Source organism: Brevundimonas sp. S1H14, assembly GCF_047716865.1.
Taxonomy (GTDB): domain Bacteria; phylum Pseudomonadota; class Alphaproteobacteria; order Caulobacterales; family Caulobacteraceae; genus Brevundimonas; species Brevundimonas naejangsanensis.
Map to the genome: position 1 here is coordinate 2,707,755 of NZ_CP136679.1, position 111,972 is coordinate 2,819,726.

Sequence of the window (111,972 nt, forward strand, 5' to 3'; positions counted from 1 at the left end):
CGACCCTGACGGTGCAGGCCCTGGAAGACCTGATGATCGAACACGCCGTTCCGGCCGGCCGCGTCTTCGACGCCGAGGACATGATGGCCGATCCGCATTTCGCGGCTCGCGAAGCCATCATCGAGGTCGAGGACCCCGTCCTGGGCAAGGTGCCGATGCAGGGCGTCTTCCCCAAGCTGTCGGCCACGCCGGGCTCCGTGCGCCGCCCCGCCCCGCTGGAGGTCGGTCAGGACACGGCGGACGTCCTGCAACGCTGGCTCGGCGTCTGACACGCAGCGCCGGTCCGGCGGATAGTTCTAGACAGCGCCCAGATGCGGCGCCGCATAGCCGATGCGCGCCTCAAAGCGCTCGATCTCAGCCATCCGCGCCAGGGCGACATCGATCTCGTCCTTGCCTTCCAGCAGCTTGACCTTGTCGGCCGCGCCGATGTCGAACGACCAGACTCGCCCGCCCGCCGTCACCGTCTGATCCGGCAGGCTGATGCTGAAAAGCGCCGTCGCCGGATGGCGCGCCAGGTCCATCAGCGCCAGGCAGTCGGCCTCCGGCAGGATCAGCGGCAGAATGCCGTTCTTCAGGCAGTTGTTGCGGAAGATGTCGGCGAAGCTGGGGGCGATGACGCAGCGGATGCCGAAATCCGCCAAGGCCCAGGGCGCGTGCTCGCGGCTGGAGCCGCAGCCGAAATTATCCAGCGCGATCAGCACCCCCGCCCGGTCCCACGGCGACTGATTCAGAACGAAGTCCGAACGCGGCCGATCATCCGCGTCGAACCGCAAGGGATGCAGCAGGATGCGCCCCAGCCCGGCCCGCGTCACGCCCTTCAGAAAGCGGCCGGGGACCAGTTTATCGGTGTCGATATTGGCGATGGGCAGGGCCGCCGCGACGGCGTCGAGGGTGACAAAAGGCTGCATCAGACAAGGCTCCGGACATCGACCAGCCGTCCCGCCACGGCCGCAGCGGCGGCCATCGACGGCGACACCAGATGGGTGCGGCCGCCCGGTCCCTGACGGCCCTCGAAATTGCGGTTGGAGGTCGAGGCGCAACGCTCGCCCGGCGACAGCCTGTCGGGGTTCATGCCCAGGCACATGGAGCAACCCGGTTCGCGCCACTCGAAACCTGCATCGATGAACACCCGATCCAGCCCCTCGGCCTCGGCCGCAGCCTTGACGTGACCGGAGCCCGGCACGACCAGGGCGCGCACGCCCTCGGCGACATGACGGCCGCGCGCGACGGCGGCGGCGGCGCGCAGATCCTCAAGCCGGCCGTTGGTGCAGCTGCCGATGAAGACGGTGTCGACGGGCAGGCCGTCCAGAGGCTGATCCGGCGACAGCCCCATATAGGCCAGCATCTGTTCGACCTGGGCGCGCCGTCCGACGTCGCTCAGGGCGCTCAGGTCGGGGGTCCGGCCGCCAATGGTCGTCACCGCCTCGGGACTGCTGCCCCATGTGACCATCGGCTCGACGGCGGCGGCGTCGATGCGCACCACCTGGTCGTAGGTCGCGCCCGGATCGCTGGCCAGGGTACGCCAGTCGGCGACCGCCGCCTCGAAGGCCGCGCCTCGCGGCGCATGGGGGCGGCCGTTCAGCCAGGCGAAGGTCGTCTCGTCCGGGGCGATCAGGCCGGCGCGGGCGCCCGCCTCGATCGACATGTTGCAGACGGTCATCCGCCCCGCCATGTCCAGGTCGCGGATGGCCTGACCGGCGTATTCGATGATGAAGCCGGTCGCCCCATTGGCGCCGATCCGGCCGATGATCGCCAGAACCAGATCCTTGGACGTGACCCCGAAACCGAGCGCCCCCTCCACCTCGATCAGCATCGATCTGGCGCGCTTCTGCACCAGGGTCTGGGTCGCCAGAACATGTTCGACCTCGGAGGTGCCGATGCCGAAGGCCAGGGCGCCGAAGGCTCCGTGGGTGGCGGTGTGGCTGTCGCCGCAGACGATGGTCATGCCCGGCAGGGTCAGCCCCTGTTCCGGCCCGACGACGTGAACGATGCCCTGGTCGATGCTGTCCAACGGAATCCACGGCAGGCCGAACTCGGCGGCGTTGGTCTGCAACTGCTCGATCTGCGCCCGGCTTTCGGGATCGAGGATTCCGGCAGCCCGGTTCAGGGTCGGAACATTGTGGTCGGCCATGGTCAGGGTTTGGTATGGCGCATGAACGCCGATGCCGCGCTGACGCAGGCCCTCGAAGGCCTGGGGGCTGGTGACTTCGTGGACCAGATGGAAGTCGACATACATCAGCATGTCGCCGCCGCCGAGGTCGGCGACCTGGTGCCGGTCGTATATCTTGTCCAGCAGGGTGCGGGGCTGGGTCATCGCGATCTCCTCAGCGGCCGGTGAACTGGGCCGGGCGGCGGGCGAGGAAGGCGGCGGCGCCTTCGCGGAAATCAGCGGTGCGGCCCGCCTCGCCTTGCGCCTCGCGTTCGACGTCGAGCGCCTGGGCGAAGCCGAGATCCAGCGCCGCCCGCGCGGTGCGGCGCACGGCGGCGTAGGCCAGGGTCGGTCCAGCCGCCAGCCGTTCCAGCAGGGCCTCGGCCTCGCCCTCCAGCGCCTCAGGCTCAACCGCCTTCCAGGCCAGACCCCAGTCAACGGCCTGATCCGCCGTGATGCGCTCGCCCGTCATCATCAGGCTCATCGCCCGGTGCCAGCCCAGGGTGCGCGGCAACAGCCAGCTGGCCCCGCCGTCGGGGGCCAGCCCCACCTGCGCAAAGGCATAGGCCAGGAAGGCCGAGCGCGACATGACGATCATGTCGGCGGCCAGGGCGATCGACGCCCCCGCCCCGATCGCCGGCCCGTTCACCGCCGCGACGATGGGGATCGGCAGGTCCGCCAGCTTGAGCAGCAGGGGGTTGATATGGCTCTCCAGGATCGCCCCGGCGTCCTCGGGCAAAGGCTCAGACAAGGTTCCGCCGGCGCAGAAGGCCCGGCCCGTTCCGGTGATCATCAAGGCGCGCGCGCCGGAGGCGACGGCGGCGTCCACAGCGGCGTCCAGAGCCTCGATCATCGGCTCGTTCAGGGAATTCATCCGCTGGGGCTGGTCCAGCTGGATCACCGCTCCCGCGCCCCTGCATTCAAAACCGATCATCGCACACCTCGCCAGCGCCGCCCCATCCGCGCAACCAGCGGACGGATGACGGAAAAACGCCTGAACATGAGTTGACAGACATGGTGCGGGGCGGGATTAGATGTCAATAGATTTGACATTCTTTCCGCCTCTCGGGGCGACCGGAGCACCCCTTTCGATGCGAGTCACCCAGGGCCTCGTCCGCGCCGTCGTCACGGCCGCGGGCCGCACCGCCACCATCGACGGCGAGCGTCGCCGCACCTGGCGCCAGGTCGGCGATCGCGTCGCCCGCCTGGCTGGCGGCCTGCACGAACAGGCCGGGCTGAGGACCCGCGACCGGGTCGCCATCTTGGCCCACAACTGCGACCTCTATTTCGAGACCTATTTCGGCGTGCTGTGGGCCGGCGGCGTACTGACGCCGCTGAACACCCGCCTGGCCACGCCCGAACTGGCCTTCCAGTTGAGGGACGCCGGGGTCGAGACCCTGTGCTTCGGCGAGGAGTTCGCCGCCGTCGCCGAACAGCTTCTGGCCGAGGGCGCGGTCCAGCGCCTGATCGCCCTGGACGGGACGCCGGGCGCGTCCCCGCACCTGACGCATGAAGGCCTGATCCAGACTTCCGAACCGGCCGAGGAGCACCTGGCCGCCGACGGCGACCTGGCGGGCATTTTCTACACCGGCGGCACCACCGGCCTGCCCAAGGGGGTGATGCTCAGCCACGGCAATCTGCACGCCATCGCCTCGAACCTGCTGATGACCATCCCGTTCGACGAGACGGGGGTCAATTTCCACGCCGCGCCCATGTTCCATCTGGCGGACATCGGCATCCTGTTCGCCACCATGACCGGGGCGACCCACGTCTTTCGCCGCAGCTACAACGCCGAGACCATGCTGGAGGCCATCGCCGAGCACGGCGTGACGCACTGCTTCACCGTGCCCGCCGTCATCGACCGCATGGCCAAGTATGATCGGCTGGATCAACTGGATTTGTCGCAACTGAAGATGCTGGGCTACGGCGGCTCGTCCCTGCCCGCCGCCACCCTGGCCCTGGCGCGCGAGAAGTTTCCGCACGTCGGCTTCATCCAGGGCTTCGGCCAGACCGAAATGGCCTCCGTCACAGTGCTGACGCCCCAGGACCACCAGTGCGCCGACGACCACCCGCGCCTGCGCTCCTGCGGCAAGGTGGCGCCGGGCTTTGAAATCCGCATCGTTGACGAAGCCGGAAACGAGGTCCCGCGCGGCCAAATCGGCGAGATCGTCGGCCGCGGCGACAATGTCATGATGGGATACTGGAACCGCCCCGAAGAAACCGCCGAGGTCATGCGCGACGGCTGGCTGCACACCCGCGACGCAGGGTGGATGGACGAGGACGGCTATATCTACATCACCGACCGGCTGAAGGACATGATCGTGTCCGGGGCCGAGAACGTCTATTCGATCGAGGTCGAGAACGCCCTGTCCTGGCACCCGGCGGTCGAGGAAAGCGCCGTCATCGGCATCCCCGATCCGGCCTGGGGCGAGCGGGTTCACGCCGTGGTGGTGTGCAAGGTCGGCGCCTCCCAGCCCAGCTTCGAGGAGTTGTCCGCCTTCTGCCGCCAGCGCATCGCCGGCTACAAGACGCCCAAGAGCGTCAGCTTCAGCGAAACCCGCCTTCCCCGCAGCGCGGCCGGCAAGATCCAGAAAAACCCGGTGCGCGAAGCGGTGCTGAAGGATCTGAACCTGACCTGAAATCAGCGTCAGCGAAGAGGGAAGAGGCGGACGAGGGGTTGTCCGCCTTTTTTCTTTATTCTGAAATCCAGAGATCGTTCGTCCGACATGAAAAAGGCGGGACGCTTGCGCCCCGCCTTTCCTGTTCACGTATCCGCCAAGGCGATCAGGCCGCCAGCGGCTTGGGCGCCGGATAGAAGCGTTCGCCCTTCCCGGCCATGGTCTTCAGCAGGACCGGCGGCGCGAACCGCTCGCCATATTGCGCCGCCAGAGCCTCGCAGGCGGCGGTGAACTCAGCCACGCCGACGCTGTCGATCAGGCTGATCGGGCCGCCCGTCCAGGGCGCGAAACCCCAGCCCAGGATGGCGCCGACATCGGCGTCGCGGGCGGCGGTGACGACGTTTTCGTCCATGCAGCGCGCGGCCTCGACGGCCTGACGATACAGCAGACGCTGCTTCAGATGCTCGACCAGTTCCGGCGAAGACTGGCTGATCTTGACCGGATACATCTCGGCCAGACCGGCCCACAGGCGCTTGGGCTCGCCTTGCGGATAGTCATAGACGCCCTTGCCGTTCTTACGGCCCCAGCGCTCCTGCCCGACCATGTCGATCAGGAATTTGTCGGTGTCGCCCGCCACGGGGTCGGGCAGGTTCAGGTCGATGCGGCGCTGGCCCGCCACCCGGTTCACCAGATCGATGGCCACGTCGTCCAGCAGCTCCAGCGGGCCGCGCGGCATGCCGGTCATGCGGCCGACGTTGTCGATGATGGCGGGCGCGATGCCCTCGATCAGCATCTCCAGACCTTCGCGGATGTAGGTGTCGAACACGCGGCTGGTGAAGAAGCCACGACTGTCGTTGACGACGATCGGCACCTTCTTCAGTTGCTTGCAGTAGTCCAGCGCCTTGGCCAGGGTCTCCTGCGAGGTAGTCTTGCCGACGATGATCTCGACCAGCTCCATCCGGTCGACCGGCGAGAAGAAGTGGATGCCGATGAAGTTGGCCGGGCGCTCGGCGGCTTCCGACAGGCCGGTGATCGGCAGAGTCGAGGTGTTCGAGGCGAACACGGCGTCCGGCCCGATCTGGGCCTCGGCGCGCTTGGTGACGTCGGCCTTGAGGGCGCGGTCCTCGAACACGGCCTCGACCACCAGGTCGGCGCCCTTGATGGCGTCATAGTCGGTAGTGGCGGTGATGCGGCCGACCAGTTCGTCGGCGGCGGCCTGGCTCATCGCGCCCTTGGCCACGGCCTTGGCGACCAGGGTTTCGGAATAGCCCTTGCCCTTGTCGGCGCCGGCCTGGGCCACGTCGATCAGGACGGTGTCGATGCCGACGCGCGCCTGGGCATAGGCGATGCCCGCGCCCATCATGCCGGCGCCGAGAACCGCGGCCTTCTTGACGGTGTAGGTCGGCACGTCCTTGGGACGGGCGCCGCCCTTGGCCAGGGCCTGTTTCGACAGGAACAGCGAGCGGATCATGGCCCGCGCCTGGGGCGACTGCTGAGTGTCCAGGAACAGGCGCGCCTCGACCCGCAGGGCGGAATCCATCGGCAGGTTGAAGCCTTCATAGACGCAGCGGGCGATGTTCTTCTGGGCCGGGTAGTTGCCGTAGCTCTTGGCCATGATCTTGGCCGGCGCCAGGATGAAGCCCGGCGAGCCAGCCTCACTATAGGGGCCGTCGGGCATGACGTAGCCCTTGCGGTCCCAAGGCTGGACGCCCTCGCCGCCGGCCATGATCCAGGCCTTGGCGGCGGCCAGAGCCTGGCCCGGCTCAACCACCTCATCGACGATGCCGATGGCCTTGGCCTTCTCCGCATCCACCGGCGCGCCGGTCAGCATCAGGTCGAGCGCGGCCTGCACGCCCGCCAGACGCGGCACGCGCTGGGTGCCGCCGGCGCCCGGCAGCAGGCCGATGGTCACTTCCGGCAGGCCGACCTTGGCCCTGGTCGAGGCGACGCGGTAGTGGGCCGCCAGCGTGAACTCGAAACCGCCGCCGAGCGCGATGCCCTCGATGGCCGCCGCGACCGGCTTGCCGACGGTCTCCAGCGCCCGAAGCGCGCGGCTCATGCGAGAGGTGGCGGGCAGCGCGGCTTCGCGCGCCGGGCCCTCGGCCTGACCGCCGGCGGTTTCCCCCAGCTCGCCCAGGTCGGCGCCGGCGCAGAAGCCGTTCGACTTGCCCGAGGCCAGGATGGCTCCCTTGATTGAAGCATCGTCGCGAATCCTGGCGATGATGGCGTCGATGTCGGCCACGGCGCTGTCGGTGAAGGTGTTCATCGTGCGGCCCGGCACGTCGAACAGGAAGGTGGCGACGCCATCGGCGTCCACCGAAACGGTGAAGTTGTTCATGTCGTTGTCCTGATTGTCAGATCGCGATCAGACGCGCTCGATGATGGTAGCGGTGCCCATGCCGGCGCCGACGCAGAGGGTGGCCAGGCCGGTCGCCTTGTCGGTGCGCTCCAGCTCGTCCAGCAGGGTGCCCAGGATCATGCCGCCGGTGGCGCCCAGCGGGTGGCCCATGGCGATGGCGCCGCCGTTCACGTTCATCCGGTCGTGCGACACCTTCAGCTGCTGCATGAAGTACATGACCACCGAGGCGAAGGCCTCGTTCAGTTCGAACAGGTCGATATCGCCGATGCTCATGCCCGCGCGGGCCAGGGCCTTCTGCGTCACGGCGACCGGGCCGGTCAGCATGATGGTCGGCTCCGAACCGATCGAGGCCGAACCGACGATGCGGGCGCGGGGCTTCAGCCCCATCTTCTCGCCCATCTCCCTGGTGCCGATCAGGACGCCGGAGGCGCCGTCGACGATGCCGGAGGAGTTGCCCGCGTGGTGCACGTGGTCGATCGCCTCGATCTCAGGATAGCGCTGACGCATCACCGAGTCGAAGCCCGCCGCGCCCAGACCCGCGAACGAGGGCTTCAGGGCGCTCAGCGTCTCGACTGTGGTTTCCGGGCGGATGAATTCGTCGTGGTTCAGCACCGTCACGCCCGCGTGCTTGACCGGGACGATCGAGGTCTTGAAGCGGCTGGCGGCCCAGGCGGCGGCGGCGCGCTTCTGGCTCTCGGCGGCGAAGGCGTCGACGTCAGTGCGGCTGAAGCCGGCCAGGGTCGCGATGGCGTCGGCGCCGACGCCCTGGGGCGCAAAGCCGGTGGTGAAGGCCACGTCCGGGTCCGCCGACCAGGCGCCGCCGTCCGAGCCCATCTTGACCCGGCTCATGCTCTCGACGCCGCCGCCGATGGCCGCGTCGGCCTCGCCGAAGACGACCTTGGCCGCCGCCGTATTCACGGCTTCCAGCCCCGAGGCGCAGAAGCGGTTCATCTGCACGCCCGCCACCGTCTGGGCCAGGCCGGCGTTGAGGGCGGCGACGCGGGCGATGTTGGCGCCCTGCTCGCCGATCGGCGCCACGCAGCCCAGGATCACGTCGTCGATCAGGCTGGTGTCGAGCGCATTGCGGTCGCGCAGGGCCTGAAGCACCTGGGTCGCCAGGGAGATGGCGGTCACTTCATGCAGGCTGCCCTTGGCGTTGCCCCGGCCGCGCGGCGTGCGTACGGCGTCATAGATGTAGGCTTGTCTCACAGGTCGGTTCCTCGTGCAGGGATCAGGCGTCGCCCGGCGCGCGCGGCTGCGGCGCAGGCGTCAGGGAGAAGCGGGGGGCCGGGGCCGGCTGCACCACCCCGTTCAGGGTGATGAAGGCTTCCCGGACCTTGTTGTGCGGATGGTCGGGCGCCTCGACGAAGGACAGGACCGGGGCGAAGCAGGCGTCCGTTCCCTCCATCAGGGCGCACCATTCCTCGCGGGTCTTGCGCCGGAAAATGTCCGTCAGGCGGGCGCGGCGCGTCTCGATGCCGTCCGGCTCGTTCTGGTCCAGGAACAGGGGGTCGTCCGATAGCCCCGTCGCCTGCAGCATCCGCGCGTAGAACGGCGGCTCGATCGAGCCGATGGCGATAAACTCGCCATCGGCGGTCTCATAGGTGTCGTAATAGGGCGCGCCGGTGTCGAGATAGTTGGTGCCCCGCTCATCGCTCCAGATTCCCTGGCCGCGAAAGCCCCAGATCATGCCCATCAGCAGGGAGGCGCCGTCCGTCATGGCGCAGTCGATGACCTGGCCCTGCCCCGTCGTGCGCGCCGACAGAATCCCCGCCAACATGCCAAAGGCCAGCATCATGCCGCCGCCGCCGAAGTCGCCTACCATGTTGATCGGCGGCGTCGGCTTTTCGCCCTTGCGGCCGAAAGCGTTCAGTGCGCCGGTGATGGCGATATAGTTGATGTCGTGGCCGGCGGCGTGAGCCAGCGGCCCTTCCTGGCCCCAGCCCGTCATGCGGCCGTAAACTAGGCGCGGATTGTCGACCAGCAGCAGGTCCGGCCCAAGGCCCAGCCGCTCCATGACGCCGGGGCGATAACCCTCGATCAGGCCGTCCGCCGTGCGGATTAGCTCACGCGCCGCCGCTCGGTCCTCGTCCGACTTTAGGTCCAGTTCGACCCTGCGGCGCGAGCGCGCCAGCACGTCCGACGGATCAATGCGGACGCCGGGACGAGCGATGCGGATGACCTCGGCGCCGTGGTCGGCCAACATCATACCGGCGAACGGGCCAGGGCCGATGCCCTCCATCTCGATGATCTTCACGCCGGCCAAGGCCCCACTGGAATGGCCGACGCGGGTTTGGGCCGCCGCGCTCATCGGGGCGTCGCCCCGCCGATGTGATCCGCCATGACCATTCCTCCCGCTGATCCCCTGTTCAGAGCTTCATGCGGTGATCGGACGGGCGACCAATCTTGTCAAGAAATTTGACTTAAGAGATTTTCGATCGCGGCTCGTTAGAGGGCTCCGAACCGCCCAGAAAATTACGCAGGCCCTGGCGCAAGGCCTCCAAATTCTCACTTCCCACGGCGTTTTCCAGCTCGCTCTCCAGTTCGCGCAGCACCTTTTGGGCGTCGTCGCGAATGGCTTGGGATTCCGGCGCGAAGCGGACGATGCGCGCCCGCTTGTCGTGCGGGTCAGGCGCCAGCTCCAGCAGCTTGCGGTCGACCATTTCGGTCAGGAACTGGCTCATCGCCTGGCGCGACACGCCCAGGTTTTCGGCCATGCGCGCGGCCCGCGTCTCGCCGTTGGCGACATTGACCAGGATCAGCGACTGGGACCGGCCCAGCCGACTCCAACCCCGCGCGTCGAGGCGGGCCTGAAGCTGCTCGTCGAACCAATAGAGGGTCCGCACAAGGTCGAGCATGAGCAAGGAACGATTCATGCCTCAGTCTCGCCGTCCCCCGACCGTCGGGGAAGCCCAAAACATCGTCATGTCGATTTTTAGTCAACTTACTTGACATTCAGATCGGTCCGACGCGAACCTGCCCGTCCCAGAAAGGGAGGAGTATGAACATGACGGGCGATAAGCTCGCGGACCGGCGCATTCCAGCCGGCAATGATTTTCTGGCCCCCGAGGCCGTCGCTGCGATGAGCCCGACCGAACTGGTCGCGCGGGTCACGGCGCTGAAACCCATGATCGCCGCCGCCTCGCAAGAGGCCGAGCGCCTGCGCCGCCCGGTCGACGCCGTGTGGGACGCCCTACGCGCCACCGGCTATTTCTACATGTATGTGCCGCGCAAATTCGGCGGGCTGGAGTTCGATCCCCAGACCTATATCGACGCCACCCTGGCCATCTGCGAGGCCTGCCCCTCCACCGGCTGGACCGCCAGCTTCGCCGCCGAGCACAACTGGCTGATCGCCCAGTTCCCCGAGCAGACCCAGGCCGAGGTCTGGGGCCGCACCCCCTATGTCATCGCGCCCAGCGTCGCCGCCCCTCCGGGCAAGGCGGTGCGCGTCGATGGAGGTTTCCGCATCAGCGGCCGCTGGAAGTTCGGCACCGTGGTCATGCACGCCGACTGGGTCATGCTGAACGCCATGGAAAGCATGGGCGAAGGCAAGCCGCCCGTCGTGCGCATGGTGCTGGTCCGCGCCGAGGACGTGAAGGTGCTCGACACCTGGTTCATGAGCGGCATGGCCGCCACCGGGTCCAACGACATCGTGGCCGAGGACCTGTTCGTGCCTGAGGCCTACACCTTCGTGGTGTCCGAGGTCCGCACCGGACGCGGCAACGGCTCGCGCATCCATGACAACCCGCTCTATAGCGCGCCGATGCTGCCACAACTCTGCGTCACGGCGGCCCTGCCGTCGGTCGGCGCCGCTCGGGCGGCGGTCGAACTGAGCCGCCAGCGGCTGACAGTGCACACCAAGATGGGCGGCCAATCGACCCAGGTGGACAAGCCCGCCGCCCAGATGCGCCTGGCCCGCGCCGACCTGATGGTGCGCTCGGCCGAACTGTCGATCCGCCAAGCGGCCGACGAGAACCTGACGCTCTCTACTCTCAGCGACGAGGAGCAACTGCCGCACCGCCTGCGGCTGCGCGCCCAGATCGCCTATGCCGTCAGTCAGTGTCTGGAGGCGGTCCGCACCTGCTGCGATTCCTCGGGCTCGGGCCTCTATGCGCTCGACAATCCGATGCAGCGCATCCTGCGCGACATCGAGGTTATGGCCAGCCACATCGTCTACGACATGGACGTGTCCACCGAACTGCACGGCCGGTCGATGGTCGGCCTGGCGCCGAACTCGCTCCTGACCTGAGCGATTATCTGATCCCTCACTCGGGGGCCGTTCGCGGCCCCCCTTTTTTTGGGCCGAGATCCGCTGCCCCTCGCCCGGCGGAAGAGGGGCTGGGACCATCAATCCACGTGTTGGGCGTCGTCGATCTTGATGACCGCGCCGGTAGTGTAGGCGGCCGCGTCCGAGGTCAGGAAGCCGATCACCGGCGACAGGGCGTCGATGGGCATCAGGCGCTTGCGCGGCAGTTTGGAGATCATCTTCTGGCCCGCCTCGCTGGTGAACCACTCTTCGTTGATGTCGGTCAGCATATAGCCGGGGCAGACGACGTTGACGCTGATGCGCGCGCGCGACCACTCATTGGCCAGGGCGCGGCCCAGCATGACCGCCGACGCCTTGGAGGCGCAGTAGGCGACCAGGCCGGTCAGGGCGTGCAGGCCGCCCATCGAGGCCAGGATGACGACGCGGCCACGCTCGGACTGGCCGCTGGCCAGCAGGCGGCGCCCGCCTTCACGCGCGGTCAGGAAGACGCCCCGGCTGTTGACCGCCTGGATCTGGTCGAACTCTTCGATGGACAGGTCCGTGGCCGGGCCGTCGGCGTTGACGCCGGCGTTGGCGATGACGGTGTCGACTAGGCCGAAGCGCGCCTCAGCCGCGTCATAGCCGGCGATGACCGAGGCCTCGTCGGACACGTCCATGGACACTGCCAGGGCCTTGCCGCCCGCCGCCTCGATCTCGGCGACCAGAGCGGCCAGGCGGTCGGCGCGACGTGCGGCCAGAACCACCTTGGCCCCGCCCCTAGACAGGACGCGAGCGAACTCGGCGCCGATGCCCGAAGAGGCGCCGGTGATCAGGGCCACGCGACCGTCATGGCTCAGTTGGGTCATGCTTGTTTCCTCTCGCCTTGTTCTTTTTGGGTGGCGGACAGCCAGGCGCGCGTCATGGCGCTGGTCCGGGTCCGCTGCAGCTTCTCGTTAAGCCAGACTGCCGCCGCGCACAGGGCGTCGACATCGACCGCTATCTGGCCGTTCAGGGCGTAGGCCACGTCCTCGGAGGCGACATTGCCCGCCGCGCCAGGCGCGAAGGGGCAGCCGCCCGTGCCGCCGATGGAGGCGTCCACCGTCACGGCGCCCGCCGCCACGGCCGCAACGGCGTTGGCGACGCCGGTGCCGCGCGTGTCATGAAAATGCACGCGCACCGGCAGGGGCCGCACGGTCTCGACCACCGCAGCGACCAGGCGCGACACCTCGTCCGGCCGCGCCACGCCGATGGTGTCGGCCAAAGCGATCTCCAGCGGACCGAAGGCGGCCAGGCGCCGCGCCATGTCCACGACCCGCGCCGGATCGACCGCGCCCGACAGGGGGCAGCCGAAGGCGACCGAAATCGTGACCTGGGCGTCGCGCCCTGCGGCGCGCGCCTGTTCGATCACACGCCCAGCCATGGCGAGGCTCGCGTCCACGTCCAAGCCCTGATTGGCCGTCCCGAACACATCCGAGGCGGCGACCACGATCCCCAGCTCATCCACGCTCGTCGCCAGGGCGCGCCCGGCTCCGCGCTCGTTCAGCACCAGGCCGATCGTCCGCACGTCGTCGCGACGCGGCAAGGCGGCGATCACCGCCTCGGCGTCGGCCATCTGCGGCACCAGCCTGGGATTGACGAAGCTGGCGACCTCCAGCCGCCGCGCGCCAGCCGCGATGGCCTTCTCGATCAACTGCACCTTGTCCGCCGTGGACAGGATGGTCTTTTCGTTCTGAAGGCCGTCGCGGGCCGAGACCTCGACCAGTTCGATCATGCTCCGGTCTCCTTCGGCGCCGCCAGTTCGTGACGATAGCGCGGCTGGTCGACCGCCAGCATGTCCAGCGCCGTGCGGCGCAGATGGTCGAACACCACCGCATCGTCGGCGCTGACCGTCCCGTCGCGCAGCGCCTCGGCCAAGGCGAGGTTCAACGCGGCGTAATCGCCGTCGCGGCCCAGGATGGCCTGCATCCGGGCCACGGCGGCGGCCTCGGCGGCGGGCCATTGCGTCAGTTCGCGGGTGACGATGCCCAGCGCATTGGCCGCCACCTTGCGGTGAAAGCCCTCGGCCGGAGAGGCGGCGTCGTTCAGCCAGGCGGCCGTCGCCTCCAGCAGTTCGTCCTTGCGCGGTCCTTCGATCATCGCGAGGCCTCCATCAGGGCCAGAAGGTCGACTTCGCATTCGCTGAGGCGGCGCCCGATCACGGCCCGCTCGACCGAGCGCGAGGCGCCGGTGGCGAAGGTGCGGTACATCATCATCGTCACCACCGCCCATTTGAACGTGCCCACCGCCTGCCAGAAGCGCACACGCTCGACCGACAGCGGTTCGCCCCCCGCCACACGATAGGCCTGGAGCAGGGTCTCCAGATCGGCGAAGCCGCCGACCGCGCGATGCGTCACGCCGAAGCGCCAACTGTTGACGCACAGCCAGCCCAGGTCCTCGGCCGGATCGCCCAGGTGGGCCAGCTCCCAGTCCAGAACGGCGGTCAGGCCGGTCTCGGGATCGACCATCAGATTGCCGTTGCGGAAGTCGCCGTGCACCAGACGCGGCGCGATGGGCTCGGGCAGGCGCGCCTCCATCCAGCGCAGCGCCGCCTCCATGACCGGACGCGGGCCGCTGCTCTTGCGATAGATGTCGGCGTAGCGCGCCAGAACGGCCCGCGCGTCCTGCGTCTCCAACGGCGGCAGGGCGGACAGGTCGATGGCGTGGATGCGGGCCAGGGTCTCGCCGCACTGGCGGCCCAGGACCGCGCGCGCCGGGGCGAAGGCGGGATCGGCGGCGATACGGCGACCCAGCGTCTCGCCCGCCACCCGTTCGACCACATAGGCCTCGCCCAGCCCGTCGGCCTCGATGCAATCGCGCACCAGCCGGGCGACGGGCGCTCCGGCGGCCTCGGCGGCCTGCAGCAACTTCGCCTCGATAGGCAGCGGCAGGGAGGTCTCGAACACCTCGGCCTCGCGGCCCCCGCCGCGACGGCGCAGGATCAGCGGACGGCCAGCCCCCTCGCCTTCCCCGGCGCCCCGCACGTCGAAGGCCCAGGTTTCGAGGCTGGCGCCCCCGGTCAGGCGGCGCAGGCCTGTGGCGCGTTCGCCGCCAGGAGCCAGCAAGGGAGCCAGGGCGTTCAGCCGCGCCAGGACGAAATCGGTCGCGTCGGCGGCGCTGGAAGGATCGGATGCGGACATGGCTCGATTGATGGCCGCACAGGCTGATCTTTGTCAAATAGATTGACGTTTATTGCACACCCGGCACAGGATGCGTCAAACGACCTTCCCTAGTTTGAGAGCCTCCGATGAGCGTCCACCCCGGCCCCGCCGCCTACACCCAGGAAGACATCGACCTGTTCCGCGAGGGCCTTTGCAAATTCCTCGACGCTGAATGCGCGCCGGAGAAGATCGAAGCCTGGAACCGCAACAAGATCGTCGAGCGCGAGATGTGGACCAAGGGCGCCGAGTTCGGCCTGTTGGGCCTGTCGGTTCCTGAAGAATACGGCGGCATGGGCGCTGACTTCCGCCACGAGCGCGTGCTGATCGAGGAGTTCGGCGCGCGCGGCATGGAGGGCTGGGGCGTGCCGCTGCACAACATGATCGTGGCCCCCTACATCATCGCCTTCGGCACCGAGGAGCAGAAGCAGGCCTGGCTGCCCAAAGTGGTCTCGGGCGAGATCGTCCTGGCCATCGCCATGACCGAGCCGGGGACGGGATCAGACCTGCAGGGCATCCGCACCCGCGCCCGGCTTGAAGACGACGAATGGGTGCTGAACGGCCAGAAGACCTTCATCTCCAACGGCCAGACGGCGGACCTGATCCTGGTGGTGTGCCGGACCTCGGACAACGGCTCGCGCGGCATCTCCCTGATCGCGGTGGAAGGCGACCGCGCCGGGTTCACCCGGGGCCGCAACCTCGACAAGATGGGCCGCGACGCGCAGGACACCTCCGAGCTGTTCTTCGAGGACGTGCGCGTCCCGGCGTCGAACCTGATCGGCGGAGCCGAGGGCAAGGGCTTCGGCCAGTTGATGGCCATGCTGCCGCAAGAGCGTCTGGGCATCGCCGCCATGGGGCTGGCCATCCTGGAACGGGCGCTGAGGCTGACGGTCGACTACACGCGCGAGCGCCACGCCTTCGGCAAGGCGCTGATGGAGTTCCAGAACACCCAGTTCACCCTGGCCGACATCAAGGCCAAGGCGGTGATCGCCCGCAGCTTCATCGACACCTGCACCGAAAAACTGATCCGGGGCGAACTGGACGCGGCCACCGCCTCCATCGCCAAACTGTGGATCACCGAGACCGAGCTGGAGGGCGTCAACAAATGCCTGCAATTGTTCGGCGGCTATGGCTACATGAACGAATATCCCATCGCCCAGCTCTACAAGGACGCCCGAATCGACACCATTCACGGCGGCACCTCCGAGGTCATGAAGCTGCTGATCGCCCGCACGCTCTGAACAGACGGGCCGCCAAGCGTCAGTTTACACTTGGCGGCTCAGCCGGAGCAGCGGCATAAGTCGATCCTGGGAGAATGCGATGATCTTGAACTCCGACTATCTGATCGTGCCGCTGCTGGCAGGATTCGAGTGGTTCGACGAAAGCCTGCAGATGAGCCTACGCGAGGCTGGCTGGCCGCACCTGACCCGGCCGGAGTCCATGGTGATGATGCACGTCCAGCTGAACATCGTGCGCCCGGCCGACATCGCCCGCAGCCTGCGCCTGACCCGTCAGGCGGTGCATTCGACCATCAACTCCCTGGTCGAGCGCGGCGTCTTCGAACTGGTGGACGATCCCACCGACGGCCGCATCCGCATCGTCCAGCTGACCGCCATGGGTCGAGCCATGCGCCAGGACGCCCAGAAGATCGTCGATCAGTTGTCCGGCGAACTGGGGCGGCGCATCGGACCCAAACAGGTCAAGGCCCTGCGCGAGGCATTCGCCTCTGACTGGGGCGCGCCCTACCTGTGCAGCCTGGGCGAACCGGGCCAGCGCGGCGCCGATTTTCTTAAGGACGCCAATAAAGATTAGTAAAGTAGCTTGACGATCAACCCAGATCGAGTTTGTCTAATTTCTTGACAAGCGGCTCACCAAGAGGCCGCAGTCAGGAGGAAGGAAACCACGGTCGGATCGCGGCCGCACGCCTCCTCGTCACAAATATCGCTCCGGCCTTTTCAGGCAGGAGCCGCATGGGGAGGAAACGCATGCGCTACCGTTACGTCATGCTGCTCGCATCGAGCAGCCTCGTTCTCAGCTCGGCCGCCATGGCGCAATCCGAAGCGCCCGTGGCGCCGACGGACCAAGCCAACGCCACCACCGTCGCCGATATCCTGGTCACGGCGCGCAAGCGCACCGAACGCCTGCAGGACGTGCCGATCTCGGTCAACGTCACCAGCGGCGAGGAACTGGCCAGCCAGGACATGCGCAACCTGGAAGCCCTGTCGGGCTCGGTGCCGAACCTGCACATCCAGGCCACGCCGGGCAACAACGCCATCTACATCCGCGGCATCGGCTCTTCGCCGGGCAACCTGGCCTTTGAGCAGTCGGTCGGCTTGTTCGTCGACGGCGCCTACGCCGGTCGCGGCCGCCAGTTCGCCGCCCCCTTCCTGGACGTGGCCAGCGTCGAAGTACTGCGCGGCGCACAAGGCGCCCTGTTCGGCAAGAACACCGCCGCCGGCGCCATCAACATCACCTCCAACGGCCCGCGCGCCGAGCGTGAGCTCGCGACCACTATCACCGGCACGGTCGACGGCGACAACGGCTTCGAGATCACCCAGATCGTCTCCGGCCCGATCACGGACAAACTGCTGGTCCGCCTGGCCGGCAAATACAGCGACAACGAGGGCTGGCTCGAGAACACGACCACCGGCGACCACAATCCGGGCCGCGAGGATCTGATCGGCCGCGCCGTCATCGACTATCTGGCCAGCGACACCCTCTCCTTCCGGCTGAAGCTGGAAGGCGCCCGCCAGGAGTTGACCGGCCAGCCGATGAGCACCGTCGCCCCCGGCGGCTCCAAGTCCTTCACGCGCACGACCACACAGGGCGCGCCGGACTATGACGACACCAACAGCTTCAACGGCGTGCTGACGATCAACAAGGATTTCGCCAACGGCGTGACCCTGACCTCGATCACCGCCTATTCGGCCTTCGACTACGACAAGCAGATCGACAGCGACTTCACCACCACGCCGCTGCTGCGCTCCATCTTCCAGGAGGAGTTCAACCAGATCTCGCAGGAAGTGCGCCTGACCTCGTCCAACGAAGGCGCCCTGACCTGGATTGTCGGCGCCTATGCGCACAGGAACGAGATCGACATGGACCAGAGGTCCTACATCCTGATGGGGCCGTTCGACGGCGGCACCGATCGCCGGTTCGAGCAGACCAACGAGAGCTACTCCCTCTACGGCCAGGCCACCTACGCCTTCAACGACCAATGGAAACTGACCGCCGGCCTGCGCCAGACCTGGGAGGACAAGTCCGCCGACCAGACCCGCGCCGTCATGGGGGCGGTGCCGCCGACCTGGCTGAACACCCCGCTGAGCGGCCAGCGTAGCGAAAGCCAGCTCGATCCGTCGGTGCAGGTCCAGTACGTGGTCGATCGCGACCTGATGTTCTACGCCTCCTACGCCAAGGGCTCGAAGGCCGGCGGCTTCGTCGGCGCCCAGTCGACCGGCGGCCAGGACACCTTCGAGTTCGAGGGCGAAACCTCGCAGTCGGTCGAGATCGGCACCAAGCTGACGCTGCTGGATGGCCGGGCGACGCTGAACCTGGCGGCCTATACGTCCAAGTTCGACGACCTGCAGGTGTCGGGCTACAATGCCGCGATCGACGCCTTCATCACCACCAACGCCGCCAACGCCAAGAGCCAGGGCGTCGAGGCCGAAGGCACGTTGCGCCTGACGCCGTCCGTCAGCCTGTCGGGCTCGTTGGCCTATAACGACGCCAAATACGACTCCTACCCGACCGCGCCGTGCATTTATCACAACGGCGTCGCCCCGGTGGCGGGCTGTGTGGAGGACATCGGCGGCACCCGCCTGCCGCGCGCGCCGAAATGGTCGGGGGCGATGACGCTGAACGTCGACCATCCGCTGGACAACGGCATGCGCCTGCTGGCCGACGCCACCGTGCGCGGCCGCAGCGGAACCTACCTGGAAGAGAACCTCAGCCCCAACTCCTATCAGGAAGGCTTCTCGAAGGTGGACCTGCGCCTGGGCGTCGCCTCGGCCGACGACCGCTGGACCCTGGCTGTGATCGGCCGCAACCTGACCAACGAATGGACGGCGTCCCACGCCTTCGGCACGCCCTTCGTGGCCGGCTCCCAGACCTATGTGGTCGATCCCGGCCGGGTCGTCTCGATCCAGCTGGGCCTGCGCTACTAGGCGAAGGCCGCCGCTTCGTCGTCCTGACCAGACCGGGCCGTCGCAAGACGGTCCGGTCTTCACTTCCTCCCCCCGCTCGAGGCGCCTCTCGCATGAAACGCTTGCTGACCTTCCTTCTGGCCACGGCGATCGCACCCGCGTCCGCCGCCGCCCAGGCCCCAGACCAGACCGCCTATCCCGACGCCCAGGCGTCCGATCCCATCGTCATGGGCTGGATGGTCGGCGCCCCGCCCGAACGGCTGATCCAGCGCGATGACATGAGCTTCATGAGTTTCCCCCAGCTTCGGTGGAGCTTCTCGCACTGGCGCCACTTCATGCCGACCGCCGAGATTTCTCGCGGCGACGAAGCGGCTAGCGTCCTGCCGCGGCGCCTTCGGGACGATCTGGATGAGGTCCGGTTCACACCCCTGGGCGGCGACGCCCCGATGACCTGGGCCCAGTCGCTGGACGCCAACTACACCGACGGCGTCATCGTCATGCACAGGGGCGAGATCGTCTATGAGCGCTATTTCGGCGCCCTTACGCCGAATGGCCAGCATATCGTCCATTCGGTGAGCAAGTCCTTCACCGGTACGGCGGCGGCCATGCTGATCGCCGAGGGCAAGCTCGACCGCGACGCGCCGGTGGCGCGCTACATCCCCGAACTGGCCGACAGCGCCTTTGGCGACGCCACCGTGGGCCAGGTGATGGATATGACCACGGGCCTAGCCTATTCCGAGGTCTATACCGATCCGAACTCCGACGTCATCGCCTTCCTGCGCGCCGGAGGCACGGTGCCGCGTGCGGCGGACTACGACGGCCCCCGGACCACCTTCGACTACCTCAGGACCCTGACCAAGGCCGGCGAGCACGGACAGGCCTTCGCCTATAAGTCGGTCAACACCGAGGTCGTGGGCTGGCTGGTCGCGCGCGTCAGCGGCCAGACCCTGGCCCAGGTGTTCAGCGAGCGTTTCTGGAAGCCGATGGGGATGGAGCGCGACGCCTATATCCAGGTCGATTCCTCCGGCGCCGGCTTCGCCGCAGGCGGGCTCAACATGCAGTTGCGCGACCTCGGCCGCTTCTGCGAAATGATGCGCAACGAGGGGGTCTTCAATGGCCGTCAGATCGTGCCGTCCGCCGTGGTTCGCGACATCGCGGCCGGCGCCAGCCCGACCGCCTTCGCCAGCGCCGGCTACGCCACTCTGCCGAGCTGGAGCTACCACAACCAGTGGTGGGTGTCGCACAATGACCATGGGGCCTATATGGCGCGCGGGGTCCACGGTCAGGCCTGCTACGTCGACCCCAAGGCCGAGATGACCATCGTGCGGTTCGCCTCAAGCCCCCTAGCGAGCAACGCCCTGCTCGACCCCTTGTCCCTGCCCGCCTATCAGGCGATCGCCGAGCATCTGATCGCTGCCGCGCAGGACTGAACCTCGTCCCGCCGGGGAGACACTCCAAACAGAAACGGCCGACCCTGCGAAGGATCGGCCGTTTTTTCAGGCCGGAGCCTCTTCCTCTACGGGCATCAGAACGTCGTCTTTATCCACTCCACGAAGACCGCCGCCCCCTCGGCCGCCTTGTCGGGCTGGCCCGAGTAGTAGTGGTTGGCGCCCTTAATCACCGCGTGGGTCTGCGGCGCGTTGACCGCCGCCGCCATCAGGCGGGCGGCGTGGCTGGGGGTGCAGGCGTCATCGGCGCTGTTCTCGATGACCAGCATGGGCACGCTGATCCGCGCCGCGCATTTCAGGCCGTCGGCGTTGGAGTCGTCATAGGACCACTGCGACAGCCACGACCGCAGGGTCGAGAAGCGCGCCAGGCCGACCGGGCCGTCGTTGACCACGACGGGGTCGCCCAACATGCAGTAGTTGGGACGACGGTCGCTGGGCTCCAGGGTCGCGTCGATGAAGCGCGGGTCAGCCATCGTCCCCTGCACGACGAAGCCGCGCTCGTGATTGTGCAGGCCCTGCGCCTTCAACTCCGCCAGCTGGGCCTTCACCCAGGCGGTGATGCGGCGGTTGCGGGCGATCTGGGCGTCGCGATAGCGGGCTACGTACTCCGGCGAATAGGGCGCCTGGTTCGGGTTGGCCGGGTCGTAGATGTTCAGTTCGGGATCGCGGTCGAACGGACGGCTCTCGTCGGTGATCGAGGGGTCGATCCATTCGGTCAGGGTCAGGTTGCGCGACAGGTGCGCCGCCAGCAGGGCGATGCCGTCCGCCGGGATCAGGTTCGCCTTCGTCAGGTCGATCGGATCGCCCGCCGGGGTCTGTGTCACGGTCGGGTTCTCGGCTTCCGCCTGATAGAAGAGCGACAGGGCGCCGCCGCCGGACCAGCCGCCCAGAATCACCTTCTCATAGCCCAGCCGCTCCTTCGCATCGCGGACGCAGACGCCCAGGTCCAGGGCGCACTTCTCCATGATCAGGGCGTTGTCGATGCCCCGATAGCGGCTGTTGCAATAGATGACGTGGACGCCCTGCTTGGCCAGGGCCGCCGGCAGGGGCAGCCAGGCGCCCCCGCCGATCGGGTGCATCATGATGACGACGGTGTCGGACGGCGTGTCCGGCTTCAGCAGGTGGGCCTCCAGCACCACCGAACCCTCGGCGCCGCCATAGGTGTCCTTGAACGCCGCCTGCTCCTGGAAGACGATCAGATAGGGGGTGCGCTGGTACTTCTTCTTCGTGGAGGCGCCGCTCATCCCTTGAGCTCCGACTGCGGTTTGCCGCGACGGTCCAGGACCTCGGCGCCGAACTTGGCTTCCTTCTCGGCGCGCGTCTGGGCGGTCCAGGCCTTCAGCACCTGCGGCAGGGCTGCGCCCTCTTCGGCCAGGATGCGGTCGTGGTCGGCGGTGCGGGTGGTGATCTCCACCTGGATGCCGTTGGGGTCGTACATGTAGACCGAGCGGACGAAGTGGTGCTCGACCGGGCCGAGGCAGCTGACGCCGTGCGAGCGGATGCGCTGCTGCATCTCCAGCATGTGCGCCTCGTCGCGCGCCTGGATGGCGATATGCATGTCGAAACTGTCCTTGCGCTTGAACCAGGCCGGATCGGCGGTCGAAGGCGCATCGAAGAAGGCGACGAAGTTGGTGTCGCCCATCTCGAAGAAGATATGCATGTAGGGCACGGGATCGTTCGTACCCGGCACCTCGTCCAGCACGATGCCCGCCGAGGCCTTCATGCCCAGCACATCCTCGTAGAACCAGCGCGTCTGTTCGGCGTCGCGGCAGCGGAACGCCGCGTGGTGCAGCGAGCGCAGCCCGCTTTCGGTGGTGATCGGCGTGGTCATGAGACTGAACCTTCCTGTCGTTTCCTGTGTGGGATCGACTCCATACCCGCCGTCGATATTTGTCAAATTGCTTTACGTTATTCACCCTCCGGCCTAGGCTCGCTTCAAACAGAAGGAGGAGCGCGCATGGACTTCGAACTGCCCGCCGAGATCACCGACTATCTGGCGGAATTGGACGCCTTCATCGCAGCCGAGATCGTCCCGCTGCAGGCGCAGGACGACAACGAGCGCTTCTTCGACCACCGCCGTGAATGGGCCCGCACCGACTTCGACAACGGCGGCCTGCCGCGCCACGAGTGGGAGGCCCTGCTGGGCGAGGCCAAGCGCCGCGCCGACAAGGCCGGCCACCTGCGCTTCGCCCTGCCGGCCGAGTTCGGCGGCAAGGACGGGTCGAACCTGGCCATGGCCGTGATCCGCGAGCATTTCGCGGCCAAGGGCCTGGGCCTGCACAACGACCTGCAGAACGAGCATTCGATCGTCGCCAACTATCCGCAGGTGCTGATGTTCCGCGACTTCGGCACGCAGGCGCAGAAGGACGAGTTCATCGCCGGGATGCTGGACGGCGGCCGCTCGGTCTGCTTCGGCCTGACCGAACCCGAGCACGGCTCGGACGCCACCCACATGGACACCATCGCCGAGCCCCAGACCCGCGACGGCCAGCCGGGCTGGCGCATCCACGGCGAGAAGATGTGGACCACGGGCATGCACGTGGCGACCCACGTCATGGTCTTCGCCCGCACCTCGGGCGAGGCGGGCGACGCGCGCGGCATCAGCTGCTTCCTGGTCCCGGCCGAGGCGCCGGGGGTCAAGGTCGAGGAATACCTCTGGACCTTCAACATGCCGACCGACCACCCGCGCGTCAGCTTCACCGACGTCTGGGTCGCCGAGGACGCCCTGTTCGGCCCCTTGGGCGGAGGGTTGGAGCTGGCCCAGCATTTCGTCCACGAGAACCGCATCCGCCAGGCCGCCTCCTCGCTGGGCGCCGCCGATTTCTGCGTGCGCGAGGCGGTGAAATATGCGCGTGAACGCAAGCCCTTCGGCAAGCCGCTGGCGGTCAACCAGGCGATCCAGTTCCCGCTGGTCGAACTGGCCACCCAGGTCGAGATGCTGCGCCTGATGATCCGCAAGACGGCGTGGGAGATGGACCGCATGTCCAAGCCCGAGGTGGCCTCCAAGCTCTCGGACCGCGTCTCCATGTGCAACTACTGGGCGAACCGCCTGGTCTGCCAGGCCGCCGACACGGCCATGCAGGTGCACGGCGGCATGGGCTATTCGCGTCACAAGCCGTTCGAGCACATCTATCGTCACCACCGCCGCTATCGCATCACCGAGGGCGCCGAAGAGATCCAGATGCGCAAGATCGCCGCCTGGATGTTCGGCTTCGCCGGGCCGAACAAGGTCGCCCGCGCGCCGAAGCCGGACGCCTCATCTGGCGCCAAGGCATGAGCAAGCCGCTGATTGTCGCCTACGCCGACCTGCCCGGTCTGGCGGGACGCGACCTCGGCGTGTCCGACTGGCTGAGCCTCGACCAGGCCCGCATCGCCCGTTTCGCCGACGCCACCGACGACCATCAGTGGATCCACGTCGACGTCGAGCGGGCCTCGCGCGAGATGGGCGGCCCCATCGCCCACGGCTTCCTGACCCTGTCGCTGCTGCCGCGCCTGCAGGACGACCTGCTGCGCATCGAGGGCGCGGACAAGGTGCTGAACGTCGGCGTCAACAAGGTGCGCTTCGTCAGCCCCGCCCCCAGCGGCGCCCGCCTGCGTCTGCGTCAGACGGTGGCGGCGGTCGAAGCGCGCGCCGGCGGCTGGCAGATCGTCAGCGACTGCGTGATCGAGGGCGAAGGCCTGGAGAAGCCCCTGTGCGTGGCTCAGAGCGTGATGCTGGCCCTTCCGTCGGCGGGATCGGAAGCGGTTGCGGCCTAGATAGTAAAGTAACTTGACATATTATTCTGCCGTCGCACTATCAACCTCGTCATGTTCGGCAACGGACCAGACGTAGGGAGGACATCGCCATGGACGACGACATGCTGGCTCCGGCGCTGAAGAGCGCCTTGCGTAATCTGGTCCGCTCGGTCGTGGTGGTCACCGCCCAGCACGAGGGCCGCCCCTACGCCATGGCGGCCACGGCCGTCAGCGAGGTCAGCATGGACCCGCCGTCCATGCTGGTCTGCATCAACCGCAACGCCGCCATCTTCCAGGCCATCGACGCCGGGTCGGACCTGGTGCTCAACGTGCTCGGCTCGGACCATGAAGCGGTCTCGCGCGCCTGCGGCGGCGGGGTGCGCGGCGGCGAACGCTTCGCCATCGGCGCCTGGGATGACGGCGAGGACGGCCGCCCGCCGGCGCTTCGCGACGCCTGCGCCGTCATTCACCTGAAACAGGCCCATGTGGTCGACCACGGCAGCCACCGCATCGTCATCGGCGACGTTCTGCGGGTGGACCTGCCGTCGCCTACGCCTCCCCTCGCCTATTTCGCCGGCCGCTATGTACAGGTGGCGGCCGCCTGAACCATCTTCGCCCCAAGGCCGCGCAGACGGCTGGGCTTTATAGTGGAGTGAGACATGCCCAGGATCGACCGTCGTTCCCTTCTGGCCGGTATGGCCGGCGTCAGCGCCGCAGGCGTCGCTCCGCCGGTGCGCGCCCGGCCCCGCGCCCCGCGTGACCCGAACCAGCCGCTGAACGTCCTCTTCATCGTCACCGATCAAGAGTTCGGCCTGCAGTCCTATCCCGACGGCCTGCTGGACTATTTGCCCGGGCACAAGGCGCTGCTGGAACGCAGCCTGCACCTGCCCAACTATCATGTGCACACCACGCCCTGCACGCCGTCGCGCGCCGTCATCTACACCGGACAGCACACCCAGAAGACCAAGGTCTATTCCAACGCCGAACAGGGCGCCGTCCTGACGCCCGAGATCGACACCCTGGGCGACATGATGCGGGCCGCCGGCTACTATTCGACCTACAAGGGCAAGTGGCACCTGTCGAAGCTGCCGACCGCCGCGCCGGGCTTCCAGCGCGAGTTCCCCGACACCACCGACGCCATGGAGCCGTTCGGCTTCTCCGACTACAATTTCTACGGTGAAGAGATCGGCCTGACCTGGGCCGGCTATCGCACCGACCGCGCCGTGACCGGCGACGCCGCCATGCTGATCCAGGACCTGGCCAGGGACCCGAAGAAGCGCGAGGGCAAGCCCTGGTTCATGGCCGTGAACCTGGTCAATCCGCACGACATCATGTTCTACGACGCCACCGGCGAACAGGCCGAGACGCGCGCCGTGTGGAACCTGGCCGGGGTCATGCGCGCCGAGCCAGGCGACGAACTGTATCAGACCGACCTGGGCTTCCCCCTGCCGCGCAGCTTCTATCTGGACGACCTGTCGACCAAGCCCGAGGCGCACAGCGGCATCGCGGCGCTGGACGTCAAGACCTATGGGGCCATGCCGCGCGATGACGAGGCCGCCTGGCTGCGCTTCGTCAACTACTACTGCAACTGCATCCGCGACGTGGATCAGAACATCCTGACCCTGCTGTGGGCGCTCGAGAAGTCGGGCCAGATGGATGACACCATCATCGTCTACACCTCGGACCACGGCGAGCGGGCCGCCGCCCACGGCATGCGCCAGAAGGGCGGCACCATCTACAAGGAAGAGACCAACGTCCCGATGCTCATCGCCCACCCGGACGGCGCGCGCGGCGTGACCAGCCAGGCGGTGATGAGCTCGGTCGACATCGCCCCGACCCTGCTGGGCTTCGCCGGCAAGGACGAGGCCTGGGCCAAGGCCAGCTTCCCCCAACTGGTGGGCCACGACCTGTCAGGCCTGACGCGCACGCCCGACGCCCGCACCCGGCGCGACGAGGAAGGGCATCTGTTCAACTACGGCGTGCTGCTGTCGTGGGAGCGGACAAACAAGAACTATCTGGACCGCCCGGTCTTCGATCTGTCGAAGCGCCGCGTGCACCGCGGCGTGTTCGACGGCCGCTATAAGTTCGCCCGCTATTTCGCGCCCAGCCAGCACCACACGCCGACCACCTGGGAACAGTTGATCGCCTACAACGACCTGGAGCTCTACGACACGCGCACCGACCCAGACGAGATCATCAATCTGGCCACGCAACCCGAGCGCCACAAGGACCTGATCCTGCGCCTGAACGCCATGACCAACGCCCTGATCGCCCGTGAGGTCGGCGAGGATCGCGGCGGCGAATACCCTGGCCCGGTTGAACAGTACAACACGCTGACGTTGAGCTAATGAGTTTGTCAGCCCAAGCATGCCGCTTAGAACAACGACGAATTGGGCCCTTGCGATTTGCACCGACCATGCCCAGCAGCGGCCCAATGTAATAGTTGTATCGCCGCTCCTTTGGCCGGACGAACGTCGGCCGCATCAATTGTCCGAATTCATCGAAAACCTTCCTCCTAAGAGGCGCGCGCTCAAGGTCGGGCTTGCGAGACTTCCACGTTGTGCTTCTCTGGAGAAGCAGCGCCCGGACGGTGTCAAATATCTGTCTATCCACAATGGCCTCATGTCGGCCTTGGTAGGTCACGCTTTTGTGGCAGATCAACCCGAGATAGATCGGGTTCTTGTCAGGCCATCGCATCCTCCTGAAAAGACGAAAGCGACGACTAAAATCACATAAGCCCCATAATATTGGGCCCACCGCCAACACCACAATAATTTCTTTATTTTCAATTAGTTATTGTCTTATCTGATCATTCCCTCGCCAGGTTGGCCAAGCTTCTTCCCCTTGCGCCCCACCGATCATGGCGACAGCATCTGCACCGACGGAACCGTTTCGAGCGGGTTCTTGAGCCGTGTTGAATCGGCACTTCCAGAAGTGTCGCGCAGCGACGACTCGCCCGTCCTCCAAACATCCCGATCGCAGCGCGATATAGAGGAGCCGCTCGAAAGTCAGACGCCCCGATAGCGACGACCAGTGCGCTTGAAATCAGGGGGTTCCAGACCTGACGCGCCCGTGGAACCGGAGATGGTCGCAGCATTCCAAAGGAAATCTCCCGAGGCTTGCTCGATCGGCTGGGGTCGACCAGGCGGTCCGGCACGCGTCGAACAGCTCCCCGGCAGAATCCGGTGTGAACGGCGTCTGTGCTTGCTGTCCGTCTTTCGGCCTTAACCCTTTCCGCTGCCTTCCTGTCGCCAGGAGCAGGGACGGGCCTGTTGAGGATGGGAGAATTGCCTCCCCTTTCATTGAAAAGCCCTGCCACATGAATGGATAAAGCGCCGCTTTATCAGCTAAGCCCACAGGCCTTCAACGCTATGGACGCCTTCGTTTAAATACATCACGCACGCCCACTAAAGGCGCACCCCCGCTCCACACGCCAAGTTTCAGGTGCGAATTCGGAGTGATTGACACAGCGCTCGAGTTATGGCGACATCGCTCGTATTCATAAAGATACATGTTCAGCGATAAGAACATGAAAGGGGAGTGACAGTGAGACATCGTACCCATGCCTTGGCCATGACCGCGATCGCGGCCGGCTTTTCCGTCCTGGCGGGCGCCGCCGCCGCTCAGGACGCCGTCCAGGTCGATGAGATCATCGTCACGGCCCGTAAGACAAGCGAGCGCCTGCAAGAGGTGCCGCTGTCGATCACAGCGCTGAACGCCGAGGACATGCAGCGTCGCGGCATCCGCGAAGTCACGGACCTTTCCTCGATCGCCCCGGGCCTCAACATCGAGAAGGACCAGGGCCGCCGCTTCGAGCGCCCGGTCATTCGCGGCCAGGCCAACGTCTTCGGCGCGCCCAACGCCGCCTCCTTCATCGACGGCGTCTATATCCCGGACAGCCTGTTCGCCACCGAAATGGCCTTCGTCGACCAGGTCGAGGTGATCAAGGGACCCCAGTCGGCCCTGTACGGCCGCCAGACCTTCTCGGGCGCGATCAGCTATACGACACGCAAGCCGTCGCAGAACGTCGAGGCGCTGATCCGCGCCACCGCGGCCGAGCATGACGAATACAACTTCCTGATGGGCCTCAGCGGGCCGCTGGTGAAGGACGTGCTGTCGGCCCAGGCGTCCGTCAACTACTACACCTATGGCGGCGAGTACCGGAACAACGCGCCCGGCACGCCCAGCGACGGCAAGACCATCGGTCAGGAAAAGACTGTCGGCGGCACCCTGGCGCTGATGTACACGCCGACGTCGGAACTCAGCTTCATCCTGCGCGGCTCATACGCTCACAACAACGACGGCCACGAGCCGATGGCGATCCAACGCTCGACCGCCAACAACTGCTATCTGGACACCCGCACCCAATATTATTGCGGCGCCATCAACGTCACGCCTGACATGATTGGCCTGAATCTGGATGAAATCGGCGGCGGCGGCGTTGAACGCAAGACAGGCCGTCTGAGCCTGACCGCCGAATACGATCACGGCGGCTACACCCTGACCTCGATCAGCGCCTATAACGACTCCGAAGAGCACCGAAAGGCCGACCTTGATTACCTGCCCCAGCGCCTGCTGGGCGGTTCGCTGCATGTCGACGACCGGGTGAACATCAAGGGCTTCAGCCAGGAATTCCGCATCGCTTCGCCGCGCGGCGAACGCCTGCACTGGATGGCCGGGGCCTATTATTTCAACAGCGACCGCTGGGACGGGCGTTATCGCTATGTCTCACGCGCCCTGCAGGACAACGGCACGATCGAGACGGAAAACCTGGCCGCCTTCGGCCTGGTCGGCTTCGACTTCACCGACAAGCTGTCGGGCACGGCCGAAGTGCGCGTCGCCGAAGAAAAGCTGCACCTGACCGGCGGGGATTCCAACTTCGATTACGAAGCGACCTATCGCTCGACCAACCCGCGTTTCACCATGTCGTACAAGGCCACTGACGACCTGATGTTCTATGGGCTGGTGGCGCGCGGCAACAAGCCGGGCGGCTTCAACACCGACGTGCGCCTGAGCCCCGCCGATCGCTCCTACGGCGAAGAGACAGCCTGGAACTATGAACTGGGCTTCAAGAGCGACCTGTTCGACCGCCGCGTCCGCCTGAACGTCGCCGGCTACTATATCGACTGGTCGAACCAGCAGATGACCCAGGTGGCCAACCTGTCCTCGACCGAAACCGTCTCGTTCATCCGCAACGTCGGCGAGGTCGAGGTCAAGGGCGTCGAGGTCGAGGCCCAGGCCAAGATCACCTCCGACTGGTCCGTGCGCGGCACCTTCGCCTATGCGGATTCCGAATACACCAACGCGACCGACCCGGACTTCGCCACCCTGACCGGCGGCGACGGCGACGTCAGCGGCAAGGCGATCCCCAACGCGCCCAAGATCCAGTACTCCCTGGGCAGCAACTACGCCTGGTACGTCGGCGAGAACCGCTTCTTCGTCGACGGCACCTATTCCTTCCGCTCCAAGAAGTATGATCAGGTCGCCAACCTGGCCTGGGTGGACGGCCGCGATACCGCCAACGTGCAACTGGGATGGGAACGCGGCCCGCACCGGGTGATCCTGTTCGGTCGCAACATCTTCGACAACATCGATCCTGTCGGCATCGTCCGCTACTCGGACTTCACCACCAACCGTCGCGGCTTTGTGGGCTCCCTGCCGCGCGGTCGTCAGATCGGCCTGACCTACGAAGCCAACTTCTGACCTGCCTCCCGGAAGCTGGTTGGCCCGCAGTTCACGCTGCGGGCCCTTTTTTCTTTGAGGCCCCGGCCTCGGCCAGCCTCTGCTCCAGAAGGCAAAAAGGCCCCGGACGGCGATGCGTCCGGGGCCTTTTCCATCATTTGATCGCCGGGTCGATCAGCCGGTGAGAACCGTGCCGCGACGCCCCTCAGCGTCGGGCTTCTCGCCCAGCACGATATACCAGGCGCGCGGGCCGTCCCGCATCCGCACCGTCGTCTCCAGAACTTCGTCAGCCGCGAAACCCGCTTCAAGCATGACGTCCGGCGCCTGTGTCGCCAGGAACTCGTCCCAGAAGGGTTCATCGTTGTTCTTGGTCTGCCAGGCGAAGATGAACTTCTCGAAGGCGCTGAAATCGGCGCCCTTCATCGGCACGTCCTGGTGCACGACCACGCCGCCGGGGCGCAGGACGCGGCGCGCCTCGCTGAAAATGCGGCCGAGCGAAGCGCGCGAGACCTCGTGCATCATGTTGTGCGACACGACCAGATCAAAGCTTTCGTCCTCGAACGGCATGGCGCCCGCATCCATCTGACGGAAGTGCGCCTTCAGCCCCATCGCCTCGGCCCGGATATGGGCGTAGCGCAGCAGGCCCGGCGCCACGTCGACGCCATAGACCTCGGCCTCGGGAAAGGCGGCCGCATAGCCGACCGTGGCGCCGCCCGAGGAACAGGCCAGATCCAGAATGCGACGCGGCTTGAAGCCGGGATAGCGCTCAGCCAGGAATTCGATGACGGCCGCAGACTTGGAGTCGCGCGTGCCGATGCCGACGCCCAGAGAGTAGGCGTTTCCGCCGCTCTCATAGAAGGCCCCGGCCGTGAAGTCGTCGGCCGAACCCTCGCCCAGCATATAGCCGCCGGGCTGGCCGTGGATGTGGCCGGCATAGGCGTCGGCCGGGGCCGCAAAGTCGGGGCTGGTTTCGCAGCTGCCGCCCGCCGGCGCCTGAGCCAGACCGGCGGCGACCTCCTTCATGCGCGGCAGTTCGCGATGAATGGTCTCGCCCACCGAGTTCCACATGACGTCCTGAGCGCTGCGGCTGAAGGCGCTCCATATCTGATAGAAGGGATCACGGACCATGGCCGCCGTGATGTCCTCGACGGTTTCGGGCGTCTTGCCCGACGCGGCTTCGAAGGCCGGCCCCGCGCGGGCGTCCAGGGCGACCTTGTTGGCGTCCTCATAGCGGCGGAGCCGGTTCTTCAACTGCACGATGTACTGGGTGCGCGCCGCCTCATCGTGAAGCGGCCGGGCCAGAAGTTCATGGGTGGCCGTACGGTCGATGATCATGCGCTCTGCTCCATGTTCGACTGGCGTTCAGTCTTTCATGATGTATTATCTCAAATACCTCTTATGCGGAAGTGTCTTCGTCGGATCGGACCATGCCTTCAATCTCGCCGCCCCCTCTTCGCCCTGCATCCGGTGTGGAGCGCGACCGGCCCGATCTGGGCGCGCGCGGCGTGGTCGCCCTGCTGACCCCGGCCGAAAATCCGACCGCCGAGCCTGAGCTGTCGCTGCTGATGCCGCCGGACGTGAACCTGCTGACCGCGCGCATGTATGCGCCCGCTTCCGAGATGAGCGCCAGACTCAAGGCCTATGAGACGCGGCTTGAGGAGTGGCTGGCCCCTTTCGGCGACGCGCCGCTGGACGCCGTTGCGTTCGCCTGCACCGGCTCGACCTATCTGCTGGGCCCTTCGCGGCGTCGGCCGGAAGCGCTGAAGCGCCGCCACGGGCCCTGCCCCGTCGTCTGCGCCGCCGATGCGCTGAAGGATGGCCTGCAATCGCTGAGGGCGCAGCGCATCACCCTGGTCAGCCCTTACCCTTCAGCCTTGACCGAGGCCGCTCAGGACCACTGGCGCGGGGCGGGATATGATGTGGCCGCTGTCATCCAATCGCCCCTCGCGCATGGCGCGGCCCACCCGATTTACGGCCAGACGGCCGCCACCCTGCTGACAGGGCTGCGCCAGGGCCTGAAGGCGGGCGTCGCCGACGCCGTGATCGTCATGGGAACGGGCGCGCCAAGCCTGGCCGCCCTGGCCGTCGCCAGCGAGGAAACGGATATTCCGATCCTGTCCTCCAACCTGGCCACAGCCTGGTCCGTCGCGCATCAACTGGGACTGGAAGAGCGGCCGCTGATCACGGAATGGCTGGCGCCCGACGCCCCCTGGCGCGAACGGTTATGGAGCCGTTTCCCCGCCGTTCGCGCCCGTCTGAAGAGCACCTGACGCCCTATTCTGATTTCGTTTCGAGGAGTTTCCTGATGTCTACGCCCAAGCCGCCCCGCCCGACCTTCTTCGAGGATACCGCCAACGACCGGCTGACCGCCATCATCACCGCCCTGGTGACTGAGGTGGCCGGGTTGAGCGACCGGGTGGCGACGTTGGAAAATCTGCTGGCCGCCCAGGGCGTGCTGTCGCCGGACGCGGTCGATCATCATGTCCTGACCGAGCAGGAACAGGCCGCGCGCCGCGCGCGCCACGCGGCGCTGACCGACCGCGTGTTCTACGTACTTCAGGAAGAGGTCGACGCCCTCAAGGGACAGTTGGGCGCCTGATGCGAAAACGGGCCGGGACGCCCTGCGCCCGGCCCGTCGCCCCTCGCCCCGCTCCGCTTTCGCCGATGCTCCCTCAAGCAGCGACGTGCGGAGGAGCTCGCCTCAGGCCAGCGTCGCCGCCTTGCGCAGGCCGTCGATCATGGATGACCGCATCACATAGTCCTTGTGCCGCACAGGATCGGCCAGCATGGCCTGCATCTCGGCCATCATGACCTTGCGGCGTTCCGGGTCGCGCTCCTGCATCCGCCCACGGTTGCGATCCGCCTGAGCCAGGATCTCCTGCTCGGCGATAGGGCGGCGCTGGCGGGTGTAGAGATCCAGCAGCCTCTCGTCGGCGCCTTCCAGCACGGCCTTCAGCTTCTCGGTCAGGTTGAAGGCGTCATGGACGCCGCCGTTCATGCCCATCCCGCCGGACGGGCTGTTGATGTGGGCGGCGTCGCCCGCCAGCACGACCCGTCCGCTGCGGTAATCAGGCGCGATCCGCATGTGCACGCGATAGGGTCGAATCTCCAGCACCTTGTATGGTTCGTCCCTTGCGACGATGGCCTGAAGCTTGCGCTCGATGCTGGCGGGATCCAGCGCGTCCTCGATGGACTCTTCGCCGCGCGGATAGAGGCTGCAGCGCCAGAAATCCTTCAGCTTGAGCAGGGAGAAGGTGCCGCCGTCCGTCCAGCAGTAGTTGACGTTCGACAGCCCCTCCAGATGGTCTTCAAAGGGGAAGTCCGTGATCGCGAGGATGGTCGTCTCAGGATAGGTCTTGCCGTCAAGCTCCCACCCCAGCAGGGTCCGCACCGCGCTACGGGCGCCGTCCGCCCCGATCAGATAGCGACAGCGCAGAGTCTGCGCCTGACCGCCCTGCTCATAAGTGACGTTGACGCCGTCTCCGTCCTGATCCACGGCGCACACCGTTGCGCCCATGCGGATTTCGACATGACGCGCATCCGACAGGTGGTCGGCCAGGATACGGCACAGACGAAATTGCTCGCACTGCAGTCGGAAGGGATGCTGGGTCTCGCCCTCAAGATAGGACAGGTCGAATACGGCGCGTTCGCCGGTTTCATGATGACGGATCTGCCACTGTTCGCACTTCAGCCCCTGAGCGATCAGCGGCTCGGCCAGTCCGTACTGCGCCAGCATGTCCAGCGTCGGGGGATGAAAAGTCGACGCCCGCAGGTCTTCAGGCAACTCCGTTTCGGCCTCAAGCACAATGGCTGAAATCCCGAAAGCTTCCAGCCTCAAGGCCGCGCTCAACCCGACCGGGCCGGCGCCGACGATGACCACTTGGGCGTCCCATTGCTGCATATTGGCGACCTCATGCCTACTTGTATCTGACTTAATACATTTGTTCGGCATTCCGGCAAGGGAAGAGTCGCAGACTTCCCTGCAGCCTCGCGCATTTAAGGAAACTTCGACGCCTCAAAGGGCCAATGAAGCAGCTTTTGCCTCACCGCGCCCTCTCGCCTTGCGATCCGCATCGATCACGTATTAGCTTAAACACAACACAAGTCGCCACAGTATCAGGATGACCGCTCATGTCCCTCCCCGCCTCCCCGTTCGACTGGGCTCCCAAAACGGTCACCAGCCTGATTGACGGCGCCTATGTCGCAGAGCGCGGCGGCCATCGCCTGCCCGCCTATTATCCGGGCAACGGCGAAGTCATCTCCGAACTGCAGGAAGCCGACGCCGAGGAAGTCGATCGTGCGGTCCGGTCAGCCCGCCGGGCCTTCAACGATCCCGCATGGCGCGAAATGTCGGTAGAGGCCCGACAGGCCATCCTTTATCGGATCGCGGACGCGATCGACGCCCACGCCGTGGAACTGGCGACGCTGGAAACGCTGAACGCCGGCATCGTCCTGCGCGACGTTCTCAGCCGCCAGGTCGTGCGCGCAGGCTATAATTTCCGCTTCTTCGCCGAGGCGATCAGCCAGCAGCCCGGCCAGGTCTGGCAGCAGATCAAGGATCACCTCACCTTCGTCACCCGCCATCCCGTCGGCGTGGCCGCCCTGATCGCGCCGTGGAATTCGCCCCTAGCGCTGGCGTCGATGAAGGTCGCCTCGGCCATCGCCTTCGGCAACACCTGCGTGCTGAAGCCGTCCGAGCAAACTCCGCTGTCGCTGGCCCGCATGGTCGAGATCATCAACACCATCACCCCGCCGGGCGTGGTCAACCTGGTGAACGGGCGCGGGACGGTGACGGGTGCCGCCCTGGTGGATCATCCTGAAGTCGATCTGATCTCCTTCACCGGCGGGACCGAGACGGGCCGCCACATCATGCAGGCGGCCGGGCGACGGCTGAAACCGGCGGCGATGGAGCTGGGCGGCAAGTCGGCCAACATCATCTTCGCCGACGCCGATCAGGAGCGAGCCCTGGACGGCGCCCTGATCTCCATCTTCTCGAACAACGGGCAACAGTGCCTGGCCGGGTCGCGCATCCTGGTCCAGGATTCCATCTTCGACGAGTTCGTCGATCGCTTCGTCGAGCGGGCGCGAAAGATCCGCGTCGGCGACCCGCTGGACGACGCCACCGAGATCGGCCCCATCGCCTCGGCCCGCCACCGTCAGCACATCCTGTCCTATGTCGACATCGCCAAAAGTCAGGGCGCGACCCTGTTGACCGGGGGCAAGGCGCTGGACCGACCGGGCTATTTCATCGAGCCGACCGCCGTCCTGGCGCCCAGCAACAGCGACCGCGTCTGTCAGGAGGAAATCTTCGGCCCCTTCGCCGCCTTCGTGAAGTTCAGCGACATGGAGGACGCCGTCCGCATGGCCAATGAAAGCCAGTTCGGTCTGGTCGGCTATTGCTGGACGCAGAACGTGGACAAGGCCCTGCGGGTCAGTCAAGCCGTTCGCACGGGTCTTATGTGGGTCAACACCCCGATGGTGCGTGAACTGCGCGCGCCGTTCGGCGGGGTGAAGGATTCGGGTCTGGGCCGCGACGGCGCCGCCGCCTCCATGGCCTTCTTCACCGAAGAGAAGACGACGACCATTCCTCTGGCCGACGTGCCGCTGCGCAAGTTCGGCGTCTGATCCCGACTGGGGCGCGGCGGGCCTGTCCCGCCGCGCTTCGCCTCAACCGATGTGACGCCACTGCGGACGGGCCGAGCTGTTATCGCGCGTCAGCAGCATGTGGTACTCATACTGATCGGGATTATAGAGGCCGACCTGGTGCTCGAACGGGCGGCCGTCGCCGTCGAACACCGTCCGGCGCAGGCGCAGCAGCGGAGCCCCGATGGCCACATTCAGCTTATTGGCCGCCGCGTCGTCGGCTGGAATGGCGCTGATAGTCTGTTCAGCGCGCTGAGCGCGTATCCCGCCGCTTTCCAGGATACGCATGATCGGCCGGTCGTCGATGACGCTCCGAGGCGCCAGGGAGGCGACGGAACGAGGCAGCCACACCGTCGTCACCGACAAGGGCTTGTCCTTGAAGAAACGCAGGCGCTCGATCCGCAGCGCTCGCTCGTCGGCGGGAAGGCCCAACGCCTGAAGCACGGCGGCCGGCGTCGCCGCCTCGGGTTCGTAGGCCAACAGCCGCGCCGTCGTCTCAAGCCCCAGGGTGATGAGGTTCTCGACCAGGCCCGACACCCGGCTTTCCTCTCGTTGCGCCTCATCGGCGCGCGGGGCGACGAAAGTGCCGACGCCATGCTTGCGTCGAATCCAGCCTTCGCGTTCCAGCAGATCCAGCGCGCGCCGCACCGTCACGCGCGACACGTCATAGGCCGCCGCCAGCTGCATTTCGGACGGCAGCGGCTGCGCCGGCGCAAAGGCGCTGTCCTTGATCTGCTGACGCAGAATGGTGGTCAGCTGGTGATAGATCGGCAGGCTGCTGGAACCGCCGTCCGCCTTGAGGCTGCGCCGACCGATATCGGTCCCTGCCTCAGCGCCCTGTCTGGCCAAGCTCATCCTCCACACGCTGGCGTCAGGGCCTGCGTCGTCAATTAGCGAACTTGTGCTTATTATCAGACCTTAGCGGCTTGACCACTCCGGCTTGTCTCCGTCGCCGCCGCAAGCCACACAAGGCGGTATGACATCATCTCCGCCGACAGACGACGCCCTGGACCTCCATCCCGAGCTTCTGGACGACCGGCTGCCGATCCCCCTGTATCATCAGGTTCGGCTGCTGCTCGCCGAGCGGATCCGGCGCGGCGTGTTTCCGCCCGGCTCCCTGTTGCCTGGCGAGCATCAGATTGCAGAACTGCTGGGCGCGTCGCGAATAACGATCAAGCGCGCCATGAATGAACTGGCCGATGCGGGCCTGGTCACGCGCCATCGGGGGCGCGGCACGGTGGTGGCGCCGCAGGTCGAACTGCCTGTGGTGACAGGGTCCTTCTCCACCCTGATGGATTCGCTCAAGACCATGGGGCACGAAACCCAGGTCGAGTTGCTGGAAAGCCGGTCTGTCGCAGCCGATAGCGACGTCGCGCACGCGCTGGCGGTCATCCCCGGCGCCCCTGTGCGGCGCATCACCCGCCTGCGTCGGTTGGGCGAGACGCCGTTTTCCTATCTTGTGTCGTGGTTGCCGGAGTTCGTCGCCAGCGGATGTGACGACGCCGCCTTCGCTGAACAGTCCATGCTGGACCTGCTGGAGCGAGCCGGGGCGACGCCGCATGAGGCTGAACTGTGGATATCGTCAGTCGGAGCAGACACCGCTGCGGCCTCGGCGCTCCAGGTGGCGATCGGGTCGCCCCTGCTCCGGATCGAGCGGATCATGCGCCGGGCCGACGGCGAACCCGTTCAGTATATTCACGCCCATTATCACGCCGACCGCTTCCGCTATCATCTGCTCAGCCGCCGCGAAGAAGGAAACTGGCAGGACGGCGCCTGATTTCCGCTGCGCCGTCTCAGGATCGGCTGGCGCCCGCCGCAGGACGGTCTATAGTTGGCCTATCTTTATACCATTAAGGACGGACCGACCGTGAACGACCTTGTCTTCGAACCGACCATGATCTGCGAGAACAAGACGGCGCGCGAGTTGTTCGAGGCGGTCAAGGCCAACCCCGCCCGCGCCCGTTTCGGCTTTGGCGAGAAACTGGCCGTGGTGAACGTCGATTTCCAGCAATCCTACACCCGCCCCGATCTGTTTCCGAAGACGGCCTATGTGACCCACCCTGACCAGATCGGCTTCACCAATCGCATCTCGGCCGCCGCGCGCGCCAAGGGGATGCCGGTGATCTGGAGCCATGTCGCCTACAAGGCCGACGCGGGCGACGCCGGGGTCTGGGGCACGCGCACCGATACGCCTGACAGCCTGCAGAACATCAAATACGGGTCCGAACGCCACGCCCTCGATCCGCGCTGCCGGATCGATGAGGCTGTGGACCTGATCTACACCAAGCGGATGCCCTCGGCCTTCTTCGAGACGCCGCTGAACTCCTACCTGCGCTGGCACAAGGTGGATACGGTGCTGGTGACGGGCGGCTCGACCTCGGGCTGCGTGCGCGCCACCGCGGTGGACAGCCTGTCCTATGGTTTCCGCACCATCGTCGCCGAGGAGTGCGTGGCGGACAAGCACGAGAGCTACCACTACGCCAATCTGACCGACCTTCAGCTGAAGTACGCCGACGTGGTGTCGGCGCAGGAAGTGCTGGACTGGCTGGCCGCGCGCTGAGCTGACGGCAGCCTGAAAAATCGAAGGGCGGCGGACCGAAATCCGCCGCCCTTCTTTTTACGCTTTTACGCTTCCCGGCCGAAGGTTGGGGGCGACGGCCGAGCCTGGAGCCGGGACGACGGCGGCCTCAGCCGCGCGCCGCCTCGACAATCTCTGAGACGCCGGCGGTCCATACGGCGTCGTCCTTCGCCAGACCGTCCAGCACGCGACGGACAGACTTCATCCGGAACGGCAGGCCGCTGACATAGGGTGTCAGGGTGAAGCCGACGACCTGGCCGCCGAAACGGTCGGCCTCGGCCTGGTGCAGGCGGATCACCTCCAGCACCTGATCGGCCCATTCGTCCTCGGTCTGAAGGCGCACGGTCAGCAGGGTGCGGTCATCCAGTTCATTCGACAAAGGGGCCGCCCAGACCACGCCCTTGTCGGTCTGCATCGGCACGGGAACCGTGTCCTGCTCCCAGTCCAGACAGATGTCGAAACCCGCCTCGGCGATCAACTCCAGCGTCTGGAACGACTGCTGCCGCGCCGGGCTCATCCAGGCGCGCGGCTTCAGCCCGGCCCTGTCGAAGGCGTCGCGCGTGCGGGCGATCCATTCCGCTTCGACGCCTTGCTCAAGCCCGCTCCAGTGGATGCAGTCCGCTTCCCAGCCATAGGCGGCGATCTCATGCCCGTCAGCGAGGATAGCCTCGACCAGCGGTCGAGCACGTTCCAGCAGGACCGCATTGATCGGAAACACTGCCTTCAGCCCTCTCGCCTTCAGCGCATCCAGAATGCGGAACACCCCGACCCGATTGCCGTAGTCGCGGGTCGTGAAGTGGCGCAGATCCGGATAGGTCGTCTGCATGGCGCCGGGATGCTTGAACGGCTTGCCTTGCGGGTTCAGGCGATGGAACTCCAGCGGGACCACGATCATGGCGGCGGCCGTCTTGCCGTCCGGCCAGGCGATCTTCGGGCGCTCGGTCGCCGGACGCCACGGATACAGCGTCTGATCCATGCCGTAGGAGCGGTGCGGATAGGTCAGATAGTCCTCAGGCAGCGCCATGGCCGAACCCCTTTCCTCCGGTCGCGCAGCCCTTGGCCGCGATGTCGGCCTGCGTCTGGTCCCAGCAGTGGTCGCGATAGTAGCCCGCGATTTCGGCGCCGGTGGCGAACCACACGTCGTCGGCGTGGCCCATGATGTGTTTCAGCGTCTCTTCGAACGGGCCGATGCGATGGGGCTGGCTGACCAGATAGGCGTGCAGGGGAATGCACATGACCGTGCCGCTCTGCTCGCCCTCTTCCAGCAACTGGTTGAAGTGCCGCTTCAGGATGTCGGTATAGCGCGCCGGGCTCATCCCCAGGGCGCCGTAGGTGATGACGTCGTTCACCTCCAGCGAATAGGGCAGCGAAATCAGCTTGCCTGACGCCGTCTTCACCGGCTGCGGCTGGTCGTCCTGGAACAGGTCGCAGGTGTACCAGAAGTCGTTCTCGGCGATCAGGTCCAGCGTCCGTTCGGTGTGCGTCAGAGCCGGAGCCAGATAGCCGCGAATACGCTGGCCGCTGGCCTTCTCGACCGTGCGGATGGCGTCGTCGATGATGGCGCGCTCCTGCGCCTCGTCCATGCCGTAGGAATAGCGGGTATTGTAGATGCCGTGCGAAAAGAACTCCCAGTTCCGCTCGACGCAGGCCTCGATGATCTCAGGATGGTGGTCGCAAAGGGCGACGTTCAGCGACACCGAGCCGCGCAGGCCGTATTTGTCCAGCAGCTCCATCAGCCGCCAGTGACCGACGCGGTTGCCCCAGTCGCGCTGGGAATAGGCGACGACATCGGGCGCAGGCTTGGGCCAACCGGCGCGGCCGGGGTTCTTCGCGGGGTCGAACTCATAGAACTCGATGTTCGGAGCGACCCAGAAGGCCAGTTTCTTGCCGCCGGGCCAGACGATCTTCGGCCGGTCCCGATAGGGCCAGTAGTCGTAGAGGTTGGGGTCTGCGACGGTCATGCCTTCTCCTCTTCCTGCGCTTCGTATCGCTGTCCCAGCGCCATCATCTCATCCAGGCCGATGCGGGCGTTGACCCCCATCAGGTCGGTCATGTGCGCCCGGTGCGCCGCCGTGCCGCCATCGCGCTTCAGCACCGACAGGAAGGCTTCGACAGCCGGAATGACGGCGCGCACCATCGCGCCCGGCGCAATGACCAGACGATAGCCAAGGTCAGACAGGCTGTCGGCCGAACTCAGCGGCGTGTCCCCGCCCTCGACCATATTGGCCAGCAGGGGAACGCGGGCGGCGAAACGTTCGGCCACCGCGCGCATCTGCTCCAGATCGCGCGGCGCCTCGACGAACAGGACGTCGGCCCCGGCCTCAAGGAACAGTTCGGCGCGATCCATCGCCGCTTCAAAGCCTTCGACCGCGATAGCGTCGGTGCGGGCGATGATCAGGGTGTCGTCGTCGTGGCGCGCATCGACGGCGGCGCGAACCTTGCCCGCCATCTCCTGCGCCGAAATCACCCCCTTGCCGCGCAGATGGCCGCACCGCTTGGGGAACGTCTGGTCCTCGATCTGGATCGCGCGGGCGCCCGCCCGCTCGAACAGCCGCACCGTCCGGCCCATGTTCAGGGCGTTGCCGAAGCCGGTATCGGCATCGACGATCAGAGGGATGTCGATCCGCTCGGTGATGCGCGCCGCCACGTCAACGACGTGATCCAGACTGACCAGGCCGATATCGGGCCGCCCCAGCTGGGTATAGGCGACCGAGGCGCCCGACAGATAGGCCGCCTCGAACCCCGCCTGCTGGATCAGCAGGCCGGACAGGGCGTCATAACAGCCCGGCGCCAGCAGGGCGGGCGACTGCTTGAGCCGACGACGCAGGTTCAGACGCTCGCTCATGCGGCGCCCGCCAGCTTCTTCTTCAGGTGCGGCATCAGCCCCCCGTCATCCATCATGGCCATAAGGTGCGGCGGCAGGGGCGTGAAATCATAGCCCCGCCCCGTCGTCAGATTCGTCAGACGCCCGGCCGCCAGATCGACCTTCAGCCGGTCGCCTGCGGAAATCTCGTCCGCTTGTTCAAGGGTGATGCACGGCACCCCCAGATTGATCGCATTGCGCCAGAAGATGCGGGCGAAAGAGCGCGCGATCACGGCGCGCACGCCCAGCAGGCTCAAGGACACCGCCGCCTGTTCGCGCGACGAGCCGATGCCAAAGCTGCGACCTCCGACGACGAAGTCGCCCTTGGCCACCGTACGGGCGAAGTCAGGATCGACAGCGGCCAGACAATGCTGCGCCAGTTCCTCAGGCGGCAGCTTCATCAGCGTGCCCGGCGCCATGACATCGGTGTCGATATTGTCGCCGAAGACGAAGGCCCGACCGCTCATGCCGCCTCTCCCAGGAACTGACGCGGATCGGCGATGCGGCCTTCAACGGCAGCGGCGGCCACGGAATAGGGCGAGCCGAGATAGACCTGCGCCTCCTTGGATCCCATGCGTCCCTTGAAGTTGCGGTTGGTCGAAGAGATGCAGACCTCGCCGTCCGCCAGCACCCCGGCGCCATAGCCAGCGCAGGCGCCGCAACCGGACGGCAGCAGGACCGCCCCCGCCTCCATCAGCGTCTGCAAGGTGCCGTCCTGCGTCGCTGTCGTCGTGGTTTTCTGAGACGCCGGAGCGATCAGCAGGCGGGTGTCCGGCGACACCTTGCGGCCCTTCAACACGGCGGCGGCCATGCGGAGGTCTTCGATCTTGGCCCCGACGCAGGCGCCGATATAGCATTGATCCACCTTGATCCCGGCGTGTTCGGTCACGTCCTGAGTGTGTGACGGATCATGCGGCGCGGCGATCTGCGGCTGCAGCGTCGCCGCATTGAAGCGGTGGACGGCGGCGTAGACAGCATCGCGGTCCGACGCCAGCGCCAAGGCCGCCGCCTCATCCTCGACCGGACGCCCGGCCGCGCGCAGATAGGCAAACGTCGTCCGGTCCGGCGCCACGACCCCGGTTTCGCAGCCCAGTTCGGCGGCCATGTTGCACAGGACCATGCGCTCGGCCATCGACAGGCCCTCGACCGTGTCCCCGCCGTATTCAATGGCCTTAAAGGCGTTGTCCATGCCCAGTTCGCGGCACAGGAACAGCATGATGTCCTTGGCCGCAACGCCCGCGCCGAACCGGCCCGACCACTCGACGCGGATCGTCTCAGGCACGGCCAGCCAGGTTTCGCCGGTGGCGACGATGGCGGCCATGTCGGTGGCGCCATAGCCTGCCGCATAGGCGCCGAAGGCCCCCGCCGTCGGCGAGTGACTGTCGCCCCCCGCCACGAAGGCGCCCGGCCGGATCAGCCCGTGCTCGGGCAGGACCAGATGGCAGATGCCCACCATGTCGAAGAAGGCGCCCACCTGGTGTTCGGCCGCAAATTCTCGCGCCAGCTTCAGGATACGGGCGGATTCAGCGTCCACCGCCGGGACATAATGATCCGAGACGATGGCGACCTTCTGCGGATCCCAAAGGCCCACGCCCAGTTCTCGCAGCATCGGCGCCCAGCGGCGCGGTCCCGAACTGTCGTGCGCGAAGGCCAGATCGACCTGAGCCGTCACCAGTTGGCCGGGCGCGACCCGGTCCACGCCGGCCGCCCGGGCGATGATCTTTTCAACGAGGGTGGAGCCCCGGCCCATGCCTTCTCCCGATGATGCGCCGCACAAGGGCATTGCTGGATCAAATGATATAGTTTTATATCATCTAAACGCGCAGCCTTGGCAAGCGCATTCCCGCATCTTCCAGTCCATCAGGAACGCTCATCATGTCGAACCCCGCCGCTTCTTCCGCCCCAAAACCCTCGGGCCAGACGTTCCGCTGGGATGATCCGTTCGACCTGACGGGGCGGCTGACCGATGAAGAGCGGATGGTTCAGGACGCGGCGCGGTCCTATGCGCGCGAGGCCCTGTTGCCGCGCATCGTCGCCGCCTTCCGTGACGAGGTCTTCGACCGCGCCATCATGACGGAGATGGGCGAGATGGGCTTCCTCGGCGCCATGCTGCCGGAACAGTACGGCGGCTCCGAAGCGTCGCACGTCGCCTATGGCCTGATCGCGCGCGAGGTCGAGGCGATCGACAGCGGCTATCGCTCGGCCATGTCGGTGCAGTCGTCGCTGGCCATGTACCCGATCTTCGCCTTCGGCTCCGACGAGCAGAAGGCGAAGTTCCTGCCGAAGATGGCGGCGGGCGAACTGGTCGGCTGCTTCGGCCTGACCGAGGCCGACGGCGGGTCGGACCCGGCGTCGATGAAGACCACGGCGGTGGCGGTCGACGGCGGCTATCGCCTGAACGGCGGCAAATACTGGATCACCAACTCGCCCATCAGCGACCTGGCCATCGTCTGGGCCAAGCTGGACGGGACCATCAGGGGCTTCATCGTCGAGCGCGATTTCGACGGCTTCACCACGGGCAAGATCGGCGACAAGCTGTCCTTGCGCGCCTCGATCACCGGCGACATCGGCCTGAACGACGTCTTCGTGCCGGAAGCCAACATCCTGCCGGGCGTGCAGGGTCTGCGCGGGCCGTTCTCGTGCCTGAACAAGGCGCGTTTCGGCATCGCCTGGGGGGCGATGGGCGCGGCCGAGTTCTGCTTCCACGCCAGCCGCGACTATGTGGCCGAGCGCACCCTGTTCGGCCGCCCGTTGTCGGCGCGCCAACTGGTGCAGAAGAAGCTGGCCGACATGCAGACCGAGATCTTCCTCGGCTTCGAGGGCGCCTATGCTTTGGGCCGCCTGCTGGACACAGGGGCCTGGGTTCCCGAGGCCATCAGCCTGATGAAGCGCAACAACTGCGGCAAGGCCCTGGCTGTCGCGCGCGAGGCCCGCGACATGCACGGCGGCGCCGGGATCACCGGCGAACTGCACGTCATGCGCCACGCCATGAACCTGGAAACCGTCAACACCTATGAAGGCGCCCACGACGTCCACGCCCTCATCCTGGGCCGCGCCATCACCGGCGAAGCCGCCTTCTGATCAGGAGACTGTCATGACCCCCAGTCCCGCGATTTCGAAGACCGCCTGCGGCCCGCTTCACGGCGTGCGGGTTCTGGACCTGTCGCGGGTGCTGGCGGGGCCTTGGGCGACGCAGACGCTGGCCGATCTGGGGGCCGAGGTCATCAAGATCGAACGGCCCGGCGCCGGCGACGACACCCGCCACTGGGGCCCGCCCTTCACCACCACGGCCGACGGCGCGCCTGGCGACGCCGCCTATTTCCTGTGCGCCAATCGGGGCAAGAAGTCGGTCGAGCTGGACATCGCCAGCCCGGAAGGCGCCGAGGCCGTGCGCCGTCTGGCCGCGACCTGCGACGTGGTGGTCGAGAACTTCAAGACCGGCGGGCTGAAGAAGTACGGCCTCGACTACGCCTCGCTGGCGGCGATCAATCCGAGGCTGGTCTACTGCTCCATCACCGGCTTCGGCCAGGACGGGCCGGACGCGCATCGGGCGGGCTACGACTACATGATCCAGGCCATGGGCGGGCTGATGTCCATCACCGGCCAGCCCGACGGCGCGCCGGGCGCCGAGCCGATGAAGGTCGGGGTGGCGGTCGTTGATCTGTTCACCGGCCTTTACGCCTCCAACGCCATACTGGCCGCCCTGTGGCACGCGCGCGCGACCGGCGAGGGCCAGCACGTCGACATCGCCCTGTTCGACGTTCAGGCCGCCATGCTGGCCAATCAGGCGACCAACTGGTTCGTGTCCGGCAAGGCGCCGACGCGGATGGGGAACGCCCACCCCAATCTGGCCCCCTATCAGCCCTTCGCCTGTTCCGACGGGATGGTGATCATCGCCGTGGGCAACGACGGCCAGTTCCGCGCCCTGTGCGGCGCCCTGGGGCTGGAGGTCGAGGATCGCTTCGCCAGCAACGCCCTGCGGGTCGCCGAGCGCGAGGCGCTGGGTCCGCTGATCGCGGCGAAGACGGCGGGCTTCACCATGCAGGAGCTGATGCAGGCGCTGGAGGCGGCGGGCGTGCCCTGCGGCCCCGTCAACACCATCGATCAGGTGTTCGCCGAGCCTCAGGCGATCCATCGCGGCCTGACGGTCGAACAGACGCGGGCCGATCTGGCCGATCCGGTCCGCACGGTCGCATCGCCCATCCGCCTGTCGAAGACGCCGGTTCGCTACGACGCCCCGCCGCCGAGGCTGGGGCAGGATACGCAAGATGTGCTCGGCGATCTCAAGTCCGGCGATTGAGCGCCGTTGACAGGCGCTTCGCTTACCCTAAGGATGATGTCTTAACTTAGATACGACTCTGCGGCGGAGACCGTTCAGGACATGCCCAAGCCTCTACCGAGCGTTTCGGCCCGCAGCAAAGCGAGCCGCCGCCCCTGATGTTTTCCTCTTCTCGTATGCTTGGCGGCTTGAGGGACTTCGCCTTTGTCCTGATCGCCGCAATGACAGTGCTGTTCTTCCTGCTGCGGCTGACCGGCGACCCGGCCCTGGTCATTGCGGGCGAAGGCGCCTCTCCGGCTCAGATCGAGGCGATCCGCGTCGAATACGGCTTCGACAGGAGCCTGATCGTCCAGTACGGCCAGACCATGCTGCGGCTGCTTCAGGGCGACTTCGGCAAGTCGCTGACCGATGGAAGCCCGGCCCTGGGCAAGGTGCTGGCCTCCCTGCCCGCCACCCTGTTCCTGGCCGCCATAGCGCTGAGTCTGAACCTGCTGATCTCCCTGCCGCTGGGCGCCTGGCTGGGGCAGAAGCGCACCGGGGCGGCGCGTCGTGCAGTGCGCGGCGTGCTGACGGTGATGCAGGGATTTCCCGGTTTCGTCATCGCCCTGCTGTTGATCAACCTGTTCGCCGCCGGGCTCGAATGGCTGCCCTCGATCGGTTACGGCGGACCGGCGACCTGGGTGCTGCCGGTGATCTCGGTCGTCTCCTTCCTGGCCCCCAAGCTGATCCGCGTGGTCGAGGCCAACACTCATGCCGCCCTGGCCGCCGACTTCGTGCGCACCGCGCGCTCGACCGGGGCGTCCGAAAACCAGATCCTGTGGCGCCATGTTCTGCCCAACGCCCTGCTGGGCGCCGTCGCCCTGATCGGCGCTGAACTGGCCTTCATGCTGACGGGTCTGGTGGTCATCGAGACCATCTTCGCCTGGCCCGGCATCGGCTGGCTGCTGGTGCAGTCCACGCTGAACCTGGACTTCCCCGTGGTGCAGGCCGTTGTCTTCGTCATGGTGGTCAGCGTCTTCCTCAGCAACGCCGTCACCGAGGCTGTGCAGGCCCTGCTGGACCCGCGCATCCGCAGCCGCGCGCGGGCTGCATCATGAGCCGCAGCCTGTCCCCCGCCATTGTCGGCGCCGGCGTGGTGGGCCTGTTCTGCCTCGCCGTCATGATCTTCGGCGACGCCCTGTCCGGCCATGATCACCGCGCCATCGATCTGTCGATGCGCCTGGCCGCCCCGCTGGCGCCGGGCCATCTGTTGGGAACGGACGAACTGGGGCGCGACGTACTGGCGCGCCTGCTGAACGGGATGCGCTGGTCGGTAGGGTCGGCCCTGTGCGCTACCCTGATCGCCTTCAGCATCGGCACGACCTTCGGCCTGGCGGCGGCGCACAAGGGCGCCTGGCTGGGCGGCGCCCTGAAGCTGCTGACCACCTTCACCCAGTCCTTTCCGTCCTTCGTCATGGCGGTGACGGTGATCGCCCTGCTGGGCGACAGCGGCTTCTGGGCGGTCACCCTGACGCTCGGCCTGGTGACCTGGCCGGTCTTCTCCCGCGTCGTCTACGCCGAGGCCAGCAGCCTGTTTCAGCGCGAATACGTCCAGGCCGCCGAAATGACCGGCATGAGCGTCGCGCGTCTTTACGCCCACCACGTCCTGCTGGCCCTGGTCCCGACGCTGTCGGTGCTGGTGGTCTTCCACTTCGCCGAGATGATCGTGGCCGAAAGCGCCCTGTCCTTCCTGGGCATCGGCGCGCCGCTGGGGGCCGCAACCTGGGGCGCCATGTTGAGCGAAGGACGCGCCTTCATGCTGCAGGCCCCGTGGCTGACGCTGGGCCCGGCCTTCGCCATGGTCATCATCATCGTGGCCGCCCACAGCGTGGGCCAGCACCTGCGGAACCTGACCCGATGAGCGTTGCTGAGCTGAACACGGCGCACGAAATGGTGCTGGATATCCGCAAGCTGAGGCTGGAGACCGTCGCCGACCGCCGCGTCCTGATCCCCAACCTCGACCTGACGATCCGCCGCGGCGAGATCGTCGGCCTGGTCGGCCAGTCGGGGTCGGGCAAGACCCTGACCTGCTTCGCCGTCGGCGGCCTGGTTCCGCCGGGCGTGCGCGTCGCGGGCGGCGAGATTCATCTGGAAGGCCGCCGCATCGACAATCTGGCCGAGGCGGAATGGCGCGCCGTGCGCGGCGGTCGCATCGGCATGGTGTTCCAGGACCCCCTGTCCTCGTTCAACCCGGTGAAGACGGTCGGCTCCATTCTGATCGAGTCGGCGCGACGCCATCGCGGCCTTGACAAGGCGGCCGCCCGCGCCCTGGCCGTCGAAACCCTGCGCGCCATGCGGCTGCCGGGCGCCGACGCCTGCGTCGACGCCTTTCCGCACCAGTTGTCGGGCGGGCAACGCCAGCGCGCCATGATCGGCCTGGCGCTGATCAATCAGCCCGCGCTGATCCTGGCCGATGAGCCGACCACGGCGCTGGACCCGACGGTCCAGTTGCAGATTCTGGCCCTGTTGCGGCGTCAGGCCCAGCAGGCGGCCGCCCTGATGATCACCCACGACATCGCCGCCGCCGGCGCCGTCTGCGACCGCATCGCCGTCATGCTGGAAGGCGAGATCGTCGAGGAAGGCCCCACGGCGCAGGTGCTGTACGAGCCCCGGCATCCCTTCACCCGCAGCCTGCGGGACGCCGCCCACCTGGGGAGACGGGCATGACCGCGCCGCTTCTGTCGATTCAGAACCTGGGGGTCGCTTACGGCAGCGGACGTGACCGCCGCTTCGTCCTGCGCGGCGCCGGTTTCGACCTGGCGCCCGGTCAGGTCATGGCCATCGTCGGCGAGTCGGGATCGGGCAAGTCGACCCTGGTCCGCGCCGTCGCCGGGCTGGCGACGCCCGCCGAGGGAGAAATCCTGTTTGAAGGCGTCGCCCTGCCGCCTCTGGGCAAACGCTCCAAGACTATGCTGCACGGCATCCAGATGGTCTTTCAGGACCCCGGCGCCAGCCTGAATCCGCGCCAGTCGATCCGCACCGTGCTGGAAGAGCCGCTGATCGTGGTGGGCAGGCTGGACGGCGCGGCGCGACGGCGGCGGGTCGAAGAACTGATGGACCTCGTTCATCTGGACCATCGCCTGCTGGACCTGCGGCCCTCCGCCCTGTCCGGCGGGCAGAAACAGCGCGTCGCCATCGCCCGCGCCCTGTCCATGGAGCCGCGCCTGCTGATCGCCGACGAGGCGCTTTCGGCGCTGGACTTCGCCAATCAGGACAAGGTCTCCGCCCTGCTGCTGGAGCTGAAGGATCGGCTGAATCTGGCCATGCTGTTCGTCTCGCACGACATGCGCAGCGTGCGCCGCATGGCCGACCACGTCTGCGTCATCGAAGGCGGTCAGGTCGTAGAACAGGGGCCGGTCGCAGAGGTCCTCTACCACCCCAAGAGCGCCTATACGCAGTTGTTGCTGGCCGCCGCCCTCAACCCGGCCGCCGCCCTGGCCGACCCGCGCCTGAGCGCCGCCTTGGAAGCCGGCGGGCCGATCTCGGACGAGGCGCTGGCGGGCGTGATGGACATCATCGGCGCGAACGCCCTCATGCAGGAGCAGTCCCCCTCATGACGCCGAAACGCCTTCGCCTCTTCATCGCCGCCTGTCTGGGCGCCGTCCTTGTCGCCGCCTGCGGCCAGGGCGGCGCGAACAAGCCGACGCCTGCGACCGGCAGCCAGGTGCTGCGCGTCGCCGCCGGCAGCCTGCCCTCCAGTCTGGGCAATCCGTTCCGGGGCAACAGCCGTCCCGGCTCCCTGCTGTGGCTGGCCATCTACGACGGCCTGACCGCCATCGACGACAACGACCAGCTGGGGCCGGGTCTGGCGACCGAATGGACGCTGGTCGAACCGACGGTCTGGCGCTTCAAGCTGCGCGAAGGCGTGCGTTACTCCAACGATCGCCCGTTCGACGCCGAGGCTGCGGCCGAGGTCTTCGCCTTCCTGCGCTCGGATCAGGGCAAGCGCAGCCTGATCGGCTCCGAAGCCCGCGGCATCGTCGAAGCGCGCGCCGTCGCGCCGCTGGAGCTGGAGATCCGCACCGAACGGCCCGATCCGGTCCTGCCGCGCCGCCTGGCCGCCATCATGATGATCGAGCCGAAGGCCCTGGCCGATATGGGCATGGACGCCTACGCCCAGAAGCCGGTCGGCACCGGCGCCTTCGTCATGACCGGCTGGGACCAGCGCACCCGCCGCCTGACCCTGGCCCGAAACCCGAAATCATGGCGCCCGTCGACGATCGACGGCGTGGTCTTCTATGAACTGCCGAGCGCGGCGGGGCGGACACAGGCCCTGCTGTCGGGCGATGTGGACCTGTCGCTGGTCGACCTGGAGGAGACGGAACGGCTGGAACGCAACGGCTTCCACGTCCTCTACACCCCCGCCATGCAGGTGAAGGCCTACTCCTTCCGCAATGTGGGCGGCGATCCGGCCTCGCCCCTGCGCGACGTTCGCGTGCGTCAGGCGCTCAACTACGCCGTCGACAAGGAGGCGATCGCCTCCCTGCTGCCGGAAAACGCCAAGCCGTCGGGCCAGCCTGCGGCCAAGGGGGTGTTCGGCTACGACCCGACCATCCCGCCCTACCCCTACGACCCCGCCAAGGCGCGCCGTCTGCTGGCCGAGGCCGGTTACCCGAACGGCTTCAATCTGACGATGGAGGTCCTGACCGACGCGGCGCCGGGCGACGACATGATGTCCCAGGCCGTGGCCGAATACTGGCGCGCAGTGGGCGTCGACACGCGCCTCAAGGTCATGACCATGCCGGACTTCCTGGTGAAGTATCAGACCAACAGCTGGTCGGGCGAGGCGCTGGCCCTGTCGTGGAACAGCTTCCAGTATTACGATGTCACTCGCGCGATGGAGGACTTCTCCTGCATGCGGCCGACGCCCTTCTTCTGCGACGCGGAAATCACCGACAAGCTGAAGATCGCGCGCGAGATCATGGATGATGACGAGCGGTTGAAGGCCTATCAGGCGCTGGGTCGTCTGTACCGCGAGGCGGCGCCCTCCCTGTTCCTGATCGAGCACCAGGACCTGTTCGCCTATGCGCCCAGGGTCGGCCATGTGAAGATCCGCCACCGCGTACCGGTCTACGAAGAAATGACCCTGCGTTGAACATGACCTCAGGCGCCGCTCCCTGGGACCTCATCATCGTCGGCGGCGGCGCCGCCGGTATGGCCGCAGCCATCTTCTCGGCGGAACGTGCGTCCCGCGTCCTGTTGATCGACCATGCCGATGTGCTGGGCGGAACCCTGTGGGTCGCCAACGGCCAGTTGAGCGCGGCGGGCACGCGCCTGCAGCGCGACAAGGGGATCGAAGACGACGCCCAGGCGCATTTCGACGACATCATGCGCTTGAGCCGAGGCACGGTGAACGAGGCCCTGGTGCGGCTGGCGGTATGGAACGCCGCCGAGACGTTTGACTGGCTGATGGAACAGGGTTTCGACGTCGACCCCGCCTGTCCGGTCGGCGGCGTCGGCCACGAGCCCTATTCGCGAGCCCGCTACTACTGGGGCCGAAACGGCGGCGCCTCGCTGCGCGACGTCATGATCCCGCGCATCGAGCAGGCCGTCGCAGACGGCCGGATCAGCCTGCGCCTGGGCCATGAAGCGCTGAGCCTGACGACCAACCCCGGCGGCGCCGTGACCGGGGTTGCGACCCGCGACGCCCACGGCGCCGAACATCATTTCGAGGCCGCCCAGACCGTGCTGGCGACGGGCGGCTATTCCGCCTCGCCCGACATCTATCAGGCCATGAACGGCGTCCCGCTCTACACCAATCTGCCCTACGCCTATTCGCAGGGCGTCGGGCACCGGCTGGGCTGCAGCGTCGGCGGATGGCTGCGCGGCCGGGAGAACTTCTTCATCAACTTCGGCTTCCTGCTGGACGGCGAAGGACCGCGCCCCGGCATGGTCGGCCGGTTGAACACCTATCCCCAGCGTCGTCCGCCGTGGGAGATCTACGTCAACGCCCACGGCGACCGCTTCGTGCGCGAGGACATGGAGTCTGTCGATGCCCGCGAAAACGCCCTGCTGGAGCAGCCTGAGCAACGTTACTGGGTCGTGTTCGACGAGCGGATCCTGACGGAAGCGCCGCCCTTCATCGCCGGCTTCGACGCCGACGATATCCGCGCCCTGTTCGAGGAAGACCGTCCCTTCTTCTACAAGGCGGACGATCTGACGAATCTGGCCTCGGCGGCGGGCGTCGACGCGCACGGCCTGATGCGCGCCGTGCGCGGCTATAATTACGGCGTCCATTCCGGCAACGACTTCCTGGGCCGCCGCCATATGCCGCTCCCGATCGCGCAGGGCCCCTTCTACGCCATACGGGTGCAGGGCGCGGCGGTCAGCAGCGCGGTCGGCCTGGCCGTCAACGACCAGCTTCAGGTGATCCGCCCGGACGGCTCGGCCATACCGGGGCTGTGGGCCGCAGGCGAACTGCTGGGCGCAAGCCAGACCATGGGACGCGCCGTCTGCGGAGGCATGATGGCGACGCCCGCCCTGACGTTTGGGCGGTTGCTGGGCCAGAGGCTCATCCCGTTGACCTCCCGAACATGAACTCCGCCTGGACCAGCGGGCGTCGCCGCTATGTCGACGGCCTCTGGGGGCAGGTCCACCTGCGCGAGTGGGGTTCCGGCCGCCCCCTGTTTCTGCTGCACCAGACGCCGTGGAGCGGGGTTCAGTTCCACCGCCTGGCCCCCTTGCTGGCGCAGACCGGCTGGCGGATCATCGCGCCCGATACGCCGGGCTACGGCCTCTCCGACCGCCCGTCCGCTCCACCGGCCATCGACGACTACGCCGACAACCTGGCCGTCGTGTTCGACAACCTCGACGTTCCGGACGCCGTGATCGCGGGACATCACACCGGGGCGCTGATCGCCGCCGCCTTCGCCGCCGCCCGACCTGACAGGACAAGCGGCCTGATCCTCGACAATCCGCCCTTCTACACCGCCGCAGAACGCGCCCAACGTCTGGCCCTGCCGCACCACGCCCATGCGCCCGAAGAGGGCGGCGGCCATTTCACATCGCGCTGGCGTTTCATGCGAGGGATGGCGGACCCCAACCTCTCCGTCGCCGGACTGCACCTGGCCATCATCGCCCATCATGTGAACGACGCGAGCCATCACGGCCATGCCGCCGCCTATGCCTGGGACATGGCCGACATCCTGGACGCCATCGTCGCCCCGACGCTGGTGTTGTCCAGTCGTGGCGATCCCGTTCATGCTCACGGCGCCCGTCTGCTGAAACGCAGACCCGACTGGCGCGAAAGAGATCTGGTCACAGGCACGGCGACGGCGTTGGAAACCCCCGAACGCTGGCGCGAAGCGGTCCTGCCCTTTTTGACCAGCCTAAGCGCCGCCGCTCCAACCTCTGCTCGTTAAAAAGCACCACCGTTTAGAAGCTGGAAGGCGTCAGCCCGAAATTATGCCGTCACCGGGCCTTCCACGCCCGCCGAGGCCATTTCCTGGGCCGCCTGCTGGAAGCCGAAGGCGGGCACCGCCTCGCCGGCGCGGTCGCTCGCCTCGCCCCAGCGCGCGATCAGCTGTTCGCCGGCGTCCTCGGCCCCGCCGATGCGCACGCCCTGCGTCAGGGTGATGTTGGACGTGGCGAAGTGGCCGGCGCCCGCGCACAGGATGGCGCGCGTCGGGGCGTCCTCGCTGACCAGGGCCAGCAGGCCGGGGCTGACCAGGGCCGGGTCCAGCCCCTTCAGCACCTCTTCGGACAGGATGCCCGCCGTCATCTGCGTCGCCGCCGTCGGGGCCAGGGCGTTGACCTTGATGTCATATTTGGCGCCTTCGATGGCCAGGGTCTGCATCAGCCCGACCTGGGCCAGCTTGGCCGCGCCGTAGTTGGCCTGGCCGAAGTTGCCGTACAGGCCCGACGAGGAGGTGGTCATGACGATGCGGCCATAGGTCTGGGCGCGCATGATCTCCCACACCGCCTTGGAGCAGATGGCGGCGCCCATCAGGTGCACGTCCACCACCAGTCGGAAGTCGTCCATCGTCATCTTGGCGAAGCTCTTGTCGCGCAGGATGCCGGCGTTGTTGACCAGGATGTCGATCCGGCCCCAGGCCTGCATCGCCGCATCGACCATCGCCTGGACCGCGTCCACGTCGGTCACCGACCCGGCCGCCGCCCTCGCCTGACCGCCCGCCGCGACGATCTCGTCGACCACGCCCTGCGCCGCCGCCTCGGCCAGATCATTGACCACGACCCGCGCGCCCTGCGAGGCCAGATACAGCGCGTGACAGCGGCCCAGCCCCCCGCCCGAACCCGTCACGATCGCCACTCGGTCCTTCAGCAACATCCCTGCAAACTCCTACTCATGATGGAACACTAGACGCGGCGTCTCAGGCAGACGTCGCCAGAACCTCCTCGATCAGGCGGCGGAAGCTCTGGGCGCCTGTCCGGGTCGCCGCCACGTCGATGCAGCGCGCATCGTCCTCGGCCACGTGGTGGTAGCGGTGAATGCCGAAGGTGCCGGCGGCGGGCGCATAACCGGCGCGCACGACCTCATCGAGTTCTCCGGCCGTCATCACGGCGCTGGAGACCGGCGCCTCATGCCCCGGTTGTCCGGCGAAAAGGCTGCGGGCCAGAGGCAGGAACTCGGGCGAGATCGACAGATAGCGCTGGCTGTCCACGCTGGGCAGGGGCTCCAGATAGCCAGGCAGTTCGTGCCAGTCGCGCGCGGCGAAGTTGGCTCCCAGGTGCAGCCAGAACCGGGTGTCGGCCGGGGGCGGGGCGATCTTCTTCATCGCCTCGGACGCCCCGAGATACTCATACTCATGACCCGTGTTGCAGACGAAGGCGAGGTCATGGTCCGGCAGGCCCTTCGCCGCCCAGCGCGCCAGCGCCAGCCAGGCCGCCACCCCGCCGCCGCGCTCGGCCGCGCAGGTGAACCAGCCGGAACGCGGCGTCGATACGGCCAGCCAACGCCCGTTGCCCCGGTCGACACGGCCGACGAAGTTGAAGGCCGGTCGATGGCCGCCCGCGCCGTCGAGGGTCAGGCGCGCCTCCTGACGGGTGACGGCGCCGGTCAGGAACGCCCCGGCGTCCTCGGGCGCCAGCAGGGCCACCGGACCGCTGAACATGGGTTTGCGCCCATCGGCGTTCAGGGCGATCACCTTGCCGGTCGGGCCGTTGGTGATGGCGACCACGGCCCTGGCCCCGGCGGCGAAGGCCGCTTCGACCGGACGGCGCGCCGCCGGAATGATCATGGTGGACCAGCGCCCGAACGGCAGGTCCACCAGGGCGATCGCCCCTTCAAGCGATCCGGCGTAGGCGCCGCGCGCATCAACCCGCACCAGCGGTCCGGACACGCCCTGCGGCCCCGTCGGGATGACGATCGGCTGAGGATAGACGGCGGCGCGCGCCTCTCCCATCGTCAGTTCCGCCGCCCTCGCCTCGAAATAGGGGACGTCATAATACTGGCGCTCGACGGCATAGCCTGCGGCGGTCAGTTCGGCCGCCATCCACTCGCCGCAGGCGTTGTCGCCTTCGCCGCCCGCCTGCTTGATGCCGAAATCGACGTAGCGGCGCAGGTCGTGCTCGACCTTGGCGTCGAAGCCGGCCGAGGTTGGGGCCTGCAAACGGGTCGATGCGGTCGCTGACGAGGCGCCCAGGCTGACGGCCCCGCCCACGGACAGCAGGGCGCTGGTTCCCAGAAAACGACGTCGGCTTGCATCAATCATGACAGTCTCCTTGATCTCTGACAGGCGGGCGCTGTCGACGCGCATTACTCGGCCATGCCCTGACGCAGCCGCTGGCCCAGCAGGATCACGCTCAGGAAGGACACGGCGCACATGGCGGTCAGATAGATGGAAATAGACAGGCTGGATTCGTAGCGCGCGAACAGGGCCGTCGCGATGATGGGCGCAAAGCCGCCCCCCACGACCGCCCCGACCTGATAACCCAAAGAAGCCCCGGAATAGCGGATCGACTTGGGAAACAGCTCGGCGAAGAGGGCTGCCTGCGGGCCGTACATCAGGCTGATGAACAGCAGTTGCACCGTAATGGCGGCGACGACCTGAACCGGCGATCCGCTGTCGATCATCGGGAAGACTGCAAAGGCCCAGCCCCCGGACACCACGGCGCCGATCAGGAAAATCCCCTTGCGACCGAAGCGATCCGACAGGGCGCCGCACGCCATCAATCCGGGAACCATCACCAGACTGCCGACCATCACCGCCCCCAGCAGCAGATTACGGTCCAGCCCTACGCTGGTCGCGCCATAGGCGACCGCATAGGTGATGGCGACATAGAAGCAGGTGTTGTTGGCCACGAAGGTGCCGCCTGCCAGCAGGATCTCACGCCAATGGCTGCGAACCGCCTGGAACAGAGGCGAGCGACGCCTGACCTCCGCCTTGGGCGCATCCTTCCGGGGCGCGTCCGGCTCGGCCACCTTGAAGTGGATCAGCAGGCCGATGACGATCAACAGAACGCTCACCAGAAAGCCGATGCGCCAGCCCCAGGTCATGAAGGCCGCGTCTGAAACCGAAGCGCTGGTGATCAGGAAGACCGTATTGGCCAGAACCACGCCCAGCGGCACGCCCGCCTGAACGAAACTGCCGTAGAAGCCACGCCTGTTCGCTGGTGCGCTTTCAATCGCCAGCAGGGCCGCCCCGCCCCACTGGCCGCCGACCGCCAGACCCTGAACGAAGCGCAGGGCCACCAGCATCAGCGGCGCCCAGACCCCGACCTGTTCATAGGTCGGCAGCAGGCCGATCAGCACGGTGGACACGCCCATGATGAGCATGGCTGCGACCAGAGCCCGCTTGCGACCGTGGGTGTCGCCCATATGCCCGAACAGCATCCCTCCGACCGGCCGGGCGATGAACCCCACGGCGAAGGTGCTGAAGGAGGCGATCTGCGCCACGAACAGCGGCAGGTCCGTCGGAAAGAACAGGTGCGGGAAGATCAGAGCCGCCGCTGTGCCGTAGATGAAGAAATCATACCACTCGACCGCTGCGCTGGCCGAGGCCATGACAGCCACCTTCAGCCCCGGCCTGCGGGTCGTCGCCGACATCTCCGCCATCCTGCCCTCCTCGCGTCCCCTGACGACATTCCCCGCTCAACGTCCGCCAGCCCTCCGGAACTGTCAAGCAATTGCACGACAAGAAATATCTTATTGTTGGACATTATACCTGGCGATGCGCCCGGCTCACCCCCTCGTCTCCAATCCCGCCCGTCACGCTAGGAAGGCGTGGCCGCCAAGCACAAAGTTCTCCAATCTAAGCACTATTGTCGTACAATATTGACAAGCCAGGAAGGCGGGGAGATTGTCCCCCCTCAGCCGTCGCAAAGAAGTCGGCGTCATATGAGGGAGAGGAATCGGGCATGGCACGTTGGATTGCATGTTCATCAGCGGCGCTGCTGGCGGTAATGACGCCCGCCGTCGTCGTCGCGCAGAGTCAGGACAGCCCGGCGCCGACAGCGGCGGATCAGGCGTCCGCGACCAACGTCGGCGACGTCGTGGTCACGGCGCGCCGTCGCGAAGAGGCCGTCCGCGACGTGCCCTCGACGATCACGGCCCTCAGCGGCGAACAGCTGGAGAAGAAGAGCCCGATCGAAGGCGTCGGCGATCTGCTCCAGACCGTGCCGGGCGTTCGCTTCAACGGCGTCCAGAGCGAAAACCTCTCTGAAATCTCGGTGCGCGGCTCAGGCACCCAGCGCGCCACCAGCGCCGATTCCGGCGTCGGCCTGTTCGTCAACGGCGCCTATGTCGGCAGCAGCACCCTGGGCGGACGCAACTTCAAGCGGCTGGACTATTTCGACATCGCCCGCGTCGAGGTTCTGGAAGGCCCGCAAGGCGCCCTTTACGGCCGCAACTCCGAGTTCGGCACCGTCAACATCGTCCTGGCCGAGCCGACGTTCCGCAACGCTGGGCGTCTTTCGGCCACCTATACCGACGATCTGGGCCAACTGCGCGTCGAGGGCGTCGTCAACCAGAAGATCAATGACAAGGTCGCCGTGCGCGTCGGCGCCCAGGTCACCGGGCAGGGCGACGGCATCTATTACAACCCCAAGCGCGACGTCTATTACGACCACACCGACGGCTACATCGTGCGCGGCCAACTCCGCTACAACGACGGCCCGTGGGACGTGAAATTCCTGGTCGACGCCCAGGACATGAACCTGCCGACCTTCGCCAACCAGTGGGTCGTGCCGCCGGGCAAGCTGGCCAACCTGCCGCTGGGCCATACCGGCCCGCGTTATGACATTCCGCAGGACACCACCAACAGCCTGAACCAGAATGTCCAGCGCGCCATGCTGATCGCCAAATACGATCTGGGTTGGGGCGAGATCACCTCGACGACGATGGCCCAGCGCTATCGCTCGCGTCAGAACTTCTCGGCGGCGGTCGACCTGGCCACCCAGGCGATGTTCCAGTCCCAGGGCCAGGCCGGGCTCTACCCTCTGGGCCAGACCTCGACCGATGTGACGGACAAGACCTTCTATCAGGACATCCACATCACCAGCGAAGCCCTGGACGGCAAGCTGCAGTGGCTGGCGGGCGCCGAGGTCCTGTTTCAGGACGACATGTATATTCGCGACTCGGTCACCAGCCCGTGCGTGATCACCGCCACGTCCGGCATCTGCGGCGGCACGCCGACGACGCCGATCTGCTATCAGCTGACGCCGAACTCCCTGCCCTGTCCGACGCCCTTCCCGCGCCCGTTCGGCGCCAAGCGCATCTCGCCGTCGGAATACGCCTCGGCCGCCGTCTACGGCTCTCTGAAATACGACATCGGCCAGCTGTCGCTCAGCGGCGAGCTGCGTTATTCGCACGACGACAAGACGGTCAGCCAGGAAGACTATCTGCTGTACACGACCACCCTGTCGGGCACGCCGTCTAGGTACAACTTCAAGCAGGACAACCTCAGCTACGCGGCCAGCGCCAGCTACCGCTTCGCCACCGAACGCCCGACCCTGGTCTACGCCCGCACCGGCACCGGCTATCGCGCCGGCGGCGTCAACAACGGCCAGACCAATGAGAACGCGCCCAATCCCCTGCGGCCGACCTATGAGAACGAAAACACCACCAGCTATGAAGTCGGCCTGAAGTCCGACTTGGCCAAGGGCGTCTTCCTGCGCGTGTCGGCCTATACGTCGCGCACCACCGACGCGATCGCCAGCGTGCTGGACGGCTGCACCGTGGCCAACGCCTGCGGACAGGCGGGCGCCAACTTCAACATCAACGGCGGCACCGTCGAGGTGAAGGGCGTGGAGGCCTCGCTGGATACGGTGTTCTGGATCGGTCAGGACCGTCTGGCCGTCAGCCTGAACGGCGCCAATCAGAACGCCGAGTTCACCAAGGTCGCCGCGGGCATCCCCGGCCTGCCCCTGCTGGGCAGCGCCGTGGCCCAGACGCCGGACTGGACCATGTCCGCCAACGTCAACTATCGCCACCCGATGGGCGACGACACGACCGGCTTCGTCAACGTCGCCTATAATGGCCAACGCGGCGGCGGTCAGGACACGGTCACGGCGGCTTCGCCCTTCATCCCGCTGGAAGACATCGACAATGTCGACCTGCGTTTCGGCGTCGAGCACAAGCGCACCGAACTGGCCTTCTTCGTGAAGAACCTGACCAATGAAGTCGTGCCGGTGCTGAAGCTGCAGCAGGGCGATATTCCTCTGGCCTATCGCTACAGCCGCCCGCGCACCGCAGGCGTCACCCTGTCGTACCGCTGGTAAGTCAGGACAGAGCCTGAAAAACAGAAACCCCGCCGCTGTTCGACAGCGGCGGGGTTTTCATTGGGCGATCCGCAACGCCGCCGAGAGGGCGACTGCCGCCTCGGCGTCAGCTCAGGTCAGGGCCGAATAGATCAGGGTCTTCAGTTCGCGCCGGATCGGATACAGCAGCGACGGGCTGAGCTGGGTCATGAAGACCAGGTGCAGCTTCTCGACAGGGTCGATGAAGAAGCTGGTCGAGAACATGCCGCCCCAATAGAATTCTCCGGCCGATCCGGGGATCATCGTCCGGGCCACGTCCTGCGTCACCGCAAAGCCAAGGCCGAAGCCGACGCCGCCGTTCTGCGTCTCGCTGAACAGCGACTGCGACAGGGTGGACAGGTCCGAGCGGCCCGGCAGATGGTTCATCGTCATCAGGTCGACGGTCTTGCGGCCCAGAAGGCGCACGCCGCCCAGTTCGCCGCCATTGGCCAGCATCAGGCAGAAGCGGTGATAGTCGAGCGCCGTCGAAACCAGGCCGCCGCCGCCCGACAACAGCCTGGGCTTCTGCAACCACATGCTGCTTTCGCCGCGATCATACATGACCCGCCCGGCCGCAGGTCCGCCCCAGACATAGCAGTCGGTCAGGCGATCGGCCTTCTGGGCCGGGACCATAAAGCCGGTGTCGTGCATCTTCAGCGGCGTGAAGATCTTCTCTTCGAAGAAGCGATCCAGCGTCATGCCGGACACGCGCTCGATCACCGCCCCCAGCACATCGGTCGCCACCGAATAGTTCCAGGCGGCGCCCGGCGCGAACTCCAGCGGCAGTCGAGCCAGGTCGGCGATGAAGGCGTTGATGTCGGCCTCGCCATACCAGTTCTCGACCGGCCCGGCGTTGGAGGTGCAGGCGCGATAGGCCGCGTCGATGTTGCTGCGATACTGGAAACCGTAGGTCAGACCCGCCGTGTGGCGCAGCAGGTCCAGCATCCGCATCGGCTCGTCCAGGGGGCGCGTGGCGAACGGCGCCCCGGCCCCGCCGCTTTGATAGACGCCCACATCCTTGAACTGCGGCAGAACCTCATGGACCGGCGTGTCGACCGCGACCCTGCCCTCCTCGACCAGCATCATGAAGGCGACCGAGGTGACCGGCTTGGTCATGCTGGCGATGCGGAACATCGAGCCTTCGTCGATGGGCCTGTCCGACCCCTCCCGCGCCGCGCCCTGACTGCTGAAATGGATGATCTCATTGTCGCGGCTGATCAGGATCTGCGCGTGCGGCAGGCGCCCTGAATCCAGGTAGCGTTCCTTCACAAAGGCGTCGACGCGGTTCAGCCGCCCGGCGTCGAAGCCGTGCTTTTCAGGTGCTTTCAACTGCATCGTTCATCTTCCTCCGCTGGGGCGCTCAGCCCGTTCCCTTCAGCCGCGAGCGCAGGCCCTGCGGCACACAGATAATGTAATACCATCGCATCTTAATTGTCGTACAAAAACTTTGACAACCTCGCATGATGCGTCAAAGTCGATCCTTAGGGCGCCGTCCGAGAAGCGCCATCGGGAGGATGTATGAGGGATCGAATTACGGCGATGCGGGCGGCTGCATCCTGTGCCACGGGCGCGGCTTTCGTGGGGCCCCGCCCATGATCGAGCTTTATCACTGCGTCGACGCCCGCTCGTTCCGCGCCCTGTGGGCGCTGGAGGAGTTGGGGCTGGAGTATCGGCTGCACATGCTGCCCTTCCCGCCTCGCGTCCATCGACCCGACTATCTGGAGCTGAACCCGCTCGGCACCATCCCCCTGCTGATCGACGGCGAGGTGCGGATGACGGAGTCCGCCGCGATTCCGCAGTATCTGGCGACCCGCTACGGGCCCTCGCCTCTGGCGGTCGAGGCGCACGAAACGGACTACGGTCTGTGGCTGGACTGGCTGCATCGCAGCGAGGCGACCCTGACCTTTCCCCAGACGATCGTCCTGCGATACAGCCGCCTCGAACCCGAGGAGCGGCGGCTGAAACAGGCGGCCGACGACTATACCCAGTGGTTCCTGTCGCGGCTGCGGCATCTGACCCGCGCGCTGGGCGACCGCGAGTGGCTATGCGCCGACCGCTTCACGATGGCCGACGTCTGCGTCGGCTATGCTCTTGTCTTCGCGCGGCTGCTGGATCTGGACCACCGGTTCAGCCCTGAGATCGCGGACTACTGGGCGCGCCTTTCCAGCCGCCCGGCCTTCCTGGCCGCCAAGGCGGCGCAGGACGTGGGCCTGCCTTCTCCCATTCCCCCAGCGCCCGGCGCCAGCGAGGCCTCGTCATGACCGCCGCCCCCGTGTCGCAGCCGACCCACAGCCGCGCCTATGCCCGCCTGGTGCTGGCCATGCTGCTGATCGTCTACATCTTCAACTTCCTGGACCGTCAGATTCTTGGGATCCTGGCCCCGGCCATCAAGGCGGACCTGGGCCTGACCAATACGCAGCTGGGCGCGCTGGGCGGCATCGCCTTCGCCCTGCTGTATTCGACGCTGGCCATTCCGCTGGCGGTCGTCGCCGACAGGACCAGCCGTAGTTGGGTCATCACCCTGTCGCTGACGGTATGGAGCGGGTTCACCGCCCTGTGCGGCATAGCCACAGGCTTCTGGAATCTGTTCTTCATGCGCGTCGGCGTCGGCGTCGGCGAAGCCGGGGGCGTGGCGCCCAGCTACGCCATCATTTCCGAATACTTCCCGCCCGAACGTCGGGCCCGCGCCCTGTCGATCTATTCGCTGGGCATCCCGGTCGGACTGGCCGCCGGGGTCGTTCTGGGCGCCGCCATCGCCAGGGCGGTGGACTGGCGCGCAGCCTTCATCGTGCTGGGCGTCGCGGGGGTGGTGATCGCGCCGATCTTCCGTCTGGTGGTCAAGGAGCCGAAACGTCCCGCCGCCGCCAAGACCCGCCAGCCCATCGGTGCCGTCTTCTCGATCCTGGCGAAGAAGCCCAGCTTCTGGCTGATGGCTTTCGCCTCAGCCATGAGCAGCCTGGCAGGCTACGCCCTGGCCTTCTGGAGCCCGTCCATCCTGATGCAGATGTTCGGCTTCGACCTGACCACCACCTCCTATTATTTCGGCTCCCTGCTGTTCTTCGGCGGGGTGACGGGCGTGTTTCTGGGCGGAGTTCTGGCGGACAAGCTGGGCAAGATGGATCGCGGCGCCTATGCCAAGGTGTCCTTCATCGCCTGGGCCGTCACAGCGCCCTTCTTCATCGCCGGTTTCATGAGCTCCTCGCCGGTGCTGGCCTGGTTCCTGCTGGTGATCCCCAACGCCCTGACGGTGCTGTTCGTCGGGCCGCTGACCACGGCCACGCAGCATCTGGTGCCGTCCCATATGCGGGCGACGGCGGCGGCCTGCTTCCTGTTCATCAATAATCTGATCGGGATCGGCGGCGGCTCGTGGCTGCTGGGCGGGCTGAGCGACGCCATGATCCCGCACTTCGGCGACCAGGCCCTGCGCTATTCCGCCGTCGCCCTGATGGGTTGCTATGTGATCTCGGCGGTGCTGGCCCTGCTGGCCGTTCGCACCCTGCGCAAGGACTGGGTGGAGGAAGGCGAAGCCTGATCCCCGCCGCCGCCTGAAGAGCGGGTCGCCATGCGGCCCGCTCTTTTTTCATGTTGATACTGGATCGGATCGCAGTTCGCCACGCATCAAAAAGGCCGCGTCCCCTCAGAACGCGGCCTTCTGGCTTTACGCCGAGCCCCTCAGCCCTGACTGTACAGCGCGCGCAGCTTCAGCTTGTCGATCTTGCCGGTCGAGGCCAGAGGCATGGCGTCAAGACGGATCACGACGTCGGGCGTCCACCACGATGCGATCCTGCCCTTCAGCGCCGCCAGAATGGCCTCGTCGGAGATGTCGCGGCCTTCACGCAGCTCCACAATCAGGATCGGGCGCTCGCTCCACTTCGGGTCGACGCGGCCGATCACCGCCGACAGCGCCACTTCAGGCCGGGCCGAGACGATCGCCTCAATGTCGGCCGGATTGATCCATTCGCCGCCGGACTTGATCAGGTCCTTGGAGCGGCCGGTGATCATCAGATCCCCGCGCAGGCTGATCTTCGCCAGGTCCCCGGTGTCGAACCAGCCGTCGGCGTCCACCACCGGCTCGCTCTGGCCGAAATAGCGCTCGATGACGGCGGCGCCGCGCACGAAGAGGCGGCCCTCCTGATCGCGCTGCTGGGCCAGGGGCGCCCCGTCCTGATCAGCCACCATCAGATCGACGCCCAGCGCGGGTCGGCCCGACAGGGCGGCGAACCGTTCCGTATCGCTGAGGACGCCGAAGGCGCCGGTAGGCGACATCTCTGTCATGCCCCAGCTGGTCTGAACCATGACGCCCAACTGGCGCTCGATCCGCTCCATCAGGGCGGGCGGCATGGGCGCCCCGCCGACGATAATGCGCTCCAGCGACGGCAGGCGCGCGCCCGTCGCCTCCAGATGATCGCACATGCCCAGCCAGACCGTCGGCACGCCCACCGCCACGGTCACGCCTTCGGACGCGATCAGCCGGGCCAGGCTGGCGCCGTCCATCTGACGGCCGGGCAGAACCATCTTGGCCCCCGTCGCCGGCAGGGCGAAGGGCAGGCCCCAGGCGTTGGCGTGGAACAGGGGCACGACCGGCATCACCACATCCACGCTGCGCAGGGCCAGCACGTCGGCCTGCAACAGCTTCCAGGTGTGCAGGAAGCTGGAACGATGGGTATAGGTCACCCCCTTGGGCATCCCCGTGGAGCCGGAGGTGAAGCACAGGCCCGACGGCGCGTTCTCATCGAACCCGCCCCAGCGCACATCCATAGGGGCGTCGGCGATCAGGGGCTCGATCGCCTCGACACGGGCGCGAGGGTGAGCCAGGTCCGACGCGCCGTCGATGACGAAGACCTGCTCGACGCCCAGCGCCCGGTCCGCCACTTGCATGGCCAGCGGCATCAGATCGGCGCTGACGAAGACGATGCGCGCTTCGGACTGATCCAGCATCCAGGCCAGTTGTTCGGCCGTCAGGCGGGGGTTCAGGGTATGGCACACCGCCCCAATGCCCATGACGGCGTACCAGGTCTCGACGTGCGCCTGGGTGTTCCATGCCAGCGTCGCCACGCGGCTGCCGACGTCGACGCCCAGCCCTTTCAGGATGCTGGAGATCTTCAGGCCGCGCTCGCGCAGGTCGGCATAGGTGACGCGGGCGTTGTCCTGCCCCTGACGGGCTGTGACCACCTCGGCCGCCGGATGCCATTTGGCGGCGTGCTCCACGATCTGATCGAGCGTTAGCGGGAAGGTCTGCATGCTGCCGTCAATCACGGGCTTCATCCTGTACTCTTGAGATCGGAACAGAAGCGGTCCGGGTCCCGGACAGGCTTCGGCGGCGCTCGCGACAGGTCACGAGCGGGATTTCGTCTGAAAAGGCGCGGCGTTTTAAGGTTCGGGCGCGGACGCCGGGCGGTCGCCCAGCACCTTCATCAACCGCAGCCAGAGCTGCTGATCAAAGTCCTTGTCGATGGCGGCCGCCCCCGTGCGGACCACCACCAGATGGCGGCTCGGCACGATGTAAAGGCGCCGTTCAAACAGGCCGTAAGCCCCCACCAGATCCATCGGAGCGGCTGCGATCAGAGGCCCCTCGGTCCGGCGATCGACGCCGCGCACCGCATAGTCGGCGCCGTTCAGCCACCACAGGCGCCCATAGGCCGGATTGGCCTGGGAGCGTTCGAACATGGCCGCCAGTTGAGCCTGCGACACCACCCGCGTTCCGTCCTGCGCCAGGCCGCCGCTCAACACCATCAGGCCCAGGCGGGCGATATCGCGCGGCGTGGTCACCAGCGCCGTGTCGTTGCCGGCCGAGGCCAGGGCCGCCGGGCGCTGACGCCAGTCGGTGTCCTTCATCCCCAGCGGCTCGGTCAGCCAGGCGCGGGTCATGGCGTCCAGCGACTGACCCGACGCGGCCGTCAGCACCCGCTTGGTCACGGCGTAGACCGGCGTGTTGTAGAAAAACTGAGCGCCTGCGGGATGGGTATAGGCGAAGCCCTCGTCCAGCCCCGAGGTCATGTTCAGCAGATGCAGGACCGTGATGCGCCCTTCCTGCTCGGGCGTGGCCTTGGACCAGCCCGCGCCCAGATAGCGGCTGACCGGCTGATCGACGTCCAGCAGCCCCTTGTCGACCGCGACCGCCGCCAGAACCGCGATAAAACTCTTCTGCTGGGACGCCACATCCTCCAGCAGCACCCCATCGGCGGTATGGCCATACAGAAAGGCCGAGAACATCCGGTCGCCGACCGGCGGGCTCCACGCCTGATCGATCAGGGTGCGGTCGTCCTCGATGACGAGGAAGCCGGTCGTGTTCTGCGACCGCAGATAGTCCAGCAGCGCCTGCGTCCGCCCCTCGTCCGCTAAGGTCGGCGCGACGGTCGACGCCGCCTGCGTCTGCGCGACGCCTGCCGCGCAACCCGTCGTGAACAGGAGCGCCGCAGCGGCCATGCCCGCCCCGGCCAGGCGCGAGATCATGCGCGGCATCAGCCCCCTCCTCTTTTCCTGGTCGACGCCCTTTTCGACGCCGTCGGTTGCGCGGCCGGCGGCTCGGTCCTCAGGCGCGGTCCGCGCGCCAGCATGATGCGGGCGACCTCGCCCTGCATGTAGTAGAGGATGTCGCGCGCGCCCTGGCTGGCCTTTTCGGCGTCGCGCGCCTCCAGCCCCTCGCGCACCTTGCGCCAGTATTCAAACGGCCCCGGCCCCTGAGCGTTGATCGCCAGGGCCACATAGGAGAAGTGGAAGCGCGTCTTGCGCCGCACCGCCTCGATCATGCGCTGGGCGTCGACGCTGGCGCAGTCGGCCATCTGGCTGAAGATGGCCTCGCTGGTCTCTATGATCTGCTCAGCCGGCGCGGTTTCCGCCGCCTGAGCCAGCAGGGCGTCGATCTTTTCAAGGATGCTGCGGATCACGGCGTCCGAACCGCGCAGACAGGCGAAACGCGCCGCCAGACCGTACAGCGCCGCCCGCACCTCATAGAGGTCAAACACCTCTTCAACCGTCGTGGCCGACACGCAGGCGCCGCGATTTTCCTCGATCTCGATCAGGCCGTCGTCGGCCAGCGTCCGCAGCGCCCGGCGCACGATGGAGCGCCCGACCCCGAATTCATTGCACAGCTTGACCTCGCGCAGCCATTCGCCGGGGGCCAGCTCGCTTTTCTGGATGCGGATCCGCAGGACCTGGGCCAGGTCGTCCGCCGTGGACACGGCCGATACGGCTGCATCCGGCGCGTTCGCAGTTTTGTCCGTTGTTCCCAAAAGCCTAGCCTCCACGGCCCCCACGCTGCCCAGCCAGCGGTTTCACCATCCTGCGCCTGACATTCCTATTGCGACACCCCGAAATGAGCAAGCCCTTGTCGAACCTTATGGTCAGATTGTTGTACAATTGATTGCCGACCGTCTCCGTCGACACGGGCGCTTTTCGCCGGATTTTCAGCTAAGGGGCGCGCATGAGCCTTCCCCTTCTCCCCAACCGGACCTGCGGCGGCTGCGTCGAGTGCTGCCGCGTGATCCCGCTGGACTTGCCCGAACTGGCCAAGCCGACGGGCGAGCTGTGCGGCTATTGCGTCGATGGGGCCGGATGTTCGGTTCACGCCATCCGGCCGCAGACGTGTCGCGTCTGGTTCTGTCTGTGGCGGGTGGTCGAGCTGTCGGATGACTGGCGGCCGGACCGCAGCGGCGTGATCGTGCGGCCCGACGGGGTCGAGGACGGTGTCATCACCCTGTATGTGCTGCGCCGCTCGGATTTTCTGGCGGGCATGGACTTCTTCGTCACTGTGGCGGGCTGGATCGCCGAGGGGATAGAGGTCGCGTTGAGCGTCCCCGGCCCGGTCGGGACCTATCCGGCGCGCGCCGTCGTCACCGACTGGCTGCGCCCGGCGATCGAGGACGGCGACCCGGAGGATTTCCTCGCCCGCGTTCTGGCCTCGCTGGACCGGCTGGCGCAGCACGACTTCCAGCCGGACGGGATCACCGCCCGCTATGCCGTAGCCTGATCCTTCTCCCACAAGGGGAAAAGGATGGTTTTTATGCGCTAACGCCTTCGGCTGCTTGAGCGCGTTGTCGTGCGCTAACGCCTTCGGCTGCTTGAGCGCGTCAGCCCGCGATCTGGCCGAAGTCGGCGACGCGGTTCATGACGCCGCGCACCTGAACAAGAAGCTTCAGGCGGTTTTCGCGCTCTTCGGCCACGTCGGAGTTGACCATGACCGCGGTGAAGAAGGCGTCCACAGGAGCGCGCAGGCGCGCCAGCGCCGTCATGGCGGCGGCGAAGTCCTCGGCTTCCAGCGCCGCGTCCACGGCCGAGGCGGCGGCGGCGACGGCGAAGGCCAGGGCGGTCTCTTCCACCGGCTGGTTCGGCAGGCCGGTGGCGACGGCGCCCTCAGGCAGCGGTCCCTTCTTCTCCTCGGCCTTGAGCAGCTGGGCGGCGCGCTTGTAGCCCGCCAGCAGGTTCGCCCCGTCGTCCGTCGCCAGGAAGGCGGCCAGCGCCTCCACCCGACGCACGATCCGCACCAGATCGTCGTCTCCCAGCGCGAAGACGGCCGCCACGAGGTCGTGACGCTGGCCCTTGTCGCGCAGCAGGACGGTCAGGCGGTCGGCGAAGAAGGCGAGAACATCCCAGCCAAGCTGTGTGAGGCCAGCCTGATAATCCAGCGCGCCATGTCGCCAATCGGCGCCATCAGCCCCGTCAAGCATGGCCGCGATACGGATGCGATCCGCTTCGACCTCTTCCTTGCCCAGAACCGCCTTACGAACCACTGAGGCGCGATCATAGTTCGGCAGCTTCTCAAGATTGCGCATGCCTGACAGATATTCGCCAGCGACGAACGCTATGTCCTGCAACGGCATCCGCACCCCATTCTCCAGCACCAGCCGGATCACGCCCAGCGCGGCGCGGCGCAGCGCATAGGGGTCCTTCGACCCCGTAGGCTTTTCGTCGATGGCGAAGAAGCCGACCAGGGTGTCCAGCTTTTCGGCCATGGCGACGGCGACCGTGACCGGGGCGGTCGGGACGGTGTCGCCCGGTCCCTGCGGCTTGTAGTGGTCGCGGATGGCGTCAGCCACGGCGTCGGGCTGACCGGCCAGACGGGCGTAGTAGCCGCCCATGATCCCCTGCAGTTCCGGGAACTCGCCCACCATGCCCGAGGCCAGGTCGGCCTTGGACAGGCGTGCGGCCTGTTCGGCCTGAGCCGCGTCGGCGCCGACCAGCGGGGCGATCTCGCGCGCCAGGGCGGCGATGCGGTCCACACGCTCGGCCAGCGTGCCCAGCTTGGCGTGGAAGGTGACATCCTTCAGCTTGGCGTTCCAGGCGTCGAAGCCGACCTTCTGGTCCTCGGTCCAGAAGAACTCCGCGTCGCTGAGACGGGCCGACAGCACCTTGGCGTTGCCCGCCGCCAGAGCCTGCCCCCCGTCGGTCGCCTCGACGTTGGCGACGACGACGAAGTGGGGCGCCAGCCCCTCCTTGCCCGGTTCGCGCACGGCGAAATACTTCTGGTGCACCTTCATCGACAGCTGGACCACTTCCGGCGGCAGGGCCAGGAACTGCGGGTCCATGTCGCCCAGGATCGGCGTCGGCCATTCGGCCAGACCCGACACCTCGTCCAGCAGGCCGTCGTCATCGACCAGAGCCAGACCCTTGGCCGCGCAGACGGCCCGGGCGCCCTCAAGGATGCGCAGCTTGCGGTCGGCGGCGTCCAGCAGGACGAAGTTGCGCTCCAGCTTGGTGCGGTAATCGGCGAAGTCCTTGACCGCAAACGGCTGGCCCGCGCCCATGAAGCGGTGGCCCTCGGTCACGTCGCCGCTCTGGATGCCGTCGACCTCGAACGGGATCACCGCGCCGTCGAACAGGGCCAGGATGCGCTTGATCGGCCGCACCCAGCGCAGGGTTCCCGTGCCCCAGCGCATCGACTTGGGCCAGGGGAAGTGGCGGATGATGTCGTCGACGCTCTCGGCCACGACCTCGGTGGTCGCGCGGCCCTTACTGCTGATTTCGGCGAACCAGACGCCGTCGCGCTCGACCAGTTGGTCCTGCGTCAGGCCGGTCTTGCGCAGGAAGCCTTCCAGCGCCTGTGCGGGGGCCGAGGTCTTGGGCCCCTTCAGCTCTTCATTGCGGTCGGGCGTGGCGGCGGGCAGGCCGTCGATCACCAGCGTCAGGCGGCGCGGCCCGGCGTAGGTCGTCAGCGCATCCCAGGTCAGGCCCGCGGCCTTCAGACGGTCAGACGCCAGGCGCTCAAGGTCACGCGCGGCGCCCTGCTGCATACGGGCGGGGATTTCTTCGGAGAAGATTTCGAGGAGAAGCTGGGACATCAGGCGGTCGCCCGTTCGTGTTCGACTTGAGCGAGGGCGCAGGCTTTGCACAGGTCGCGGATGCGGCCGATGTAGCTCTGGCGTTCGGCGACGGCGATGGCGCCGCGGGCGTCCATCAGGTTGAACAGATGCGAAGCCTTCAGCACCTGGTCATAGGCGGGCAGCACCAGCGGCTGCCCCTGCGGCCCCTTCATGGTCAGGAAGTGGGCGGCCTCGCGCTCCATGTCCTCAAAGCGGCGCTTCAGCGCGGCGACGTCATAGCCGTGGAAGTTGGCTTCCGACTGCTGGCGCTCGTTCTCGAGGAAGACTTCGCCGTAGGTCAGGCCCTCCTTGTTGAACTTCAGGTCATAGACGTTGTCGACGCCCTGAACATACATGGCCAGACGCTCCAGCCCGTAGGTCAGCTCGCCCGAGACGACGTCGACCTCAATGCCGCCGACGCCTTGGAAATAGGTGAACTGCGTCACCTCCATACCGTCGCACCAGACTTCCCAGCCCAGGCCCCAGGCGCCGACGGTGGGGTTCTCCCAGTCGTCCTCGACAAAACGGATGTCGTGCAGGCTGGGGTCGATGCCGATGGCGCGCAGGCTGTTGAGATACAGCTCCTGCAGGTTGTCGGGGTTCGGCTTCAGGATGACCTGATACTGGTAATAGTGCTGCAGCCGGTTGGGGTTCTCGCCATAGCGGCCGTCGCCGGGGCGGCGCGACGGCTGGACATAGGCGGCCTTCCACGGCTTCTTGCCCAGCGCCCGCAGCACGGTGGCCGGGTGCAGGGTGCCGGCGCCGACCTCGATGTCATAGGGCTGCAAAATGGCGCAGCCCTGCTCGCTCCAATAGTGGTGCAGGGTCAGGATCAGGTCCTGAAACGATAGAGGTTCAGCAGCGGCCACGGTCGACATTTCGGTCCGATTTCGGGAGGCGCGGACCATAGGGCCGCCACGCTTCGCCAGCAAGGCGAGGCGGCGCAATCCTTCACCCTTCTGCAAGCGCCGATGCGCTAGAAGGCGCCCATGATGCAGCAACGGATCGATCAGATGCGCCGCCGGGCGGCGCGCTACATGGGCGTCAGGCCGGTGACGGTCGCGCCGGCGCGCGGGATTCTCAGCCTCAGCTTCGATGATTTCCCGGCCAGCGCCTGGACCGAGGCGGGGCCGATCCTGGCCGAACACGGGGTCCGGGCGACCTATTACGTCGCGGGCGGCCTGTGCGGCGGCAAGAACATCGGCAAGGCCCAGTTCGAGGTCGAGCACCTGCTGGCCGCGCATGATGCGGGGCATGAGATCGGCTGCCACACCTTCGACCACGTCAGCGCCCTGCGCCTGAGCCCCGCCGAACTGACGGACCAGTTGGCGCGCAACGCCGAATGGGTGGCCGAGCGGCTGGACGGCCACGTCATGACCACCTTCGCCTGGCCCTTCGGCGACGTGGCTTTAGGCGCCAAGGCGGTGATCGACGAGCGCTTCCTGCTGGGACGCGGCGTGCGCGACGGGGTCAACGCCGGACGCGCCGACCGGGCCAACCTTCAGGCCATCGGTCTGGAGTCCCGCCGCCTGCCCCACTATGACCTTGAGGCGCTGGTCGCCCGTGCGGCTGAAGCGCCCGGCTGGCTGATCGCCTATGGCCACGACGTCGAGAGCGACCCGACCCCCTACGGCTGCACGCCCGAAGACCTGGACCGCCTGATCCGCCTGGCCAAGGCGGCGGGGCTGGAGATCCTGCCGGTCGGCGAGGCGTGGGAGCGCGTGAGCGGCGGCGCCAACTCCGCTCATCATGCCTAAAGAAAAACGCCGCCGCCCGCTGAGGGCGACGGCGTCTGTCCGTCAGGATCGCCGGGACCGAAGCCCCGGCGTCCGCACTGATCAGAACCGGAAGCTGACGCGGCCGGTCAGGCGGTGATCCTTATAGTCGTCGTTGAAGACGCCCGAGTAGCCGACCTCGATATTGGTCGACTTGTTGGCCTCGATGTTGAAGCCCAGGCCCGCCTGCAGCGCGCCCGAGTTCAGATCGGCGCCTTCGATGCGGAAGACCGGACCGTCCGCGAAGGCCGCGTTGAACACGGGGCCGTCGCCGCTCAGGTCTTCGGTCCAGGCCAGGTGCCCCACCGCCGACAGCGCCGGACGGCCGTTGCCGCCCGCCAGATAGGTCTCGGTGCGCAGACCGGCCGTCAGCAGGTCCGAGGTCTGGGAGACCTGGCCCGACAGGGCCGCATCGCCGCCGCGCTCGACCACGTCCGCATCATACTCGACACGGGTGTAGTTCAGGTACGGCTCCAGAACCGTCGAGCCCATGACCGGCTTGCGCCAGGACACTTCGCTATAGGCCTGCCAGGCCTCGCCGTCGTAGCGGCCGGTCAGTTGCTCGTTGAAGCGGTTCAGCGAGGCCGTCCGGTCGGTGCGGGTGCGCGAGTCCATCCAGGCGCCGCCCAGACGGAAGTCGAAGGCGCCCAGGCTGGCGGCGCCGTAGACGCCGATGTGCTGGGTCTTGACCTCACCCGTCGAGCTCAGGCGGTTGGCGCGGATTTCCGACTGGCTTTCACCGACCGCGACGCCGATGTGGGCTCGGCCGTTCAGCGTCTTCTCGACCCCGGCCAGATAGCCCGAGGTTTCGCTGCGGAAGCCGGCCAGCTCGCCGTTGTCCTGACGCCCGCTGCCGAAGACGCCCGAGGCCCAGACGGCGACGCCGCGACCGTCGACCGCCTCGGTCGTGCCGTTGCGGCCGCGCGTCAGCATGGCGTCGCGAATGAAGCGCGAGTCGCCCGTCGCCACGCCCGCCAGGGTCGCGTGGACCTCGCCGGTCAGGCTGTTCAGCGCGCCGCGCACATTGTCGAAGCTGCCGTCCAGGATAGCGTCTTCAAGGGCCGTGTTGCGGCCTGCGGGCGCGTCCGGGATGATCGACGCCGTCATGACGTCCAGGGCCCCGCCGACAGCCCTCGTGTTCGGGGTGGTCCCGGCCGAGGCGATGGTCACATCGTTGCGGACCAGGGTCAGCTTCACGGTGTTGGCGTCATAGGTCAGGATCGGCTTCAGGAAGGCCAGATCGCTCTTGGCGCCGGTGAAGGTCCCGGTCACGCCGCCCGCCGACTGCAGGATGTTCATGCGGGTGCGCAGATTCCATTCGCCCTGGTCCGCCTTGAGGATGACCTCGCCGCCTTCCAGCGTGGTCGCGCCCTCGACCGCCACCCGCGAATGCTGGGCCCCGTTCACGCTGGAGCGGATCCACAGATAGGAGCCGTCCTTGAACAGCAGGTCGTTGGCGATGGTCAGGGCGCCGAACGGATTGGCGGTATCGCCGGGCGACAGGACGCCGCCCTTCTCGACCACCACATCGGCCAGACGGCCCAGGCCGCCCAGCATCCCCAGCTCGGCCACGGTAGAGGTCGAGTTGATCAGGCTGCCGTTGACCGTCAGCAGGCCGCCTTCGACCCGCGTGGCGCCGGTGTAGTCGTTATTGCCCGTCAGGATCAGCTCGCCGCCGCCCTTCTTGACGATGCCGCCGATATCGTCGGGGAAGGAGGCCAGGACCTCGGCCGAATAGCGGTCGCGCGCATCGCCGATGTCGTTGCTCCACACGTCCACCGTGCCGACGTGGACATCGACGTCCCGAACGTCGCGCAGAGCCGTCGGGCCCTTGAGCGCGACCTCCATCTGCGGCGCCCCCCACCCCGACATCAGGTCGACGCCCGGCGCGTCCAGGTCCAGCGAGCTGGACAGCAGGATGTCGCTGATCAGGGCCGTGTCGTACTCAGGGAAGTGCTCCATCAGCAGGGCCGCGAAGCCCGAGATGTTCGGGGCCGCCATCGAGGTGCCGGTGTAGGCCGCATAGTCCGGCCCGGTGTAGGTGATCAGGCTCTCCAGCCGCTGCATCAGCAGGGCGTTGGCCTGGGTCAGAACGTCGGATGAGAAGGCCGGCGTCAGGATGGCCATGTTGTTGGTCGAGGTCAGCAGGCTGGCGAGTACGTCGGTGAAGCCGTCCGGATCGCCCATCCGGCCGCCCGAGATCAGGGTGATGGCGACCGCGTCCTCGGCCACCTGGCGACGCGCGGCGGCTTCATCGAACGGCAGGCCCGCAGCCTCGGCGGCGAACTTGGCGTTCAGATAGGCGTTCAGCGTTCCCAGGAAACGGTTGATGGCGGCGTTCTGAAGCGCCGCAACCGTCGTCGGCGTATACAGCGACATGTAATCTGTCGGCCGATACATGGCGACAATGGCGTTGAAGTCGAAATCAAACCCCGGCACCGCCGAGATGATCTGATGGCCCGGACCGGCCACGCACCAGGTCGCGGTCTGGCCGCAGAAGCTGGTCGAAGGGCTGGGGGTCAGGGCGCCGGTATAGTTGGCGACGGACAGCCAGTTTGCGCGCAGGCGCGGGTCGAACATCGGCGTCGCCGCATCGATGCCGGCGTGCGCGCCATAGCCGTTGCCCGCCGAGAAGACGACCAGGACGTCGTTGTCGAGAACCGGCTTGTAGAAGTCGCCGTAGTTGCGGGCCAACGCCTGACGGACCAGCGCCTCGGGCGCGTCGAAGGGCAGGCTGTTGGACGAGCCCCAGCTGTTGTTGATGATTCGCACCTCGCCCGTGGCGGCCAGATCAATGATGTTGGTCTGGGCGGTGCTGACGATGTCGCCGTTGATATAGACGTCGCGGAACCACAGGAAGTCGCCGGCGGCGAAGTTGGTCGTGGCCGAATAGATGTTGGCGCCGAAGGCGTTGCCGAACATCAGCTCGCCTTCCATGCGGCCGCCGCCGATAGTGCCTGCAACGTGGGTACCATGACCTTCCCAGCCGCGCCGCGGATTGATGCGGCCGTCGTTGCCGTAGTCGTCGGACACGACGGTGTTCAGGCCCTTGACCTTGCCCGCCCCGCCGAACAGCGGGTGATCCATGTAGACGCCCGCGTCATTGACGCCGACGGTCAGGCCCTTGCCCGTCAGACCCAGGGCGTAGGCGTGCTCCAGACCCAGATAGGCCTTGGAATAGTCGATCGAGAATTGCGCATTTTCGCGCCAGGAGGCCAACGCCGCCTGATAATCGGCGGTGCGCGATCCGTCCGCCATATAGAAACCGCCTGCGGGCGGCGTGACCGGCGCCTGGGCGGAGGCGTCGCTGGCCCAGACAAGGGCCGATCCGGCGACTGCAACAAGAAGGCCGGCCTTGAACGCGTTGATCATGGTTCCCCGCAATGGTGACTGCACAAAAAGGCGCGTCCGTCCCGATAGTCCCCTGACCGTCGATTCACGGCGCTCCCTCCACCTGCATTTGAGCCGGAAAGTTCCGACTACTGTCAATCACGGAACGGAGGTTCTTCTTCACGATGAGGATTTTACGATACGGCCACGCTTCGACTGTTTGAAATTAGAATTTTTCTCCGAACCCCGCTTTCTCGAGCGCCGCCGGCAAGCGAGCACGAGATTTCGTTCCTCGGCTCAGCCAAGAGATCCGGACACGGCGCGCCAAGATGTCGCACCTGATAGGTTGGAGTTTGCAGCCTCTCCACCCTCAGATGAGACCTTGCTGCGTCGCCCAGCGGATCAGCGGCCTGCGCGGCCAGCACAGCAGCCAGGAGCAGGCGCTGTATTCGCCCGTCTCGATCATGACGCGGCGCGTGGGCGAGGAGGCGGAGGCGCGTTCGTCGTGGATCTCGCCGCCGCCCTGATGGATCATGAAGGCCCCGTTGTTCACCGGCGTCGTCCGTAGATAGGTCAGGCGGGGACTGATGGTCTCCAGCGGCGGATCGAAAAACCAGCTGGAGCCGATGACGCCCGCCAGGTCCGGCCGCGTCTGCAACAGGGCGGCGGCGGCGGCCCAGTTCCGCTCCCAGCCCGGCTCGTTGAAGTCCGACAGGTCGCGCGCCTCGGTGTGGGTCTCCAGCCAGGGCCGCCAGCCGCCCGCCTGGACCCAGGCGATCAGGGGGCCGGGTCCGCGTCCGCCCAGCATGTGCCGCACCACCAGACCGGGCCCGACGGGCGAAGACAGGTCCAGCATCTGGGTGTTGCTGCCCGGCACGCTGAGCGCCAGTGAGACGCGCACGTCCTTGGCCCAGAAGTCGGGATCATACGGGTCCGCCCCGCTATCGAGATACGCCGCCAGACGGTCCACATATGTCGGATAGCCTGCCAGCACAGCCTGCGGCAGACGCTCGACGGCGATGCGACGCGGCAACTCCAGCGCCCAGGCGGCGATCAGCCCGCGCCTCTGGTCGTCGTTCGCGCCATCGCCCAGAATCCCGTCCACCGTCCGCGCAGGCAGGCCGAAATCCCAGTGAGGCGCGACTTCGGCGGCGGCGCTGGCCGCGGCGTCCTTGATCTCTTCGACACGGGCGCGGTCGGCGGGCGACAGGCGCGACAGGGCGCGGTCAAAGGCGGCGATCTGTTCAAGGGTGAGCTGGGTCATGGCCGCCAGCTTGACCGCAGGGGCTGTAAATCCGGTTAAATTACCGAACGCGGCTCGATATCCGGCGCGCCCAACACCACCGGCCGCGACCACCAGCCTGGCCGATCAAGCGCGAAGGCCGCCTCGATCGCCGCCGCACGATCATCGAACAGGCCGAAGACCGTGGCTCCCGAGCCCGACATCCGCGTCAGGCGACAGTCTGGCGCAGCGCGCATGGCGGCCAGCGCATCTGAGATTCCCGGCGTGACCGACAGGGCGGGCGCCTCCAGATCGTTCCTCTGCGCCGACAGCCAGTCGATGACAGAGGCGACCGACCAGTCGTCAGGCGACGGCGGCCGACCCGCCCCGGCGGCGGGCGCGGCGTCATAAGCGCGATAGACGGCGCCCGTCGGCGACGGCAGGCCGGGGTTCAGCAAAACGCCGTGCAGGGTCGGCAGACGCGGCTCGTCTTCCAGCGCCTCGCCGACGCCAGAGGCCCAGGCCGGGCGAGCGCGCAGGCACATGGGTCCGTCCGCTCCGGCGGCAAGGGCGAGGCGTTCCAGTTCGTCTTCCGGCAGATCGAGCTCCAGCAGCCGCGCCGTCAACCGCAGCGCCGCCCCTGCATCCGCCGAGCCACCGCCCAGCCCCGCGGCGATGGGCAGGCGCTTGTCCAGCGTGACCGCCACGGGCGGCGCGCCGATCGCCGCCGCCTCGCCCAGCGCGAGCAAGGCCTTGATGATCAGGTTGTCGCCGTCCGCCTCCAGCCCGCCCGCGAACGGCCCCTCGACCGTCAGCGACAGAGCCTCGGCGCGACGCACGGTCACCCGGTCGCCGATATCGGCGAAGGCGGCCAGACTGACCAGCGGATGATAGCCGTCGGCCTGCACCGCCCCAACGTGCAGCAGCAGGTTGATCTTGGCGGGCGCCAGTCCGCTCAGGGCGTCATCGCTCGGGGCGTCATGGGTCGACATGGCGTCAGTCGGCCGCGCCGCCCGCAGAGCCCAGCCCCTTGTCCCCGGTCGGGTCCTGCCCCAGGCGATCGCGCAGCTTGGCCTCGACCTCGGCGCGACGCTTGTCGTCAACCTCCAGCGTCAGGACGCGGTTCCACTGAAAGCCCGCCTCGCGCTGACGCCCGACCGCCCAATAGGCGTCGCCGAGATGGTCGTTGATCTCGGCGTTGGCGGGCTCCTTGTCGACGGCGCCCTCAAGATTGACCACCGCCGTCTCATACTGTCCCTGACGGAACTGGGCCCAACCGAGCGAGTCCTGGATGTTGCCGTCCTTGGGATCAGCGGCATGGGCGCGGGCGATCATGGCGGCGCCCTCCTCCACCCGCGTCCCCGTATCGACCCACAGATAGCCGAGATAATTCAACAGGGTCGGATTGTCGGGCTGCATCTGCAGGGCGGCCCACAGCTCGGCCTCGGCCTCGGTATCCCGATCCAGCGATTCATAGGCGGCGCCGCGCAGGAAATGAACCTCGAAGCCCTGATCCTCAGTATTCAGCAGAGGGCCGTTCAGAAGCTCCAGCGCTTCCTCGTGCCGCTGCATCTGCAACAGCTGGCTGGCCAACATATAGGCCACCGCCGCCTCTTCGGGCCGCACCGAAGCCGCGCGCTGCAGCTCGATCAGGGCCTCGTCGTCACGGTCGGCCTTGGCGAGGCTGATGGCCATCTGCACACGTGCGGCGGCGTAGGTCGCGGGCGACACCGCGCTGACCTCGGCCAGAGCTGCCCGGCCCGCAGGCTCGATCCCGCCCTGGATCAGGGTCTGGCCGATCAGCAGTTGGGTGTTGTCGCTGGGCGCCAGGTTCTGGGCCAGACGCAGATAGACGGCGCCGAACTCATGGGCGCGCTGGGCGATCATCTGATCGGCGGCGGTGCGCAGCGCCTGGGCGGCGCCCTCCCGGTAGTTCAGCAAGGCGGGCGGCCGGGCCTTGGACAACACCCGTTCGCGCCCCTCCATGACCCGACGGTCGGCGGTGCGGGCGGTAACGGCGGCGTCATACTGAACCAGAGCCTCGTCGCGACGGCCGCGCCGCTCCAGAAACTCGCCGTAGGGCAGGCGGAACAGGGCGCCGGCCAGGGCGTGGCTGGTCAGGTCCCGCCATTCGGCGTCGGCCTCGGCATAACGACGGCGCTGCTCCAGCAGGCGGGCGCGATTGCCCCGCGCGACCAGATTGCTGACCGGGTCGAAATCGGCCGGCGGCATGGCCAGGGCGCGATCCCAGTCCCCGGCTGCGGCGGCGATCCAGGCTTGGACATAGAAACCGGCGCGGTCGTGCGGCTCGCCCACAGGGGCGGCGATCAACAGGGCGTTGGCCCGGCGCGCGTCGCCCCCGGCATAGGCCTGCACCGCCTGCACCAGTCGCCCGGCCTGAACGATGACCGGCGAGACCTCGGGATCGGTCGGCGCGATACGCCCCGCCTCATTCAGGTCGCCCGCCAGAAGGGCGGCGGTGAAGGCCTGTTCGCGCACGCGTGGCTGCTCGGGCGTCAGGGCGAAGACGCGGGCCAGATAATCGGCGCCGGTCGCGCTCTCGCCGCTGGTCAGGGCGTTGCGGCCCGCCAGATAGAGGCCGAAGGCGCTGTTGCTGTGGACGTCCAGCGGGATCGGCGACCATTCGGCGGGAATGGGCGTGATCTTGGGTTCTTCGGGCGTTTCCGGCTCATCGGCGATGATGATGTGCGGAACCGGGTCGCCGTTCGGCTCGGTGTGGGTCTCTATATCCTGAGAGGGGGCGTCCTGAGAGGGGGCGTCGGGCGCGGGTTCCGGCGCCGCCTCCTGCGCCAGCACGGGTGCGGCCAGCGACAGCGCAAGGGCGGAGGCCGCCAGAAACAGGACAGGGCGAGAAGAGACGAAACGCATGGCCGGACCCTTCACGCTTTCCCTTTCGCCCGCAAGAGTTCGCCATGCAAATCCCTCTCCTGTTGGGAGAGGGCTTGAGCCTCCAAGAGCCGAAGGCGATTGGCCAAGGCGAAAGGGTGAGGGTTCGCGGGTGAAATCGGCCGAAGGCCGTCGCGCGACGGCTTACGCCGACTGATGGTACAAGCCCCTCACCCTTTCGCGCCAGAACGATCGCTGACGCTCTCGTGCGCTCAAGCCCTCTCCCGCCGGGAGAGGGTTGCTCGCTTACATGTTCGGATAGTTCGGGCCGCCGCCGCCCTCCGGCGTGGTCCAGACGATGTTCTGCGACGGGTCCTTGATGTCGCAGGTTTTGCAGTGGACGCAGTTCTGGGCGTTGATCACGAAGCGCGGATCAGCGCGGTTCGCCTCGTCCGCATAGACGACTTCGTACACCCCGGCCGGGCAATACAGCCGCGCCGGCTCGCCGTACTTGGGCAGGTTGACGTTGATCGGCACCGACGGGTCCAGCAGCTTCAGGTGCGCGGGCTGGTCTTCGGCGTGGTTGGTGTTGGAGATGAAGACGCTCGACAGCTTGTCGAACGACAGCTTTCCGTCCGGCTTGGGATAGGTGATCGGCTTGTGCTGCGAAGCGGGCTCGGTCGAGGCCGCATCGGTCTTGTCGTGGCGCATGGTGCCGAAGAAGGAGAAGCCGCCCGTCAGGTGGTTGACCCACAGGTCGAACATGCCGACCGCTCCGCCCATCATCGTGCCCAGCTTGGACAGCATCGGCTTGGCGTTGCGGACGACCTTCAGCTCCTTATAGACCCACGAGCGCAGATAGGCGGACTGATAGGCGTTCAGCACATCCCCCTCGCGGCCCTCCATGACGGCGTCATACGCGGCGTCGGCGGCCAGCATGCCGGTCTTCATCGCGTTATGACTGCCCTTGATGCGCGGCACGTTCACGAAGCCCGCCGAACAGCCGATCAGGGCGCCCCCGGGGAAGGCCAGCCTGGGCACCGACTGGAAGCCGCCCTCGGTGATGGCGCGGGCGCCATAGGAGATGCGCGTGCCGCCCTCCAGGTGCTGGGCGATCGAGGGATGGTGCTTGAACTGCTGGAACTCGTCGAACGGCGACAGGAAGGGGTTCTTGTAGTTCAGGTGGACGACGAAGCCGACGGACACATAGCGGTCGCCGAAGTGATACAGGAACGAGCCGCCACCTGTCTTGTCGTCCAGCGGCCAGCCGGTCGTGTGCTGCACCAGGCCCGGCTGGTGCTTCTCGGCCGGGATCTGCCACAGCTCCTTCAGGCCGATGCCGAACTTCTGGGGATCGGCGGCGTCGCACAGGTTGTGGCGGGCCATGATGGTCTTGGCCAGCGAGCCGCGCACGCCCTCGGCGATGAAGACGTATTTGCCGTGCAGTTCGAGGCCGGGCTGGAAGTCGCCGGTCGGCTTGCCCTCGCGGTCGATGCCGAAGACGCCCGCGACGACGCCCTTCACCCGGCCGGTCTCTTCCTCCCAGACCACGTGGCTGGCGGCCATGCCGGGATAGACTTCGACGCCCAGCGCCTCGGCCTGCTCGGCCAGCCAGCGCGCGACATTGCCGAGCGAGGCGATATAGCAGCCGTCGTTGTGCATGAAGGGCGGCAGGGCGAACATCGGCAGGGACGCCTGCCCCTGCGGGCCCAGCACCAGGAATTTGTCCTTGGTGACGGGCGTCTCGAGCGGAGCGCCGCGCTCCTTCCAGTCAGGGAAGAGTTCGTTCAGCGCCTTGGGGTCGATGACGGCGCCGGACAGGACGTGGCCGCCGATCTCAGCCGACTTCTCCAGAACGGCGACGGAGATGTCCTTGCCGTCTTTCTCAGCCCGTTGTTTCAGGCGAATGGCGGCGGACAGGCCGGCAGGGCCGCCGCCGACGATGACGACGTCATATTCCATGACCTCCCGCTCAGCGCCGACAAGGGCCTCCAGCGGGGGCAGGTTGTCGATGACGGCTTCCTGCCATGCGTTCTTGGCGCCGCCTTCGATCATTTCCTCGGCCATATCCCCTCAATCCTCATTGTCGTCGTGGTTATTCGCCTTATCGGGAGGTGACGCGGGGGCGGTCAAGGCCTATTGCCTAGGGTCCTATGAACGCCCCCTACGTCGACATGGCTGCCGCAGAGGCCCTGTTCGCCTTCTGGCGCGATGCGGGCGTGGACGCCTGTTTCGAGGACGAGCCGGTCGACCGGACCGTCTTCGTCGCCCCGGTCGCGGCCAAGGGCCCCGCCACAGTGACGCCCCTGCGCGCGCCCGGCGCGGCGCCGTCCGTCGATGAGGCGGCGGCCGAGGCCCGTCGTCTGGCGGCGGGTGCGTCGACGCTGGACGAACTGGCTGAAGCCATCGCCGCCTTCGAGGGCTGCCCCCTGCGCGCCATGGGCGCCCGTCAGGCCGTCTTTGCGCGCGGCAATCCGCAGGGCTCGCTGATGATCATCGGCGAAGGCCCCGGCGCCGAGGAAGACGTGCGCGGCCAGCCCTTCGTCGGTCAGGCCGGACAGCTTCTGGACCGCATCCTGACGGCGGCGGGCCTGCTGGACGACGCCTTCATCACCAACACCGTCTTCTGGAAGACGCCCGGAAATCGCGCCCCGACGCCCCAGGAACAGGCCGCCTGCGCCCCCTTCGTCGAGCGCGCCGCGACCCTGCTGAAGCCCAGGGCGGTGCTGCTGGTCGGGGCGTCAGCGGCCAAGGCCGTGCTGAAGACCGACGACGGCATCATGCGGATGCGCGGGCAATGGCGCGAATGGCTGCCCGAGGGCGGAATCGCCGCGCCCGCCATCGCCACCCTTCATCCCGCCTTCCTGTTGCGCCAACCCCAGGCCAAGGGTCTGGTTTGGAAGGATATTCTCGATTTGTCCGTCCGTCTGCGAAGCGAAGTGGTTGAGCCGGGCGCCTGATTCAGGCATCCTGCCCCCTTGGAGACCAGTCCGCAGAGCGTCGTAGAATCCCGAATCGAGACGGGGCCGACGCCGACGAAGGGGGCCGCCGCGTCATGTATTCTTTCCGCCGGACGCGTCGTGCGTCTCTGTTCGCCTTCGCCCTGTGCGCCGTCGTTGCAGGCGCCGCGTCTGCCGAGGATGCGGATTCTTCCCGCCCCTATGTCGCGACGGCCGCTGTCGCCGAGGCCTCGCCCACGGCGCTGAGCAGCGAGGACCGCCTCAGCTACACCACCGCCTTCGACGCCCTGCGTCGCGGCGATCTGGAGTTGGCCCGCAACTCGGCGCGTCAGGCCAAGGACCGCGTCCTGCTGGGTCAGGTCGAGTTCGAGCGTCTGTTCCATCCCAGCCACGTCGCCACCTATGACGAACTGGCGGCCTGGCTTGAGACCTATTCCGACCTGCCGATGGCCGACCGGGTCTACACCCTGGCCATGCGGCGCCTGCCCGACGGCGCGGCTGAGCCGAAGCGCCCCGGCGGCCTGATCAGCCGCACCTGGGCCAGCTTGACCAGCCCCGGCGACGGCGGCGTCAACGATCCCGCCAAGGCCGCGCGCGTGGCCCTGAACAACGACGATCTGCCCGGCGCCTATGAAATGGGCCAGCAGATCGGCGACTGGTGGACGGCCGGGCTGGCCGCCTGGCGGATGGATCAGCACGCCGAGGCCTTCCGCGCCTTTGAGCACGTGGCCCAGGACCCGACCGAGGATCCCTGGGTGCGCTCCGGCGGCGCCTTCTGGGCGGCGCGGGCGGCGGGCCAGTCGGGCCGCCAGGAGCGCGTGGTCGAATACCTGCGCCAGGCCGCGCGCTGGCCGGCCACCTTCTATGGCCAGATCGCCCTGCATCAGCTGGGCGAGGAGCCGGTGATCGAGAACATGGGGCCGCGCCCCTATGAGGCGACGCTGCAACGCGCCTCCCTGACGCCGGAGCCCCTCGGCGTCGATACGCGCGCGCTCAACGCCTTCATCCAGTCTGACGAGGACGCCCGCCGCACGGTGGCCCTGTACGAGGTCGGTCGCCGCAGCGACGCCGAACTGGCCGCCCGCAACGGTCTGCGCGCCGCCAGCGGCGACAACGCGGCCCGCCAGATGTGGGCCGGTCTCTATCGTCTGGTTTCCTCAGGCCGCGCCGCCCAGTCCGAGGCCAGCCGCATCGACGCCATCCGCTACCCGATGCCCGAACTGCAGCCGATGGGCGGTTTCACCATCGAGAAGGCCCTCGTCTACGCCATTGCGCGCAAAGAGACAGACTTCAACGCCAACGCCCGCTCAGGCGCTGGGGCCTATGGGCTGATGCAGGTGATGCCGACCACCGCCGCCCACATGACCGGGGATCAGGGCTATGTCCGCACGCCCCAGCGCCTGCTGGACCCGGCGGTGAACATGAAGCTGGGTCAGGACTATGTGAACCGCCTGTTCCAGATCGAGTCCTTCCAGGGCGACCTGCTGAAGACGGTGGCTTCCTACAACGCCGGGCCGGGGCCGATGCTGGCGGCGATCCGCAAGCTGGGCGCCGACGCCGACCCCCTGCTGCTGATCGAGACCATCGACGTGCCTCAGGCCCGCGAATACGTCGAAAAGGTCGTCGCGGCCTATTGGATCTATCAGCGGATGATGGGCGCGCCGGTCAAGACGCTGGAAGCCCTGGCCGCGGGCGCGCGCGCCGTGCCGATCCGCCTCGACTACGTCCCGCCCGCCCCGGCGCCTCTACAGGTGGCCGAGGCCGTGCTGGGCGGCGGCTCGCGCTAGAGCCGAGCCTCGACACATCCGCGCCGCCCCCCCTATTGGCTGGAGGCGAGCTTCAGCACGACCAGGCCGCTGACGATCAACACGGCGCCGAGAACGCGCATCGGCGTGATCGGCTCGCCCAGCACGGCGATGCCGACGACAAAGGCCCCCACCGCCCCGATGCCGGTCCAGATCACATAGGCCGTCCCCAGCGGCAGCGTCTTCATCGCGATCGACAGCAGGCCGAAGCTGACGATCATGAAGCCGATGGTGCCGATGGTCGGCCACGGCCTGGTGAACCCCTCCGACATCTTCATCAGGAAGGCCCAGACGATCTCGAACAGACCGGCGAGCAGAAGAAAAATCCAGGCCATGACAGTCTCCCTTGCATGGCGTGCCGGGTCGTCCCGGCGTCATGCCCATGATGGGAGAGGTCGTCCTCTGAGCGCGCTCTATCTGGGACAGGGCGTCGGCCAGTCAAGATTTCCACGCCTCAGAACGCCGATCCGCGCGGAAGTGATGCCCAAAAGCCTCCACTTCGATCCGGCCAACCTTGACTCCGGGGCCCTTGCGAACGACACGACGCGTCCATGATCACGCGCTATTCCCGCCCCGACGCCGTCGCCATCTGGTCGCAAGAGACCAAGTACAAGATCTGGTTCGAGATCGAAGCCCACGCCGCCACGAAGATGGCCGAGTTGGGCGTCATCCCGACCGAGGCTGCGCAGGCCATCTGGGCCAAGGGCAAGGACGCGACCTTCGACGCCGACCGCATCGACGAGATCGAAAGCGTCACCAAGCATGACGTCATCGCCTTCCTGACGCATGTGGCCGAGATCGTCGGCGACGAGGCCCGCTTCCTGCACCAGGGCATGACGTCTTCGGACGTGCTGGACACCTGCTTCGCGGTGCAGCTGGCGCGCTCGACCGACCTGCTGCTGGGCGGCGTCGACCGGGTGCTGGCCGCGCTGGAAAAGCGCGCCAAGGAACACAAATACACCCCGACCGTGGGCCGCTCGCACGGCATCCACGCCGAGCCTGTCACCTTCGGCCTGAAGCTGGCCGGCTATCACGCCGAGTTCCAGCGAGCCAAACGTCGTCTGATCACGGCGCGTGAAGAGATCGCCACCTGCGCCATCTCGGGCGCCGTCGGCACCTTCGCCAACGTCGATCCGGCGGTCGAACAATACGTCGCCGACCAGATGGGCCTCAGCGTCGAGCCGGTCTCGACCCAGGTCATCCCGCGCGATCGTCACGCCGCCTATTTCGCCGCCCTCGGCGTCGTCGCCTCCTCGGTCGAACGTCTGGCCGTCGAAATCCGCCACCTGCAGCGCACCGAAGTGCTGGAAGCCGAAGAATTCTTCGACAAGGGTCAGAAGGGCTCGTCGGCCATGCCGCACAAGCGCAACCCGATCCTGACCGAGAACCTGACCGGCCTCGCCCGTCTGGTCCGCTCGGCCGTGACCCCGGCGATGGAGAACGTCGCCCTGTGGCACGAGCGGGACATCAGCCATTCCTCGGTCGAGCGCGGCATCGGCCCGGACGCCACCATCCATCTGGATTTCGCCCTGCACCGTCTGGCCGGCGTGATCGAGCGCCTGAACGTCTACCCTGAGAACATGCAGAAGAACCTCGACCGCCTGGGCGGCCTGGTCTTCTCGCAACGGGTCATGCTGGCCCTGACCCAGGCGGGCGTGTCACGCGAAGACGCCTATGCGGCGGTTCAGGAGAACGCCATGAAGGTCTGGCGCGGCGAGGGCGTCTTCATCGACTTCCTCAAGGCCGACCCGCGCGTCACCCTGCCCCACGACCAGCTCGAGGCCCTGTTCGACCTCGGCTACCACACCAAAAACGTGGACGTGATCTTCGCAAGGGTTTTCGGCGAGGGCTGATCGCTTGACCGTGCCCCGCCGGGTCGGTTTTGCGCCTGTCGTTGACGAACGCACACGCGTTCTCATTCTCGGCAGTCTGCCTGGCGACGCCTCGCTGAGCGCGGGTCAATACTACGCCCACCCGCGCAACGCCTTCTGGCGGCTGATGGAGGCCTTGCTCGGCATACCGTTGGCCACCCTGCCCTATCCAGCCCGGCTGGAGGCCCTCCTGACGCATGGCGTCGGGCTGTGGGACGTGATCGCCTCGGCTGAACGTCGAGGTAGTCTGGACGCCGCCATCCGCAACCCCGAAGCCGCCGACCTGATCGCCCTCACGGCGCGTCTCCCGGCCTTGAGAGCCGTCGCCTTCAATGGCGGAACGGCGGCGCGCGCGGGGCGACGCATCCTGGAGGGCGCGACCACTGCCGCCCTGATCGACCTGCCGTCCTCCAGCCCCGCCCACGCCCGGCCCTTTGATGAAAAACGGGCGCGATGGTCGGTTTTGAGCCCCTATCTGGTCGCCGCCGACAGGTGATCGGCCCGACCTCCGTTCACGGATCGCGCCGGAAAATTTGATCTCGCGCGCATCCTTTTCGGGCGCTGAACCGTAATCCCTTCCGACGCGGGCGCCGCCCGTTCACCGAAGGAGAGAAGCCATGACGACTTATCGCACCGCCACGCTCGCGGCTGTTTCGAGCTTCGCCCTGCTGGCGCTAGCCGCCTGCGGCCAGAACGACGCCAGGAAGGAGCCCGCCCCGGTCGAGACGCCAGCCCCGACCGTCGCCCCCGCCACAACCGAGCCCATGATCGGCGGCGTAGCGATGAATCCGTCCGACAATCTGGTCGCCAATGCGTCCAAGGCGCCGAACCTGACCACCCTGGTCAGCGCCTTGCAGGCCGCAGGCCTGACCGAGCGGCTGCAGGGCCCCGGCCCCTTCACCGTCTTCGCTCCGGATAACGCCGCCTTCGAGAAGGTTCCGGCCGCAACGCGCGAAGGTCTGATGCAGCCGGCGCAGAAGGCGGCCCTGACCAAGCTGCTGACCTATCATGTCGTGCCCGGCCGCGTGACGGCCGCCGACCTCGCCGCCCAGGCTCAGGCCAACGGCGGGACGGCCACCCTCACCACCGTCCAGGGCGAGAAGCTGACCGCCAAGGACATGGGCGGCGGCAAGTGGGAGATCACCGACGCCAAGGGCGGCAAGGCCATGATCACACAAGCCGATGTGGCCCAGTCCAACGGCGTGGTCCACGTCATCGACACGGTGCTGATGCCGAAGTAAGGCCGCGAAATGAAAGAAGGGCCGCGACCTTGCCGGTCGCGGCCCTTCTGCATTCCCATCGCGGGGAAGAAAATTATTCGCCGGCGCGGATCTGTTCGCGGGCGATCGAGGCCAGTTCGTCCATCTTGGAGCGCAGCTCGCCCTCGGACACCGTCAGGCCCGAGCCCTTGAAGTCGCCGGCGACCTTGCGGAAGACGTCTTCCTCGCCCGGCTGCTCGAAGTCGGCGCGGACCACGGCGGCGGCGTACTGCTCGGCGCTTTCGGTCGACAGGCCCATCTTCTCGGCCGCCCACAGGCCCAGCATCTTGTTGCGACGCGCGATGGCCTTGAATTCCTGTTCCTGATCGAGGGCGTACTTGGCCTCGAAGGCCTGTTCCCGATCGTCGAAGGTCGTCATGCGCGTCGTAACTCCAGTCACGGGCTAGTCTCGCCCGCAAACGGCTCTATGGCCCCCGGCGCGAGCGAACGCAACCAGACTTCGGTCGCGGATGCTGACGCAGGGTCGCTTCAGGATATTTGTGTCACAGACGCCCTTCGGTTAAAGGGCGCGTGGCTCTGTTATAGCCGCCGTCGATTCAGGATCGCGCCGCCCCGACCTTCGGGCCGCGCGTTTTTCGTTTTGCGGCCATCTGTTTTTCTTCCCGTCCGGGACCCGATGATGAACACCAAGCGCAAGAAGCTCTACGAGGGCAAGGCCAAGATCCTGTACGAGGGGCCTGAGCCGGGCACGCTGATCCAGTATTTCAAGGACGATGCGACCGCCTTCAACGCCCAGAAAAAGGCGACGCTTGAAGGCAAGGGCGTCATCAACAACCGCATCAGCGAATTCATCATGTCGCGCCTGAACTCGATCGGCGTGACCAATCACTTCATCAAGCGTCTGAACCTGCGCGAGCAGCTGATCCGCGAAGTCGAGATCATCCCGCTGGAAGTGGTCTGCCGCAACGTCGTCGCCGGTTCGCTGGCCCAGCGCCTGGGCCAGGAAGAGGGCACGCCCCTGCCCCGTTCGATCATCGAATTCTACTACAAGAAGGATGAGCTGAACGACCCGATGGTGACCGAAGAGCACATCACGGCGTTCAACTGGGCCTCGACGCAGGAACTGGACGACATCCTGGCCATGACAGTGCGGGTGAACGACTATCTGTGCGGCATGTTCGGCGCCGTCGGCATCACCCTGGTGGACTTCAAGATCGAGTTCGGCCGCGTGTGGGAGAACGACTTCAGCCGCGTCATCCTGGCCGACGAAATCAGCCCCGACTCGTGCCGCCTGTGGGATTCGACCACGGGCGAGAAGCTGGACAAGGACCGCTTCCGCCGCGACATGGGCGACGTCATCGAAAGCTACACCGAGGTGGCCCGCCGCCTCGGCATCATGAAGGACATGCCGACCGTGATTCAGGGAGGGCTGCATTAATGGCCAAGGTTAAAGTTCACGTCTTCCTCAAGCCCGGCGTTCTGGACGTTCAGGGCAAGGCCGTCGAAGGCGCCCTGCAGGGTCTGGGCTGGGCCGGCGTCGCCAACGCCCGCGTCGGCAAGCTGATCGAGTTCGACCTCGACGACGCCGTCGCCGACAAGGATGCCGAGGTGAAGCGCATGTGCGAGACCCTGCTGGCCAATACGGTCATCGAAAGCTACCGGATCGAAGTCGCCTGACATGATCCTGCGGCCTGAAACGGAAACGGATCCGGCCGCGATCCGCGCACTGACGGCGGCGGCCTTCGACGGCCATCCGCACAGCGACGGCTCAGAACCGCGCATTATCGACGCCCTGCGCGAGGCCGACGCGCTGACGCTGTCGCTGGTCGCCGAGGTCGATGGCCAGGTCGTCGGACACGCCGCCTTTTCCCCTGTTCAATGGCCCGGCGAGGGCGACTGGTTCGGCCTCGGCCCGGTATCCGTCGCGCCCGATCGCCAGAACCAGGGCATAGGCCGTCAACTGATCGAAGCGGGCCTCGCCGACCTGCGCCGAGGCTGCGCGCGCGGCTGCGTCGTCATGGGCGATCCCGCCTATTACGGCCGCTTCGGCTTCGTTCAGGACCCGCGCCTGACCTATCCCGGCCCGCCGCCCGAATACTTCATGGCGCTGGGCTTCGGTCTCATCGAAGGGTCGGGCCACGTCCGCTATCATCCTGCTTTCGGCTGAGGCTTAGCCGCACAGATAGTCCCGGCTCAGCGGCACGGCGGTCTGCTTCTTCGTCAGCTGCAGCTGGAAGACCATGTGGCCCAGTTCGCGGAAGGCGACCTCGCTGCAGGCCAGATAGAACTCCCACATCCGGCAGAAGCGCTCGTCATACATGGCCCGCGCCTCGCCGCGTCGGGCCAGGAACCGCTCACGCCAATGCCGCAGGGTTTCGGCGTAGTGCAGGCGCAAGATTTCCATGTCCGTGACCCACAACCCCGCGCGCTCGATGGCGGGCAGAACTTCCGACAAGGCGGGGATATAGCCGCCGGGGAAGATATATTTGCGGATCCACGGCTGGGTGCGGTTCGGCGGCGAGTTGCGGCCGATGGCGTGGATCACCGCCACCCCGTCATCATCCAGCAGGCGGGCGACGGTGTCGAAATACTCCTGATAGTTCGGCACGCCGACATGCTCGAACATGCCCACCGAGATAATGCGGTCGAAGGTCTGGTCCAGGTCGCGGTAATCCTGAAGCCTGAAGTCGGCCCGGTCCGTGACGCCCAGCGCCGTCGCCCGCTCATTGGCCGTGCGGTGCTGTTCGGTGGACAGGGTGACGCCGGTCACGTGCGCGCCGCGCTCGACCATCGACAAGCCCAGCCCGCCCCAACCGGCGCCGATGTCCAGGGCGGTGTGGCCAGGCTCCAGCAACAGCTTGTCGATCAGGCGGCGCTTCTTGGCGACCTGGGCCTGTTCCAGACTGGCGTCCGGCGTCTCGAAGAAGGCGCAGGAATATTGCAGGTCCTCGTCCAGAAACAGGCGATAGAAATCGACCGTCAGATCGTAATGGTGGTGGACGTTGCTGCGCGCATGCAGGCGGTCGTTGGCCTGTTCCGCCCCTCGCCGGATGCGCTGCATCCAGTTGAGCTTCGGCGAACGCGGTCGCAGCGCCATCTGCGAAGTCGTCAATTGCAGGAAGTCGTAGACGCCGCCGCCATCGATCCGGAACGTCCCGTCCATGAAGGCCTCGCCCAAGGCGAGGTCAGGGTTGGCGGCGATGGCGACCGCCGCCTTCATGTCCGTCAGCACGGCCGTCAGCTCCGGCTCGCCCGGACCTGCCGTCAGTTCCCGACCGTCCGGAAGACGCACCCGGATCGCCCGCGTCTGAAAGGTTCGGTCCAACAGGGCTTGCAGCATCCCGTTCCTCCGCTCATCAAGACAGCTTGACCTTAGCTAGGGACAGAATGTCGCGACGCAACGTCCGTGGCGAGTCTTCCGTTAGCTCAAAGATCGAATTCGCCGCCAAAGGGAGAGCGCCGCCATGAGCTTCACCGTCACTTCGACCGATTTTTCCGACGGAGGCGTCCTGCCCGACGCCCAGGTCAAGGCGTTCGGAAACACCTCGCCGCAACTGTCTTGGTCCGGCGCTCCGGAAGGAACCAAGAGTTTCGCCGTCACCTGCTATGACCCCGACGCTCCCACCGGGTCCGGCTTCTGGCACTGGACCGTTGCCAACCTGCCCGCCGATGTCACCGAACTGGCCGCAGGCGCGGGCGCCGTCGGCGGCGGCGGGCTGCCTGAAAACGCCGTTCAGGGCCGCACCGACTATGGCGAGCCGGGCTTCGGCGGCGCCGCCCCGCCCCCCGGCCACGGCCCGCATCGCTACATCTTCACCGTCTTCGCCGTCGACGTGGAGCGGCTGGATGTGACCGAGGACAACTCGGGCGCCGTCTTCGGTTTCAATCTGCACTTCCACACCCTGGCCAAGGCGTCGATCACGGCGACCTACGAAAACCGGGGCTGAGCCTCGGATGAGACCTCGACACAAAGCGTGATCGTCTCTGTGACGCCGCCGCGGTTGATGCCCTGGGCGGCGTCCCTATTTTGCAGCGCAACCTCTCCCTGCTGCATCGCGACACTCCATGCCCCCTGCCGACGCTCCCTGCATCGACAATCCCGCCTGCGCTGCGCCGGACAGTGGGATCGAGCGCGTGGCGGAACCGGGGAAGGCGGCGCTGGTGCTGCTGGCGCTGGCCATGGGCGGCTTCGCCATCGGCGTGACCGAGTTCGCCGCCATGAGCGTCCTGCCCGATTTCGCGGCGGGACTGGGCGTCAGCGAGCCGAAAGCCGGTCATGTCATCAGCGCCTATGCCGCGGGCGTGGTGATCGGGGCGCCGATTCTGGCCGTGTTGGGCGCGCGCCTGCCGCGCTGGCTGCTGCTGATCGGCTTCATGGCCCTGTTCGCCGTCGGCAACGCCCTCAGCGCCCTGGCCCCGACCTATGAGTGGATGCTGGCCTTCCGCTTCCTCAGCGGCATTCCGCACGGCGCCTATTTCGGCGTGGCGGCGCTGGTGGCGGCGTCGCTGGTTCCGCTGCGGTTGAGGACCCGTGCGGTCTCGACCATCCTGCTGGGCCTGACCGTCGCCACGGTGATCGGAGTGCCAGTCGCCAACGCCGTCAGCCACCATTTCGGCTGGCGCTGGACCTTCGCCATCGTCAGCGTTCTGGCGGTGCTGACCATGGCGCTGGTCGCCCTGTTCGCGCCGCGCGATCCGGCCCACCCTGACGCCAGCCCCTGGCGCGAACTGGGGGCCCTGAAGCGCGGTCAGGTGTGGCTGACGCTGGGCGTGGGCGCCGTCGGCTTCGGCGGCATGTTCGCGGTCTACGCCTATCTGGCCTCGACGCTGAAGGCGGTGACGGGCGTGGGGCCGGAGGTCCTGCCCTGGGTCTTCGCCCTGTTCGGCCTGGGCATGATGGCGGGCAATCTGCTGGGCGCCTGGGCCGCCGACCGCTTCGGCATGGCGGCGGCGGGCGGCCTGTTGCTGTGGAGCGCGGCGGCGCTGGCGCTGTATCCCTTCGCCGCGCCCCATCTGTGGGCGGTGATGATCGTCGTGCTGCTGATCGGCGGCGGCGGCGGGCTGGGCTCGGTGCTGCAGACCCGGCTGATGGACGTGGCCGGCGACGCCCAGACTCTGGCCGCCGCCCTGAACCACTCAGCCTTCAACACCGCCAACGCCATCGGCCCCCTGCTGGGCGGCATGGCGGTAGCGGCGGGCTGGGGCTGGACCTCGACCGGCTGGGTCGGCGTCGCCCTGTCGTTGGGCGGTTTCGCGGTCTGGGTCGTCGCCTGGGCGACGGGCCGCAAGGCGCCGCAAAGCGACGCCTGACATTCGTCACGAAGGGTGCTAGGAGGCCCGGCCATGAGCGCAGCCGTCATTGTATTCCCCGGTTCCAACTGCGATCGCGACTGCAAGGTCGCCGTCGAACGTTCCACTGGCGAACAGGTCCAGATGGTCTGGCACGCCGAGACCGAACTGCCCAAGGGCCTCGATCTGATCGTGCTGCCGGGCGGCTTCTCCTATGGCGACTATCTGCGCTGCGGCGCGATGGCGGCCCAGGCCCCGATCATGCAGGCGGTCAAGAAGGCCGCCGACGACGGCGTCACCGTGGTCGGCATCTGCAACGGCTTCCAGGTCCTGTGCGAAGCCGGGATGCTGCCGGGCGCCCTGATGCGCAACAGCAGCCTGAAATACATCTGCAAGCCCATCAGCATCACCGTCGCCAACGCCCAGACCCGCTTCACCTCGGGCTATCAGGGCCAGCGCGAGATCGTCATGACCCAGGGCAACGCTGACGGGAACTATTACGCCGACGAAGAAACGCTGAAGCGCATCGAGGGCGAGGGTCAGGTCGTCTTCCGCTACGTCGACAACCCCAACGGCTCGGTCGGCGACATCGCGGGCCTGCAGAACGAGCGCGGCAATGTGTTGGGCATGATGCCCCACCCGGACCGTGCGTTCGAAGCCGAACTGGGCAGCGCCGACGGCGCCATCCTGTTCCAGAGCATCTACGCGGCGGTTTAAACGCCCAGCCTGGGCGCGCCTGAGCCGCTGGCGTCGATCGTGGCGAACAGGGCGCGGATCAGGTCCTGTTCCTCGGCGGTGACCTCGGGCTTCCAGACATCGAAGATCAGGATGGTGCGGTCCTGGTCGCTGTCGTTGGCGGCCTCGTGCTCGATGGTGTCGTCGAAAGCCCAGGCCTCGCCCGCCCTCCACTGGCGTTCCTCGCCGCCCACGCGGAACCAGCAATCCGGCGGCACGACCAACGGCAGATGACAGATCAGCCGCGTGTTGATCAGGCCGTGATGGGGCGGGATCGTCGCGCCCGCCTGCAGCTTCGAGAACAGGATCGACGGCGAGCGGCCGGGAATGCGGCATAGAGGCGCCGCCGCCAGCGCCTTCATCGTCTGCGGACAGCGCTCCGCGATCTCAGGAACCTCGACCCCGTCCTTCCACAGGAAGACCGCGCTCCAGGCGTCATTGCCCAGCAGGCCCGCCTGATCGTTGCGGGGACGGTTGGCCCGATCCTCGATATAGGGTGCGAACAGCGCCGGTTCGGACAGGATGGCGTCCAGTTCGGCGCGGATGGCGGGCGCCGCCGCCTCGATCTCGGCCAGCCAGACGACGGTCTCGCGCGGCTGGAACTCGATCTGCGGCAGGCCAGGGAACATGTAGAATTTGGGCTGTTGATAATAGAGCCGCCGCCTGCCCGTCATCAGGTCCAGCGAGGCGGCGAAGCGCGAACTGGAGGTTGCCGGGTCGAAGCCGCGCCTGGCCAGCCCGTCGCGCAGGCCCTGCTCGAAGAGGCGCGCGCCCTCGGCCTGGGCGGCGGCCGCGTGTTGCAGTTCCGCCCGCAGGTCCGGCGGCGGGGCAGCGATCGCCCGACCCTGAGCCAGGGCGGCGCCGTAAAAGGTCATGGCCGAGCGATGATCCCCCTGGGCGCTGAGGGCGTCCCCCTTGAACACCAGGGCGCGGGGCTCGCGCGGGTTGATCCGCAGCACGGCGTCGGCCGCCGCCGCCAGAGCGGCTGCATCCGACCGTTCGCGCGCCTGCCGCGCCTCACGGATGAGGGCGTCGATCTGAGGTCGTGGATCGTGGGAGCGAACGTCGGTCATGGACCGATGGAACCGCCCTGCGTCCCGACGGTCAAGCGCCTCAGCCGTCCTTGCGATCCAGGACGCTGGCGCTGCGGCCGGCGTCGCCGACTTCTACCTCTTCCTCGACCGGTTCGCCGTCCTCATCGAGGCGCTCCAGCGTGCCCTCGGCGCCGGATTCATGGATGGCGGCCAGTTCGCGAGCGCCGACGCCCAGGCCCTGCTCCAGGGCGCGGTTGGTCTCGACCTCCTCCTCGAGCGTCTGTTCGATAGGGTCCGGTTGTTTCGGGTCGGTCATGGCGGCCTCCTTCTCAATGGCCTGAAAGCAAGGCGGGAGGCCCGGCCGCGGTTCCATCGGCCGATGAACCTTCTTGGTCCCGGCGCGTAGATACGGCGAAGCTCAGCCGGAGAGACGCATGACCGCCATCGAACGTCCCACCCCCGCCCAGCGGACGCGACGCCTCGCCGTTCTGGCCGCCGCCGTCTTCGCCGTCATCGTTCCGCTGGTTCAGATGCTGGGCGGCTTCGGCCTGAGCCAGGCCGAGTTCGCCTCCGATGGAAACCAGACGCTGCGGGTGGCCGGCTACGCCTTCTCGATCTGGAGCCTGTTGTATCTGGGAATCCTGATCTACGCCGGGCGTCAGGCCCTGCCCCAGACGGGCGAGAGCGTGTTGATCAACCGCATGGGCTGGCCCTCGGTCGTGGCGTTTTTCGGCATCGGCTTCTGGATCGTGATGGCGGCGCTGAACCTGAAGGCGGCCAGCGTCATCGTCATCTTCGCCTCGCTCCTGGCCCTGCTGCTGCCGATGTTGGCCAGCGCGCGCACGATCCGCGCGACCGGGGCGATGGAGCGCGACCTGTGGTTCGTGATCTGGCCGCTGGCGGCGCTGGCGGGGTGGCTGACCGTCGCGGCGCCCCTGAACCTGATCACCGTGACCACCGCGTTCGAGGCCCTGCCCGCCGCCCTGTCGCCGACCGGCTGGGCCGTGTTGGCCGTGGTCGTCACCACCCTTGTCGGGATCGGCGTGACCTGGGCGCTGCGGACCCTGGCCTATCCCCTGCCCATCGCCTGGGGTCTGGTCGGGGCCTTTGTGGCCGAGCAGGAGGTCAAGCCGGTGCTGGCCTTTACGGCCCTGGCGGCGGCGTTCGCGCTGGTGGTGGCGGGGGTCATCATCGTCTTCGGTCTGAGGCGCGGCGTCGAACGCCGTTGACGGGCTGACAGACGCCTCGGAGAGGGCTAGAAGGCCCGCCCATGAGCGCGCCCCAGAAAACCATCGCCCAACTGGCCGAAGAGTACGGCCTCGCCCCCAATGAATATCAGGTCCTGCTGGACCGGCTGGGCCGCGAGCCCAACCAGGTCGAGTTGGGCGTGTTCTCGGTCATGTGGTCCGAGCACTGCTCCTACAAGTCGTCCAAGAACCAGCTGATGAAGTTCCCGGTCACGGGACCGCGCGTCATCTGCGGGCCGGGCGAGAACGCCGGCGTGATCGACATCGACGATGGCGACGCCTGCATCTTCAAGATGGAGAGCCACAACCACCCCTCCTACATCGAGCCCTATCAGGGCGCGGCGACGGGCGTGGGCGGCATCATGCGCGACGTCTTCACCATGGGCGCGCGCCCGGTGGCCCTGCTGAACGCCCTGCGCTTCGGCGATCCGTCGCATGAAAAGTCGAAGCATCTGGTCAAGGGCGTGGTCTCGGGCATCGGCGGTTACGGCAACTGCGTCGGCGTGCCGACGGTCGCGGGCGAGACCAACTTCCACAAGGGCTACAACGGCAACATCCTGGTCAACGCCATGTGCGTGGGCCTGGCTCGCGCTGACGAGATCTACTATTCGGCCGCGCCGGAAGCGGGCCACGACGTGGTCTATTTCGGCTCCAAGACCGGCCGCGACGGCATCCACGGCGCCACCATGTCCTCGGCCGAGTTCGACGACGAGTCGGACGCCAAGCGCCCCACGGTTCAGGTCGGCGACCCCTTCGCCGAGAAGCTGCTGATCGAAGCCACGCTGGAGCTGATGGCCTCGGGCGCCGTGGCCGCCATTCAGGACATGGGCGCGGCGGGCCTGACCTCTTCCTCAGTGGAAATGGCGGGCAAGGGCGGCGTCGGCGTCGAGCTGGACCTCGACAAGGTGCCGCAGCGCGAAACCGGCATGACCGCCTATGAGATGATGCTGTCGGAATCGCAGGAGCGGATGCTCGCGGTCCTGAAGCCGGGCTTCGAAGACGTCGGCTATCGCATCTTCCAGAAGTGGGGTCTGGACTTCGCCGTCATCGGCAAGACCACCGACACCGGCCACCTGGTGCTGAAGCATCACGGCGAGGTCGTCTGTGACGTGCCGCTGGCCCCGCTGTTCGACGACGCGCCGCTGTATGACCGTCCGTGGGTCCAGCCCGAGCTGCAACCGCGTCTCGATCCATCTGAAGTTCCGGCCCCCGAGAGCTGGAACGACGCCGTGCTGAAGGTCGTCGCCTGCCCCGACATGGCGTCCAAGCGCTGGATCTGGGAGCAGTACGATCGTCACGTCATGGCCGACACGCTTCAGGACTCCTCGACCGGCGCCGACGCGGGCGTGATCCGCGTCCACGGCACGGAAAAGGGTCTGGCCGTCACCAGCGACTGCACCCCCCGCTATGTCCAGGCCGACCCCTATGAAGGCGGCAAGCAGGCCGTGGCCGAGGCATGGCGTAACCTGACCGCCGTGGGCTCGCGTCCCATCGCCATCACCGACAACCTGAACTTCGGCAACCCGCAGCGCCCCGAGATCATGGGCCAGATCGTGCGCGCCACCGACGGCATGGCCGAGGCCTGCCGCGAGCTGGACTTCCCGGTCGTGAGCGGCAACGTCAGCCTGTATAACGAGACCAACGGCGTCGCCATTCCGCCGACGCCGACCGTCGGCGCCGTGGGCCTGCTGACCAACTACGACGTGACCACCGGCTTCGGCGGCGCGGCCGAGGGCGACCAACTGGTGCTGATCGGCCAGACGCACGGCGAACTGGGCGCCTCCATCTATCTGCGCGAGGTGCTGGGCCGCGAGGACGGCGCCCCGCCGCCGGTCGATCTGAAGCTGGAACGCAAGACCGGCGATTTCGTGCGCGGCCTGATCGAGGCGGGCGAACTGACCGTCGTTCACGACCTGTCGGACGGCGGTCTGGTCGGTGCGGCGGCGGACATTGCCCTGGCCTCGGACGTCGGCATTGAGCTGAACGCCTCCAGCGCCGCCCACGCTCACGCCTTTCTGTTCGGCGAGGATCAGGCCCGCTATCTGGTCGCCGTGTCGGACGCCGACGCCCTGATCGCCAAGGCCCAGGAAGCCGGGCTGCACGCCTCGCTCGTCGGTCAGGTCAAGGGAACGGACTTCGCCTCTTCGGGTCCGAAGGGCGAGCTTTTCCGCATCCCAGTCGCCCATGTGCGGGAGTTCCATGAAGGCTGGATGCCGAACTGGATCGAAGGCTGATGCGTAGCGCCGCCCTCATCCTCGTCGTCGCGGGCGCCGCCCTGCTGTCGGCCTGCGAGTTCGAGGGCGGCGATCCCGTCCAGCACGCCCTGCGCGATGCGGCCGCCGCCCGGCAGGCCGCCGCGCTGAAGACCACCGAAGAAGAAGAGGCTCAGACGATCCGTCGCCCGACCGCCTCCGGCCCGGCCCTGCATGAGCCGGACGAGCTGTCGCGCCTGATCGCCGCTCGCCGTCAGGCGGTGCAGGAAACGCGCGTCGCGCTGACCGCCATCGCCGATCCGACGTTGAAGGCCCAACTGACCGAAGACCTGAAGGCCGAAGAAGCCAGTCTGCGCACGCTGGAAGCCCGCGCCGCCGCCAGAACGCCCAACTGAACCCCCGACTGACCGGAAACGCACAGGCATGAGAACCGCCGTCGTCATGCCTGTCGGCGCGCGCTTCGACCTGCACCAGCCGAACTCGATGGAGACGGTGGCGCGCACCCTGGCGCAGGCCGACAGCGGCGAGGTCCGCATCTTCTGCTGCGAAGGCGCCCAGGATCACGGCGATCTGCCGGTGCAGACCCTGCCTGCCGCGAACAGGCTGAAGGCGCTGCGGCAAGCGTTGGCCGTCTACCGCCCCGACGTCATCGAGTTTCATCAACAGACGCAGCAGGCCGTCGCCCTGGCCCCGCATTTCCCGGACGCGGCCATTACCCTGTATCGCCACAATGCAGTGAAACCGCCGCGCCATGTCATCGACCGATGGCGCTATGAGCGGCGCTATGACCGGATGGACGGCCTGATCTTCGTCAGCGAGGCGGCGCGGCTGGATTTCCTGAAGGACTTCCCCCGGCTGGAGGCCAAGGCCTTCGCCGTGCCCAACCCGATCGACGTGGACCTGTGGCGCGGCCCGACAGACCAGCGCGAGCCGGTGATCGCCTTCGCCGGTCGCGCCATGCCGGAAAAGGGCGTGGACCTGATCTGCGCCGCCCTGCCCGCCGTGCTGGAGCGCCATCCCGGCTGGCGCGCCGTGCTGATGCTGAACGACTGGGACAAACACGCCGCCTGGGCCGCGCCTCACATTGCGCCGCTGGAGCGGTTCGGCGAGCGCGTCCGGGTGCTGAAGTCGGCGCCGCTGGCGCAGGTGCGCGCCGAGATGCAGCGGGCGGCCATCGCCCTGACGCCCTCGGTCTGGGCCGAGCCTCTGGGCCTGGTCGCGCTGGAGGCCCATGCGGCGGGCGCGGCGCTGATCTCATCGGGACGCGGCGGCCTGCGCGAGGCCAGCGGCCCGCACGCCGTCTATGTCGATGATCTGGCGCCCAGCGGCCTGAACCGTGCGATCGACGATCTGATCGCCGATCCCGCGCGTCGCCTCAGTCTGGCTCTCGCGGCGCAAGCCTATGTGAGCGCGACCCACACCCCCGAACATCGCGCCGCCCAGTTGCACAGCCTGCGCGGGCGCCTGATTCAGGCCAAGCGCTCGTAACCGTCAGGCCTGAGGAATCGCCTGGCTGAGGCGGCCGCCGACGCGGATCGGCTCGACCCGTTTGGCCAGGCCGGTGCGATCGTCGGTCTCGACGAAGACGCCGCAGATGGTGGCCGGGCCGCTGGCGGGGGTGTAGCGCCCGCCCGACAGCCGGGTGGTGAAACGGCGCAGCGGCTCTTCCTTGTCGTTGCCGATGACGGAGTCATAGTCGCAACAGCCGCCCGCGTCGGTCTGATAGGCCGTGCCGCCGGGCAGGATCTGCGCGTCGGCGGTCGGGACGTGAGTGTGGGTGCCGACTACAAGGCTGGCGCGGCCGTCGCAGAAGTGGCCCATGCCCATCTTCTCGCTGGTCGCCTCGGCGTGCATGTCGACGATGACGGCGTCGGCGACGACGCCCAGAGGCGCAGCCTCAAGCTCGCACTCGACGGCGCTGAACGGGTCGTCCATCGGGTCCATGTGGACGCGGCCCAGCACATTGATGACCAGCACCCGGCGGCCGTCCGGCGTGACGAAGACGTCGGCGCCGCGCCCCGGCGCGTCCATCAGGCGCGGATAGTTGGCCGGACGGATCAGGCGCGGCTCGCGCACGATATAGGTCAGGGCCTCGCGCTGATCCCAGCTGTGGTTGCCCAGCGTCAGGACATCGGCCCCGGCGTTGAAGATGTCGTTGGCGGTGTTCTCGGTGATGCCGAAACCGCCCGCCGCGTTCTCCGCATTGACCACCACGAAGTCGAGCTTGAGGTCGCGCCTCAGCCCCGGCAGGTGGTCCGAAAGTCCATCGCGCCCGGACTTGCCGACCACGTCACCGAAAAACGCCAATCTCATGGGACCGCTCTATAGCCGGTCTCGGTCAAAACGCCATGCAGGCGGATATCGTGCGGCTCCAGATCAAGCTGCTCGACCTGCTGTCCGGCATAGGCGAAGCCGATGCGCTGGGCATCAGGCAGAACTGCGAAGGTCCGATCGTAGTAGCCGCCCCCCTGCCCCAACCGTCCGCCGAGGGCGTCGAAAGCCAGCAGAGGCGTCAGGATCAGGTCCGGCGTCACGGCGTCAGCGAGCGGCAGAGGCGCCGGACATCCGGCCGCGTCCAGCTCCAGGGGCTCGCCCGGCGCCCAGGCGCGAAATATCATGGCCGCGTCGCGCTCCAGCACCACCGGCAGGCACAGGCGGCGACCCGACTGATGCAGGACGTTTGCGAGGGCGTCCGTATCCAGCTCCGACCCCATGGCGCGATACAGGGCGACGATCTCGCCGGGAGGAAGGGCGTCGGCATGGCCCGCGGCGCGCTCGGCGGCCTCGGGATCCGCTCCGGCCAAACGCTTGCGCAGGGCGCGCATGGCCGCGCGCAGTTCTTGCTTGGGGGTCATGGGACGCTCGTTTCTGCCGTCATCCTCGGGCTTGACCCGAGGATCCAGCCCAACGGCGCGCTGAACGCCGACAGGCAGAGCGCGTCGCCCAACCCGATCCTCGGGTCAAGCCCGAGGATGACGGAGCAGAGGGAAAATCGGGAAGCGCGCTCAAGCAGCAAGCCGCCGCGCGGCGAGCGTTAGCGCACAAAACACGCTCAAGCAGCGAGGCCCCGCGGGCCGAGCGTAGCGCACTAAAAAAGAAGAGGTTGGCGGCGCCGCGTGAGCCGTGAAGAACGTTTAAATCCTCTCGACCTGGGTAGCCAGGTGGGCTCCGTATGCCCAGGCCCTCGAGCCCGGACAGGGACAGATCCCTATGAGTGAATTAAGGTCAGAAGGATATGTTGTCTTCGACGTGAGCCGCAGCAGGACCCGCCAGCGCACAAGATAGGCGTTCGAGCGGTTTTCAACAATGGCGAACATCCCTCTCCCTCCCCTTTATGGGGAGGGTGGCTGAGGCCGTTAGGCCGAGGTCGGGTGAGGGCGGCATGACCATTCAAGCGCCAGCTCCTGATCATCAGGCCTCTCCCCACCCGGTCGGTGCGCGACCACCCTCCCCATGAAGGAGAGGGAGAAACCGCGCCTATATCGTCTGTGTGATCTTCTCGATCCTTGCGGCCACGGCGTTCAGAGCCTCGGCCACGCCTTCGCTGACCGGGGCCGGCGTCACGGCGGCCGCAGCCGCCTTGGCGCGGCCAGAGTTCTGGACCGCCGCCTGACGTTTGGCCTCCTGAAGCTCGTCGGCCAGCATCAGAGCCGCCATCAGGAACAGGCGCACGTCGCCGACCTGTCCGACCTGATCGGCCACGCCCTGCACCCGTTCGTTGAACTGGGCCGCCAGGTCGCGCACTCGGGCTTCCTGACCGTCGGCGCAGCCCACAGCATAGGGGCGGCCGTGGACCTCTACCGTCACCGTCGCCATCAGTTCGCCTCCTCTTGTTGCGCCAGCACCTCGCGCACGGCGTCGGCCGCGCGGGCCAGCGCCTGGGCTGTTTCCTGACCGACATCTTCAAGCTCGGCGATGCGCGCCAGGTCGGCCGCGTTCGAGGGACGCGGCGCAAACAGGTCGTCGTCAGGGATGGGCGGCGCCGAGGCGGGCCTCGCCTTCAGCTCCAGCACCTTGCGCTCCAGATCGGCCAGCGCTCGATCAATCCGGGCCTTTGCAGCCGTAACGGCGTCCATGGGGGTCCTTTCTTCCAGATTCCGTGTAGAACCTGCCGGCGCGCCGGGGTAAAGCGGCGCCGCCCCCGCTTTATCCTGTTCCTGAGGAAAGGTCTCGCCGTGACCGACGCCCAAGCTGCATTCGTCAAGCCTTCGCCCAAGCAGATGGCCGACGCCATCCGGGTGCTGTCCATGGATGCGGTTGAAAAAGCCAAGAGCGGCCACCCCGGCATGCCGATGGGCATGGCCGACGTCGCCACCGTGCTTTACTCGAAGTTCATGAAGTTCGACGCCAGCCGTCCCGACTGGGCCGACCGCGACCGCTTCATCCTGTCGGCCGGCCACGGCTCGATGCTGATCTACAGCCTGCTGCACCTGACGGGCTACAAGGACGCGACGCGGGAACAGCTGGAAAACTTCCGCCAGTGGGGCTTCAAGACCGCCGGTCACCCGGAATACGGCCACATGGCCGGGATCGAGACGACCACCGGCCCGCTGGGTCAGGGTCTGGCCACCTCGGTCGGCTTCGCCCTGGCGGAGCGGCATCTGGCCGCGCGCTTCGGCAAGGATCTGGTCGACCACCGCACCTGGGTCATCGCCGGCGACGGCTGCCTGATGGAAGGCGTGTCGCAGGAAGCGATTGCGCTGGCGGGCCGCCTGAAGCTGAACAAGCTGTGCGTCCTGTGGGACGACAATGAGATCACCATCGACGGCAAGCTGTCGCTGTCCGACGCCACCGACCAGTTGGCGCGCTTCAAGGCCTCGGGCTGGGCGGTCAAGGCCATCGACGGCCACGACCACAAGCAGATCCAGAAGGCCCTGGCTTGGGCGACCAAGCAGGACAAGCCGACGCTGATCGCCTGCAAGACCAAGATCGGCAAGGGCGCCGCCACCCTGGAAGGCAGCCACAAGACCCACGGCGCGGCGCTGGGCGCCATCGAGATCGCCGCTACCCGTCAGGCGCTGAACTGGCCGTTCGAGCCGTTTGAACTGCCCGAAGGCGTCAAGGCCGCCTGGGCCAAGGTCGGCAAGCAGGGCGGCAAGGCCCGCAAGGCGTGGGAAGCCCGTCTGCTGAACCACGACCACCGCGACGACTTCACCCGCGCCATGGCCGGCGACCTGCCCACCGGCGCCTTCGAGGCGCTGGACGCCAAGCTGAAGCAGCTGGTCGCCGATCAGCCCGCGATGGCCACGCGCCAGTCCTCGGGCGAGGCGCTGGAGACGGTGTTCGCCGCCATCCCCGAAATGGTCGGCGGCTCGGCCGACCTGACCGGCTCGAACAACACCTTCGTCAAGAACACTCAGATCATGGACGCGCCGGACTATGCCGGGCGCTACCTGAACTACGGCATCCGCGAGTTCGGCATGGCCGCCGCGATGAACGGTCTGGCGCTGCACGGCGGGGTTATCCCCTACGGCGGCACCTTCATGGCGTTCGCGGACTACAGCCGTCCGGCGATCCGTCTGGGCGCCCTGATGGGCGTGCGCGCGATCCACGTCCTGACGCATGACAGCATCGGCCTGGGCGAAGACGGCCCGACGCACCAGCCGGTCGAGCATCTGGCGGCCCTGCGCGCCATTCCGAACCTGCTGACCATGCGCCCGGCGGACACGGTCGAGGCGCTGGAGTGCTGGCAGGTCGCCCTGCAGCACAAGACCACGCCGACCGCCCTGTGCCTGTCGCGCCAGAAGACCCCGGCCGTGCGCGTGACCGACGCGGGCGAAAATCTCTCCAGGAAGGGCGCCTATGAGCTGAAGGCCGCCAACGGCGAGGCGAAAGTCACCCTGTTCGGCACCGGCACCGAAGTTGCGCTGGCCCTGATGGCCGCCGAGACGCTGGAGGCCGAAGGCGTGCCGACCCGCGTGGTCTCAGTCCCCTGCTTCGCCCTGTTCGAGCAGCAGCCCAAGGCCTATCAGGACGCCGTCATCGGCCGCGGCACCGTCCGCGTCGCCGTCGAGGCCGCCGTCAAGCAGGGCTGGGAACGCTTCATCGGCGAGGACGGCGGCTTCGTCGGCATGACCGGCTTCGGCGCCTCGGCCCCGGCCGAAATCCTCTACCGCGAGTTCGGCATCACCGCCGAGGCCGTGGTCGAAGCCGCCAAGGCGCGGCTGTAAGCCTCATGCGCCGTCTCGCCCTCGCAATGAGCCTCGGCTTGTCGATGGCGGGCGGCGCAACCGCCCTCGCCGCAACGGTCGAGGACGCGCCCGCCGTCGCCGAGACGCCCATCGTCATCGGCCGATCCTACGCCCTGCCCTCGGCCGTCATGGACCAGACACGCGAGATCAACGTCTGGCTGCCGCCCGGCTATGAACGCAGCGGCCAGACCTATCCGGTTTTCTATGTGCTGGACGGCGGTCAGGATCAGGACTTCCACCACATCTCGGGCATCGCCCAACTGGGTACCATCGTCGGCACGACGCGCGATGTGATCGTCGTCGGTATCGCCTCGGTGGACCGTCGCAACGAACTGGCCCTGCCGACCGAAGACGCCGAACTGATCGCCCGCTATCCGACGCAGGGGCATTCCGACCGCTTCCGCCGCTTCATCGGCGAAGAGGTCCAGCCCTTCATCACTGGCCGGTTCCGAACTAGCGGCGAGACGGCGCTGATGGGCGAGTCTCTCGCGGGTCTGTTCGTGGTCGAGACCTTCCTGAAAGAGCCGCAGATGTTCGACGCCTATGTCGCCGTCAGCCCCAGCCTGTGGTGGGACGGCGGCAGGCTGGCCCGGCAGTCGGGCGCCCATCTGCGCGATCACTCCAACGACCCGCCCACCCTGATCCTGACGCTCGGCGACGAGGGCGAAATGATGCAGGCGCCGATGGACGTGCTGACCGCCAACCTGCGTGATCACGCCCTGCCCGGCGTCAAATGGGACTTCACCCCGCGCCCCGCCGAAAGCCACGCCACCATCTATCACGGCGCGGCGCTGGACGCCTTTCGCCGCCTCTATGCCGTTCCGGCCACGCCCGGAAGCTGAGCGAATTATCGGAGCCTGACGCCATGAAGATCGGCACCCCCCTCACCGACCACGCCACGCGCGTCATGCTTCTGGGCTCGGGCGAACTGGGCAAGGAGGTGGCGATCGAACTGCAACGCCTCGGCGCCGAGGTGATCGCGGTCGACCGCTATCCCAACGCCCCGGCCATGCAGGTGGCGCACCGCAGCCACGTCATCCCCATGACCGACGCCCAGGTGCTGAACGGCGTCATCCTGGCCGAGGCGCCGCACATCATCGTGCCCGAGATCGAGGCCATCGCCACCGACGTGCTGGCCGGGATCGAGGAGGCGGGCATGGCGCGCGTCATTCCCACTGCGCGGGCGACGCAGCTGACCATGAACCGCGAGGGCATCCGCCGTCTGGCCGCCGAAGAACTGGGCCTGCCGACCAGCCCCTACGCCTTCGCCGCCTCGGCCGAGGAACTGGCGGCGGGCGCCGAGGCCGTGGGCTTCCCCTGCTTCGTCAAGCCGGTCATGTCGTCCTCGGGCAAGGGCCAGTCCTATGTCGAAGGCCCCGAGGGCGTCGCCGACGCCTGGGCCTATGCCGAAGCCTCGGGCCGGGTCGCGGGCGGCGTCGTCATCGTCGAGGGCAGGATCGACTTCGACTATGAGATCACCCTGCTGACGGTGCGGTCGTTGCGCGACAGCGCGGTCCGCACCGATTTCTGCGCCCCCATCGGCCACCGCCAGCAGAAGGGCGACTATGTCGAAAGCTGGCAGCCGCAGGCTATGGGCCCCGCCGCGCTAAAGGCGGCGCAGGCCATTGCGGCCAAAGTCACCGACGCTCTGGGCGGGCTCGGCGTCTTCGGCGTCGAACTGTTCGTGAAGGGCGACGAGGTCTGGTTCTCGGAGGTTTCGCCCCGCCCGCACGACACGGGGCTGGTGACGCTGGCCACCCAGACCATGAGCGAGTTCGCCCTGCACGCCCGCGCGATTCTGGGCCTGCCGGTCGACGTGACCCTGCGCGAGCCAGGCGCCAGCGCCGTCATCTACGGCGGGATGGAAGCCGAGGGCGTGATGTTCGAAGGCGTAGCCGAGGCCCTATCGGTCCCGACCGCTGACCTGCGCCTGTTTGGCAAGCCCGAGGCCTTCGAGCGCCGCCGCATGGGCGTGGCTCTGGCCCGCGGCGCAGACACGGACGAGGCGCGCCAGCGCGCGACCGAGGCGGCGGGCAAGGTGCGAGTGATTAAGCCCTGATCCTTCTCCCCTCCCACCGGCAGAGGGTTGAGACACTAGCCACGCTCGCGCGCGGCCAAGCTTCTTCGACTTTTGTCGATTGGCGCCAGGCGCGATTAAGGTCCAAAAAAGGCGGAAGGCCGCAGGCAGCCGGCCACGGAGGGACCTTTCGCCATGGGCAAGTTCAGGACGGCGCTGATTTTCGGCGCCATCGCCATATTGGGGGCCGTAGCCCTCGGCGTCATCGCCCTGCATCAGGGCGAGAGCATCAGCGCCGTGTGGATCGTGGTTGCGGCGCTGTGCGTCTACGCCATCGCCTACCGCTTCTACGCCCGCTATCTGGCCGGGAAGGTGCTGGGGCTGAACGCGCGCAGGCCCACGCCCGCCGTCAGACACAACGACGGCCTCGACTATGTGCCGACGCCCCGCAACGTCCTGTTCGGCCACCATTTCGCGGCCATCGCGGGCGCAGGCCCTCTGGTCGGGCCTGTGCTGGCGGCGCAGATGGGCTATCTGCCCGGCGTCCTGTGGATTCTGGTCGGCGCGGTGCTGGCGGGGGCGGTGCAGGACATGATCGTCCTGTTCATGTCGACCCGCCGCGACGGTCGCTCGCTGGGCGACATGGTCCGCACCGAAATGGGTCCGATCCCTGGCGTCATCGCCCAGGTCGGGGTGCTGATGATCATGGTCATCATCCTGGCGGTGCTGGCGCTGGTGGTGGTCAAGGCGCTGGCCGAGAGCCCGTGGGGCACCTTCACCGTCGCCGCCACCATTCCCATCGCCATCTTCATGGGGCTGTACACGCGCTATCTGCGGCCCGGACGCGTGGGCGAGGTGTCGGTCATCGGGGTCGTTCTGTTAGTCCTGGCCATCATCGGCGGCGGCCATATTGCGGCTGATCCGTTCTGGGGGCCGGCCTTCACCCTGTCGGGCACCACTCTGGCTCTGGCCATGATGGCCTATGGCTTCATCGCCTCGGTCATTCCGGTGTGGCTGCTGCTGGCGCCGCGCGACTACCTGTCCACCTTCCTGAAGATCGGCGCCATCGTCGCCCTGGCCGTCGGCATACTGATCGTGCGACCGCACATCCAGATGCCCGCCATCACCCCCTTCATCGACGGAACCGGGCCGGTCTTCTCGGGCGCCCTGTTCCCCTTCCTGTTCATCACCATCGCCTGCGGGGCCGTGTCGGGCTTCCACGCCCTGATCTCGTCCGGCACCACGCCCAAGTTGCTGGAGAACGAGAACCAAATCCCGCTGATCGGCTATGGCGCCATGCTGTGCGAAAGCTTCGTGGCGATCATGGCGCTGATCGCCGCCACCGTGCTGGACCCGGCCGTCTATTTCGCCATGAACAGCCCGGTCGCCGTCATCGGCGATAACGCCGCATCGGCCGCCGCCGCCGTGGCCCAGTGGGGCTTCCACATCACTCCGGCCGAACTGGAACAACTGGCCAGGGACGTGGGCGAGCACTCCATCCTGTCGCGCGCGGGCGGGGCGCCGACCCTGGCCGTCGGCATGGCTCACATCCTGTCGGGCGTCATCGGCGGCAAGGCGATGATGGCCTTCTGGTATCACTTCGCCATCCTGTTCGAGGCCCTGTTCATCCTGACCACCGTCGACGCCGGCACGCGCGTCTGCCGCTTCATGATCCAGGACCTGCTGGGCATGGCCGTGCCGAAGATGCGCCAGACCCAGTCCTGGACCGGCAACGTCGTGGCCACGGCCCTGACGGTCGGGCTGTGGGGCTATTTCCTCTATACCGGCGTGGTCGATCCTCTGGGCGGGATCAACAGCCTATGGCCTCTGTTCGGCATCGCCAACCAGATGCTGGCGGCGGTCGCCCTGATCCTGGGCACGGTCGTCCTGTTCAAGATGAAACGGCAGAGGTTCGCCTGGGCCACGGCGGTTCCGGCGGTCTGGCTGCTGATCTGCACCGTCACGGCGGGGCTGCAGAAGCTGTTCCATCCCGATGTGAAGATCGGCTTCCTGGCCCACGCGCGGAAATATCAGGACGCCATGACCGCCGGCGACATCCTGGCCCCGGCCAAGACCATCGGCGACATGCACCGCGTCATCGTCAACGACTACGTCAACTCGGCGCTGACGGCGGGCTTCCTGTTCGTGGTGCTGACGGTCGTGGTCTATGGCGTCGGCGCCTGCCTCAAGGCGCTGCAGTCAGAACAACCCACCGTGGTCGAGACGCCCGCGGAGCACGAGCTGACCCTGGCCGACGAAGCCATGGACATCGCCCGTGCTTAGGTCGTCGTCATCCTCGGCCACCGGCGGCGCGGACCTGTTCTGCGCCTGCCGGGATACGCTGGTGCGGTGGGGCAAGGACGCCCGCCGCACCGCCGGGCTGATGATCGGCCAGCCGGACTATGAGGCCTATGTCGCCCATGCGAAGGCGACCCACCCGGATCAGGCGCCGCTGGACCGCACCGCCTTCTTCCGCCTGCATGAAGCGCGGCGGTTCGGCGAAGGCGGCGGCTTCCGCTGCTGCTGAGGCAGGCTGACCGTATCCGGACGGTTACACCCGATCATACCTTGTTACGGCGACGGGGTTGCAACCGGGCGCTCTCCGTCCCACTAAGGCGCCCATCATAATCGCCCCTTGTTCAGGAGACTGCTCCCCATGACCGTTCGCGTCGCCATCAACGGCTTCGGCCGCATCGGCCGCCTCGTCCTTCGCTCGATCGTCGAGCACGGCCGCAAGGACATCGAGGTCGTGGCGATCAACGACCTGGGTCCGGTCGAGACCAACGCCCACCTGTTCCGCTATGACTCGGTGCACGGCCGCTTCCCCGGCACGGTCACGACCGGCGAGGACTGGATCGACGTCGGCACGGGCAAGATCAAGGTCACGGCCGAGCGCGACCCGGCCAACCTGCCGCACGCCGAGCTGAAGGTGGACATCGCCCTGGAATGCACGGGCATCTTCACGTCGAAGGACAAGGCCTCGGCCCACCTGAAGGCGGGCGCCAAGCGCGTGCTGGTCTCGGCCCCGGCCGACGGCGCCGACAAGACCATCGTCTTCAAGGTCAACCATGAGACCCTGACGGCCGACGACATCGTCGTGTCCAACGGCTCGTGCACGACCAACGCCCTGGCCCCAGTGGCCAAGGTGCTGCACGACCTGTTCGGCATCGAGCGCGGCTATATGACCACCATCCACGCCTACACCGGCGACCAGCCGACGCTGGATACGATGCACAAGGACCTGTACCGCGGGCGCGCCGCCGCCCTGTCGATGATCCCGACCTCGACCGGCGCCGCCAAGGCCCTGGGCCTGGTCCTGCCGGAACTGAAGGGCAAGCTGGACGGCTCGTCGATCCGCGTCCCGACCCCGAACGTCTCGGTCGTGGACCTGAAGGTCGTCGCCGGTCGCGAAGTCACGGTTGAGGAAATCAACGCCGCCCTGCTGGCCGCCGCAAACGGCCCAATGAGCGGCGTCCTGGCCACGACCACCGACCCGCTGGTCTCGATCGACCTGAACCACGTCGCCGCCTCCTCGACCGCCGCCCTGCCCCAGACGCAGGTCGTCGACGGCAAGCTGGCCCGCGTCCTGACCTGGTACGACAACGAGTGGGGCTTCGCGACCCGCATGGCCGACACTGCCCTGGTGATGGCGAAGTTCCTCTGATGATCAAGTGGACGTGCACTGTTGCGCTTTGGGCAGCAGGCACGCTCCTTGGATTTCTACTCATGATGGGCGGCGAGATTTTTTCGCCGCCCATTCTGGCTCTTGCTTTCATTCTTTGGCTGGCTGGCGTCATCTGGTGCGCGAGCCACCATCGCGGCAGAGCCTACTGGATATTGATTGTTGGCAGCGCCGCGTCCCTGACCTTGGGGCCCATCCTCTGGCCGCTACTTTACGCGCTGACAGTGCTGCTTCACTGATCTGCCTCTCTCCCAACAAGGGCCCCTTCAAGCCATGACCTTCCGCACCCTCGACGACGCCGCTGACCTGTCCGGCCAGACCGCCCTGGTCCGCGTGGACTTCAACGTGCCGATGGAGGACGGGAAAGTCACCGACGACACCCGTCTGAAGGCCGCCTTGCCGACCATCCACCGCCTGCGCGAAGCCGGCACCAAGGTCGTCCTGCTGGCCCACTTCGACCGTCCCAAGGGCGAGCGCGTGCCGTCGATGAGCCTGAAGCCTGTGGTCGAGCCGCTGGAGATGCTGCTGCACGGCCCCGTACGCTTCGCCGACGACTGCGTGGGCGATGACGCCAAGGCCGCCGTGGCCGATCTGGACGCCGGCGGCGTGCTGCTGCTGGAGAACGTCCGCTTCCACAAGGGCGAGGAAAAGAACGACCCGGCCTTCGCCCAACAGCTGGCGGAGCTCGGCGACCTCTACGTCAATGACGCCTTCTCGGCCGCGCACCGCGCCCACGCCTCGACCGAAGGTCTGGCCCGCCTGCTGCCCGCCTATGCCGGTTGCGCCATGGCGCGCGAGCTTGAGGCGCTGGATGCAGCGCTCGGCAAGCCGCAGAAGCCGGTCATCGGCATCGTCGGCGGCGCCAAGGTTTCGACCAAGCTGGACCTGCTGAAGAACCTGGTCGCCAAGCTGGACTATCTGGCCATCGGCGGCGGCATGGCCAACACCTTCCTGTTCGCCCAGGGCGTCGATGTCGGCGGCTCGCTGTGCGAAAAGGATCTGGCCGACACCGCCCGCGAGATCATCGAGGAAGCCCGTCGCCAAGGCTGCGAGCTGCTGCTGCCGGTCGATGTGGTGGTGGCCAAGGGCGTGAAGCCGGGCATCGAGTCGGGCGTGCGCGCTCTGGACCGCATCGCCGCCGATGACCTGATCCTGGACGCCGGGCCGGAAACCGTCGCCCGCCTGAACCGCGCCATGGACCTGTCCAAGACCCTGATCTGGAACGGCCCGCTGGGCGTGTTCGAGGTGCCGCCCTTCGACAAGGCCACGGTCGAGGCCGCCAAACACGCCGCTGAACTGGCCAAGGCCGGCAAGCTGGTCGCCGTGGCCGGCGGCGGCGACACGGTCGCGGCCCTGAACCACGCGGGCACGGCCGACGACATGACCTTCGTCTCCACCGCGGGCGGCGCCTTCCTGGAGTGGATGGAAGGCAAGGTGCTGCCGGGCGTCGAGGCCCTGCGCGCCGCTTAAAACCGTCAAGGCGAGGGCTGCCCGCAGCTCTCGCCCCTGACGCTCGAAACTTAGTCTTCGCCGTCCATGTCGACAGCGCGCGCGACCAGATCGCGCCACGTCGGATCGGTGTCGTCCACCAGATCGACATCGTCCAGCAGGGCCACCGCCCCGCCGCCGTCGGGCAGGATCAGGCCCAGCACTTCCATCAGTTCGCCGTCGGGCCCGACATGGGCCTCGGCCTGCACGATCACGGCCGCCTGCTCGCCGTCCTCCTCCCACCAGATGACGGGCTGAGGCAGCTCCATATCGATGACGCGCGCCTCTTCGGTGTCGCCGAGAGCGAAGACGGCCTTGCCCGCCTGAACATCGTCCAGCGTCGCCACAGCTCCGGCGAAAGGCGTCAGCCGCGACCAGTCGTCGACATCGAAACCACCGCCGTCTTCATCCAGCGCATCGTCGTTCTGGCTCATCGCCGTTCCTTGATCAGACGCCTCGCAGGCGCCGGAGCACTTAAGGCCTGCGCGTCCAAAGTCCACCACGCTGAAGCCGTGTCACGTCGGCGTGACTTCCCGCACCCGACCGGCTAAGACCTCAGGCAAAATCACTATCGGTTCAGGAGACTACCCATGGCGCGCATTACGCTGCGACAACTGCTCGACCACGCGGCGGAGCACGACTACGGCCTGCCCGCCTACAACATCAACAACATGGAGCAGGGCCTGGCCATCATGGAGGCCGCCGACGCCGTCAACGCCCCGGTCATCATCCAGGCCTCGCGCGGCGCCCGCTCCTACGCCAACGATGTCGTCCTGGCCCGCCTGATCGACGCCCTGGTCGAACTGTATCCGCACATCCCGGTCTGTATGCACCAGGACCACGGCAACGGCCCGGCCACCTGCGCCACCGCCATCCAGTACGGCTTCACCTCGGTGATGATGGACGGCTCGCTGGAAGAAGACGCCAAGACCCCCGCCTCGTACGAGTACAACGTCGACGTCACGCGCCGCGTCACCGAAATGGCCCACTCGTGCGGCGTCTCGGTCGAGGGCGAACTGGGCGTTCTCGGCTCGCTGGAAACCGGCATGGGCGAGGCCGAAGACGGCCATGGCTTTGAGGGCAAGCTGGACCACTCGGCCCTGCTGACGGACCCGGATCAGGCCGTCGATTTCGTCAAGGCCACCAAGGTCGACGCTCTGGCGATCGCCATGGGCACCTCGCACGGCGCCTATAAGTTCACGCGTCAGCCGGACGGCGAAGTCCTGGCCATGAACGTGATCGAAGAGATCCATAAGCGCCTGCCCAACACCCACCTGGTGATGCACGGCTCCTCGTCGGTGCCGCAGGACCTGCAGGACATCATCAACCAGTACGGCGGCCAGATGCCTCAGACCTGGGGCGTGCCGGTCGAGGAAATCCAGCGCGGCATCAAGCACGGCGTGCGCAAGATCAACATCGACACCGACAACCGCATGGCCATGACCGGCGCCATCCGTAAGGTGCTGGCTGAAAAGCCGAGCGAGTTCGACCCTCGCGCGTATCTGAAGCCCGCCAAGGAAGCCATGCGCAAGCTGTGCATGGAGCGCTACCAACAGTTCGGCTGCGAAGGCATGGCGTCCAAGATCCAGCCGCTGTCCACCGCCCAGATGGCCAAGCGCTACGCCGCCGGCGAACTGGACCCGCGCATCGGCTGATCGACGCAAAAGCGGGCCTGAGCCGCGCTGAAACGATTGAAGGGCGATCCCGGCGGGCCGCCCTTTTTTCATGGCGTCCGCCAGCCGTGCTAAACGGACGTTGTGACCGACATCCTGCCCGCGCCTGACGACGAATCCGACCTGACGGTCCTCCACGCTCAGGTCGCGGCCGGCGCCGCGCGGCTGGACCGCGCCCTGGCCGACGCCCTGCCCGAACTGTCGCGCGCCCGCATCCAGGCGCTGCTGGAGGCAGGGGCCATATCCCTGAACGGCGCCGTGGTGGCGTCCAAGGCCAAGCCCGCGCCAGGCGACTATGAGATCATCTTGCCGCCCGCAGCTCCGGTCGAACTGCGCGCCGAAGCCCTGCCGCTGACCATCCTGTTCGAGGACGACGACCTGATCGTCATCGACAAGGCGCCGGGC

The 111,972-nt window shown here is 67.2% G+C and carries 101 protein-coding genes and 1 other RNA gene (2 of these 102 running past the window's edge); 56 read left to right on the top strand and 46 right to left on the bottom strand.

All coding sequences use genetic code 11. The annotated features are described in order from the left end of the window. A protein-coding gene (locus RSD66_RS13160) for a CaiB/BaiF CoA transferase family protein (RefSeq protein ID WP_415288157.1) crosses the window boundary here: on the top strand, window positions 1–269 show its end. 889 nt of this gene lie to the left of the window's left edge; the window shows 269 of its 1,158 coding nt (coding positions 890–1,158); its start codon lies off the left edge, out of view; the stop codon is at window positions 267–269. A gap of 27 nt (window positions 270–296) precedes the next feature. Here the strand turns inward: RSD66_RS13160 and leuD are convergent, their stop codons facing one another. Genes leuD through RSD66_RS13175 form a run of 3 tightly spaced genes read right to left on the bottom strand, consistent with a single transcriptional unit; the run spans window position 297 to window position 3,083 of the window. Then, a complete protein-coding gene (leuD, locus tag RSD66_RS13165; RefSeq protein WP_119413532.1) occupies window positions 297–908 on the bottom strand; it encodes a 3-isopropylmalate dehydratase small subunit in 612 nt (203 codons plus the stop codon). Beyond that, a complete protein-coding gene (leuC, locus tag RSD66_RS13170) occupies window positions 908–2,314 on the bottom strand; it encodes a 3-isopropylmalate dehydratase large subunit (protein WP_119413531.1) in 1,407 nt (468 codons plus the stop codon). The genes leuD and leuC overlap by 1 nt, the downstream gene beginning before the upstream one ends. Window positions 2,315–2,324: 10 nt before the next feature. Next, on the bottom strand, window positions 2,325–3,083 hold the full coding sequence (locus RSD66_RS13175; RefSeq protein ID WP_415288159.1) for an enoyl-CoA hydratase-related protein: 759 nt from the start codon (window positions 3,081–3,083) through the stop codon (window positions 2,325–2,327). Window positions 3,084–3,240: 157 nt separating this feature from the next. On the opposite strand from RSD66_RS13175, the gene RSD66_RS13180 reads away from it, so the two are divergent. Then, a complete protein-coding gene (locus tag RSD66_RS13180; RefSeq protein WP_415288160.1) occupies window positions 3,241–4,788 on the top strand; it encodes a class I adenylate-forming enzyme family protein in 1,548 nt (515 codons plus the stop codon). 145 nt (window positions 4,789–4,933) lie between these two features. Here RSD66_RS13180 and RSD66_RS13185 read toward each other — a convergent pair whose 3' ends face one another. The 4 genes from RSD66_RS13185 to RSD66_RS13200 form a co-directional block, all read right to left on the bottom strand. Continuing rightward, the gene (locus RSD66_RS13185) at window positions 4,934–7,105 is read right to left on the bottom strand and encodes a 3-hydroxyacyl-CoA dehydrogenase NAD-binding domain-containing protein (protein ID WP_415288162.1); all 2,172 of its coding nucleotides are present in this window, start codon (window positions 7,103–7,105) and stop codon (window positions 4,934–4,936) included. A 27-nt stretch (window positions 7,106–7,132) separates the two neighbouring features. Continuing rightward, entirely contained in the window at window positions 7,133–8,335 is a 1,203-nt protein-coding gene (locus RSD66_RS13190) for an acetyl-CoA C-acetyltransferase (RefSeq protein WP_415288163.1), read from the bottom strand. A gap of 22 nt (window positions 8,336–8,357) precedes the next feature. Next, window positions 8,358–9,437, bottom strand: a complete 1,080-nt coding sequence (locus tag RSD66_RS13195; RefSeq protein ID WP_415288165.1) for a CaiB/BaiF CoA transferase family protein — start codon at window positions 9,435–9,437, stop codon at window positions 8,358–8,360. Window positions 9,438–9,549: 112 nt separating this feature from the next. Then, on the bottom strand, window positions 9,550–10,002 hold the full coding sequence (locus RSD66_RS13200) for a MarR family winged helix-turn-helix transcriptional regulator (protein WP_415288166.1): 453 nt from the start codon (window positions 10,000–10,002) through the stop codon (window positions 9,550–9,552). 131 nt (window positions 10,003–10,133) lie between these two features. On the opposite strand from RSD66_RS13200, the gene RSD66_RS13205 reads away from it, so the two are divergent. Beyond that, window positions 10,134–11,375, top strand: coding sequence for an acyl-CoA dehydrogenase family protein (locus tag RSD66_RS13205; RefSeq protein ID WP_415288168.1), 1,242 nt, complete (start codon window positions 10,134–10,136; stop codon window positions 11,373–11,375). Between the two features lie 98 nt (window positions 11,376–11,473). Here the strand turns inward: RSD66_RS13205 and RSD66_RS13210 are convergent, their stop codons facing one another. The 4 genes from RSD66_RS13210 to RSD66_RS13225 are packed head-to-tail and all read right to left on the bottom strand — an operon-like array spanning window position 11,474 to window position 14,548. Beyond that, entirely contained in the window at window positions 11,474–12,238 is a 765-nt protein-coding gene (locus tag RSD66_RS13210; protein WP_312449016.1) for an SDR family NAD(P)-dependent oxidoreductase, read from the bottom strand. Then, entirely contained in the window at window positions 12,235–13,143 is a 909-nt protein-coding gene (locus tag RSD66_RS13215) for a hydroxymethylglutaryl-CoA lyase (RefSeq protein ID WP_415288170.1), read from the bottom strand. The genes RSD66_RS13210 and RSD66_RS13215 overlap by 4 nt, the downstream gene beginning before the upstream one ends. After that, window positions 13,140–13,508 (bottom strand): DUF6285 domain-containing protein, encoded by a 369-nt coding sequence (locus RSD66_RS13220; protein WP_415288172.1) that lies wholly within the window; start codon window positions 13,506–13,508, stop codon window positions 13,140–13,142. The genes RSD66_RS13215 and RSD66_RS13220 overlap by 4 nt, the downstream gene beginning before the upstream one ends. Continuing rightward, entirely contained in the window at window positions 13,505–14,548 is a 1,044-nt protein-coding gene (locus tag RSD66_RS13225; RefSeq protein ID WP_415288174.1) for a phosphotransferase family protein, read from the bottom strand. Before RSD66_RS13225 ends, RSD66_RS13220 begins: the two co-directional genes overlap by 4 nt. Window positions 14,549–14,655: 107 nt before the next feature. Here RSD66_RS13225 and RSD66_RS13230 point away from each other — a divergent pair, with 107 nt between their 5' ends. The 4 genes from RSD66_RS13230 to RSD66_RS13245 all read left to right on the top strand — a co-directional run bounded on the left by RSD66_RS13230 (window position 14,656) and on the right by RSD66_RS13245 (window position 20,138). Continuing rightward, complete coding sequence (locus tag RSD66_RS13230) at window positions 14,656–15,807, top strand: acyl-CoA dehydrogenase family protein (RefSeq protein ID WP_415288175.1); 1,152 nt, start codon at window positions 14,656–14,658, stop codon at window positions 15,805–15,807. Window positions 15,808–15,886: 79 nt separating this feature from the next. Beyond that, window positions 15,887–16,378 carry a MarR family winged helix-turn-helix transcriptional regulator gene (locus tag RSD66_RS13235; protein WP_024354848.1) on the top strand — a complete coding sequence of 164 codons (492 nt, stop codon included), beginning with the start codon at window positions 15,887–15,889 and terminating at the stop codon, window positions 16,376–16,378. 173 nt (window positions 16,379–16,551) lie between these two features. Next, entirely contained in the window at window positions 16,552–18,729 is a 2,178-nt protein-coding gene (locus RSD66_RS13240; RefSeq protein ID WP_415288177.1) for a TonB-dependent receptor, read from the top strand. Window positions 18,730–18,821: 92 nt separating this feature from the next. Then, on the top strand, window positions 18,822–20,138 hold the full coding sequence (locus RSD66_RS13245) for a serine hydrolase domain-containing protein (RefSeq protein WP_415288178.1): 1,317 nt from the start codon (window positions 18,822–18,824) through the stop codon (window positions 20,136–20,138). Window positions 20,139–20,233: 95 nt separating this feature from the next. Here the strand turns inward: RSD66_RS13245 and RSD66_RS13250 are convergent, their stop codons facing one another. Then, window positions 20,234–21,400 (bottom strand): alpha/beta hydrolase family protein, encoded by a 1,167-nt coding sequence (locus RSD66_RS13250; protein WP_415288179.1) that lies wholly within the window; start codon window positions 21,398–21,400, stop codon window positions 20,234–20,236. After that, entirely contained in the window at window positions 21,397–21,987 is a 591-nt protein-coding gene (locus RSD66_RS13255; RefSeq protein WP_024354852.1) for a VOC family protein, read from the bottom strand. The genes RSD66_RS13250 and RSD66_RS13255 overlap by 4 nt, the downstream gene beginning before the upstream one ends. Window positions 21,988–22,113: 126 nt before the next feature. Here RSD66_RS13255 and RSD66_RS13260 point away from each other — a divergent pair, with 126 nt between their 5' ends. The 5 genes from RSD66_RS13260 (at window position 22,114) to RSD66_RS13280 (ending at window position 29,594) form a co-directional block, all read left to right on the top strand. Beyond that, a complete protein-coding gene (locus tag RSD66_RS13260) occupies window positions 22,114–23,433 on the top strand; it encodes an acyl-CoA dehydrogenase family protein (protein WP_415288181.1) in 1,320 nt (439 codons plus the stop codon). Next, window positions 23,430–23,912 carry a MaoC family dehydratase gene (locus RSD66_RS13265; protein ID WP_415288183.1) on the top strand — a complete coding sequence of 161 codons (483 nt, stop codon included), beginning with the start codon at window positions 23,430–23,432 and terminating at the stop codon, window positions 23,910–23,912. The genes RSD66_RS13260 and RSD66_RS13265 overlap by 4 nt, the downstream gene beginning before the upstream one ends. Window positions 23,913–24,001: 89 nt before the next feature. Continuing rightward, window positions 24,002–24,496: a flavin reductase family protein gene (locus RSD66_RS13270; RefSeq protein ID WP_291781599.1), complete on the top strand. Its 495-nt coding sequence runs from the start codon at window positions 24,002–24,004 to the stop codon at window positions 24,494–24,496. A 54-nt stretch (window positions 24,497–24,550) separates the two neighbouring features. Next, window positions 24,551–26,239, top strand: coding sequence for a sulfatase-like hydrolase/transferase (locus tag RSD66_RS13275; protein WP_415288185.1), 1,689 nt, complete (start codon window positions 24,551–24,553; stop codon window positions 26,237–26,239). A gap of 1,225 nt (window positions 26,240–27,464) precedes the next feature. Next, window positions 27,465–29,594: a TonB-dependent receptor gene (locus RSD66_RS13280; RefSeq protein ID WP_415288187.1), complete on the top strand. Its 2,130-nt coding sequence runs from the start codon at window positions 27,465–27,467 to the stop codon at window positions 29,592–29,594. A gap of 153 nt (window positions 29,595–29,747) precedes the next feature. Here the strand turns inward: RSD66_RS13280 and RSD66_RS13285 are convergent, their stop codons facing one another. Beyond that, complete coding sequence (locus tag RSD66_RS13285; protein ID WP_415288188.1) at window positions 29,748–30,908, bottom strand: class I SAM-dependent methyltransferase; 1,161 nt, start codon at window positions 30,906–30,908, stop codon at window positions 29,748–29,750. A gap of 92 nt (window positions 30,909–31,000) precedes the next feature. Here RSD66_RS13285 and RSD66_RS13290 point away from each other — a divergent pair, with 92 nt between their 5' ends. Beyond that, window positions 31,001–31,843, top strand: coding sequence for a hypothetical protein (locus RSD66_RS13290; RefSeq protein WP_415288190.1), 843 nt, complete (start codon window positions 31,001–31,003; stop codon window positions 31,841–31,843). A 35-nt stretch (window positions 31,844–31,878) separates the two neighbouring features. Continuing rightward, window positions 31,879–32,172: a hypothetical protein gene (locus RSD66_RS13295; protein WP_024354889.1), complete on the top strand. Its 294-nt coding sequence runs from the start codon at window positions 31,879–31,881 to the stop codon at window positions 32,170–32,172. Between the two features lie 102 nt (window positions 32,173–32,274). Here the strand turns inward: RSD66_RS13295 and RSD66_RS13300 are convergent, their stop codons facing one another. Then, on the bottom strand, window positions 32,275–33,474 hold the full coding sequence (locus RSD66_RS13300; RefSeq protein WP_119413511.1) for an FAD-dependent oxidoreductase: 1,200 nt from the start codon (window positions 33,472–33,474) through the stop codon (window positions 32,275–32,277). 230 nt (window positions 33,475–33,704) lie between these two features. Here RSD66_RS13300 and RSD66_RS13305 point away from each other — a divergent pair, with 230 nt between their 5' ends. Continuing rightward, a complete protein-coding gene (locus RSD66_RS13305) occupies window positions 33,705–35,198 on the top strand; it encodes an aldehyde dehydrogenase (RefSeq protein ID WP_134581210.1) in 1,494 nt (497 codons plus the stop codon). 42 nt (window positions 35,199–35,240) lie between these two features. Here RSD66_RS13305 and RSD66_RS13310 read toward each other — a convergent pair whose 3' ends face one another. Next, window positions 35,241–36,065, bottom strand: coding sequence for a GntR family transcriptional regulator (locus RSD66_RS13310; protein WP_346524850.1), 825 nt, complete (start codon window positions 36,063–36,065; stop codon window positions 35,241–35,243). 127 nt (window positions 36,066–36,192) lie between these two features. Between RSD66_RS13310 and RSD66_RS13315 the strand changes: the two genes are divergently transcribed. Continuing rightward, the gene (locus RSD66_RS13315) at window positions 36,193–36,993 is read left to right on the top strand and encodes a GntR family transcriptional regulator (protein ID WP_119413508.1); all 801 of its coding nucleotides are present in this window, start codon (window positions 36,193–36,195) and stop codon (window positions 36,991–36,993) included. A 90-nt stretch (window positions 36,994–37,083) separates the two neighbouring features. Further along, on the top strand, window positions 37,084–37,776 hold the full coding sequence (locus tag RSD66_RS13320) for an isochorismatase family protein (RefSeq protein WP_415288194.1): 693 nt from the start codon (window positions 37,084–37,086) through the stop codon (window positions 37,774–37,776). Window positions 37,777–37,903: 127 nt separating this feature from the next. On the opposite strand, the gene RSD66_RS13325 is transcribed toward RSD66_RS13320, so the two are convergent. Genes RSD66_RS13325 through RSD66_RS13345 form a run of 5 tightly spaced genes read right to left on the bottom strand, consistent with a single transcriptional unit; the run spans window position 37,904 to window position 42,407 of the window. After that, window positions 37,904–38,818, bottom strand: coding sequence for a polysaccharide deacetylase family protein (locus RSD66_RS13325; protein ID WP_415288196.1), 915 nt, complete (start codon window positions 38,816–38,818; stop codon window positions 37,904–37,906). Then, on the bottom strand, window positions 38,805–39,755 hold the full coding sequence (locus RSD66_RS13330) for a polysaccharide deacetylase family protein (protein ID WP_415288198.1): 951 nt from the start codon (window positions 39,753–39,755) through the stop codon (window positions 38,805–38,807). Before RSD66_RS13330 ends, RSD66_RS13325 begins: the two co-directional genes overlap by 14 nt. Then, window positions 39,752–40,639: an isocitrate lyase/PEP mutase family protein gene (locus RSD66_RS13335; RefSeq protein ID WP_024354897.1), complete on the bottom strand. Its 888-nt coding sequence runs from the start codon at window positions 40,637–40,639 to the stop codon at window positions 39,752–39,754. Before RSD66_RS13335 ends, RSD66_RS13330 begins: the two co-directional genes overlap by 4 nt. Beyond that, window positions 40,636–41,124: a 3-isopropylmalate dehydratase gene (locus RSD66_RS13340; protein ID WP_415288200.1), complete on the bottom strand. Its 489-nt coding sequence runs from the start codon at window positions 41,122–41,124 to the stop codon at window positions 40,636–40,638. Before RSD66_RS13340 ends, RSD66_RS13335 begins: the two co-directional genes overlap by 4 nt. After that, complete coding sequence (locus RSD66_RS13345) at window positions 41,121–42,407, bottom strand: 3-isopropylmalate dehydratase large subunit (protein ID WP_415288202.1); 1,287 nt, start codon at window positions 42,405–42,407, stop codon at window positions 41,121–41,123. The genes RSD66_RS13340 and RSD66_RS13345 overlap by 4 nt, the downstream gene beginning before the upstream one ends. 125 nt (window positions 42,408–42,532) lie before the next feature. On the opposite strand from RSD66_RS13345, the gene RSD66_RS13350 reads away from it, so the two are divergent. The 9 genes from RSD66_RS13350 to RSD66_RS13390 all read left to right on the top strand — a co-directional run bounded on the left by RSD66_RS13350 (window position 42,533) and on the right by RSD66_RS13390 (window position 52,336). Next, window positions 42,533–43,738, top strand: a complete 1,206-nt coding sequence (locus RSD66_RS13350; protein WP_415288204.1) for an acyl-CoA dehydrogenase — start codon at window positions 42,533–42,535, stop codon at window positions 43,736–43,738. A gap of 13 nt (window positions 43,739–43,751) precedes the next feature. Further along, entirely contained in the window at window positions 43,752–44,957 is a 1,206-nt protein-coding gene (locus RSD66_RS13355) for a CaiB/BaiF CoA transferase family protein (protein WP_415288205.1), read from the top strand. Between the two features lie 155 nt (window positions 44,958–45,112). Continuing rightward, window positions 45,113–46,033 (top strand): ABC transporter permease, encoded by a 921-nt coding sequence (locus tag RSD66_RS13360; protein WP_415289597.1) that lies wholly within the window; start codon window positions 45,113–45,115, stop codon window positions 46,031–46,033. Next, complete coding sequence (locus RSD66_RS13365; RefSeq protein WP_415288206.1) at window positions 46,030–46,836, top strand: ABC transporter permease; 807 nt, start codon at window positions 46,030–46,032, stop codon at window positions 46,834–46,836. The genes RSD66_RS13360 and RSD66_RS13365 overlap by 4 nt, the downstream gene beginning before the upstream one ends. Beyond that, the gene (locus tag RSD66_RS13370; protein ID WP_415288208.1) at window positions 46,833–47,642 is read left to right on the top strand and encodes an ABC transporter ATP-binding protein; all 810 of its coding nucleotides are present in this window, start codon (window positions 46,833–46,835) and stop codon (window positions 47,640–47,642) included. Before RSD66_RS13365 ends, RSD66_RS13370 begins: the two co-directional genes overlap by 4 nt. After that, a complete protein-coding gene (locus tag RSD66_RS13375) occupies window positions 47,639–48,532 on the top strand; it encodes an ABC transporter ATP-binding protein (protein WP_415288210.1) in 894 nt (297 codons plus the stop codon). Before RSD66_RS13370 ends, RSD66_RS13375 begins: the two co-directional genes overlap by 4 nt. Next, window positions 48,529–50,070, top strand: coding sequence for an ABC transporter substrate-binding protein (locus tag RSD66_RS13380; RefSeq protein WP_415288212.1), 1,542 nt, complete (start codon window positions 48,529–48,531; stop codon window positions 50,068–50,070). Before RSD66_RS13375 ends, RSD66_RS13380 begins: the two co-directional genes overlap by 4 nt. 2 nt (window positions 50,071–50,072) lie before the next feature. Then, the gene (locus tag RSD66_RS13385; RefSeq protein ID WP_415288214.1) at window positions 50,073–51,512 is read left to right on the top strand and encodes an FAD-dependent oxidoreductase; all 1,440 of its coding nucleotides are present in this window, start codon (window positions 50,073–50,075) and stop codon (window positions 51,510–51,512) included. Further along, window positions 51,509–52,336: an alpha/beta fold hydrolase gene (locus tag RSD66_RS13390; protein WP_415288216.1), complete on the top strand. Its 828-nt coding sequence runs from the start codon at window positions 51,509–51,511 to the stop codon at window positions 52,334–52,336. Before RSD66_RS13385 ends, RSD66_RS13390 begins: the two co-directional genes overlap by 4 nt. Window positions 52,337–52,377: 41 nt before the next feature. On the opposite strand, the gene RSD66_RS13395 is transcribed toward RSD66_RS13390, so the two are convergent. Genes RSD66_RS13395 through RSD66_RS13405 form a run of 3 tightly spaced genes read right to left on the bottom strand, consistent with a single transcriptional unit; the run spans window position 52,378 to window position 55,989 of the window. Then, the gene (locus tag RSD66_RS13395; protein WP_415288217.1) at window positions 52,378–53,262 is read right to left on the bottom strand and encodes an SDR family NAD(P)-dependent oxidoreductase; all 885 of its coding nucleotides are present in this window, start codon (window positions 53,260–53,262) and stop codon (window positions 52,378–52,380) included. A gap of 43 nt (window positions 53,263–53,305) precedes the next feature. Then, entirely contained in the window at window positions 53,306–54,646 is a 1,341-nt protein-coding gene (locus RSD66_RS13400; RefSeq protein WP_415288218.1) for a hypothetical protein, read from the bottom strand. A 44-nt stretch (window positions 54,647–54,690) separates the two neighbouring features. Next, window positions 54,691–55,989 (bottom strand): MFS transporter, encoded by a 1,299-nt coding sequence (locus RSD66_RS13405; protein WP_415288220.1) that lies wholly within the window; start codon window positions 55,987–55,989, stop codon window positions 54,691–54,693. A 302-nt stretch (window positions 55,990–56,291) separates the two neighbouring features. Here RSD66_RS13405 and RSD66_RS13410 point away from each other — a divergent pair, with 302 nt between their 5' ends. Next, window positions 56,292–58,652, top strand: coding sequence for a TonB-dependent receptor (locus tag RSD66_RS13410; protein WP_415288222.1), 2,361 nt, complete (start codon window positions 56,292–56,294; stop codon window positions 58,650–58,652). 111 nt (window positions 58,653–58,763) lie between these two features. Here the strand turns inward: RSD66_RS13410 and RSD66_RS13415 are convergent, their stop codons facing one another. Then, a complete protein-coding gene (locus tag RSD66_RS13415; protein WP_415288224.1) occupies window positions 58,764–60,005 on the bottom strand; it encodes a serine hydrolase domain-containing protein in 1,242 nt (413 codons plus the stop codon). Window positions 60,006–60,262: 257 nt separating this feature from the next. Between RSD66_RS13415 and RSD66_RS13420 the strand changes: the two genes are divergently transcribed. Both RSD66_RS13420 and RSD66_RS13425 read left to right on the top strand, forming a co-directional pair. Then, entirely contained in the window at window positions 60,263–60,931 is a 669-nt protein-coding gene (locus RSD66_RS13420) for a glutathione S-transferase family protein (protein ID WP_415288226.1), read from the top strand. Continuing rightward, window positions 60,928–62,202 (top strand): spinster family MFS transporter, encoded by a 1,275-nt coding sequence (locus RSD66_RS13425; RefSeq protein ID WP_415288228.1) that lies wholly within the window; start codon window positions 60,928–60,930, stop codon window positions 62,200–62,202. Before RSD66_RS13420 ends, RSD66_RS13425 begins: the two co-directional genes overlap by 4 nt. Before the next feature lie 140 nt (window positions 62,203–62,342). Here RSD66_RS13425 and RSD66_RS13430 read toward each other — a convergent pair whose 3' ends face one another. The 3 genes from RSD66_RS13430 to RSD66_RS13440 all read right to left on the bottom strand — a co-directional run bounded on the left by RSD66_RS13430 (window position 62,343) and on the right by RSD66_RS13440 (window position 65,851). Then, on the bottom strand, window positions 62,343–63,935 hold the full coding sequence (locus RSD66_RS13430; protein WP_415288230.1) for an AMP-binding protein: 1,593 nt from the start codon (window positions 63,933–63,935) through the stop codon (window positions 62,343–62,345). Between the two features lie 105 nt (window positions 63,936–64,040). After that, entirely contained in the window at window positions 64,041–65,132 is a 1,092-nt protein-coding gene (locus RSD66_RS13435) for a serine hydrolase domain-containing protein (RefSeq protein ID WP_415288231.1), read from the bottom strand. Beyond that, window positions 65,132–65,851, bottom strand: coding sequence for a GntR family transcriptional regulator (locus RSD66_RS13440; protein WP_346524811.1), 720 nt, complete (start codon window positions 65,849–65,851; stop codon window positions 65,132–65,134). The genes RSD66_RS13435 and RSD66_RS13440 overlap by 1 nt, the downstream gene beginning before the upstream one ends. Before the next feature lie 242 nt (window positions 65,852–66,093). Between RSD66_RS13440 and RSD66_RS13445 the strand changes: the two genes are divergently transcribed. Next, entirely contained in the window at window positions 66,094–66,639 is a 546-nt protein-coding gene (locus tag RSD66_RS13445; RefSeq protein WP_415288233.1) for a hypothetical protein, read from the top strand. Between the two features lie 100 nt (window positions 66,640–66,739). Here the strand turns inward: RSD66_RS13445 and glyS are convergent, their stop codons facing one another. Beyond that, window positions 66,740–68,947 (bottom strand): glycine--tRNA ligase subunit beta, encoded by a 2,208-nt coding sequence (gene glyS, locus RSD66_RS13450; protein ID WP_415288235.1) that lies wholly within the window; start codon window positions 68,945–68,947, stop codon window positions 66,740–66,742. Next, entirely contained in the window at window positions 68,947–69,846 is a 900-nt protein-coding gene (locus tag RSD66_RS13455; protein WP_234287923.1) for a glycine--tRNA ligase subunit alpha, read from the bottom strand. Before RSD66_RS13455 ends, glyS begins: the two co-directional genes overlap by 1 nt. Window positions 69,847–69,957: 111 nt before the next feature. On the opposite strand from RSD66_RS13455, the gene RSD66_RS13460 reads away from it, so the two are divergent. Beyond that, the gene (locus RSD66_RS13460; protein WP_415288237.1) at window positions 69,958–70,725 is read left to right on the top strand and encodes a polysaccharide deacetylase family protein; all 768 of its coding nucleotides are present in this window, start codon (window positions 69,958–69,960) and stop codon (window positions 70,723–70,725) included. Between the two features lie 81 nt (window positions 70,726–70,806). Here RSD66_RS13460 and RSD66_RS13465 read toward each other — a convergent pair whose 3' ends face one another. The 5 genes from RSD66_RS13465 to RSD66_RS13485 form a co-directional block, all read right to left on the bottom strand. Continuing rightward, window positions 70,807–74,115 (bottom strand): autotransporter domain-containing protein, encoded by a 3,309-nt coding sequence (locus tag RSD66_RS13465; RefSeq protein WP_415288239.1) that lies wholly within the window; start codon window positions 74,113–74,115, stop codon window positions 70,807–70,809. Window positions 74,116–74,443: 328 nt separating this feature from the next. Beyond that, a complete protein-coding gene (locus tag RSD66_RS13470; protein WP_415288240.1) occupies window positions 74,444–75,337 on the bottom strand; it encodes a hypothetical protein in 894 nt (297 codons plus the stop codon). Window positions 75,338–75,372: 35 nt separating this feature from the next. Then, window positions 75,373–76,287, bottom strand: a complete 915-nt coding sequence (locus RSD66_RS13475; RefSeq protein WP_415288242.1) for a 4-(cytidine 5'-diphospho)-2-C-methyl-D-erythritol kinase — start codon at window positions 76,285–76,287, stop codon at window positions 75,373–75,375. Between the two features lie 4 nt (window positions 76,288–76,291). After that, complete coding sequence (locus RSD66_RS13480) at window positions 76,292–78,184, bottom strand: tetratricopeptide repeat protein (RefSeq protein WP_415288244.1); 1,893 nt, start codon at window positions 78,182–78,184, stop codon at window positions 76,292–76,294. Between the two features lie 264 nt (window positions 78,185–78,448). Next, entirely contained in the window at window positions 78,449–80,104 is a 1,656-nt protein-coding gene (locus RSD66_RS13485) for an electron transfer flavoprotein-ubiquinone oxidoreductase (RefSeq protein WP_415289598.1), read from the bottom strand. A 191-nt stretch (window positions 80,105–80,295) separates the two neighbouring features. On the opposite strand from RSD66_RS13485, the gene RSD66_RS13490 reads away from it, so the two are divergent. Together RSD66_RS13490 and RSD66_RS13495 are read left to right on the top strand one after the other, a co-directional pair. Continuing rightward, window positions 80,296–81,102: a uracil-DNA glycosylase gene (locus RSD66_RS13490; RefSeq protein WP_415288245.1), complete on the top strand. Its 807-nt coding sequence runs from the start codon at window positions 80,296–80,298 to the stop codon at window positions 81,100–81,102. A gap of 95 nt (window positions 81,103–81,197) precedes the next feature. Then, a complete protein-coding gene (locus tag RSD66_RS13495; protein WP_415288247.1) occupies window positions 81,198–82,889 on the top strand; it encodes a lytic transglycosylase domain-containing protein in 1,692 nt (563 codons plus the stop codon). 32 nt (window positions 82,890–82,921) lie between these two features. Here RSD66_RS13495 and RSD66_RS13500 read toward each other — a convergent pair whose 3' ends face one another. Beyond that, entirely contained in the window at window positions 82,922–83,242 is a 321-nt protein-coding gene (locus RSD66_RS13500; protein ID WP_024354701.1) for a DMT family transporter, read from the bottom strand. A 216-nt stretch (window positions 83,243–83,458) separates the two neighbouring features. Here RSD66_RS13500 and purB point away from each other — a divergent pair, with 216 nt between their 5' ends. From purB to RSD66_RS13515, 3 genes are all read left to right on the top strand, one after another. Next, window positions 83,459–84,760 carry an adenylosuccinate lyase gene (purB, locus tag RSD66_RS13505; RefSeq protein WP_415288248.1) on the top strand — a complete coding sequence of 434 codons (1,302 nt, stop codon included), beginning with the start codon at window positions 83,459–83,461 and terminating at the stop codon, window positions 84,758–84,760. A gap of 4 nt (window positions 84,761–84,764) precedes the next feature. Next, window positions 84,765–85,274, top strand: a complete 510-nt coding sequence (locus RSD66_RS13510) for a DNA-deoxyinosine glycosylase (protein ID WP_119413466.1) — start codon at window positions 84,765–84,767, stop codon at window positions 85,272–85,274. Window positions 85,275–85,395: 121 nt separating this feature from the next. After that, window positions 85,396–86,019 (top strand): fasciclin domain-containing protein, encoded by a 624-nt coding sequence (locus RSD66_RS13515; protein ID WP_024354698.1) that lies wholly within the window; start codon window positions 85,396–85,398, stop codon window positions 86,017–86,019. 73 nt (window positions 86,020–86,092) lie between these two features. Here the strand turns inward: RSD66_RS13515 and RSD66_RS13520 are convergent, their stop codons facing one another. After that, on the bottom strand, window positions 86,093–86,416 hold the full coding sequence (locus RSD66_RS13520) for a DUF1476 domain-containing protein (protein ID WP_024354697.1): 324 nt from the start codon (window positions 86,414–86,416) through the stop codon (window positions 86,093–86,095). Window positions 86,417–86,677: 261 nt separating this feature from the next. Here RSD66_RS13520 and purC point away from each other — a divergent pair, with 261 nt between their 5' ends. The 3 genes from purC to RSD66_RS13535 are packed head-to-tail and all read left to right on the top strand — an operon-like array spanning window position 86,678 to window position 88,165. Next, window positions 86,678–87,436 carry a phosphoribosylaminoimidazolesuccinocarboxamide synthase gene (gene purC, locus RSD66_RS13525; protein WP_119413497.1) on the top strand — a complete coding sequence of 253 codons (759 nt, stop codon included), beginning with the start codon at window positions 86,678–86,680 and terminating at the stop codon, window positions 87,434–87,436. After that, a complete protein-coding gene (purS, locus tag RSD66_RS13530) occupies window positions 87,436–87,675 on the top strand; it encodes a phosphoribosylformylglycinamidine synthase subunit PurS (RefSeq protein ID WP_119413465.1) in 240 nt (79 codons plus the stop codon). The genes purC and purS overlap by 1 nt, the downstream gene beginning before the upstream one ends. A 1-nt stretch (window position 87,676) precedes the next feature. Beyond that, window positions 87,677–88,165 carry a GNAT family N-acetyltransferase gene (locus RSD66_RS13535; RefSeq protein WP_119413464.1) on the top strand — a complete coding sequence of 163 codons (489 nt, stop codon included), beginning with the start codon at window positions 87,677–87,679 and terminating at the stop codon, window positions 88,163–88,165. Between the two features lie 3 nt (window positions 88,166–88,168). On the opposite strand, the gene RSD66_RS13540 is transcribed toward RSD66_RS13535, so the two are convergent. Next, the gene (locus RSD66_RS13540) at window positions 88,169–89,338 is read right to left on the bottom strand and encodes a class I SAM-dependent methyltransferase (protein ID WP_415288251.1); all 1,170 of its coding nucleotides are present in this window, start codon (window positions 89,336–89,338) and stop codon (window positions 88,169–88,171) included. A gap of 124 nt (window positions 89,339–89,462) precedes the next feature. Here RSD66_RS13540 and RSD66_RS13545 point away from each other — a divergent pair, with 124 nt between their 5' ends. The 3 genes from RSD66_RS13545 (at window position 89,463) to purQ (ending at window position 92,004) form a co-directional block, all read left to right on the top strand. Then, entirely contained in the window at window positions 89,463–89,945 is a 483-nt protein-coding gene (locus RSD66_RS13545; protein ID WP_119413462.1) for a YbhB/YbcL family Raf kinase inhibitor-like protein, read from the top strand. A 118-nt stretch (window positions 89,946–90,063) separates the two neighbouring features. Further along, window positions 90,064–91,308, top strand: coding sequence for an MFS transporter (locus RSD66_RS13550; protein WP_415288253.1), 1,245 nt, complete (start codon window positions 90,064–90,066; stop codon window positions 91,306–91,308). A 33-nt stretch (window positions 91,309–91,341) separates the two neighbouring features. After that, the gene (purQ, locus tag RSD66_RS13555) at window positions 91,342–92,004 is read left to right on the top strand and encodes a phosphoribosylformylglycinamidine synthase subunit PurQ (protein ID WP_024354691.1); all 663 of its coding nucleotides are present in this window, start codon (window positions 91,342–91,344) and stop codon (window positions 92,002–92,004) included. On the opposite strand, the gene RSD66_RS13560 is transcribed toward purQ, so the two are convergent. Beyond that, window positions 92,001–93,095: an aspartyl/asparaginyl beta-hydroxylase domain-containing protein gene (locus tag RSD66_RS13560; protein ID WP_415288255.1), complete on the bottom strand. Its 1,095-nt coding sequence runs from the start codon at window positions 93,093–93,095 to the stop codon at window positions 92,001–92,003. The genes purQ and RSD66_RS13560 overlap by 4 nt on opposite strands. A gap of 40 nt (window positions 93,096–93,135) precedes the next feature. Next, window positions 93,136–93,372 (bottom strand): hypothetical protein, encoded by a 237-nt coding sequence (locus RSD66_RS13565; RefSeq protein ID WP_415288257.1) that lies wholly within the window; start codon window positions 93,370–93,372, stop codon window positions 93,136–93,138. A 118-nt stretch (window positions 93,373–93,490) separates the two neighbouring features. Between RSD66_RS13565 and RSD66_RS13570 the strand changes: the two genes are divergently transcribed. Genes RSD66_RS13570 through RSD66_RS13585 form a run of 4 tightly spaced genes read left to right on the top strand, consistent with a single transcriptional unit; the run spans window position 93,491 to window position 98,004 of the window. Further along, window positions 93,491–94,285, top strand: coding sequence for a hypothetical protein (locus RSD66_RS13570; RefSeq protein ID WP_415288258.1), 795 nt, complete (start codon window positions 93,491–93,493; stop codon window positions 94,283–94,285). A gap of 41 nt (window positions 94,286–94,326) precedes the next feature. Beyond that, window positions 94,327–96,537, top strand: a complete 2,211-nt coding sequence (gene purL / locus RSD66_RS13575; protein ID WP_415288260.1) for a phosphoribosylformylglycinamidine synthase subunit PurL — start codon at window positions 94,327–94,329, stop codon at window positions 96,535–96,537. After that, window positions 96,537–96,911, top strand: a complete 375-nt coding sequence (locus tag RSD66_RS13580) for an indole-3-glycerol-phosphate synthase (protein WP_415288262.1) — start codon at window positions 96,537–96,539, stop codon at window positions 96,909–96,911. The genes purL and RSD66_RS13580 overlap by 1 nt, the downstream gene beginning before the upstream one ends. 28 nt (window positions 96,912–96,939) lie before the next feature. After that, complete coding sequence (locus tag RSD66_RS13585; protein ID WP_415288263.1) at window positions 96,940–98,004, top strand: glycosyltransferase family 4 protein; 1,065 nt, start codon at window positions 96,940–96,942, stop codon at window positions 98,002–98,004. 3 nt (window positions 98,005–98,007) lie between these two features. Here RSD66_RS13585 and RSD66_RS13590 read toward each other — a convergent pair whose 3' ends face one another. The 5 genes from RSD66_RS13590 to RSD66_RS13610 all read right to left on the bottom strand — a co-directional run bounded on the left by RSD66_RS13590 (window position 98,008) and on the right by RSD66_RS13610 (window position 100,592). Next, window positions 98,008–98,829, bottom strand: coding sequence for a TIGR00282 family metallophosphoesterase (locus RSD66_RS13590; protein WP_415288265.1), 822 nt, complete (start codon window positions 98,827–98,829; stop codon window positions 98,008–98,010). After that, window positions 98,826–99,371, bottom strand: coding sequence for a 5-formyltetrahydrofolate cyclo-ligase (locus tag RSD66_RS13595; RefSeq protein WP_415288267.1), 546 nt, complete (start codon window positions 99,369–99,371; stop codon window positions 98,826–98,828). The genes RSD66_RS13590 and RSD66_RS13595 overlap by 4 nt, the downstream gene beginning before the upstream one ends. Window positions 99,372–99,621: 250 nt before the next feature. Further along, window positions 99,622–99,782, bottom strand: a non-coding RNA gene (gene ssrS / locus RSD66_RS13600) — 6S RNA. A 211-nt stretch (window positions 99,783–99,993) separates the two neighbouring features. Continuing rightward, window positions 99,994–100,332 carry a cell division protein ZapA gene (locus RSD66_RS13605; RefSeq protein WP_119413454.1) on the bottom strand — a complete coding sequence of 113 codons (339 nt, stop codon included), beginning with the start codon at window positions 100,330–100,332 and terminating at the stop codon, window positions 99,994–99,996. Further along, complete coding sequence (locus RSD66_RS13610; protein ID WP_024354677.1) at window positions 100,332–100,592, bottom strand: hypothetical protein; 261 nt, start codon at window positions 100,590–100,592, stop codon at window positions 100,332–100,334. The genes RSD66_RS13605 and RSD66_RS13610 overlap by 1 nt, the downstream gene beginning before the upstream one ends. Before the next feature lie 144 nt (window positions 100,593–100,736). On the opposite strand from RSD66_RS13610, the gene tkt reads away from it, so the two are divergent. From tkt to RSD66_RS13650, 8 genes are all read left to right on the top strand, one after another. After that, on the top strand, window positions 100,737–102,686 hold the full coding sequence (gene tkt / locus RSD66_RS13615) for a transketolase (RefSeq protein ID WP_415289599.1): 1,950 nt from the start codon (window positions 100,737–100,739) through the stop codon (window positions 102,684–102,686). Window positions 102,687–102,691: 5 nt separating this feature from the next. Further along, a complete protein-coding gene (locus tag RSD66_RS13620; RefSeq protein ID WP_415288269.1) occupies window positions 102,692–103,549 on the top strand; it encodes an alpha/beta hydrolase in 858 nt (285 codons plus the stop codon). A gap of 23 nt (window positions 103,550–103,572) precedes the next feature. Continuing rightward, complete coding sequence (purT, locus tag RSD66_RS13625; RefSeq protein WP_415288270.1) at window positions 103,573–104,766, top strand: formate-dependent phosphoribosylglycinamide formyltransferase; 1,194 nt, start codon at window positions 103,573–103,575, stop codon at window positions 104,764–104,766. A gap of 153 nt (window positions 104,767–104,919) precedes the next feature. Beyond that, a complete protein-coding gene (locus tag RSD66_RS13630; protein WP_415288272.1) occupies window positions 104,920–107,007 on the top strand; it encodes a carbon starvation CstA family protein in 2,088 nt (695 codons plus the stop codon). Further along, entirely contained in the window at window positions 107,000–107,251 is a 252-nt protein-coding gene (locus RSD66_RS13635) for a YbdD/YjiX family protein (protein ID WP_346524782.1), read from the top strand. The genes RSD66_RS13630 and RSD66_RS13635 overlap by 8 nt, the downstream gene beginning before the upstream one ends. 129 nt (window positions 107,252–107,380) lie before the next feature. Next, window positions 107,381–108,388, top strand: a complete 1,008-nt coding sequence (gene gap / locus RSD66_RS13640; protein WP_291778008.1) for a type I glyceraldehyde-3-phosphate dehydrogenase — start codon at window positions 107,381–107,383, stop codon at window positions 108,386–108,388. Then, on the top strand, window positions 108,388–108,645 hold the full coding sequence (locus tag RSD66_RS13645) for a hypothetical protein (protein WP_024354670.1): 258 nt from the start codon (window positions 108,388–108,390) through the stop codon (window positions 108,643–108,645). The genes gap and RSD66_RS13645 overlap by 1 nt, the downstream gene beginning before the upstream one ends. Window positions 108,646–108,679: 34 nt before the next feature. After that, window positions 108,680–109,876 (top strand): phosphoglycerate kinase, encoded by a 1,197-nt coding sequence (locus tag RSD66_RS13650; protein WP_415288275.1) that lies wholly within the window; start codon window positions 108,680–108,682, stop codon window positions 109,874–109,876. A 50-nt stretch (window positions 109,877–109,926) separates the two neighbouring features. On the opposite strand, the gene RSD66_RS13655 is transcribed toward RSD66_RS13650, so the two are convergent. Next, complete coding sequence (locus RSD66_RS13655) at window positions 109,927–110,328, bottom strand: hypothetical protein (protein WP_119413448.1); 402 nt, start codon at window positions 110,326–110,328, stop codon at window positions 109,927–109,929. A 156-nt stretch (window positions 110,329–110,484) separates the two neighbouring features. Here RSD66_RS13655 and fba point away from each other — a divergent pair, with 156 nt between their 5' ends. Both fba and RSD66_RS13665 read left to right on the top strand, forming a co-directional pair. Further along, window positions 110,485–111,549 (top strand): class II fructose-bisphosphate aldolase, encoded by a 1,065-nt coding sequence (gene fba / locus RSD66_RS13660; protein ID WP_024354667.1) that lies wholly within the window; start codon window positions 110,485–110,487, stop codon window positions 111,547–111,549. Window positions 111,550–111,651: 102 nt separating this feature from the next. Continuing rightward, window positions 111,652–111,972 carry the start of an RluA family pseudouridine synthase gene (locus RSD66_RS13665; RefSeq protein ID WP_415288277.1) on the top strand. 678 nt of this gene lie beyond the right edge of the window, so 321 of the gene's 999 nt are visible here — the first part of the coding sequence; the start codon lies at window positions 111,652–111,654; the stop codon falls past the right edge of the window.

What these genes read in the sequence shown, in the direction of transcription:
- leuD (WP_119413532.1), bottom strand. Translation starts at nt 908, where the DNA reads ATGCAGCCTTTTGTCACCCTCGACGCCGTCGCGGCGGCCCTGCCCATC.
- leuC (WP_119413531.1), bottom strand. Translation starts at nt 2,314, where the DNA reads ATGACCCAGCCCCGCACCCTGCTGGACAAGATATACGACCGGCACCAG.
- RSD66_RS13175 (WP_415288159.1), bottom strand. Translation starts at nt 3,083, where the DNA reads ATGATCGGTTTTGAATGCAGGGGCGCGGGAGCGGTGATCCAGCTGGAC.
- RSD66_RS13180 (WP_415288160.1), top strand. Translation starts at nt 3,241, where the DNA reads ATGCGAGTCACCCAGGGCCTCGTCCGCGCCGTCGTCACGGCCGCGGGC.
- RSD66_RS13185 (WP_415288162.1), bottom strand. Translation starts at nt 7,105, where the DNA reads ATGAACAACTTCACCGTTTCGGTGGACGCCGATGGCGTCGCCACCTTC.
- RSD66_RS13195 (WP_415288165.1), bottom strand. Translation starts at nt 9,437, where the DNA reads ATGAGCGCGGCGGCCCAAACCCGCGTCGGCCATTCCAGTGGGGCCTTG.
- RSD66_RS13200 (WP_415288166.1), bottom strand. Translation starts at nt 10,002, where the DNA reads ATGAATCGTTCCTTGCTCATGCTCGACCTTGTGCGGACCCTCTATTGG.
- RSD66_RS13205 (WP_415288168.1), top strand. Translation starts at nt 10,134, where the DNA reads ATGACGGGCGATAAGCTCGCGGACCGGCGCATTCCAGCCGGCAATGAT.
- RSD66_RS13210 (WP_312449016.1), bottom strand. Translation starts at nt 12,238, where the DNA reads ATGACCCAACTGAGCCATGACGGTCGCGTGGCCCTGATCACCGGCGCC.
- RSD66_RS13215 (WP_415288170.1), bottom strand. Translation starts at nt 13,143, where the DNA reads ATGATCGAACTGGTCGAGGTCTCGGCCCGCGACGGCCTTCAGAACGAA.
- RSD66_RS13220 (WP_415288172.1), bottom strand. Translation starts at nt 13,508, where the DNA reads ATGATCGAAGGACCGCGCAAGGACGAACTGCTGGAGGCGACGGCCGCC.
- RSD66_RS13225 (WP_415288174.1), bottom strand. Translation starts at nt 14,548, where the DNA reads ATGTCCGCATCCGATCCTTCCAGCGCCGCCGACGCGACCGATTTCGTC.
- RSD66_RS13230 (WP_415288175.1), top strand. Translation starts at nt 14,656, where the DNA reads ATGAGCGTCCACCCCGGCCCCGCCGCCTACACCCAGGAAGACATCGAC.
- RSD66_RS13235 (WP_024354848.1), top strand. Translation starts at nt 15,887, where the DNA reads ATGATCTTGAACTCCGACTATCTGATCGTGCCGCTGCTGGCAGGATTC.
- RSD66_RS13240 (WP_415288177.1), top strand. Translation starts at nt 16,552, where the DNA reads ATGCGCTACCGTTACGTCATGCTGCTCGCATCGAGCAGCCTCGTTCTC.
- RSD66_RS13245 (WP_415288178.1), top strand. Translation starts at nt 18,822, where the DNA reads ATGAAACGCTTGCTGACCTTCCTTCTGGCCACGGCGATCGCACCCGCG.
- RSD66_RS13250 (WP_415288179.1), bottom strand. Translation starts at nt 21,400, where the DNA reads ATGAGCGGCGCCTCCACGAAGAAGAAGTACCAGCGCACCCCCTATCTG.
- RSD66_RS13255 (WP_024354852.1), bottom strand. Translation starts at nt 21,987, where the DNA reads ATGACCACGCCGATCACCACCGAAAGCGGGCTGCGCTCGCTGCACCAC.
- RSD66_RS13260 (WP_415288181.1), top strand. Translation starts at nt 22,114, where the DNA reads ATGGACTTCGAACTGCCCGCCGAGATCACCGACTATCTGGCGGAATTG.
- RSD66_RS13265 (WP_415288183.1), top strand. Translation starts at nt 23,430, where the DNA reads ATGAGCAAGCCGCTGATTGTCGCCTACGCCGACCTGCCCGGTCTGGCG.
- RSD66_RS13270 (WP_291781599.1), top strand. Translation starts at nt 24,002, where the DNA reads ATGGACGACGACATGCTGGCTCCGGCGCTGAAGAGCGCCTTGCGTAAT.
- RSD66_RS13275 (WP_415288185.1), top strand. Translation starts at nt 24,551, where the DNA reads ATGCCCAGGATCGACCGTCGTTCCCTTCTGGCCGGTATGGCCGGCGTC.
- RSD66_RS13280 (WP_415288187.1), top strand. Translation starts at nt 27,465, where the DNA reads ATGACCGCGATCGCGGCCGGCTTTTCCGTCCTGGCGGGCGCCGCCGCC.
- RSD66_RS13285 (WP_415288188.1), bottom strand. Translation starts at nt 30,908, where the DNA reads ATGATCATCGACCGTACGGCCACCCATGAACTTCTGGCCCGGCCGCTT.
- RSD66_RS13290 (WP_415288190.1), top strand. Translation starts at nt 31,001, where the DNA reads ATGCCTTCAATCTCGCCGCCCCCTCTTCGCCCTGCATCCGGTGTGGAG.
- RSD66_RS13295 (WP_024354889.1), top strand. Translation starts at nt 31,879, where the DNA reads ATGTCTACGCCCAAGCCGCCCCGCCCGACCTTCTTCGAGGATACCGCC.
- RSD66_RS13300 (WP_119413511.1), bottom strand. Translation starts at nt 33,474, where the DNA reads ATGCAGCAATGGGACGCCCAAGTGGTCATCGTCGGCGCCGGCCCGGTC.
- RSD66_RS13305 (WP_134581210.1), top strand. Translation starts at nt 33,705, where the DNA reads ATGTCCCTCCCCGCCTCCCCGTTCGACTGGGCTCCCAAAACGGTCACC.
- RSD66_RS13315 (WP_119413508.1), top strand. Translation starts at nt 36,193, where the DNA reads ATGACATCATCTCCGCCGACAGACGACGCCCTGGACCTCCATCCCGAG.
- RSD66_RS13325 (WP_415288196.1), bottom strand. Translation starts at nt 38,818, where the DNA reads ATGGCGCTGCCTGAGGACTATCTGACCTATCCGCACCGCTCCTACGGC.
- RSD66_RS13330 (WP_415288198.1), bottom strand. Translation starts at nt 39,755, where the DNA reads ATGACCGTCGCAGACCCCAACCTCTACGACTACTGGCCCTATCGGGAC.
- RSD66_RS13335 (WP_024354897.1), bottom strand. Translation starts at nt 40,639, where the DNA reads ATGAGCGAGCGTCTGAACCTGCGTCGTCGGCTCAAGCAGTCGCCCGCC.
- RSD66_RS13340 (WP_415288200.1), bottom strand. Translation starts at nt 41,124, where the DNA reads ATGAGCGGTCGGGCCTTCGTCTTCGGCGACAATATCGACACCGATGTC.
- RSD66_RS13345 (WP_415288202.1), bottom strand. Translation starts at nt 42,407, where the DNA reads ATGGGCCGGGGCTCCACCCTCGTTGAAAAGATCATCGCCCGGGCGGCC.
- RSD66_RS13350 (WP_415288204.1), top strand. Translation starts at nt 42,533, where the DNA reads ATGTCGAACCCCGCCGCTTCTTCCGCCCCAAAACCCTCGGGCCAGACG.
- RSD66_RS13355 (WP_415288205.1), top strand. Translation starts at nt 43,752, where the DNA reads ATGACCCCCAGTCCCGCGATTTCGAAGACCGCCTGCGGCCCGCTTCAC.
- RSD66_RS13360 (WP_415289597.1), top strand. Translation starts at nt 45,113, where the DNA reads ATGCTTGGCGGCTTGAGGGACTTCGCCTTTGTCCTGATCGCCGCAATG.
- RSD66_RS13365 (WP_415288206.1), top strand. Translation starts at nt 46,030, where the DNA reads ATGAGCCGCAGCCTGTCCCCCGCCATTGTCGGCGCCGGCGTGGTGGGC.
- RSD66_RS13370 (WP_415288208.1), top strand. Translation starts at nt 46,833, where the DNA reads ATGAGCGTTGCTGAGCTGAACACGGCGCACGAAATGGTGCTGGATATC.
- RSD66_RS13375 (WP_415288210.1), top strand. Translation starts at nt 47,639, where the DNA reads ATGACCGCGCCGCTTCTGTCGATTCAGAACCTGGGGGTCGCTTACGGC.
- RSD66_RS13380 (WP_415288212.1), top strand. Translation starts at nt 48,529, where the DNA reads ATGACGCCGAAACGCCTTCGCCTCTTCATCGCCGCCTGTCTGGGCGCC.
- RSD66_RS13385 (WP_415288214.1), top strand. Translation starts at nt 50,073, where the DNA reads ATGACCTCAGGCGCCGCTCCCTGGGACCTCATCATCGTCGGCGGCGGC.
- RSD66_RS13390 (WP_415288216.1), top strand. Translation starts at nt 51,509, where the DNA reads ATGAACTCCGCCTGGACCAGCGGGCGTCGCCGCTATGTCGACGGCCTC.
- RSD66_RS13395 (WP_415288217.1), bottom strand. Translation starts at nt 53,262, where the DNA reads ATGTTGCTGAAGGACCGAGTGGCGATCGTGACGGGTTCGGGCGGGGGG.
- RSD66_RS13400 (WP_415288218.1), bottom strand. Translation starts at nt 54,646, where the DNA reads ATGATTGATGCAAGCCGACGTCGTTTTCTGGGAACCAGCGCCCTGCTG.
- RSD66_RS13405 (WP_415288220.1), bottom strand. Translation starts at nt 55,989, where the DNA reads ATGGCGGAGATGTCGGCGACGACCCGCAGGCCGGGGCTGAAGGTGGCT.
- RSD66_RS13410 (WP_415288222.1), top strand. Translation starts at nt 56,292, where the DNA reads ATGGCACGTTGGATTGCATGTTCATCAGCGGCGCTGCTGGCGGTAATG.
- RSD66_RS13415 (WP_415288224.1), bottom strand. Translation starts at nt 60,005, where the DNA reads ATGCAGTTGAAAGCACCTGAAAAGCACGGCTTCGACGCCGGGCGGCTG.
- RSD66_RS13420 (WP_415288226.1), top strand. Translation starts at nt 60,263, where the DNA reads ATGATCGAGCTTTATCACTGCGTCGACGCCCGCTCGTTCCGCGCCCTG.
- RSD66_RS13425 (WP_415288228.1), top strand. Translation starts at nt 60,928, where the DNA reads ATGACCGCCGCCCCCGTGTCGCAGCCGACCCACAGCCGCGCCTATGCC.
- RSD66_RS13430 (WP_415288230.1), bottom strand. Translation starts at nt 63,935, where the DNA reads ATGAAGCCCGTGATTGACGGCAGCATGCAGACCTTCCCGCTAACGCTC.
- RSD66_RS13435 (WP_415288231.1), bottom strand. Translation starts at nt 65,132, where the DNA reads ATGCCGCGCATGATCTCGCGCCTGGCCGGGGCGGGCATGGCCGCTGCG.
- RSD66_RS13445 (WP_415288233.1), top strand. Translation starts at nt 66,094, where the DNA reads ATGAGCCTTCCCCTTCTCCCCAACCGGACCTGCGGCGGCTGCGTCGAG.
- glyS (WP_415288235.1), bottom strand. Translation starts at nt 68,947, where the DNA reads ATGTCCCAGCTTCTCCTCGAAATCTTCTCCGAAGAAATCCCCGCCCGT.
- RSD66_RS13455 (WP_234287923.1), bottom strand. Translation starts at nt 69,846, where the DNA reads ATGTCGACCGTGGCCGCTGCTGAACCTCTATCGTTTCAGGACCTGATC.
- RSD66_RS13460 (WP_415288237.1), top strand. Translation starts at nt 69,958, where the DNA reads ATGATGCAGCAACGGATCGATCAGATGCGCCGCCGGGCGGCGCGCTAC.
- RSD66_RS13465 (WP_415288239.1), bottom strand. Translation starts at nt 74,115, where the DNA reads ATGATCAACGCGTTCAAGGCCGGCCTTCTTGTTGCAGTCGCCGGATCG.
- RSD66_RS13470 (WP_415288240.1), bottom strand. Translation starts at nt 75,337, where the DNA reads ATGACCCAGCTCACCCTTGAACAGATCGCCGCCTTTGACCGCGCCCTG.
- RSD66_RS13475 (WP_415288242.1), bottom strand. Translation starts at nt 76,287, where the DNA reads ATGTCGACCCATGACGCCCCGAGCGATGACGCCCTGAGCGGACTGGCG.
- RSD66_RS13480 (WP_415288244.1), bottom strand. Translation starts at nt 78,184, where the DNA reads ATGCGTTTCGTCTCTTCTCGCCCTGTCCTGTTTCTGGCGGCCTCCGCC.
- RSD66_RS13485 (WP_415289598.1), bottom strand. Translation starts at nt 80,104, where the DNA reads ATGGAATATGACGTCGTCATCGTCGGCGGCGGCCCTGCCGGCCTGTCC.
- RSD66_RS13490 (WP_415288245.1), top strand. Translation starts at nt 80,296, where the DNA reads ATGAACGCCCCCTACGTCGACATGGCTGCCGCAGAGGCCCTGTTCGCC.
- RSD66_RS13495 (WP_415288247.1), top strand. Translation starts at nt 81,198, where the DNA reads ATGTATTCTTTCCGCCGGACGCGTCGTGCGTCTCTGTTCGCCTTCGCC.
- RSD66_RS13500 (WP_024354701.1), bottom strand. Translation starts at nt 83,242, where the DNA reads ATGGCCTGGATTTTTCTTCTGCTCGCCGGTCTGTTCGAGATCGTCTGG.
- purB (WP_415288248.1), top strand. Translation starts at nt 83,459, where the DNA reads ATGATCACGCGCTATTCCCGCCCCGACGCCGTCGCCATCTGGTCGCAA.
- RSD66_RS13515 (WP_024354698.1), top strand. Translation starts at nt 85,396, where the DNA reads ATGACGACTTATCGCACCGCCACGCTCGCGGCTGTTTCGAGCTTCGCC.
- RSD66_RS13520 (WP_024354697.1), bottom strand. Translation starts at nt 86,416, where the DNA reads ATGACGACCTTCGACGATCGGGAACAGGCCTTCGAGGCCAAGTACGCC.
- purC (WP_119413497.1), top strand. Translation starts at nt 86,678, where the DNA reads ATGAACACCAAGCGCAAGAAGCTCTACGAGGGCAAGGCCAAGATCCTG.
- purS (WP_119413465.1), top strand. Translation starts at nt 87,436, where the DNA reads ATGGCCAAGGTTAAAGTTCACGTCTTCCTCAAGCCCGGCGTTCTGGAC.
- RSD66_RS13535 (WP_119413464.1), top strand. Translation starts at nt 87,677, where the DNA reads ATGATCCTGCGGCCTGAAACGGAAACGGATCCGGCCGCGATCCGCGCA.
- RSD66_RS13540 (WP_415288251.1), bottom strand. Translation starts at nt 89,338, where the DNA reads ATGCTGCAAGCCCTGTTGGACCGAACCTTTCAGACGCGGGCGATCCGG.
- RSD66_RS13545 (WP_119413462.1), top strand. Translation starts at nt 89,463, where the DNA reads ATGAGCTTCACCGTCACTTCGACCGATTTTTCCGACGGAGGCGTCCTG.
- RSD66_RS13550 (WP_415288253.1), top strand. Translation starts at nt 90,064, where the DNA reads ATGCCCCCTGCCGACGCTCCCTGCATCGACAATCCCGCCTGCGCTGCG.
- purQ (WP_024354691.1), top strand. Translation starts at nt 91,342, where the DNA reads ATGAGCGCAGCCGTCATTGTATTCCCCGGTTCCAACTGCGATCGCGAC.
- RSD66_RS13560 (WP_415288255.1), bottom strand. Translation starts at nt 93,095, where the DNA reads ATGACCGACGTTCGCTCCCACGATCCACGACCTCAGATCGACGCCCTC.
- RSD66_RS13565 (WP_415288257.1), bottom strand. Translation starts at nt 93,372, where the DNA reads ATGACCGACCCGAAACAACCGGACCCTATCGAACAGACGCTCGAGGAG.
- RSD66_RS13570 (WP_415288258.1), top strand. Translation starts at nt 93,491, where the DNA reads ATGACCGCCATCGAACGTCCCACCCCCGCCCAGCGGACGCGACGCCTC.
- purL (WP_415288260.1), top strand. Translation starts at nt 94,327, where the DNA reads ATGAGCGCGCCCCAGAAAACCATCGCCCAACTGGCCGAAGAGTACGGC.
- RSD66_RS13580 (WP_415288262.1), top strand. Translation starts at nt 96,537, where the DNA reads ATGCGTAGCGCCGCCCTCATCCTCGTCGTCGCGGGCGCCGCCCTGCTG.
- RSD66_RS13585 (WP_415288263.1), top strand. Translation starts at nt 96,940, where the DNA reads ATGAGAACCGCCGTCGTCATGCCTGTCGGCGCGCGCTTCGACCTGCAC.
- RSD66_RS13590 (WP_415288265.1), bottom strand. Translation starts at nt 98,829, where the DNA reads ATGAGATTGGCGTTTTTCGGTGACGTGGTCGGCAAGTCCGGGCGCGAT.
- RSD66_RS13595 (WP_415288267.1), bottom strand. Translation starts at nt 99,371, where the DNA reads ATGACCCCCAAGCAAGAACTGCGCGCGGCCATGCGCGCCCTGCGCAAG.
- RSD66_RS13605 (WP_119413454.1), bottom strand. Translation starts at nt 100,332, where the DNA reads ATGGCGACGGTGACGGTAGAGGTCCACGGCCGCCCCTATGCTGTGGGC.
- RSD66_RS13610 (WP_024354677.1), bottom strand. Translation starts at nt 100,592, where the DNA reads ATGGACGCCGTTACGGCTGCAAAGGCCCGGATTGATCGAGCGCTGGCC.
- tkt (WP_415289599.1), top strand. Translation starts at nt 100,737, where the DNA reads ATGGCCGACGCCATCCGGGTGCTGTCCATGGATGCGGTTGAAAAAGCC.
- RSD66_RS13620 (WP_415288269.1), top strand. Translation starts at nt 102,692, where the DNA reads ATGCGCCGTCTCGCCCTCGCAATGAGCCTCGGCTTGTCGATGGCGGGC.
- purT (WP_415288270.1), top strand. Translation starts at nt 103,573, where the DNA reads ATGAAGATCGGCACCCCCCTCACCGACCACGCCACGCGCGTCATGCTT.
- RSD66_RS13630 (WP_415288272.1), top strand. Translation starts at nt 104,920, where the DNA reads ATGGGCAAGTTCAGGACGGCGCTGATTTTCGGCGCCATCGCCATATTG.
- gap (WP_291778008.1), top strand. Translation starts at nt 107,381, where the DNA reads ATGACCGTTCGCGTCGCCATCAACGGCTTCGGCCGCATCGGCCGCCTC.
- RSD66_RS13645 (WP_024354670.1), top strand. Translation starts at nt 108,388, where the DNA reads ATGATCAAGTGGACGTGCACTGTTGCGCTTTGGGCAGCAGGCACGCTC.
- RSD66_RS13650 (WP_415288275.1), top strand. Translation starts at nt 108,680, where the DNA reads ATGACCTTCCGCACCCTCGACGACGCCGCTGACCTGTCCGGCCAGACC.
- RSD66_RS13655 (WP_119413448.1), bottom strand. Translation starts at nt 110,328, where the DNA reads ATGAGCCAGAACGACGATGCGCTGGATGAAGACGGCGGTGGTTTCGAT.
- fba (WP_024354667.1), top strand. Translation starts at nt 110,485, where the DNA reads ATGGCGCGCATTACGCTGCGACAACTGCTCGACCACGCGGCGGAGCAC.